Annotated in this window: 106 protein-coding genes; 48 read left to right on the forward strand and 58 right to left on the reverse strand. The window is 69.0% G+C overall.

Annotated elements, in window-relative coordinates; genetic code table 11:
• Positions 1–199: 199 nt before the first annotated feature.
• From ACYVKR_RS04315 to ACYVKR_RS04400, 18 genes are all read right to left on the reverse strand, one after another.
• Positions 200–967: a class II glutamine amidotransferase gene (locus ACYVKR_RS04315; RefSeq protein WP_460479572.1), complete on the reverse strand. Its 768-nt coding sequence runs from the start codon at positions 965–967 to the stop codon at positions 200–202.
• Between the two features lie 53 nt (positions 968–1,020).
• Positions 1,021–2,502, reverse strand: coding sequence for an MFS transporter (locus tag ACYVKR_RS04320; protein ID WP_460479573.1), 1,482 nt, complete (start codon positions 2,500–2,502; stop codon positions 1,021–1,023).
• A gap of 154 nt (positions 2,503–2,656) precedes the next feature.
• Positions 2,657–2,887, reverse strand: coding sequence for a cysteine-rich CWC family protein (locus tag ACYVKR_RS04325; protein ID WP_460479574.1), 231 nt, complete (start codon positions 2,885–2,887; stop codon positions 2,657–2,659).
• Positions 2,884–3,819, reverse strand: a complete 936-nt coding sequence (locus ACYVKR_RS04330; RefSeq protein WP_460479575.1) for a DHH family phosphoesterase — start codon at positions 3,817–3,819, stop codon at positions 2,884–2,886. Before ACYVKR_RS04330 ends, ACYVKR_RS04325 begins: the two co-directional genes overlap by 4 nt.
• Positions 3,820–3,886: 67 nt before the next feature.
• Positions 3,887–5,338, reverse strand: a complete 1,452-nt coding sequence (locus tag ACYVKR_RS04335; RefSeq protein WP_460479576.1) for an aldehyde dehydrogenase family protein — start codon at positions 5,336–5,338, stop codon at positions 3,887–3,889.
• A 22-nt stretch (positions 5,339–5,360) separates the two neighbouring features.
• A complete protein-coding gene (locus tag ACYVKR_RS04340; protein WP_460479577.1) occupies positions 5,361–6,359 on the reverse strand; it encodes a TRAP transporter substrate-binding protein in 999 nt (332 codons plus the stop codon).
• A gap of 11 nt (positions 6,360–6,370) precedes the next feature.
• Complete coding sequence (locus ACYVKR_RS04345) at positions 6,371–7,339, reverse strand: amidohydrolase family protein (protein ID WP_460479578.1); 969 nt, start codon at positions 7,337–7,339, stop codon at positions 6,371–6,373.
• Entirely contained in the window at positions 7,336–8,238 is a 903-nt protein-coding gene (locus ACYVKR_RS04350) for an amidohydrolase family protein (protein WP_460479579.1), read from the reverse strand. The genes ACYVKR_RS04345 and ACYVKR_RS04350 overlap by 4 nt, the downstream gene beginning before the upstream one ends.
• A 6-nt stretch (positions 8,239–8,244) precedes the next feature.
• Positions 8,245–9,231, reverse strand: a complete 987-nt coding sequence (locus tag ACYVKR_RS04355) for a TRAP transporter substrate-binding protein (protein ID WP_460479580.1) — start codon at positions 9,229–9,231, stop codon at positions 8,245–8,247.
• An 86-nt stretch (positions 9,232–9,317) separates the two neighbouring features.
• Positions 9,318–10,265, reverse strand: coding sequence for a YncE family protein (locus ACYVKR_RS04360; RefSeq protein WP_460479581.1), 948 nt, complete (start codon positions 10,263–10,265; stop codon positions 9,318–9,320).
• Between the two features lie 9 nt (positions 10,266–10,274).
• Positions 10,275–11,555 (reverse strand): transporter permease, encoded by a 1,281-nt coding sequence (locus ACYVKR_RS04365; RefSeq protein WP_460479582.1) that lies wholly within the window; start codon positions 11,553–11,555, stop codon positions 10,275–10,277.
• Between the two features lie 13 nt (positions 11,556–11,568).
• Positions 11,569–12,081, reverse strand: a complete 513-nt coding sequence (locus tag ACYVKR_RS04370) for a TRAP transporter small permease (RefSeq protein WP_460479583.1) — start codon at positions 12,079–12,081, stop codon at positions 11,569–11,571.
• 11 nt (positions 12,082–12,092) lie between these two features.
• Complete coding sequence (locus ACYVKR_RS04375; protein ID WP_460479584.1) at positions 12,093–13,076, reverse strand: TRAP transporter substrate-binding protein; 984 nt, start codon at positions 13,074–13,076, stop codon at positions 12,093–12,095.
• A 128-nt stretch (positions 13,077–13,204) separates the two neighbouring features.
• On the reverse strand, positions 13,205–14,134 hold the full coding sequence (locus ACYVKR_RS04380) for a dihydrodipicolinate synthase family protein (RefSeq protein WP_460479585.1): 930 nt from the start codon (positions 14,132–14,134) through the stop codon (positions 13,205–13,207).
• Between the two features lie 11 nt (positions 14,135–14,145).
• Positions 14,146–15,318, reverse strand: a complete 1,173-nt coding sequence (locus ACYVKR_RS04385) for an L-rhamnonate dehydratase (RefSeq protein WP_460479586.1) — start codon at positions 15,316–15,318, stop codon at positions 14,146–14,148.
• 35 nt (positions 15,319–15,353) lie between these two features.
• Positions 15,354–16,355: a TRAP transporter substrate-binding protein gene (locus ACYVKR_RS04390; protein WP_460479587.1), complete on the reverse strand. Its 1,002-nt coding sequence runs from the start codon at positions 16,353–16,355 to the stop codon at positions 15,354–15,356.
• A gap of 21 nt (positions 16,356–16,376) precedes the next feature.
• Positions 16,377–17,411 (reverse strand): 4-hydroxythreonine-4-phosphate dehydrogenase PdxA, encoded by a 1,035-nt coding sequence (locus tag ACYVKR_RS04395; protein WP_460479588.1) that lies wholly within the window; start codon positions 17,409–17,411, stop codon positions 16,377–16,379.
• 3 nt (positions 17,412–17,414) lie between these two features.
• On the reverse strand, positions 17,415–18,386 hold the full coding sequence (locus ACYVKR_RS04400; protein ID WP_460479589.1) for a Bug family tripartite tricarboxylate transporter substrate binding protein: 972 nt from the start codon (positions 18,384–18,386) through the stop codon (positions 17,415–17,417).
• Positions 18,387–18,500: 114 nt separating this feature from the next.
• On the opposite strand from ACYVKR_RS04400, the gene ACYVKR_RS04405 reads away from it, so the two are divergent.
• Complete coding sequence (locus ACYVKR_RS04405; protein ID WP_460479590.1) at positions 18,501–19,445, forward strand: LysR family transcriptional regulator; 945 nt, start codon at positions 18,501–18,503, stop codon at positions 19,443–19,445.
• On the opposite strand, the gene ACYVKR_RS04410 is transcribed toward ACYVKR_RS04405, so the two are convergent.
• From ACYVKR_RS04410 to ACYVKR_RS04445, 8 genes are all read right to left on the reverse strand, one after another.
• The gene (locus ACYVKR_RS04410) at positions 19,442–20,395 is read right to left on the reverse strand and encodes a DMT family transporter (protein ID WP_460479591.1); all 954 of its coding nucleotides are present in this window, start codon (positions 20,393–20,395) and stop codon (positions 19,442–19,444) included. The two genes, ACYVKR_RS04405 and ACYVKR_RS04410, sit on opposite strands and share 4 nt — an antisense overlap.
• A complete protein-coding gene (locus tag ACYVKR_RS04415; RefSeq protein ID WP_460479592.1) occupies positions 20,392–21,828 on the reverse strand; it encodes an aldehyde dehydrogenase family protein in 1,437 nt (478 codons plus the stop codon). The genes ACYVKR_RS04410 and ACYVKR_RS04415 overlap by 4 nt, the downstream gene beginning before the upstream one ends.
• A 67-nt stretch (positions 21,829–21,895) precedes the next feature.
• Positions 21,896–23,233, reverse strand: a complete 1,338-nt coding sequence (locus tag ACYVKR_RS04420; protein ID WP_460479593.1) for a glucarate dehydratase family protein — start codon at positions 23,231–23,233, stop codon at positions 21,896–21,898.
• 37 nt (positions 23,234–23,270) lie between these two features.
• Positions 23,271–24,251, reverse strand: a complete 981-nt coding sequence (locus tag ACYVKR_RS04425; RefSeq protein ID WP_460479594.1) for a 2-hydroxyacid dehydrogenase — start codon at positions 24,249–24,251, stop codon at positions 23,271–23,273.
• A 28-nt stretch (positions 24,252–24,279) separates the two neighbouring features.
• Positions 24,280–25,242, reverse strand: coding sequence for a Bug family tripartite tricarboxylate transporter substrate binding protein (locus tag ACYVKR_RS04430; RefSeq protein WP_460479595.1), 963 nt, complete (start codon positions 25,240–25,242; stop codon positions 24,280–24,282).
• Between the two features lie 115 nt (positions 25,243–25,357).
• Positions 25,358–26,266 carry a 5-dehydro-4-deoxyglucarate dehydratase gene (kdgD, locus tag ACYVKR_RS04435; protein ID WP_460480066.1) on the reverse strand — a complete coding sequence of 303 codons (909 nt, stop codon included), beginning with the start codon at positions 26,264–26,266 and terminating at the stop codon, positions 25,358–25,360.
• Between the two features lie 63 nt (positions 26,267–26,329).
• A complete protein-coding gene (locus tag ACYVKR_RS04440; protein ID WP_460479596.1) occupies positions 26,330–27,334 on the reverse strand; it encodes a Bug family tripartite tricarboxylate transporter substrate binding protein in 1,005 nt (334 codons plus the stop codon).
• A gap of 162 nt (positions 27,335–27,496) precedes the next feature.
• On the reverse strand, positions 27,497–28,300 hold the full coding sequence (locus ACYVKR_RS04445) for a FadR/GntR family transcriptional regulator (RefSeq protein ID WP_460479597.1): 804 nt from the start codon (positions 28,298–28,300) through the stop codon (positions 27,497–27,499).
• 37 nt (positions 28,301–28,337) lie between these two features.
• On the opposite strand from ACYVKR_RS04445, the gene ACYVKR_RS04450 reads away from it, so the two are divergent.
• The 10 genes from ACYVKR_RS04450 to ACYVKR_RS04495 all read left to right on the forward strand — a co-directional run bounded on the left by ACYVKR_RS04450 (position 28,338) and on the right by ACYVKR_RS04495 (position 38,677).
• On the forward strand, positions 28,338–29,153 hold the full coding sequence (locus tag ACYVKR_RS04450) for an NAD-dependent epimerase/dehydratase family protein (protein WP_460479598.1): 816 nt from the start codon (positions 28,338–28,340) through the stop codon (positions 29,151–29,153).
• Positions 29,153–30,052 carry an SMP-30/gluconolactonase/LRE family protein gene (locus ACYVKR_RS04455; protein WP_460479599.1) on the forward strand — a complete coding sequence of 300 codons (900 nt, stop codon included), beginning with the start codon at positions 29,153–29,155 and terminating at the stop codon, positions 30,050–30,052. The genes ACYVKR_RS04450 and ACYVKR_RS04455 overlap by 1 nt, the downstream gene beginning before the upstream one ends.
• Before the next feature lie 43 nt (positions 30,053–30,095).
• Complete coding sequence (locus ACYVKR_RS04460) at positions 30,096–31,064, forward strand: TRAP transporter substrate-binding protein (RefSeq protein ID WP_460479600.1); 969 nt, start codon at positions 30,096–30,098, stop codon at positions 31,062–31,064.
• A gap of 60 nt (positions 31,065–31,124) precedes the next feature.
• Positions 31,125–31,613, forward strand: a complete 489-nt coding sequence (locus ACYVKR_RS04465; RefSeq protein WP_460479601.1) for a TRAP transporter small permease — start codon at positions 31,125–31,127, stop codon at positions 31,611–31,613.
• 3 nt (positions 31,614–31,616) lie between these two features.
• Complete coding sequence (locus ACYVKR_RS04470) at positions 31,617–32,912, forward strand: TRAP transporter large permease (protein WP_460479602.1); 1,296 nt, start codon at positions 31,617–31,619, stop codon at positions 32,910–32,912.
• 23 nt (positions 32,913–32,935) lie between these two features.
• Positions 32,936–34,231: a glucarate dehydratase family protein gene (locus ACYVKR_RS04475; RefSeq protein WP_460479603.1), complete on the forward strand. Its 1,296-nt coding sequence runs from the start codon at positions 32,936–32,938 to the stop codon at positions 34,229–34,231.
• 37 nt (positions 34,232–34,268) lie between these two features.
• Complete coding sequence (locus ACYVKR_RS04480; RefSeq protein ID WP_460479604.1) at positions 34,269–35,258, forward strand: Bug family tripartite tricarboxylate transporter substrate binding protein; 990 nt, start codon at positions 34,269–34,271, stop codon at positions 35,256–35,258.
• Positions 35,259–35,284: 26 nt separating this feature from the next.
• The gene (gene garD / locus ACYVKR_RS04485) at positions 35,285–36,850 is read left to right on the forward strand and encodes a galactarate dehydratase (RefSeq protein ID WP_460479605.1); all 1,566 of its coding nucleotides are present in this window, start codon (positions 35,285–35,287) and stop codon (positions 36,848–36,850) included.
• 113 nt (positions 36,851–36,963) lie between these two features.
• Positions 36,964–37,764, forward strand: coding sequence for an HpcH/HpaI aldolase family protein (locus tag ACYVKR_RS04490; protein WP_460479606.1), 801 nt, complete (start codon positions 36,964–36,966; stop codon positions 37,762–37,764).
• A gap of 25 nt (positions 37,765–37,789) precedes the next feature.
• Positions 37,790–38,677, forward strand: a complete 888-nt coding sequence (locus ACYVKR_RS04495) for an HIBADH family dehydrogenase (RefSeq protein ID WP_460479607.1) — start codon at positions 37,790–37,792, stop codon at positions 38,675–38,677.
• 2 nt (positions 38,678–38,679) lie between these two features.
• On the opposite strand, the gene ACYVKR_RS04500 is transcribed toward ACYVKR_RS04495, so the two are convergent.
• From ACYVKR_RS04500 to ACYVKR_RS04520, 5 genes are all read right to left on the reverse strand, one after another.
• Positions 38,680–39,708, reverse strand: a complete 1,029-nt coding sequence (locus tag ACYVKR_RS04500) for an acyl-CoA dehydrogenase family protein (RefSeq protein WP_460479608.1) — start codon at positions 39,706–39,708, stop codon at positions 38,680–38,682.
• A gap of 4 nt (positions 39,709–39,712) precedes the next feature.
• Positions 39,713–40,912 (reverse strand): acyl-CoA dehydrogenase family protein, encoded by a 1,200-nt coding sequence (locus tag ACYVKR_RS04505; protein ID WP_460479609.1) that lies wholly within the window; start codon positions 40,910–40,912, stop codon positions 39,713–39,715.
• A 127-nt stretch (positions 40,913–41,039) separates the two neighbouring features.
• On the reverse strand, positions 41,040–42,005 hold the full coding sequence (locus ACYVKR_RS04510; protein ID WP_460479610.1) for a tripartite tricarboxylate transporter substrate binding protein: 966 nt from the start codon (positions 42,003–42,005) through the stop codon (positions 41,040–41,042).
• 32 nt (positions 42,006–42,037) lie between these two features.
• Positions 42,038–44,152: an acetate--CoA ligase family protein gene (locus tag ACYVKR_RS04515; protein ID WP_460479611.1), complete on the reverse strand. Its 2,115-nt coding sequence runs from the start codon at positions 44,150–44,152 to the stop codon at positions 42,038–42,040.
• A 3-nt stretch (positions 44,153–44,155) separates the two neighbouring features.
• Positions 44,156–44,956 (reverse strand): Clp protease/crotonase-like domain-containing protein, encoded by an 801-nt coding sequence (locus tag ACYVKR_RS04520; protein ID WP_460479612.1) that lies wholly within the window; start codon positions 44,954–44,956, stop codon positions 44,156–44,158.
• Between the two features lie 93 nt (positions 44,957–45,049).
• On the opposite strand from ACYVKR_RS04520, the gene ACYVKR_RS04525 reads away from it, so the two are divergent.
• Positions 45,050–45,826 (forward strand): IclR family transcriptional regulator, encoded by a 777-nt coding sequence (locus ACYVKR_RS04525; protein ID WP_460479613.1) that lies wholly within the window; start codon positions 45,050–45,052, stop codon positions 45,824–45,826.
• 8 nt (positions 45,827–45,834) lie between these two features.
• On the opposite strand, the gene ACYVKR_RS04530 is transcribed toward ACYVKR_RS04525, so the two are convergent.
• From ACYVKR_RS04530 to ACYVKR_RS04545, 4 genes are read right to left on the reverse strand one after another with little or no spacing between them, the layout of a single operon-like run.
• A complete protein-coding gene (locus ACYVKR_RS04530; protein ID WP_460479614.1) occupies positions 45,835–46,656 on the reverse strand; it encodes a ChaN family lipoprotein in 822 nt (273 codons plus the stop codon).
• Positions 46,657–46,700: 44 nt separating this feature from the next.
• Complete coding sequence (locus ACYVKR_RS04535) at positions 46,701–47,678, reverse strand: Bug family tripartite tricarboxylate transporter substrate binding protein (protein ID WP_460479615.1); 978 nt, start codon at positions 47,676–47,678, stop codon at positions 46,701–46,703.
• 35 nt (positions 47,679–47,713) lie between these two features.
• Positions 47,714–48,076 carry an AtuA-related protein gene (locus tag ACYVKR_RS04540; RefSeq protein WP_460479616.1) on the reverse strand — a complete coding sequence of 121 codons (363 nt, stop codon included), beginning with the start codon at positions 48,074–48,076 and terminating at the stop codon, positions 47,714–47,716.
• Positions 48,069–49,436: an acyclic terpene utilization AtuA family protein gene (locus ACYVKR_RS04545; RefSeq protein WP_460479617.1), complete on the reverse strand. Its 1,368-nt coding sequence runs from the start codon at positions 49,434–49,436 to the stop codon at positions 48,069–48,071. Before ACYVKR_RS04545 ends, ACYVKR_RS04540 begins: the two co-directional genes overlap by 8 nt.
• 83 nt (positions 49,437–49,519) lie before the next feature.
• Between ACYVKR_RS04545 and ACYVKR_RS04550 the strand changes: the two genes are divergently transcribed.
• From ACYVKR_RS04550 to ACYVKR_RS04565, 4 genes are all read left to right on the forward strand, one after another.
• The gene (locus ACYVKR_RS04550) at positions 49,520–50,401 is read left to right on the forward strand and encodes a LysR family transcriptional regulator (protein WP_460480067.1); all 882 of its coding nucleotides are present in this window, start codon (positions 49,520–49,522) and stop codon (positions 50,399–50,401) included.
• Between the two features lie 73 nt (positions 50,402–50,474).
• Positions 50,475–52,607, forward strand: a complete 2,133-nt coding sequence (locus ACYVKR_RS04555) for a TonB-dependent siderophore receptor (protein WP_460479618.1) — start codon at positions 50,475–50,477, stop codon at positions 52,605–52,607.
• Positions 52,608–52,635: 28 nt separating this feature from the next.
• Positions 52,636–53,796 (forward strand): PepSY-associated TM helix domain-containing protein, encoded by a 1,161-nt coding sequence (locus ACYVKR_RS04560; protein WP_460480068.1) that lies wholly within the window; start codon positions 52,636–52,638, stop codon positions 53,794–53,796.
• Entirely contained in the window at positions 53,793–53,978 is a 186-nt protein-coding gene (locus tag ACYVKR_RS04565) for a hypothetical protein (protein WP_460479619.1), read from the forward strand. Before ACYVKR_RS04560 ends, ACYVKR_RS04565 begins: the two co-directional genes overlap by 4 nt.
• Before the next feature lie 3 nt (positions 53,979–53,981).
• Here ACYVKR_RS04565 and ACYVKR_RS04570 read toward each other — a convergent pair whose 3' ends face one another.
• A complete protein-coding gene (locus ACYVKR_RS04570; RefSeq protein ID WP_460479620.1) occupies positions 53,982–54,221 on the reverse strand; it encodes a hypothetical protein in 240 nt (79 codons plus the stop codon).
• Between the two features lie 186 nt (positions 54,222–54,407).
• Here ACYVKR_RS04570 and ACYVKR_RS04575 point away from each other — a divergent pair, with 186 nt between their 5' ends.
• Positions 54,408–55,121 (forward strand): hypothetical protein, encoded by a 714-nt coding sequence (locus ACYVKR_RS04575; protein WP_460479621.1) that lies wholly within the window; start codon positions 54,408–54,410, stop codon positions 55,119–55,121.
• Here the strand turns inward: ACYVKR_RS04575 and ACYVKR_RS04580 are convergent.
• Positions 55,067–55,828 (reverse strand): alpha/beta fold hydrolase, encoded by a 762-nt coding sequence (locus ACYVKR_RS04580; RefSeq protein WP_460479622.1) that lies wholly within the window; start codon positions 55,826–55,828, stop codon positions 55,067–55,069. The two genes, ACYVKR_RS04575 and ACYVKR_RS04580, sit on opposite strands and share 55 nt — an antisense overlap.
• Before the next feature lie 126 nt (positions 55,829–55,954).
• Between ACYVKR_RS04580 and arfB the strand changes: the two genes are divergently transcribed.
• A complete protein-coding gene (gene arfB, locus ACYVKR_RS04585; RefSeq protein ID WP_460479623.1) occupies positions 55,955–56,374 on the forward strand; it encodes an aminoacyl-tRNA hydrolase in 420 nt (139 codons plus the stop codon).
• Positions 56,375–56,625: 251 nt separating this feature from the next.
• Here arfB and ACYVKR_RS04590 read toward each other — a convergent pair whose 3' ends face one another.
• The 6 genes from ACYVKR_RS04590 to ACYVKR_RS04615 all read right to left on the reverse strand — a co-directional run bounded on the left by ACYVKR_RS04590 (position 56,626) and on the right by ACYVKR_RS04615 (position 62,179).
• Entirely contained in the window at positions 56,626–57,306 is a 681-nt protein-coding gene (locus tag ACYVKR_RS04590) for a DUF799 domain-containing protein (protein WP_460479624.1), read from the reverse strand.
• Positions 57,296–57,667, reverse strand: a complete 372-nt coding sequence (locus ACYVKR_RS04595; RefSeq protein WP_460479625.1) for a DUF4810 domain-containing protein — start codon at positions 57,665–57,667, stop codon at positions 57,296–57,298. The genes ACYVKR_RS04590 and ACYVKR_RS04595 overlap by 11 nt, the downstream gene beginning before the upstream one ends.
• Positions 57,668–57,672: 5 nt before the next feature.
• Positions 57,673–58,365 carry a CsgG/HfaB family protein gene (locus tag ACYVKR_RS04600; RefSeq protein ID WP_460479626.1) on the reverse strand — a complete coding sequence of 231 codons (693 nt, stop codon included), beginning with the start codon at positions 58,363–58,365 and terminating at the stop codon, positions 57,673–57,675.
• 233 nt (positions 58,366–58,598) lie between these two features.
• A complete protein-coding gene (locus tag ACYVKR_RS04605; RefSeq protein ID WP_460479627.1) occupies positions 58,599–60,803 on the reverse strand; it encodes a malate synthase G in 2,205 nt (734 codons plus the stop codon).
• A gap of 229 nt (positions 60,804–61,032) precedes the next feature.
• On the reverse strand, positions 61,033–61,776 hold the full coding sequence (locus tag ACYVKR_RS04610) for a DUF4253 domain-containing protein (protein ID WP_460479628.1): 744 nt from the start codon (positions 61,774–61,776) through the stop codon (positions 61,033–61,035).
• A gap of 109 nt (positions 61,777–61,885) precedes the next feature.
• Complete coding sequence (locus tag ACYVKR_RS04615; RefSeq protein ID WP_460479629.1) at positions 61,886–62,179, reverse strand: acylphosphatase; 294 nt, start codon at positions 62,177–62,179, stop codon at positions 61,886–61,888.
• Positions 62,180–62,217: 38 nt separating this feature from the next.
• Here ACYVKR_RS04615 and ACYVKR_RS04620 point away from each other — a divergent pair, with 38 nt between their 5' ends.
• The 10 genes from ACYVKR_RS04620 to ACYVKR_RS04665 all read left to right on the forward strand — a co-directional run bounded on the left by ACYVKR_RS04620 (position 62,218) and on the right by ACYVKR_RS04665 (position 71,847).
• The gene (locus ACYVKR_RS04620; RefSeq protein ID WP_460479630.1) at positions 62,218–62,466 is read left to right on the forward strand and encodes an ATP-binding protein; all 249 of its coding nucleotides are present in this window, start codon (positions 62,218–62,220) and stop codon (positions 62,464–62,466) included.
• A gap of 38 nt (positions 62,467–62,504) precedes the next feature.
• A complete protein-coding gene (locus ACYVKR_RS04625) occupies positions 62,505–63,437 on the forward strand; it encodes a LysR family transcriptional regulator (RefSeq protein ID WP_460479631.1) in 933 nt (310 codons plus the stop codon).
• Positions 63,434–63,880: a DUF2214 family protein gene (locus tag ACYVKR_RS04630; protein ID WP_460479632.1), complete on the forward strand. Its 447-nt coding sequence runs from the start codon at positions 63,434–63,436 to the stop codon at positions 63,878–63,880. Before ACYVKR_RS04625 ends, ACYVKR_RS04630 begins: the two co-directional genes overlap by 4 nt.
• Before the next feature lie 142 nt (positions 63,881–64,022).
• Complete coding sequence (gene argS / locus ACYVKR_RS04635) at positions 64,023–65,732, forward strand: arginine--tRNA ligase (RefSeq protein WP_460479633.1); 1,710 nt, start codon at positions 64,023–64,025, stop codon at positions 65,730–65,732.
• Positions 65,733–65,756: 24 nt separating this feature from the next.
• Entirely contained in the window at positions 65,757–66,476 is a 720-nt protein-coding gene (locus tag ACYVKR_RS04640) for an SPOR domain-containing protein (protein WP_460479634.1), read from the forward strand.
• A 57-nt stretch (positions 66,477–66,533) separates the two neighbouring features.
• The gene (locus ACYVKR_RS04645) at positions 66,534–67,178 is read left to right on the forward strand and encodes a thiol:disulfide interchange protein DsbA/DsbL (RefSeq protein WP_460479635.1); all 645 of its coding nucleotides are present in this window, start codon (positions 66,534–66,536) and stop codon (positions 67,176–67,178) included.
• A gap of 121 nt (positions 67,179–67,299) precedes the next feature.
• A complete protein-coding gene (gene lptA / locus ACYVKR_RS04650; protein WP_460479636.1) occupies positions 67,300–67,968 on the forward strand; it encodes an LptA/OstA family protein in 669 nt (222 codons plus the stop codon).
• Between the two features lie 23 nt (positions 67,969–67,991).
• The gene (gene lptB / locus ACYVKR_RS04655) at positions 67,992–68,765 is read left to right on the forward strand and encodes an LPS export ABC transporter ATP-binding protein (RefSeq protein WP_460480069.1); all 774 of its coding nucleotides are present in this window, start codon (positions 67,992–67,994) and stop codon (positions 68,763–68,765) included.
• 28 nt (positions 68,766–68,793) lie between these two features.
• Positions 68,794–70,329 carry an RNA polymerase factor sigma-54 gene (locus tag ACYVKR_RS04660; protein WP_460480070.1) on the forward strand — a complete coding sequence of 512 codons (1,536 nt, stop codon included), beginning with the start codon at positions 68,794–68,796 and terminating at the stop codon, positions 70,327–70,329.
• Between the two features lie 132 nt (positions 70,330–70,461).
• Positions 70,462–71,847, forward strand: a complete 1,386-nt coding sequence (locus ACYVKR_RS04665; protein WP_460479637.1) for a DUF1329 domain-containing protein — start codon at positions 70,462–70,464, stop codon at positions 71,845–71,847.
• A gap of 10 nt (positions 71,848–71,857) precedes the next feature.
• On the opposite strand, the gene ACYVKR_RS04670 is transcribed toward ACYVKR_RS04665, so the two are convergent.
• On the reverse strand, positions 71,858–72,757 hold the full coding sequence (locus tag ACYVKR_RS04670) for a LysR family transcriptional regulator (protein ID WP_460479638.1): 900 nt from the start codon (positions 72,755–72,757) through the stop codon (positions 71,858–71,860).
• 135 nt (positions 72,758–72,892) lie between these two features.
• Here ACYVKR_RS04670 and ACYVKR_RS04675 point away from each other — a divergent pair, with 135 nt between their 5' ends.
• From ACYVKR_RS04675 to ACYVKR_RS04685, 3 genes are read left to right on the forward strand one after another with little or no spacing between them, the layout of a single operon-like run.
• On the forward strand, positions 72,893–73,870 hold the full coding sequence (locus ACYVKR_RS04675) for a tripartite tricarboxylate transporter substrate binding protein (protein WP_460479639.1): 978 nt from the start codon (positions 72,893–72,895) through the stop codon (positions 73,868–73,870).
• Positions 73,867–74,664 carry a class II aldolase/adducin head domain-containing protein gene (locus ACYVKR_RS04680; RefSeq protein ID WP_460479640.1) on the forward strand — a complete coding sequence of 266 codons (798 nt, stop codon included), beginning with the start codon at positions 73,867–73,869 and terminating at the stop codon, positions 74,662–74,664. Before ACYVKR_RS04675 ends, ACYVKR_RS04680 begins: the two co-directional genes overlap by 4 nt.
• Before the next feature lie 20 nt (positions 74,665–74,684).
• Positions 74,685–75,731: a Fe(II)-2OG oxygenase family protein gene (locus ACYVKR_RS04685; RefSeq protein WP_460479641.1), complete on the forward strand. Its 1,047-nt coding sequence runs from the start codon at positions 74,685–74,687 to the stop codon at positions 75,729–75,731.
• A 7-nt stretch (positions 75,732–75,738) separates the two neighbouring features.
• On the opposite strand, the gene ACYVKR_RS04690 is transcribed toward ACYVKR_RS04685, so the two are convergent.
• The 3 genes from ACYVKR_RS04690 to ACYVKR_RS04700 form a co-directional block, all read right to left on the reverse strand.
• Entirely contained in the window at positions 75,739–76,650 is a 912-nt protein-coding gene (locus tag ACYVKR_RS04690; RefSeq protein ID WP_460479642.1) for an aspartyl/asparaginyl beta-hydroxylase domain-containing protein, read from the reverse strand.
• A gap of 85 nt (positions 76,651–76,735) precedes the next feature.
• Complete coding sequence (locus tag ACYVKR_RS04695; RefSeq protein WP_460479643.1) at positions 76,736–77,968, reverse strand: DUF711 family protein; 1,233 nt, start codon at positions 77,966–77,968, stop codon at positions 76,736–76,738.
• Between the two features lie 75 nt (positions 77,969–78,043).
• Entirely contained in the window at positions 78,044–78,799 is a 756-nt protein-coding gene (locus tag ACYVKR_RS04700) for a hypothetical protein (RefSeq protein ID WP_460479644.1), read from the reverse strand.
• A 451-nt stretch (positions 78,800–79,250) separates the two neighbouring features.
• On the opposite strand from ACYVKR_RS04700, the gene ACYVKR_RS04705 reads away from it, so the two are divergent.
• Genes ACYVKR_RS04705 through ACYVKR_RS04735 form a run of 7 tightly spaced genes read left to right on the forward strand, consistent with a single transcriptional unit; the run spans position 79,251 to position 88,446 of the window.
• Positions 79,251–81,473, forward strand: a complete 2,223-nt coding sequence (locus tag ACYVKR_RS04705) for a TonB-dependent siderophore receptor (protein WP_460479645.1) — start codon at positions 79,251–79,253, stop codon at positions 81,471–81,473.
• 4 nt (positions 81,474–81,477) lie between these two features.
• Positions 81,478–81,765, forward strand: a complete 288-nt coding sequence (locus ACYVKR_RS04710; RefSeq protein WP_460479646.1) for a hypothetical protein — start codon at positions 81,478–81,480, stop codon at positions 81,763–81,765.
• A 3-nt stretch (positions 81,766–81,768) separates the two neighbouring features.
• Complete coding sequence (locus ACYVKR_RS04715; protein ID WP_460479647.1) at positions 81,769–83,457, forward strand: PepSY-associated TM helix domain-containing protein; 1,689 nt, start codon at positions 81,769–81,771, stop codon at positions 83,455–83,457.
• Positions 83,454–83,804, forward strand: coding sequence for a DUF3325 domain-containing protein (locus ACYVKR_RS04720; RefSeq protein WP_460479648.1), 351 nt, complete (start codon positions 83,454–83,456; stop codon positions 83,802–83,804). Before ACYVKR_RS04715 ends, ACYVKR_RS04720 begins: the two co-directional genes overlap by 4 nt.
• A gap of 57 nt (positions 83,805–83,861) precedes the next feature.
• Complete coding sequence (locus tag ACYVKR_RS04725) at positions 83,862–85,034, forward strand: efflux RND transporter periplasmic adaptor subunit (RefSeq protein WP_460480071.1); 1,173 nt, start codon at positions 83,862–83,864, stop codon at positions 85,032–85,034.
• The gene (locus ACYVKR_RS04730) at positions 85,031–86,986 is read left to right on the forward strand and encodes an ABC transporter permease (protein WP_460479649.1); all 1,956 of its coding nucleotides are present in this window, start codon (positions 85,031–85,033) and stop codon (positions 86,984–86,986) included. Before ACYVKR_RS04725 ends, ACYVKR_RS04730 begins: the two co-directional genes overlap by 4 nt.
• Before the next feature lie 8 nt (positions 86,987–86,994).
• Entirely contained in the window at positions 86,995–88,446 is a 1,452-nt protein-coding gene (locus ACYVKR_RS04735; protein ID WP_460479650.1) for an outer membrane factor lipoprotein domain-containing protein, read from the forward strand.
• On the opposite strand, the gene ACYVKR_RS04740 is transcribed toward ACYVKR_RS04735, so the two are convergent.
• A complete protein-coding gene (locus tag ACYVKR_RS04740; RefSeq protein ID WP_460479651.1) occupies positions 88,374–88,712 on the reverse strand; it encodes a tRNA-binding protein in 339 nt (112 codons plus the stop codon). The two genes, ACYVKR_RS04735 and ACYVKR_RS04740, sit on opposite strands and share 73 nt — an antisense overlap.
• Before the next feature lie 52 nt (positions 88,713–88,764).
• Entirely contained in the window at positions 88,765–89,187 is a 423-nt protein-coding gene (locus ACYVKR_RS04745) for a DMT family transporter (protein ID WP_460480072.1), read from the reverse strand.
• A gap of 93 nt (positions 89,188–89,280) precedes the next feature.
• Between ACYVKR_RS04745 and ACYVKR_RS04750 the strand changes: the two genes are divergently transcribed.
• The 4 genes from ACYVKR_RS04750 to ACYVKR_RS04765 all read left to right on the forward strand — a co-directional run bounded on the left by ACYVKR_RS04750 (position 89,281) and on the right by ACYVKR_RS04765 (position 92,180).
• Positions 89,281–90,567, forward strand: a complete 1,287-nt coding sequence (locus tag ACYVKR_RS04750) for a THUMP domain-containing class I SAM-dependent RNA methyltransferase (protein WP_460479652.1) — start codon at positions 89,281–89,283, stop codon at positions 90,565–90,567.
• The gene (locus ACYVKR_RS04755) at positions 90,564–91,046 is read left to right on the forward strand and encodes a PIN domain-containing protein (protein WP_460479653.1); all 483 of its coding nucleotides are present in this window, start codon (positions 90,564–90,566) and stop codon (positions 91,044–91,046) included. Before ACYVKR_RS04750 ends, ACYVKR_RS04755 begins: the two co-directional genes overlap by 4 nt.
• A 170-nt stretch (positions 91,047–91,216) precedes the next feature.
• Positions 91,217–91,537 (forward strand): DMT family transporter, encoded by a 321-nt coding sequence (locus ACYVKR_RS04760; protein ID WP_460479654.1) that lies wholly within the window; start codon positions 91,217–91,219, stop codon positions 91,535–91,537.
• Positions 91,538–91,550: 13 nt separating this feature from the next.
• Positions 91,551–92,180, forward strand: a complete 630-nt coding sequence (locus ACYVKR_RS04765) for a LysE family translocator (protein ID WP_460479655.1) — start codon at positions 91,551–91,553, stop codon at positions 92,178–92,180.
• A gap of 4 nt (positions 92,181–92,184) precedes the next feature.
• Here the strand turns inward: ACYVKR_RS04765 and ACYVKR_RS04770 are convergent, their stop codons facing one another.
• Positions 92,185–93,123, reverse strand: coding sequence for an Lcl C-terminal domain-containing protein (locus ACYVKR_RS04770; RefSeq protein ID WP_460479656.1), 939 nt, complete (start codon positions 93,121–93,123; stop codon positions 92,185–92,187).
• 97 nt (positions 93,124–93,220) lie between these two features.
• The gene (locus ACYVKR_RS04775; RefSeq protein ID WP_460479657.1) at positions 93,221–95,002 is read right to left on the reverse strand and encodes a choice-of-anchor Q domain-containing protein; all 1,782 of its coding nucleotides are present in this window, start codon (positions 95,000–95,002) and stop codon (positions 93,221–93,223) included.
• A gap of 195 nt (positions 95,003–95,197) precedes the next feature.
• Here ACYVKR_RS04775 and ACYVKR_RS04780 point away from each other — a divergent pair, with 195 nt between their 5' ends.
• From ACYVKR_RS04780 to ACYVKR_RS04800, 5 genes are all read left to right on the forward strand, one after another.
• The gene (locus ACYVKR_RS04780) at positions 95,198–95,899 is read left to right on the forward strand and encodes a response regulator transcription factor (RefSeq protein WP_460479658.1); all 702 of its coding nucleotides are present in this window, start codon (positions 95,198–95,200) and stop codon (positions 95,897–95,899) included.
• 4 nt (positions 95,900–95,903) lie between these two features.
• Positions 95,904–97,889 (forward strand): sensor histidine kinase, encoded by a 1,986-nt coding sequence (locus ACYVKR_RS04785; RefSeq protein ID WP_460479659.1) that lies wholly within the window; start codon positions 95,904–95,906, stop codon positions 97,887–97,889.
• Positions 97,890–98,007: 118 nt separating this feature from the next.
• A complete protein-coding gene (locus ACYVKR_RS04790) occupies positions 98,008–98,790 on the forward strand; it encodes an IclR family transcriptional regulator (protein ID WP_460479660.1) in 783 nt (260 codons plus the stop codon).
• Between the two features lie 30 nt (positions 98,791–98,820).
• Positions 98,821–99,924 (forward strand): CaiB/BaiF CoA transferase family protein, encoded by a 1,104-nt coding sequence (locus ACYVKR_RS04795; protein WP_460479661.1) that lies wholly within the window; start codon positions 98,821–98,823, stop codon positions 99,922–99,924.
• A 118-nt stretch (positions 99,925–100,042) separates the two neighbouring features.
• Positions 100,043–100,366 carry a hypothetical protein gene (locus ACYVKR_RS04800; RefSeq protein ID WP_460479662.1) on the forward strand — a complete coding sequence of 108 codons (324 nt, stop codon included), beginning with the start codon at positions 100,043–100,045 and terminating at the stop codon, positions 100,364–100,366.
• A gap of 118 nt (positions 100,367–100,484) precedes the next feature.
• On the opposite strand, the gene ACYVKR_RS04805 is transcribed toward ACYVKR_RS04800, so the two are convergent.
• The 7 genes from ACYVKR_RS04805 to ACYVKR_RS04835 all read right to left on the reverse strand — a co-directional run bounded on the left by ACYVKR_RS04805 (position 100,485) and on the right by ACYVKR_RS04835 (position 107,836).
• Positions 100,485–101,282: an enoyl-CoA hydratase/isomerase family protein gene (locus ACYVKR_RS04805; protein ID WP_460479663.1), complete on the reverse strand. Its 798-nt coding sequence runs from the start codon at positions 101,280–101,282 to the stop codon at positions 100,485–100,487.
• Positions 101,279–102,082, reverse strand: a complete 804-nt coding sequence (locus tag ACYVKR_RS04810) for an SDR family oxidoreductase (RefSeq protein WP_460479664.1) — start codon at positions 102,080–102,082, stop codon at positions 101,279–101,281. The genes ACYVKR_RS04805 and ACYVKR_RS04810 overlap by 4 nt, the downstream gene beginning before the upstream one ends.
• Positions 102,083–102,115: 33 nt before the next feature.
• Positions 102,116–103,780 carry a long-chain-fatty-acid--CoA ligase gene (locus ACYVKR_RS04815; RefSeq protein WP_460479665.1) on the reverse strand — a complete coding sequence of 555 codons (1,665 nt, stop codon included), beginning with the start codon at positions 103,778–103,780 and terminating at the stop codon, positions 102,116–102,118.
• 4 nt (positions 103,781–103,784) lie between these two features.
• On the reverse strand, positions 103,785–104,723 hold the full coding sequence (locus ACYVKR_RS04820) for a Bug family tripartite tricarboxylate transporter substrate binding protein (RefSeq protein WP_460480073.1): 939 nt from the start codon (positions 104,721–104,723) through the stop codon (positions 103,785–103,787).
• A gap of 160 nt (positions 104,724–104,883) precedes the next feature.
• Positions 104,884–105,648: a crotonase/enoyl-CoA hydratase family protein gene (locus tag ACYVKR_RS04825; RefSeq protein WP_460479666.1), complete on the reverse strand. Its 765-nt coding sequence runs from the start codon at positions 105,646–105,648 to the stop codon at positions 104,884–104,886.
• Positions 105,649–105,793: 145 nt separating this feature from the next.
• Complete coding sequence (locus ACYVKR_RS04830; protein ID WP_460479667.1) at positions 105,794–106,573, reverse strand: Rossmann-fold NAD(P)-binding domain-containing protein; 780 nt, start codon at positions 106,571–106,573, stop codon at positions 105,794–105,796.
• Between the two features lie 81 nt (positions 106,574–106,654).
• Positions 106,655–107,836, reverse strand: a complete 1,182-nt coding sequence (locus ACYVKR_RS04835; RefSeq protein WP_460479668.1) for a thiolase family protein — start codon at positions 107,834–107,836, stop codon at positions 106,655–106,657.
• Positions 107,837–108,014: 178 nt separating this feature from the next.
• On the opposite strand from ACYVKR_RS04835, the gene ACYVKR_RS04840 reads away from it, so the two are divergent.
• On the forward strand, positions 108,015–109,568 hold the full coding sequence (locus tag ACYVKR_RS04840) for an AMP-binding protein (RefSeq protein WP_460479669.1): 1,554 nt from the start codon (positions 108,015–108,017) through the stop codon (positions 109,566–109,568).
• Positions 109,569–110,215: the final 647 nt, after the last annotated feature.

Here is a 110,215-nt window from a genome sequence, read left to right on the forward strand (position 1 = left end):
AGTGCGGATTCCCGTGTGAAAGTAGGTCATCGTCAGGCTCTTATCCTGCAACACCCCCCGTGCCCAAAAGGCCGGGGGGTTTTGTGTTTTTGTGGCTCGGAAAACGCCCACATACTCATCAGCAACTCAAAGAAAAAGGCCACTTGAAGTCAAGCGGCCTTGGCTATTTGAGTCAGCTCCCAACTTGGGCGTTTCGTTCTCAGATATGCAGGCGTATACCGTCCTGGAAGACCATCAGCTCCCCCGACTGGAACGAGGTCCATTGCTCATTGCGGGTCAATGGCGTGGTCACGATCACCGCGACGCGGTCCGACGGCGAGGTCTCTTGTGCAAAATCGACGCTGAGGTCTTCATCGCACAAATGGGCCTGCGCAAAGGGATAGGCTCGCTCCACGTAGCACAGGTGGGTGGTGGCATGCGCCCATAGCGCATCCCCGTTGGAGAGCAGGAAGTTGAAAGTGCCATGCGGGCTGATGCGGCGCGCCAGGTCGCGCAAGGTGTGGGTCAGCTCCTGCACGCTGGGGGTGCTGGCATGGGATTTCCACAGCTCCTGCATGATCCAGCAGAAGACATGCTCGCTGTCGGTGTTGCCAATGGGGCGGAAATGGGCGTGCAGCGGCGGGCGGAAATCCTTGAGGTCGCCGTTGTGGGCAAAGACCCAGTTGCGTCCCCACAGTTCACGCACGAAGGGGTGGCAGTTCTGCAGCAGCACCTCGCCTTGCGTGGCCTTGCGGATGTGGGCGATGACGTTGCGGCTTTTGATGGGGTAGCTGCGCACCATCTCTGCCACCGGCGACTGCATGGCGGGGCGGTGGTCCACCAGATGGCGCAGGCCGCCTTCCTCGAAGAAGGCGATGCCCCAGCCGTCGCTGTGGTGGTCGGTATTGCCTGCGCGCTGGGCAAAACCGGTGAAGCTGAAGGTGATATCCGTGGGGGTATTGCAATTCATACCCAGCAATTGGCACATGGCAAATCTTTCAAGGGCGCGCGCCGATCGCGCTGCAAGATACCGGCATTGTGTCACGCGCTAGGCATTGGACGGCTGGGGTTGCGGACAGTGCGCAGCTGCCACGCCGCTATCGCCGCCAGCGCGCAGACGGCGGTCAGAATCCAGAAGGTATCGCGAAAGCCCGCCAGGCGCTCCACGGTGGTGATGCCGGGCACCGGCGAGAGTTCGGCGTAGTAGCCGATGCGCCACTCCAGCACGATGCCGCACAGGCTGACGCCGGCGGCGCCGCCCAGCATGCGCACGAAGCTGAAGGTGCTGGAGCCCTGCGAGATCAGGCTTTTTTCCAGCGGGCGCATGCTGCCCAGCGTGAGTGAAGGCAACACAAAGCCCAGGCCGATGCGCCCCACGATGGTCAGCCCCACCAGCAGCCACAGCGACGACGAGGGCTGCAGCACCCCGATCCATACGAAGGATGCGGCCAGCAGGGCCAGGCCCCAGATCACCAGCCAGTGGGTGGGCAGGCGGTCGGCGAGGCGGCCGGCAATGGCGATGGCGCCGCCCAGGATGAGGCCAGACGGTAGCAGCGCCGTGCCCACCACGGAGGGTGAGTACGACAGGCCCAGCTGCATCATCACGGGCAGCAGGTAGGTGGAGCCGAACAGCGCGACGCCGTAGATGAAGGCGACGATGCAGCCCATGGCGAAAGGCCGGCACTGGAAGAGGCGCAGGTCCATCAATGGCCTGGTGCCGCGGTTGAGCAACCGCCGCTCCCAGGCCACGAAGGCGGGCAGGCAGCCCAGGGCCACACACAAGAGCACCAGCCCCTCATAAATGGAGGCATTGCCCAGCGCCACCAGGCCGTTCAGCAGGCAGACGGTGCCAACCGTGGCGATGGCCAGGCCGACCCCGTCCAGCGACTGGCCGTTGCGGTCGGCCTGCGCGCCGCCGGGCGCGGTGACGGGCACGTAGCGGAAGGCCAGCCAGATCGAGGCGATGCACAGCGGCACGACCATGAAGAACACCGAGCGCCAGCCGAACCAGTCGATCAGCAGCCCGCCCACGCTGGGGCCGATGGCCGGCGCGAGCACGATGCCCAGGCCGAAGATGCCGTTGGCGCGCCCCTGCTCGTGCGGCTCGAAGGCATGCAGGATGATGATGGCGGGGATGGGCTGGATCACGCCGGCCGCGAGGCCCTCGGCCACCCGGGCCAGCAGCACCAGGTTGTAGTCGCCGGCAAAGCCTCCGCCGATGCCGCCCACCATCAGCAGGACGACCGCGCCCAGATAGGTGTTGCGGTAGCCGTAGCGCGACAGCAGCCACGGCGTGGTGAGCATGGCAACGGTGGTGGCGATCATGAACGCCGAGGTAACCCACTGCGCGCGCGACTGCCCGAGGTTGAAGTGGTGGCTCATCTCGGGGATGGCCACGTTGAAGATGGTGGACGAGATGATGGCGGCCATCATGCCCACCATCGAGGTCAGCAGCAGCAGCCAGCGAAAGCGCTCGCCGTGGCGGTCACGCAAATCCTGCACGGTGAGATGGCGAATCGGCATAGGTATTCAGTGCATGGGAGCAGGCCCGGGCTGCAGGCGGCCTGTGCAGCGTTCGATTGTGCCTGCACTGGGGAGGGCGCAAGACCGGTGGTTTCGCCAGGGTGACTGGCCAGGCGCTAGCGCGTTGGATTGTTTGCTATTAAAAATATAGCTATTAGCGCTTGTTGGATAAGGCTTTGAGGCTGTTTTCGTGCAAATAGCGCTGCGCGCAGGCCGTGCAGATGCATTGCTGCCCCCGTTGCTCCGGCGCGATGGCGGCCAGCGCCTCGGGCGGGATGGTGGCCGCCATGCACCAGCATTGCTCGGGCGGCAGGCCCTGCGCCATCGCGCACTGGTTGTCGCCGCCGCAGAGCGGGCACAGCGACGCGATGGCGGGCGTGGTCATGCTGCGGGAGCCGGTTCGGTGCTGGCGGTCAGCGAGCCGGACAGCAGCTCCGGCAGGCGCGCGATGCCCATGCGGAAGCCGCAGGCCTGCGCGTGGCCGCCGCCGCCCATGCTTTCGGCCAGCGGGATGCAGTTGAACTCCGAGCGCGACCGCAGGCCGACCTTCACGCCCTGTTCGCTGGCCGACCACATCAGCGCGAATGTGCCGCTCTGGCGCGACAGGATGTCGCCCACCTGGCTGTGGAACATGCCGGGGGCGTTCACCATCAGGCCGGCGATGCCGTTGAAGACCACGGGCGAGGCGCCTTCGGCGATATCGGCGCAGAGCTTCTGGTACTTCTCGTCCATGGCGCCGCCGCGCGCGGTGAACTGCTGGAGTTGCTGCTCGGAGAAGGCCGCGATCTCGGCCCAGCGCTCGAAGCTGCGCGGCTCCATGTCCAGCGCCGCCAGGAAGGCTGCGCTCTCGGGGTACTGCCAGCGCCAGATGTCGCGGTCCTCGATGTGCAGGATCAGCGCCGGAATGGCCTGCTCGGGGTGGAAGAACTCCCAGGCCAGGCGGGCGCCGGACTTGTTCATGTCGAAATGCACCACGCCGCAGTGGCAGCGGTAGCCGGTCAGCTTCTCGGCCGCGCTCTTGTGGTGGTCCAGCAGCACCAGCTTGGCGCTGGCGGCTTCGATGGCCGCGAGGATCTCGGGGCCGAACGCGAAATCGAGGATATAGATGGCGCGGCCTGCCAGGTCGGGCAGGTCGGCGATGGTCTGCACATCGCCGTGGTCCAGGCCGCGGTACTCGGCCTTGTCGCCAAAGAACAGCCACGCGGCCAGCGCGGCGCCATAGCCGTCGGGGCAGCGGCGGCCGTGGTAGAGGATCAGGGGGCGCGGGTCCTGCAGGTCGGCAGCCACCGGCAGGCGGAGATCGGGCAATAGCTTCATGCCCGCCATTGTCGTGCAGTGGCGATACCCGATGCCGCCGGGCGGCCAGCGCCGCCCATGCCAACGCTCAAGCCAGCGTATAGGCCGTCTTCACCGTGGTGTAGAACTCCTGCGCATAGCGGCCCTGTTCGCGCGGGCCGTAGCTGCTGCCCTTGCGCCCGCCGAAAGGCACGTGGTAATCCACGCCGGCGGTGGGCAGGTTCACCATCACCATGCCGGCCTGGCTGTGGCGCTTGAAGTGGGTGGCGTACTTGAGGCTGGTGGTGGCGATGCCGGCGGACAGGCCGAACTCGGTGTCGTTGGCGACGTGCAGGGCCTCCTCGTAGTCCTTGACGCGGATCACGCTGGCCACGGGGCCGAAGATCTCTTCGCGGTTGATGCGCATCGTGGGCGTGGTGTCGGCAAACAGCGCCGGCGCCATGAAGAAGCCCTCGTGGCCGCTGCCCGTATGGCAGGCCACCCGCGCGCCGCCGGTCAGCAGTCGGCCGCCCTCGGATTGGCCGATCTCGACATAGGACAAGTCCTGCTCCAGCTGGGCCTGGCTCACCACCGGCCCCATGTCCGTGCCCGTGGCCAATGCCGCCCCCACCTTGATGGCCTCGACGCGGGCCCTCAGTGCCTCGACAAAGGCCGGATAGATCCTGTCGGTGACGATGATCCGGCTCGATGCCGTGCAGCGCTGGCCCGTGGAGTAGAAGCAGCTTTGCGCCGACAGCTCCACCGCCTGCGGCAGATCGGCGTCGTCCAGCACCACCTGCGGGTTCTTGCCGCCCATCTCCAGCTGCACCTTTTTGCCGCTTTTGACGCAGGCCTCGGCAATGCCGTGGCCCACGCCCACCGAGCCGGTGAAGCTGATGGCCACTACGTCAGGGTGATTGACCAGGGCCTCGCCGATCACGCGGCCGCGGCCCATCACCAGGTTGAACACCCCGGCCGGGATGCCGCTGCGGTGGATGATCTCGGCCAGCGCCCAGGCGCAGCCCGGCACCAGGTCGGCGGGCTTCAGGACCACGCAGTTGCCGAAGGCCAGCGCCGGCGCGACTTTCCAGGCGGGGATGGCAATGGGGAAATTCCACGGCGTGATCAGGCCCACCACGCCAATCGGTTCGCGCGTGATCTCCACGGCTATGCCGGGGCGCACCGAGGGAATGCTTTCGCCAGACAGGCGCAGGCATTCGCCGGCAAAGAACTTGAAGATCTGGCCGGCGCGCGCGACTTCGCCAATCGCTTCCGCGCGCACCTTGCCTTCCTCGCGCGCCAGCAGCTCGCCGAGTTCCTCCTTGCGGGCCAGGATCTCGCTGCCGATCCGGTCGAGCGCATCGCTGCGCGCCTGGATGCCCGAGGTGCTCCAGGCCGGAAAGGCGGCGGTGGCCGCTGCTACGGCGGCCTCCACGTCGGAGGCATCGCCCTGGGCGTATTCGCCGACCACATCGGCGAGGTTGCTGGGGTTGAGGTTGGGGGCGTAGCTCTTGCCGGCCGTCCACTGGCCGTTGATGAGGTTGTCGTGCTTGGATGTCATGGCGGTGCGGTGCAGGGTTGAATCAGGGTTTGCGGGCCTGGTCGATAGCGGTGAAGAACTCGCGGGCGGTCTCCTCGCCGGCGCCCGCGGTGTACTTGGTGATGACGGGCTGGAGCTTGTCGCGCATGCGCGAGCGCTCCTGCGGCGAGACGTCGTTGATCTGCATGCCCAGCTGGGTCAGTTCCTTGCGCAGCCTGGCATTGAGTTCGCGGCTGGTTTGGCGCTCGTAAGCCGTGGCTTCGAGCGCGGCGTCCTGCACGGCCTTCTGGTCGCTGGCCGAGAGCTTGTCCCAGAATTTCTTCGACACGATCAGCGCCAGCGCATCGTAGGCATGGCCGGTGGTCGAGAGGTATTTCTGCACGTCGTAGAACTTCTGCGCGTGGACCACGGTGTAGGGGTTCTCCTGGGCATCGACGGCGCGCGACTCCAGCGCCGTGAACAGCTCGGTCACCGACATGGGCACGGCATTGGCGCCCAGGCCGCCGAACATGTCGATGTAGAGGTTGTTCTGCATGGTGCGGATCTTCAGGCCCGCGATGTCCTCGGCATGCACGATGGGGCGCTTGCTGTTGGTCACATTGCGAAAGCCGTTCTCCCAGAAGGCCAGGCCCACCAGGCCGCGCTCGGGCAGCCGGGCCAGCAGCTTCTTGCCGAAGGGGCCGTCGAGCACGGCATCGGCCTCTTTCTCGTTGGCGAACGAGAACGGCAGGCCGATCACGCCGAACTCCTTGACCAGTCCCGCCAGCGTGGCGGTGGACGGCGCGGTGAACTCCTGCGTGCCGCCCTGCAGCGCGGCCTGCATCTGCAGGTCGCTGCCGAGCTGGCCCGCGGAATACACCGCCACCTTGATGCGCCCCGCGGTCTTGGTGCCCACCAGCTCGGCGAACTTGCGCGCGCCCAGGGTCTGCGGATGGCTGTCGGGCAGGCTGGTGCCGAAGCGGGCCTTGATCTCCTGGGCGCCGGCCAGCGCGCTCGCGGCCAGGGTGGCGGCCAGCAAGGCCAGTTTCCATGTCTTTTTCATCGGTGTCTCCTTCATTGCAAGTGGTACAGAGCGGTGGCGTTGTCGCAGAACAAGGCCAGGCGCTGAGGCGCGGGCAGGTCGGCAGTGATCTGCTTGAAGCCCGCGAAGATGTCACCCAGGCTGGCCACCAGCGCATCGACCGGGTGGTTGCTGGCGAATAGGCAGCGCTGCCAGCCGAAGATGCGGATCGCGTCATTCACGATCGGCGACTGCAGAGCGGGCGTCCAGCGCTGGCCCGCCACGCCCAGGCCCGAGATCTTGAGGAACACGTTGGACTCATGCGCCAGCACTTGCAGCGCGGCGCGCCAGGCGGCCAGCGAGGCGTCGTCCCGTTCGCTGGGCAGGCCGGTGTGGTTGACGACGATGGTGGTGTGCGGAAAGTCCCGTGCCAGCTCGGCGGCCTCGCCGAAATGCCACCAGGGCGCCTGCAGCTCGAACATCAGCCCGGCCGATTCCAGCCGCGCATAGCCGCCGCGCCAGCGCGGGCAGCGCATCGAGCCGGGCTCCGCATAGCCGGCATGGTGCTCGGCGCGCGGCAGGCTGCGCGGCTTGTGGCGCACGCTGCGCACCAGCGGCAGCCGGGCATAGGCGGCCAGCTGCTCGTCCCACACGTCGCGGTCCAGCCAGGCCTGCGCGGCCAACGCATGGGGCTTGCCGGTTTTCGCGGCCAGCTCCTGCACCCAGCGTGCCTCGCCGGTGGGGTCGCGCGGGTCCCATTCGCCCTCCATCAGCACGTGGCGCAGCACGCGGTGCGGTCCCTGGTTTCTGGCGTAGTCCTCGGGCAGGAAGTTGCGGCAGATGGCGCTGTAGTCGCCGTAGCGGAAGGGGATCAGCGGCCGCTGCCGCAGCCAGGGGTGCGGGTTGCGCTCCACGTCCCAGAAATGGTGGTGCGCATCGACGATGGGCAGCAGGCGATCGTCCTGCGTGGCCAGGAATTCCTCGCGGGCCGTCCGCAGGTCAGGCTGCAGGTCGTTCTTCATGGCGTGATGCGGTAAAAGCGCAGCGCGTTGCCGCCCATCACGGCGCGCTGCTGCTCGGGCGGCAGGTGGGCCAGCATGCGCAGCATCGCGGCCACCAGCTCGCGGTAGCCGATGCGCAGCCCGGCCACGGGGAAGTTGCTGGCGAACATGCAGCGCTGCCAGCCGAAGATGGCCAGGGTCTCGCGCACGATGGCGGCGTTGTCGGCTTCGTTCCAGGGCTGGCCGCGCAGGCCGAACTCGGACAGCTTGACGTGCACATTGGGCTCGCGCGCCAGCCGCTCCATGCCTGCACGCCAGTGCTGCAGGCCTTCGGGGCTGCGATCCCAGGCGAAGCCGTGGTGGTTCAGCACGATGGCCAGCTGCGGGAACATCGCGGCCACTTCGGCGGCCTCGGCCAGGTGCCAGCTGGGCACGCGCAGGTCCCAGCTCAGGCCCAGCCCGGGCAGCAGGGCCAGGCCGCGCAGCCAGCGCTCGTCCTGCATGGTGCCGGGCTGGCCCTGCACGGACTGGCCCGGCGCCGCCGCGGTGACGGGCTTGCTGCGGATGCCGCGCACCAGCGGGTGGCGCAGGTGCTCGCGCAGGCGTTCCTCAGTTTCGGGGCGATCCAGCCAAGCGTGGGCCACTATGGCGTTGGGAAAGCCGTGCTGCGCGTGCTGTTCGTGCAGCCAGGCGGTCTCGGCCACCTGCTCGCCGCGGTCGCGTTCGGCCTCGACGTGCACGGTGGCGATGACGTTGCAGCCTTCGCTGGCTGCCCGGTAGTGCGCGGGCAGGAAATCCTGGCACAGCGCGCGGTAGTCGCCCAGGAAGAACCGGTCCGCGTCGTACTCGTCCTGCAGCCAGGGGTAGCGGCCCTGGGCGAAGCTCCACAGGTGGTGGTGGGCGTCAACGATGGGCAACATGGCGCTTTACTTTGCCTGCTGGATGGCATCGACCAGCTGCATGCCGTACTTCTCGGCGAACTGCTGCTTGATCGGCTCGGCCACCAGCTTGCGGAAAGGCTCGGCGTTGATGTTCTCTTCGACCTGCATGCCCTGCGCGCGCAGGAAGGCGATGTCGCTGGCCTCGCTCTTCTTGATCAGCTCGCGCTGGTAGGTGCCCGCGGCCAGCGCGGCATCGACCAGGGCCTTCTGCTGCTCGGGCTTGAGGCCGTCGAACTTCTTCTTGTTCATCACCACCGGCATGGCGGTGTAGGCATGGCGCGTGAGCGACATGTACTTCTGCACCTCGTACAGCTTGTTGTTGCGCACGATGTTGACCGGGTTCTCCTGGCCGTCCACGGCCTTGTTCTCCAGCGCGGTGAACACCTCGGCCAGCGGCATCGGCGTGGGCGTGGCACCCAGGATCTGGAAGGCCTTGATGTGGGCCGGGTTGGGCGTGGTGCGGATCTTCAGGCCCTTGACGTCGTCGGGCGTGCGCACGGCGCGGCGCGAGTTGGTCAGGCTGCGAAAGCCCACCTCCCAGTACGCCAGGCCCTTCATGCCATGGCCTTCCAGCTCGTCGAGCAGGCCGCGGCCGATGGCGCCGTCGAGCACCTTGTAGGCATGCTCGGTGCTGTCGAACATGTAGGGCAGGTCCAGCACGTTCATGCGGCCGACCATGCCGGTGTAGTAGGGCGTGCCCGAGGTCGCCAGGTCGATGGTGCCACCGCGCACGCCGGCGATGACGGTGTTGTCGTTGCCCAGGGTGCTCGAGCCGTAGACCTGCACCTCGACCGCGCCGTTGGTGCGGGCCTTGACCTGCTTGGCGAACTCCAGCGCCGCGAGGTGCTGGGTCTCGCTCTCGGCGCCGGAATGCGCCATGCGCAGCTTCACGGTTTGCGCCAGCGCGGGCTGGGCGAGCAGCAGGGCGGCGGCTGCAGCGGCCAGGGTCTGGAGGAATTTTTGTCTTTTCATCGCCGGGCCGCCCCAAGATGAAAAGCGGCCCCCCTGGGGGGCAGCGGCTACATGCAGTGAGCAAGCGTGGGGGCTATTTTTCATTTTCAGTCTCCTTGAATCCACAGATAGGACGAATCGGGCTCGCGCAGCGTGGCGATCTCCTGCTCGAAGGCGAAGCTGTCGAGGTTCAGGCGGCGCACCTTCTCGTCCTGGAACGAGATGTAGGCGGCGCGCTGCGCGGGGTGGAAGGACAGCGCCAGCGGATTGGCCGGCAGCTCCACGCAGCGCTGCTCCACCAGGTCCAGGCCGAAGATGGACAGGCTCTGCTCGCCCGAGTTGGTGGTGAGCAGGCGGTCCTGCCCGTCCGCGCCCCGGTAGCGGTACACGCGGTTGGGATCGCGCCGCGTCTTGCCCGAGGCCACCACGGCCATGCGTGCCGTGTCGATGGCCACCAGGGTGTCGTCGCCGCGGTTGGCTACATAGAGCAGCGATTCGTCGGCCGACAGCACATTGCCCTCGGGCACCGGGCCGGGCACGACGGCCATGGGCGCGAAGGTCGGGTCGTTGGGCTTGATCTTGGTGACGGTGTTGGACAGCAGGTTCAGCGCATAGGCCGTCTCGGCGTCGCGCGTCAGCGCGAACAGGTGCGTCTTGTAGCCGCCCGAGGGCACGGCCAGGTCGGGCACCTGGCGGGCCAGCGGGTCGGAAAAGCGCAGCAGCGCGTTGTGGCCCTCCGACATCGCGAACAAGCGCCCCCGGCCATCCACCGCCAGGCCGTGCGGGCGATAGAAGGGCCACATATCGAGCGTCTTGACGTGCTCGCGGCGCTGCAGGTCGATCACGAACACCGAGTGCCCGCCCGGGTCGCCGAGGTGGCTGGCGGTCTCGATGCCGTAGTGGCCCACGTAGGCGAGCTGGCGCACCGGATCGACCACGAACTCGTGCGGGAAGTTGGGCACCACGATGTGCTTGTCGGCGCGGCCGCTGGCCGCGTCGTAGAAGCTGAAGGTATGGGCGCATTTCTGCACCAGGAGCAGGGTTTCACGAGACATGGGAATCCTTCAACGGAACCAGCTTGCGGGCACCGTAATGAGCTGCGGGAACAGCACGAACAGGAACATCAGGATGGTCTGCGCCAGCAGGAAGGGCCACACGCCCTTGATCACGTCGTCCAGCTTGGTCTTGGCCACGCCGGCCACCACGTTCAGCACCGTGCCCACGGGCGGGGTCAGCAGGCCGATGGCGTTGTTCATGATGAACATCACGCCGAAGTAGTACGGGTCGATGCCGGCCTGCTTGACCACGGGCATCAGGATGGGCGTGAGGATCAGCACCGTGGGCATCAGGTCGAGCGCGGTGCCCACCACGATCACCAGCAGCATGATCACGAACATCAACAGGATCTTGTTGCCCATGAAGGGCTCGAGCAGCGCCGTGGTCTGCGCCGGGATGTCGGCGATGGTGATGAGCCAGGCCGACACCAGGGCCGCGGCGACGAGGAACATCACCGTGCTCGAGGTCTTGGCCGCCACCAGCATGAGGCGCGGGATCGCGGGCAGCTTCAGTTCGCGGTACACGAACAGGCCCACGACCAGCGCATAGACCACGGCCACCACCGCGGCCTCGGTCGGCGTGAACACGCCGAACTTCATGCCGCCGATGATGACGCCCGGCAGCACCAGCGCCCAGACGCCGTCGACGAGCGCGCGGCCGAACACGCGGGCATCGAACTTGCGCCCGGCCGTGATGTTCGTCTCCTTCTTCGCGCACAGCCACCAGGTGATGGCCAGCGTCACCGCCATCATGATGCCGGGGAAGATGCCGGTCATGAACAGCTTGGTGATGGACAGCTGCGATGCGACGCCGAACACCACGATGGGGATCGACGGCGGCACCACGGGCGCGATGATGCCGCCCGAGGCGATCAGGCCCGCGGCGCGCGGCACGTTGTAGCCCGAGTTGCGCATCATCGGGATCAGGAGCGCCGCCACCGCCGCCGTATCGGCCACGGCGGAGCCGGAGATGCTGGCCACGATCAGGCAGGCCAGGATGGCCACGTAGCCCAGGCCGCCGCGCACATGGCCCACCAGGGCCTCGGCCACGGTGACGATGCGCCGCGACAGGCCGCCGGCGTTCATCAGCTCGCCCGCGAGCATGAAGAAGGGCACGGCCATCAGCGGGTAGTTGTTCACGCCCTCGAGCAGGTTCTGCGCGAGGATCTGGGTGTCGAAGGTGCCCAGCTGGATCATCAGCGCCACGCCGCAGGCCAGCAGCGAGAACGCGATCGGAACGCCCAGCGCCATGGCGCCGAGCAGTGCGATGAGGAAGACGGCAATGGTCATGGTGCGGTCCTCCTCACTCGCCGGCGCTCACGCTCTGGGGCACCAGCTCGTCGGCCGGCATGCGGCCAGTGACCTGGCGCCACAGCGAATGCAGCAGCATCAGGGCCATGCCCACGCTGCAGATGAGCAGGCTCAGGAACACGATGCCCAGCGGCACGCCGGTGACGGGGGCGGCGTTGTCCATGCCGATCACCACCTGCTCCCAGGTGCCGTGCGCCAGCAGCACGCAGCACACCAGCGTGATGGAGTCGGCCAGGAAGCGGCAGATGCGCTGGCCGGTCTCGCCCAGGCGGTCGATGAGGCTGGACATGCCCAGGTGGGCGTTGTCCTTCATCACCACCAGCGCGCCGATCAGCGTGAGCCACATGAAGATGAAGCGCGAGACCTCCTCTGAGAACACGATGCCGGAGTTGAAGAAATAGCGCAGCACCACGTTGCCGAACACCAGCGTCACCATGACGGCGAGCATGACGATCAGCAGGTATTCAGCGGCCTTGGTGGCCAGTTTGGCGAACAGTTGGGGCATGGCGGGTCTCCTTACTTGATCGCGTCCACGGCGTTCAGCAGCTCGGGGCCGTTCTTGGCCACGAAGGACTGGCGCAGCGGCTCGCCGACGATGGCGCGGAAGGGCGCGGGGTCGAAGCTCTCGACCACGGTCATGCCGTGCTTGCGCAGGTCGGCGATGATGCCGGCCTCGTTCTTCTGGTTGGTCTGTCGCTGGAACAGCTTGGCGTCCTGCGCCGCCGACAGCAGGGCCTGCTGCTGCGCGGGCTTGAGGCCGTCGAACTTCTTCTTGTTCATCACCACCGGCATGGCGGTGAAGGCGTGGCGGCTCAGGGTCAGGTGCTTCTGCACCTCGTAGAACTTGGCCGCGTAGGTGATGTCCACCGGGTGCTCCTGCGCGTCGACCGCGCCCGACTCCAGCGCCTGGTACAGCTCGCCCAGCGGCATGGGGATGGGGTTGGAGCCCAGCAGCTTCCAGGCCTGGATGTGCGTGGGGTTGGGCGTGGTGCGGATCTTCAGGCCCTTCACGTCGGCCGGTTTGCTGACCGCGCGGTTCTTGGTGGTGATGGAGCGGAAACCCACCTCCCAGAACGCGAGCTGCTGCAGGTTGTGCGGCTCCAGCTCCTTGGCCAGGCGCTGGCCCACGTCACCGTCCACCGTGGCGTAGGCGTGGGCCGGGTCGCGGAACAGGAAGGGGATGTCGAGCACGTCGAGTTTGGACGACAGGCCCGAGAAGTTGCCGCTGCCGGCCATCATGATGTCGATGGTGCCGCCGCGCACCGCGCCGAGCACGGTGGAGTCGTTGCCGAGCTGGCTGCCGGGGTAGACCGCCACCTCCAGCGTGCCCTGGCTGCGCTCCTTCACCAGCCGGGCGAACTCCAGCGCGGCCAGGTGCTGCGATGCGGTCTCGGGTCCGGCGTGGGCAAAGCGGAGCTTGGCGGCGGGCTGGGCCTGCGCGCCGGCGGCGCACAGCGCCAGCGCCGACAGCGCCAGCCGGATGAATGCTTGGCGTTTCATGTTGTCTCCTGGTTATGTTTTTGCTATTGATAAAGGAGCTGCTAGCGCTTTTGCTTGTTTGGTTTCAATGAGAAAACCATTGGTAAATGGCTTCCATCGAGCGCAAGCAGCTCACTTTTTTGAACTTCTCAGCGGCCCCAGCGCAGCACCAGCGGATCGAGCCGGCGGGCGATGTCGAGCAGCTGGCGGCGCACCTCGGGGTGCATGGGCGGCCAGGGCGCGCGCGGCGCGTCGCAGGCGATCACGCCGCCTTCCTTCATCAGCGCCTTGGCGGCGAGGAAGCCGGCCTGGCGGTTCTCGTGGTTGATCAGCGGCAGCCAGCGCTGGTACTCGGCGAAGGCCTTGTCATGGTCGCCCGCGCGGTGCGCCTCGATGATGGGGCGGATGCCATCGGCAAAGCCGCCGCCGGTCATGGCGCCGGTCGCGCCGGCCTCCAGGTCGGCCAGCAGCGTGATGGCTTCCTCGCCGTCCCACGGGCCTTCGATGGCCTCGCCGCCCAGCGCGATCAGCTCGCGCAGCTTGTTCGCCGCGCCGGCGGTTTCCATCTTGAAGTAGCTGACCTGCTCGATCTCCTTCGCCATCCTGGCGAGGAAAGGCATGGACAGCGGCGTGCCGGCCGCCGGCGCATCCTGGATCATGATGGGGATGGCTATCGCGTCGGACACGCCCTGGTAGAACGACTGGATGGCCGCCTCGCCGAAGCGGAAGGTGGCGCCGTGGTAGGGCGGCATCACCATCACCATGGCCGCGCCCATGTCTTGCGCGCGGCGGCTGCGCTCGGCGCAGATGCGGGTGCTGGTGTGCGTGGTGGTCACGATCACCGGCACGCGGCCGGCCACGTGCTCCAGCGCGGTGCGCGTGAGCGTCTCGCGCTCTTCGTCCGAGACCAGGAATTGCTCGGAGAAGTTGGCCAGGATGCACAGGCCGTCGACGCCCGAGTCGATCATGAAATCGAGGCAGCGCTTCTGGCTGGCCAGGTCCAGCGTGCCGTCCTCGTGGAAGGTGGTGGGCACGACCGGGAAGATGCCGCGGTAGCGTGGGTTGGAAAGTCCGGGCATGGCGCGGCTCCTTACTCGGTGATCTGGAACTGGTCGAGGAACTCGGTCTTGAGCGTCAGGCCCAGACCGGGGGTGTTGTCGTCGAGCTGCAGGAAGCCGTTCTCGGCCACCGGCTCGCCGTCGAAGATGTAATAGAACAGCTCGTTGCCCACCTCGACGTCGAACATCGGGAAGTACTCGCTCATCGGCGAGGCCATGGAGCTCATGGTCAGGTGGTAGTTGTGCATCTGGCCGGCGTGCGGCACCACGGGCACGCTGTAGCTCTCGCACAGCGCGTTGATCTTGTGCGCCGCGGTGATGCCGCCGACGCGGTTGGTGTCGTACTGCACCACGCTGACGGCCTTGCGCTCGAGCAGTTGCTTGAAGCCGTAGAGTGAAAACTCGTGCTCGCCGCCCGAGATCGGGATGCTGGTGAGCTGGTTCAGCTCGGCATAGCCGTCGATGTCGTCGGCGATCACCGGCTCCTCGACCCAGCGCGGCTGGAACTTCTCCAGCTTGGGCAGCATGCGCTTGGCGTACTCCAGGTTCCAGCCCATGTAGCACTCGAGCATCAGGTCGTTGTCGTAGCCGATCACCTCGCGCAGCGCCTCGACGGCCTTGAGGTTCTCCTTCACGCCCTGCGTGCCGTGCGCCGGGCCGTAGCCAAAGCGCGACTTGAACATGGTGAAGCCCTGGTCGAGGAATTTCTGCGCCTCGTCCTGCATCTCCTGGATGTCGGTGCGGTAGAGCTTGCTGTAGTAGCAGGGGATCTTTTCCTTGGTGCGGCCGCCCAGCAGCTTGAACACCGGCTTGTTCACGCTCTTGCCCAGGATGTCCCAGATCGCCAGGTCCACCGCCGAGATGGCGGCCATGGTCACGCCCTTGCGGCCCCAGGCATGGGTGCTGCGGTACATGCGCTGCCACAGGTATTCGTAGTCCCACGGGTCCTGGCCGATGACCAGCGGCGCCAGGTACTCGTCGATGATGGCCTTGGCGATCTTGGGCGCCAGCGCCACGTTGCCCAGGCCGACGATGCCGTCGTCGGTCTCGATCTCGACCACGGTCCACGAATGGAAGCGGAAGGTGCTCATGGTCTCGGTCTTCGAGTAGACGAGGTCCATGGCGTTGGAGCAGAAATTGCCCTGGGGCGGAACGGTCTTGCCCTTCCATTCAAAGACGCGGGCGCGGACGGACTTGATCTTCATGGTGCGGTCTCCTGGGTGATCGGAAAGAGGGGGATTTACTTGGCGGCGCGGCTGCGGGCCAGCTGCTGCTGGGCCTGGGCCACGAGTTCGGGGCCGATCTCGGCGGTGTAGCGTTCGGTGACGGGCTTGAGGCGCTCGCGCATCTTCTGCACCTCGGCGGGCGCGAGCGGCGTGACGGTCATGCCTTCCTTCTTCAGCTTGTCGGTCAGCTCGGCCGTCATGCGGCGGCTGAGCTGGCGCTGCCAGTCGCGCGCCTCGGTGCAGCTGGTGCGCAGCGCCTCGCGCTCGGGCGCGGCGAGCTTGTCCCAGGTGCTCTTGGCCAGCAGCACCACATAGGGCGCATAGGCGTGGTTGGTGAGCGTGACGTATTTCTGGACTTCGTAGAACTTGTTCGAATGGATGATGGCGATCGGGTTTTCCTCGGCGTCGATCGCGCGGCTTTCCATGGCGGTGTACAGCTCGGTGAACGGCATGGGGATCGCGTTGGCGCCCAGGGTCTTGAACGCGTCGATGTAGACCGGGTTCTGCATCACGCGCAGCTTCAGGCCCGACAGGCCGGCCATGTCCTTGACCTCGTGCCGGCTGTTGGTCACCTGGCGGAAGCCGTTCTCCCAGTAGCACAGGCCGACCATGTTCTTGGGCTGGGCCATGTCGAGCAGCTTCTGGCCCACCGGGCCGTCGAGCAGGGCGTCCGCTTCCTTTTCGTTCTGCAGCAGAAAGGGCAGGTCGAACAGCAGGTACTCCTTGATCATCGTGGCCACCGGCGCGGTGGAGGTGATGACCAGGTCCTGCACGCCGCCGCGCACGGCGGCGATCATCTGCGCCTCGGAGCCGAGCTGCGTGGCGGCGTAGACCTTCATCGAGAGCTTGCCGCCGGATTGCTTCTCGAGGATCTTGGCGAACTGGACCGCGCCCTGGCCCAGCGGGTGCTCCTCGGCGATGCCGTGGCCCAGGCGCAGCGCCTTGGTCTGCGCCAGTGCGCCGGTGGCCAGGCATGCGGTGGCCACCGCCGCCGCGATCTTGCGGGCGATTTTCATGGGGTTGTCTCCGGGTTGGTTTTAGGTGGCGGCGCGATGGGCCGTGCCCATGCGGCAGGCGATCAGGAAGGCCTGCCAGGTGGCTTCGACATTGGCCTTGCCCTGGCCGGCGATGTCGTAGGCCGTGCCGTGGGCCGGCGTGGTGATCGGCACCGGCAGGCCGCCCTGCACGGTCACGCCGCGCGAGAAGCCCAGCAGCTTGATCGCGATCTGGCCCTGGTCGTGGTACATGGTCACGATGGCCTGGTACTCGCCGGCCTGGGCCTTCAGAAAGATGGTGTCGGCCGGGAACGGGCCATGGAAGGGATCGGGCGTGGGCCACTGGCGCGCGCGCAGGGCCTGCACGGCGGGCTCGATGGTGTCGATCTCCTCGCGGCCGCAGGTGCCGCCGTCGCCGTTGTGCGGGTTGAAGCCGGCGATGGCCACCTTGGGCTCCGCGATGCCGTTGGCCAGCAGCGAGCGGTAGATCAGCTCGGCCGCCTGCGCGATGCGCTCCTGGCTCAGGTAGCTGGCCACGTCCTTCAGCGGCACGTGCGACGAGATGCGCGAGGTCCACAGGTTGCCCAGCGTGTTGAACTCGCAGAAATAGCCGGTCACGCCCAGGTACTCGGCAAAGTGGTGCAGCTCGTCCTCGTGGCGCAGGCCGCCGAGCTTCATGGCCTGCTTGTTCAGCGGCGCGAAGCAGATGGCGTCGATGTCGCCGGCCAGGGCCGCGTCCATGCACTGGTCCAGCACCTGCAGCACCGAGCGGCCGCCGGCCGCCTGGGCCTGGCTGCGCGTCACCGATTCGGGCGCCACCGTGTCCACGGCCAGGAAGGCGGGGCGCTCGCTGCCGGTATGGCCGCGCACGGCGGCCAGGCTGGCGATGGCATCGGTCTCGACCTGTACACCAGCGATGCGCTGGCCCTCTTGCCACAGCCAGGGGTCGCCCACCAGCACGATGTTGGCCTGCTGCGTGGCCTCGGGCTTGGCCAGCAGGCGCGCGATGAGTTCGGCGCCGATGCCGGCGGGGTCGCCCAGGGTCAGGGCCACGACGGGTTTTGCGGATGCGGACATGGCTCAGTCGATCTTGATCTGGTTCTTGCGGATGATGTCGCCGTAGCGCTGGTACTCGGCGTTGTGGAAGGCGATGAAGTCGGCCTGGCTCATGGGCGTCAGCTCGGCGCCCACGGCCTCCAGGCGGGTCTTGGTCTCGGGCATGGCGATGACCTTGTTGACCTCGTCGTGCACCTTCTGCTGAACGGCCTTCGGCGTGGCGGCCGGCATGTAGACGCCGTACCAGGCGCTGACCTGCACCGCCGGCAGGCCGGACTCGGCCATGGTCGGCACCTGTGGCAGCTGGGCGTTGCGCTGCGCCGAGGTCACGGCCAGCGGGCGCAGCTTGCCGCTCTTGATCTGGCCGATCACCGACGGCATGGTGTCGAAGCTCATCTGAACCTGGCCGCCCACCAGGTCGATCAGCGCGGGCGCGCTGCCCTTGTAGGGCACGTGGGTGATGTCCACGCCCGCGGCGTCCTTGAAGATCTCGGCCGCGATGTGCTGCGTGCTGCCGGCGCCGCTGCTGGCGTAGTTGATCTTGCCCGGCTCCTTCTTGGCCAGCGCCACCAGCTCGGGCACGGTCCTGGCCGCCAGGCCGTTGCTCACCACCAGCACGTTCGGCACGGCGCCGACGAAGGCCACCGGCACCAGGTCCTTGTTGCTGTCGTAGCCGAGCTTGAGCAGGTGCGGTGCGATGGCATGGGCGGTGACCACGCCCATCACCATGGTATGGCCGTCGGTGGACTTGGCGGTGGCGTCGGCCGCCAGCGTGTTCGAGACGCCGGGGCGGTTCTCCACCACGATGGCCTGCTTGAGCAGCGGGCCCAGCCGGTCGGCCACGGCGCGGGCCATGGCATCGGTGCCGCCGCCGGGGGCCGAGCCCACCAGCAGGCGCACCGGCTTGCCGGGCCAGTCGCCGCCGCCCTGCGCCAGCGCGCCCCAGGGCAGCAGCGCCGCCAGCACGGCGGCCGCGGACATTGCGCGTCGTTTCATTGCCTGTCTCCTTTGTCTTGTGGTTCGTTGTGATGGTAGGCAGGGCATTGCTTGCCGTAAACTGAAAGATATTGATGGATTGATAACTCCAGGTAATCAACTTTCGGGGGCGCCATGGGATCGATAGACCGCCAGGACAGCACGCCGCAGCTGCTCAACCGGCTGCGCATGCGCCAGATCGCGCTGATGCTGGCCATCCACGAGCAGCGCACGCTGCGCGGCGCGGCGGCGCAGCTGGGCATGTCGCAGCCCGCGGCCACCAAGATGCTGCACGAGCTGGAGGGCGCGCTGGGCCTGCGCCTGTTCGAGCGCGTGGGGCGCGGACTGCAGCTCAACGGCGCCGGCGAGCGCGTGCTGGACTACTGCCAGAGCCTGCGCGGCAGCATGGAGGCACTGAACCGCGAACTGGTCGAGCTGCGCCAGGGCAGTGCCGGGCGGCTCGCGGTGGGCAGCATCATGGCGGCGTCGCCGGGGCGGTTGACGAATGCGCTGCTGGGCATCAAGCGCCAGAGCCCGCTGCTGTCCATCGAGGTGGCGGTGGACACCAGCGATCGCCTGCTGGCGCAGCTGCGCGAGGGCGTGCTCGAGGTGGTGGTGGGCCGCATGGCCGACGCGCATGGCGAGGACTACCGCTTTCGTGCCATCGACGACGAGGAACTGGTCGTCGTTGCCGGCCTGGCGCACCCGCTGGCGCGCAAGCGCACGGTCACGCTCGAGGCCCTGCTGGCCCATGCCTGGGTGCTGCAGCCGGCGGGCAGCCCCATGCGCGCGCTGATCGACCAGGAGTTCCGCGACCGGGGCCTGTCGCTGCCGCGTGGGCTGATCGAGACCGGCTCCATCCTGACCAGCATCAACCTGGTGCGCAGCTCGCAGATGGTGGCGGTGATCCCCGCGGCGGTGGCGCGCAGCCATGCCGAGCACGGCATGCTGCGGCTGCTGCCGTTCCGCTTCCAGCGCCGGCTCGAGGCCTACGGCAGCATCGTGCGCCGCAACCACGCGCTGAGCCTGCCGGCGCAGCAGTTCCTGGCGCTGCTGCACGAGGACGCCGCAGCCGCCTAGCGCCGCGCGCGCTCCACCGTCACCAGCCAGATGCCGCCGCAGACCAGGGCCAGCGCGGCCGCATAGTGCCAGGCCCACAGGTGCTCGCCGAGAAAGACCGCCGACAGCACCGAGCCGAACACCGGCACGGTGAAGTTGTAGATCGCCACCTGGCTCACGCGGTTGTGCCTGAGCAGCAGGCTCCACAGCGTGAAGGCCGCCGACGACAGCAGGGCCAGGTACAGCAGGAGCAGCAGCGCCGGCGCGCCGGGCGCCTGCAGCGTGCCGCCGCCGGCCCAGCCCAGCGCCAGCAGGAACAGGCCGCCCAGGGCCAGCTGCCAGCCGGTCATCACCATGGCGTCGATGCGCTGCGACAACTGCTTGCCGTAGATGCTGGCGGCGGCCAGGATCAGCGCGGCCAGCACCACGGCGCCTTCGCCGCGCCAGGCAAAGCCGCCGTCGATGCCGGCGCCGCCGCCCAGCGTCACCGCCACCACGCCGGCGAAGCCGATCGCGCAGCCCAGCAGCTTGCGCAGGCTGAGCCGGTCGTCGGCATGGAGCCAGTGCGCGATGAGCACGCTGAAGAAGGTGGCCGTGGCGTTCATGATCGAACCCTTGACGCCCGTGGTGTAGGCCAGGCCCAGGTAGAAGAACACGTACTGCAGCGTGGTCTGCGCCAGGCCCAGCGCCGCCAGGCGCAGCGGCTGCCGGCGCAGGCCGGCGCGCACGGGCTTGCCCATGGCGGCGGCGGCCAGCAGCACCAGCACGCCGGCCAGCGCAAAGCGCCAGCCGGCGAACAGCAGCTTGCCGGCCAGGTCTTCGCGCACGATGCCGAACAGCTCGTAGCCGCCCTTGATCGCCGGGTAGGAGCTGCCCCAGAGCAGGCAGCACAGCAGCGCCACAGCCGCCACGGCCGGCGGCCGGCTCCAGCCCGAAGGGGTGACGGCGGTGGTGGCAGCCGTCGCGCTCATGCCAGCGTGTAGGCGGTCTTGACGGTGGTGAAGAACTCCTGCGCGTAGCGGCCCTGCTCGCGCGGGCCGTAGCTGCTGCCCTTGCGCCCGCCGAAGGGCACGTGGTAGTCGACGCCGGCGGTGGGCAGGTTCACCATCACCATGCCGGCCTGGCTGTGGCGCTTGAAGTGCGTGGCGTATTTCAGGCTGGTGGTGGCGATGCCGGCGGACAGGCCGAACTCGGTGTCGTTGGCGACGTGCAGGGCTTCGTCGTAGTCCTTGACGCGGATCACGCTGGCCACGGGGCCGAAGACTTCCTCGCGGTTGATGCGCATGGTGCTGGCGCTGTCGCTGAACAGCGCGGGGGCCAGGTAGTAGCCGTCCGTGCCCCGTTGCAGCCGCTCGCCGCCCACGGCCAGCGTGGCGCCTTCGCGCTGGCCGATGGCGATGTACTCCAGGTCCTGGTCCAGCTGGCCCTGGCTGGAGACCGGGCCGATGTCCGTGCCCTGGGCCAGCGCGTCGCCGACCTGGATCCTGGCCATGCGGGCCTGCATGGCCTCGATGAACTTGGGGTAGATGCCGTCGGTGACGATCAGCCGGCTCGACGCCGTGCAGCGCTGGCCGGTGGAGTAGAACGCGCTCTGCACGCTCAGCTCGACGGCCTGGTCGAGCTGGGCATCGTCCAGCACCACCTGCGGGTTCTTGCCGCCCATCTCCAGCTGCACCTTCTTGCCGCTCCGGGCGCATTCCAGCGCGATGCTGCGGCCCACGCCCACCGAGCCGGTGAAGCTGATGGCATGGATGCCGGCATGGCCGACCAGCGCATTGCCGATCACGCTGCCGCGGCCCATGACCAGATTGAACACACCGGCTGGAATGCCCGAGCGGCTGATGATCTCGGCCAGCGCCCAGGCGCAGCCCGGCACCAGGTCGGCGGGCTTCAGGACCACGCAGTTGCCGAAGGCCAGCGCCGGCGCGATCTTCCAGGCGGGGATGGCGATGGGAAAGTTCCACGGCGTGATGAGGCCCACCACGCCCACGGGCTCGCGCGTGATCTCGACCCCGATGCCCGGGCGCACCGAAGGCAGCACCTCGCCCGACAGGCGCAGGCATTCGCCGGCAAAGAACTTGAAGATCTGGCCGGCGCGCGCGGCCTCGCCGATGCCTTCGGCCCGGGTCTTGCCTTCCTCGCGGGCCAGCAGCGTGCCCAGCTCTTCCTTGCGCGCGAGGATCTCGTTGCCGATCTTGTCGAGCGCGTCGCTGCGCGCCTGCACCGAGCCCGTGGCCCAGGCTGGGAAGGCGGCGGTGGCGGCTGCCACGGCGGCCTCCACGTCGGCGGCATCGCCTTGGGCGTACTCGCCGATGGTGTCGGACAGGTCGCTGGGATTGGTGTTGGGCGCGTAGGCGGCGGCGGGTGTCCACTGGCCGTTGATGAGGTGGTGGTGCTGGGTCATTTTTAATGTATTTTTGGCATTCAGCGCCCATGGATAAAGCGCTGATGGCTATTGAAATAGGAGTAAATCAGCGCAGCATGCAGGGCCGCTTGGGGTCGAATTTCCAGCCGGGGATCAGGTACTGCATGGCGATGGCATCGTCGCGCGCGCCCAGGCCGTGCTCCAGGTACAGCGCGTTGGCGCGCTGCAGCGCCGCGCGGTCCACGGTCACGCCCAGGCCCGGGGTCTGCGGCACGTCGACGAAGCCGTCCCGGATCTGGAACGGATTGCTCGTCAGGTACTGGCCGTCCTGCCAGATCCAGTGCGTGTCTATGGCCGTGACCTTGCCGGGCACGGCGGCGGCCACGTGGGTGAACATGGCCAGCGAGATGTCGAAGTGGTTGTTGGAGTGCGAGCCCCAGGTCAGGTCCCAGTCGCGGCAGGTCTGGCCCACGCGCACCGAGCCGGCCATGGTCCAGAAGTGCGGGTCGGCCAGCGGAATGTCCACCGACTGCAGCGACAGCGCATGCACCATCTGGCGCCAGTCGGTGGCGATCATGTTGGTGGCCGTGGGCAGGCCGGTGGCGCGGCGGAACTCGGCCATCACCTCGCGGCCCGAGAAGCCGCCTTCGGCGCCGCAGGGGTCCTCGGCATAGGCGAGTACGCCGCGCATGTCGCGCATCAGGCGGATCGCGTCCTGCAGCAGCCAGCCGCCGTTCGGGTCCAGCGTGACGCGGGCCTCGGGGAAGCGCTTGGCCAGCGCGGTCACGGCCTCGACCTCCTGCTCGCCGGCCAGCACGCCGCCCTTGAGCTTGAAGTCGTTGAAGCCGTAGCGCGCATGCGCGGCCTCGGCCTGGCGCACGATGGACTCGGGCGTCATGGCCTCCATGTGGCGCACCTGGGTCCAGGCGTCGCTGCCGAGCGGGTCCTCGCCGGGCTTCACGTAGGGCAGGTCGGTGCGATGCGATGGGCCGACGAAGAACAGGTAGCCCAGCATCTCCACGCGGTCGCGCTGCTGGCCTTCGCCCAGCAGGGCCGCGACCGGCACGCCCAGGTGCTGGCCCAGCAGGTCGAGCAGCGCGGATTCGACGGCCGTGACCGCATGCACGGCGATGCGCAGGTCGAAGGTCTGCAGGCCGCGCCCGCCGGTGTCGCGGCCTTCCAGGGCTTTCTGCACGCGCTGCAGCAGCTGCAGGTGCTGGCCGATGGACTGGCCGAGCAGCACGCGCTTGCTGTCCTCCAGCGCCTGGCGGATGCCTTCGCCGCCGGGCACCTCGCCCACGCCGGTGTGGCCGCTGCTGTCGTGGATGAGCACGATGTTGCGCGTGAAGAAGGGCGCGTGCGCGCCGCTGAGGTTCATCAGCATGCCGTCGCGGCCCGCGACGGGGATGACTTCGATCTCGGTGATGGTCGGTGTGGTGGACATGGGAGGCTCGTTCAACAGGTTCGGGGGAGGAGGGCGGTCATTGCGCGGCGGACCAGGGCACCTCGGCCGCGGGGCGGCCGGTGGCGATGAACTGCCGCAGGTTGTGCAGTACCAGGTCGGCCATGGCGCGGCGGGTTTCGTGCGTGCCGCTGGCGATGTGGGGCGCGAGCACCACGTTGTCCAGCGCCAGCAAGGCGGGCAGCGGGCGGGGTTCGTCCTCGAACACATCGAGCCCGGCGCCGGCGATGCGGCCGGCCTGCAGTGCATCGGCTAGCGCGGCCTCGTCGACCACGCTGCCGCGGGCCACGTTGACCAGAAAGCCCTGCGGGCCCAGCGCGGCCAGCACCTCGGCGTTGACGAGGTGGCGCGTGCCCTCGCCGCCGGCGGCGGTGATGACCAGGAAGTCGCACCAGCGCGCCAGCTCCAGCAGCGAGGGCAGGTAGCGGTGCGGCGAGCCCTCGGCCGGGCGGCGGTTGTGGTAGGCCACCTCCATGTCGAAGCCGGCGGCGCGGCGCGCCACGGTGCTGCCGATGCGGCCCATGCCGAAGATGCCCAGGCGCTTGCCGCTGGCGCGCGTGCGCACGCCGAAGCGCGCCCGGGTCCAGTCGCCGCGGCGCACGAAGCGGTCGGATTCGCTGAGGCCGCGGGCCGCGTCGAGCAGCAGCGCAAAGGCCATGTCGGCCACGCAGTCGTCGAGCACGCCGGGCGTGTAGCCCACGCGCGCGCCGCGGCGCAGCAGCGCGTCCTGGTCGAGCGCATCGAAGCCCACGCCGAAGCTGCTGACGAATTTCAGCCGGGGCAGCGCATCGACCACGCGCGCCGGCAGGCCCATGGCGGCCGAGGTGACCACGTACTCGAACTGCGCGCCGTGCTCGGCGAGAAAGCGTTCGGGCTCGGGCTGCGCCGAGAGCAGGCTCACCTCGTAGGCCTGGGCCAGCTCGGCGTCGAGCTGGGGCAGCGGCATCTTGCCGTACTGCAGAACGCGGGGGCGGAGAGCGAGAGGGCTGGAGGGGGCCATGCCGGGGTCCTTGGTTGGGATCGTCGAATCAGTCGATGCTGATCTTGCGGGCCTGGATCAGCGCCTTCCAGCGGGCATTCTCGCGAGCCTGAAAGGCGCTGAACTCGGCCGGCGTGCTGCCGACGATCTCCAGCCCCTGGTCGGTGAAGCGCTGGGCCACGGCCGGGTCGCGGATGGCCTCGATAGCGGCCTGGCCCAGCTTCGCCTTCACGTCGGCCGGCAGGCCCTTGGGCGCGGCCAGGCCCTGCCACGAGTAGACCTCGGCGCCCTGGATGCCGGACTCGGCCAGCGTGGGCACATCGGGCAGCACCGGCGAGCGCTTGTCGCCGGTGACGGCGATGGCATGCAGCTTGCCGGCGCGGATGTGCTGCAGCACGGCGTTGACGTTCTGGAACGAGAAGTCCACCTGGCCGCCCAGCAGGTCGTTGATGGCCGGCGCGCCGCCCTTGTAGGGGACGTGCGTGCCCGAGGTGCCGGTCTGCTGCCAGAACAGCTCGGCCGAGAGGTGGTCGGACGAGCCGTTGCCCGAGCTGGCGAAGCTGACTTTGCCCGGCTGGGCCTTGAGCGCGGCGACCACGTCGGCCACGGTGCGGGCCTTCTGCGCGACGGGCGAGGACGAGGCGACGAGCACGTTCGGCGCCTGCACCGGCACCGAGAGGTAGTCGAAGTCCTTGACTGAGTCGTAGGGCGCGGTCTTCATCAGGTGCGGCGTGATGACGTAGGGGCCGAGCGAGGCCACCAGCAGCGTGTAGCCATCGGGCGCGGCGCGCTTGACGGCCGTGGCGCCGATGGTGCCGGTGGCGCCCGGGCGGTTGTCCACCAGGAAGGGCTGGCCCAGCTTCTCGCCCATCTTCTGTGCCAGCGCGCGGGCGATGGTGTCGGTGGAGCCGCCGGCCGGGAAGGGCACGACGATGGTCACGCTGCGCTCGGGCCAGGCCGCGGCGGCCGACAGCGAGACAGCGGCCGCCAGCGCGGCGAGGATCTTCTTCATGGGATGTCTCCTGGTATGTATTTCATAGCGTCTGGCGCTTGCTACAAGCCATTTATTAAATGAAATGGCATGGAATTGCTCATTCAGCAAGCGCCAGCAGCTATCGAAAAGGGAGTCACTCGTCCAGCTCGGCGATGAGCCGCGCCAGCGCCTCGACCTCGGCCGGCTTCAGGTCGGACAGCGGCGCGCGCACCGGGCCCGCGTCGTGGCCGACGATCTTGGCGCCGGCCTTGACGATGCTGACCGCGTAGCCCTGGCCCTGGTTGCGGAGCTTCAGGTAGGGCATGAAGAAGCGCTTGAGCAGGTCGTGCTGCGTGGCCATGTCGTCGTTTTTTACCGCCTCGTAAAAGCGCATCGCGGTCTTGGGGATGAAGTTGAACACCGCCGACGAGTACACCGGCGTGCCCATGGCCTTGTAGGCCGCGGCATAGACCTCGGCCGTGGGCAGGCCGCCCAGGTAGGCCAGGCGGTCGCCCAGCTCCAGGTACATGGCGTTCATGGCCTCGATGTCTCCCACGCCGTCCTTGTAGCCGATCAGGTTGGGGTTGCGCTCGGCCAGGCGCGCCACGGTCTCGGGCGCGAAGCGGCTGATGCCGCGGTTGTAGATGATGACGCCGAAATCCACGCTGCGGCACACGGCCTCGACGTGCGCGGCCAGGCCTTCCTGGCTGGCCTCGGTCAGGTAGTGCGGCAGCAGCAGGATGCCGTGGGCGCCGGCCTGCTCGGCAGCCTGCGCGCACTCGATGGCGAAGCGCGTGGGGCCGCCCGCGCCGGCGATGATCGGCACCTTGCCGCGGCAGGTGTCCACCGCGGTCTGGATGATGCCCGGGTACTCGCTGCCGCTGAGCGAGAAGAACTCGCCCGTGCCGCCGGCGGCGAACAGCGCGCTGGCGCCATACGGGGCCAGCCATTCGAGGCGGGCGGCGTAGCCCTTGGCGTTGAAGTTGCCCTCGGCGTCGAAATCGGTCAGCGGAAACGACAGCAGGCCGGAGCTCATCACGTCCTTGAGGTGCTGGGGAGACATGGTCATGGGGTGTTCCTGGAACAGGTTGGGGAAGCGGGGAAAAAGGAGGGAATGGGGCGGGGATCAATCGAGCCGGATCTGCGCGGCCTGCACCACCTGGTGCCAGCGCGCGCGCTCGGCGGCGAAGAACTGGTTGGTCTCGGCGGGCGTCATCGTCACCACCTCGGCGCCCTGGCCGCTCAGGCGCGAGCGCACGTCGGGCGAGCGGATGGCCTCGGTCAGCGCCTGGTTCACGCGCTGCACGATGGCGTCGGGCGTCTTGGCGGGCAGCACCACGCCCTGCCAGGTGCCGGACGCGAAGCCCTTCGCGCCCTGCTCGGCCAGCGTGGGCACGTCGGCGATCAGCGGCATGCGCGTGGCCTTGGAGATGCCCAGCAGCTTGAGCTTGCCGGCCTGCACCTGCGGGTAGGTGGCGAGCATGCCGTTCATCAGCACCTGGGTCTGGCCGGCCACGGTGTCCTGCACCGACTGCACGCCGCCCTTGTAGGGCACGTAGACCCACTTGGCGCCGGTGAGCCGCGCCAGCTCCACGCCCGCCAGGTGCGGCGCGCTGCCGGTGGCGGTGACGGCGAAGTTCAGGTCGCTGGTCTGGGACAGGGCCACCAGCTCCTGCAGGTTGCTGGCCTTCACGGACGGATGCACCACCAGCATGTGCGGCGAATACGCCAGCATGGTCGCGCCGCGCAGGTCCTTGGACGGATCGAAGCTGAGCTTGGTGTAGACCGACGGCGAGATCGCCAGCGCGCCCAGGTCGCACAGCAGCCAGGTGTAGCCGTCGGGCTGGGCGCGGGCGACCAGCTCGGCGCCCAGGTTGCCGTTGGCGCCGGGCTTGTTGTCCACGATCACCGGCTGCTTCAGCGCCTGCGAGATCTGCTGGCTGATGGAGCGGGCGATGATGTCCGAGCTGCCGCCCGGCGGGTAGGGCACGACGAGGCGGATGGGCTTGGCGGGCCAGGCATCGGCGGCCCGGGCGGCGGGGGCGAATGCCGTGGCGCTTAAGCCAGTCAGGCCGGCGAGGGCGGCCAGCGCCAGGGCGGCGGTGCGGCGGGTGGGGGAAGCTGAGGGCATGCAGGTCTCCAGGCTTAAGTTATACGTCATCATACAACTGGTTTGGCAAGGCGGGCAAGCCAAAGAAGTCAGACAACACTCAGGGAAAACGCCGAGGGAATATCAAAAAAGAGAGCTGCTGGCGCTTGCTATGCAAGCGCTAGAGTGCAAAAAAACCCAAAATTACGAGTGCTGCGTGCTGTGCTTCTGCGCCAGGCGCAGGCGCTCGCGCGAGTTGGTCAGGTGGATGCGCATGGCCGCGCGGGCCGAGTCGGCATCCTGGCGCTCGATGGCGTTGTAGATCTCCTCGTGCTCGCGGTTCACGCGGCGCAGGTAGTCGGGGTCGCGCCCCGGCGCCTGGATCGAGGTGATGCGCGTGCGCGGGATCAGCATGGCGCCGAAGTGCGCCAGGATGTCGCGGAAATACGGGTTGCCCGTGGCCTGCGCGATGCCCAGGTGGAAGGCCAGGTCGTGGGTGATGGTGTCGCCGCCGGCCGCCGCGTTGTGCTCGAAGGCGTGCAGCGCCTGGCGCATGGCCTGCAGGTGCTCGGGGCTGCGCCGCTGCGCGGCCAGGCCCGCGGCCTCGGTCTCGAGGCTGATGCGCAGCTCCAGCACGGCCAGCACGTCCACCGATTCGCTCAGCTCGCGGGCATTGAGCGTGAGGCCCACGCCCTCGCGCGCCGGCAGCACGAAGGTGCCTATGCCGTGGCGCGTCTCCACCAGGCCCGCGGCCTGCAGCTTGGAGATCGCCTCGCGCACCACGGTGCGGCTCACGTCGTAGCTGCGCACCAGCTCCGACTCGGTGGGCAGCTTGTCGCCCTCGTGCAGCAGACCCTGGCGGATCTTGTTCTCGAACTCCTCGGACAGCAGGTTCGCCAGGCTGCGGCCATTGCGGCCGGCCTTGCCGCGCAGCTGGACCTCCGCCGCAACGGGCAGGGACCGCAGTTCGGGTAATTCCGGGGATGAAGGGTGCATGGTCGTCATCATAATCCGTCTTCAGTTATCAGACAACGTATCACAAACCATGACTTCCACCCCCAAAGTGCACCGGCTCCTGCTGACCGGCGCGGCCGGCGGCCTGGGCCAGGTGCTGCGCGAGCAGCTGCGGCCGTATGCCGACATCCTGCGCATCTCGGATATCGCGGCGCTGGCGCCGGCGCCCGGCGCGCCCGAGGAGTCCGTGCCCTGCGACCTGGCCGACAAGCGGGCGGTGGATGCGCTGGTCGCGGGCTGCGACGCCATCGTGCACCTGGGCGGGGTCTCGGTGGAGCGCCCGTTCGAGGAGGTGCTCGAGGCCAATATCAAGGGCGTGTTCCACCTCTACGAGGGCGCGCGCCGCCATGGCGTCCAGCGCGTGGTGTTTGCCAGCTCCAACCACGTGATCGGCTTCTACCGGCAGGACGAACGCATCGACGCCAACGCCCGCCGCCGCCCCGACGGCTACTACGGCCTGTCCAAGTCCTTCGGCGAAGACCTGGCCAGCTTCTACTTCGACCGCTACGGCATCGAGACGGTGAGCATCCGCATCGGCTCGTCCTTCCCCGCGCCGCGCGACCGCCGCATGATGAGCACCTGGCTCAGCTACGACGACCTGACGCGGCTGATCGAGCAATCGCTGTTCACCCCGAACGTGGGCCACACCGTGGTCTACGGCGCCTCGGCCAACCGCGACGGCTGGTGGGACAACCACGCCGCCGCCCACCTGGGCTTCGTGCCGCAGGACAGCTCCGAGCCCTTCCGCGCCCAGGTCGAGGCCCAGCCCGCCCCCGCCGCCAATGACCCGGTGGCCGTCTACCAGGGCGGGGCGTTCACCGCCCAGGGCCCGTTCGAGGACCAATGATGCAGGCCGCCGCCGAACTGGTCTGCGACGCGCGCTGCGCCACCGGCGAAAGCCCGGTCTGGGTGGCCGCCGAGCAATCGCTGTACTGGGCCGACATCCCGCGCGGCGTGCTGCACCGCTGGCGCGCGGCCGATGGCGCGCGCACGCAATGGCAGCTGCCGCAGATGCTGGCCTGCATGGCGCCCTGGGCCGGCGAGCCGCGGCAGTGGATCGCCGGGCTGGAGGACGGCCTGTACCGCATCACGCTGCCGGAAGGCGGCGGCGATGCCCAGGCGAAACCGCTGGCGCTGGCGCCGCATGCGCGGCCCGGCATGCGCTTCAACGACGGCCGCTGCGACCGCCAGGGCCGTTTCCTGGCCGGCACCATGCTGCTCGACATGGCGGCGGCGCAGAGCGTGGGTCAGGTCTACCGCTGGAACGGCGCCGGCCTGGCCGACCTGGACCTGGGCCCGCTGATCGTGCCCAACGGCATGGCCTTCAGCCCCGACGGCCGCACCATGTATCTGTCCGATTCGCACCCGCAGGTGCAGGCCGTGTGGGCCTTCGACTACGACACCGACAGCGGCACGCCCCATAACCGCCGTTTGTTCGTGGACATGCGGCCGCTGCCCGGCCGGCCCGACGGCGCGGCCGTCGATGCCGACGGCTGCTACTGGATCTGCGGCAACGACGCCGGCCTGGTGCACCGCTTCACGCCCGACGGCCGGCTCGACCGCTCGCTGGCCGTGCCCGTCAAGAAGCCCGCAATGTGCGCCTTTGGCGGCGCCGGGCTCGATACCTTGTTCGTCACCTCGATCCGCCCCGAAGGCGACCTCGCCGACCAGCCGCTGGCCGGCGGCGTGTTCGCGCTGCGCCCCGGCGTGCAGGGGCTGGCCGAGCCGCCGTTCCTCGGTTCCTAGTACACGTTTCTCGCCAACCACCGACAACACAGGAGACAAGTCCATGAAGCTCATCCCAACCCTGCTGGCAGGCGTGGCCGCCAGCCTGATCGGAGCTGGCGCCCAGGCGGCGGAGTTCCGCTCGTCCGACATCCACCCCGACGACTACCCCACCGTGCTGGCCGTCAAGTTCATGGGCGAGAAGCTCAAGCAGCTGTCGGGCGGCAAGGACACGATCAAGGTCTTCCCCAGCGGCGCGCTGGGCGGCGAGAAGGAGACCATCGAGCAGGCCAAGATCGGCGCGCTGCAGATGGTGCGCGTCAACGTGGGCGCGATGAACAACGTCTGCCCCGAGACCATCGTGCCCACCATGCCCTTTTTGTTCCGCTCGGTGGAGCACATGCACAAGGTGCTCGACGGCCCGGTGGGCGAGGAGATCCTGAAGAGCTGCGAGAAGCAGGGCTTCATCGGCCTGGCCTTCTACGACAGCGGCGCGCGTTCCATGTTCACCGCCAAGAAGCCGGTCAACAGCCTGGCCGACATGAAGGGACTGAAGGTGCGCGTGCAGCAGTCCGACCTGTGGGTGGCCATGCTCGAGGCCATGGGCGCCAACGCCACGCCCATGCCCATGGGCGAGGTCTACACGGGCCTGAAGACCGGCCTGATCGACGCCGCCGAGAACAACTACCCCACCTACGAAAGCGCGCGCGCCTTCGAGGTCGCCAAGTACTTCACCCGCACCGAGCACTCGATGGCGCCCGAGATCCTGCTGTTCTCCAAGCGCAGCTGGGAGCGCCTGTCGCCGCAGCAGCAGGGCTGGGTGCGCCAGGCCGCGAAGGAGTCGGTGCCCTTCATGCGCGCCAAGTGGGTCGAGCGCGAGCAGCGGGCGCTGGCTACGGCCAAGGCCGGCGGCGCGCAGTTCATCGACATCGACAAGAAGCCCTTCCAGGACGCGATGAAGCCGGTGTACGACAAGTTCATCACCGACGCGGCCCTCAAGAGCCTGATCCAGCGCACGCAGGACACGAACTAGCATTTTGATAGCTGCTGGCGCTTGTTGGACAGGCACTGGCGGCCAATTTGATTCAAAACCATGTACACCAAACTCTGCAAGACGCTGGCGCGCGCCTGCATGTGGCTGGGCATCGCCGGGCTGGTGCTGGTGATCGCCGCGGTCAGCTGGCAGGTCTTCGGCCGCTATGTGCTGAACAACACGCCCACCTGGGCCGAGAGCCTGGCGCTGCTGCTGGTGCTCTACATCACCATGCTCGGCGTGAGCGTGGGCGTGCGCGACTCGGGCCACATCGGGCTGGAGTCGCTGCTGGTGCTCGCGCCCGACGGGCTGCGGCTGAAGATCGAGTTCCTGATCCACGCGCTGGTGGTGCTGTTCGGCGTGGCCATGGCCTGGAGCTGCGCCTCGCTGGCCGAATCGGTCTGGAGCTACCGCCTGCCCACGCTGGGCATCTCGGAGGGCTGGCGCTACGTGCCCGCATCCATCGCCGGCGTACTCATCGTGCTGTTCTCGATCGAACACATCATCGCGCTCGCGCGCGGACAAGAAGTCGAACCCGCCTGGGGATAAGTGATGACCGTTGCATTGACCATTCTTTGCGTCTCGTTCGCCGTGCTGCTGCTGCTCGGCGTGCCCGTGGCGTTCTCCATCGGCCTGTCGTCGCTGGCCACGCTGCTGTACGAGGGCCTGCCGCTGGAGGTGGGCTTCCAGCAGATGACCTCGGGCATGGGCGTGTTCTCGTTCCTGGCGATCCCGTTCTTCATCTTCGCCGGCGAGCTGATGCTCTACGGCGGCATCGCCGACCGCATCGTGGACTTCGCGCGTTCGCTGGTCGGCCATGTGCGCGGCGGCCTGGGCATGTCCAACGTCGTGGCCTGCACGCTGTTCGGCGGCGTCTCGGGCTCGCCGGTGGCCGATGTCTCGGCCATGGGCGCGGTGATGATCCCGATGATGAAGAAGGAGGGCTACCACGCCGACTACGCCGTCAACGTGACCACGCATGCGGCCCTGGTCGGCGCGCTGATGCCCACCAGCCACAACATCATCATCTACGCGCTGGCCGCGGGCGGCAAGGTGTCGATCGCCGCGCTGATCCTGGCCGCGCTGATGCCGGCGCTGGTGCTCACGGTGTCCAACCTGCTCGCGGCCTACTGGGTCGCGGTGCGGCGCGGCTACCCGGCCGGCACCTTCCCGGGCTGGCACATCGTGGGCCGCTCGTTCGCCGCGGCGCTGCCGGGGCTGTTCGTGGTGGTGCTGATCCTGGGCGGCATCCTGTCGGGCGTGTTCACCGCCACCGAGTCGGCCGCCGTGGCCGTGCTCTACGCGCTGGCGCTGACCATCTTCCTGTACCGCACGCTGACCCGCGAGAACTTCATCAAGGCGGCGTCGAAGGCGGTGAAGACCACCGGCGTGATCCTGCTGCTGATCGGCATCTCCAGCACCTTCGGCTACCTCATCAGCCTGTACGGCGTGGCCGAGCTGACGGGCCAGATGCTCAGCCAGATCACCAGCACGCCGTGGGTGATCTTCCTGCTCATCAACATCATCCTGTTCGTGCTGGGCACCTTCCTCGACATGGCGGCCACCATCCTGCTGTGCACGCCGATCTTTTTGCCGATCGCCCAGCACTACGGCATGAGTTCGGTGCAGTTCGGCATCGTGATGCTGATCAACTGCGCGCTGGGCCTGAACACCCCGCCCGTGGGCACGACGCAGTTTGTCGGCTGCGCCATCGGCGGCGTCTCGGTGGGCACGGTGATGCGCACCATCTGGCCGTTCTACGGCGCGCTGATCTTCGCGCTGGCCGTGGTCACCTTCGTGCCGGCGTTCTCGACCTGGCTGCCCGGCCTGTTCATGAAGGTCAGCTGACCTTCTACCTCTACCCGTTCCCCATGACTACCTCGCACGCCATCCGCCATATCCGCGTCACGCCCATTGCCTTCCGCGATCCGCCGCTGCTGAACGCCGCCGGCATCCACGAGCCCTGGGCGCTGCGCTCCATCATCGAGATCGAGACCGCCTCGGGCCTGGTCGGCATCAACGAGAGCTACGGCGACCAGCCCATGCTCGATGCGCTGGCCAAGGCCGCGCCGGCCCTGGTCGGCCTGTCGCCCTGGGCGCTCAACGAGATGGAAAGCCGCGTTGCGGCCCTGGTGGCGCCGCCCACCATGACGGCCTCGGAGTTCCTCGGCCAGCAGGTGTCGCTGGCGCCGGGCACCCATGTGTCCAAGACCGTGGCCAAGGTGGTCAGCGCCTTCGAGGTCGCCATGCTCGACCTGCAGGGGCAGCTCGCGCAGGCGCCCGTGGTCGACCTGCTCGGCGGCGCGGCGCGCGACAGCGTGCCGTTCTCGGCCTATTTGTTCTACAAGTACGCCGAGCACATCGACAAGCCTTATGCAGCCGACGCCTGGGGCGAGGCACTGGCGCCGCAGCAGCTGGTGGCGCAGGCGCGGCGCATGATCGATGAATACGGCTTTCGCAGCATCAAGCTCAAGGCCGGCACGCTGCCGCCCGAGCAGGAGGCCGCGGGCATCCTGGCGCTGGCCGAGGCCTTCCCCGGCACGCCGCTGCGCATCGACCCCAACGGCAACTGGACGGTGGCGACCAGCCTGAAGATCGTGCAGCAGCTGCGCGGCGTACTCGAATACTACGAAGACCCGGCCCCGGGCCTGGACGGCATGGCCGCCGTGGCGCGCGAGTGCGAGGTGCCGCTGGCCACCAACATGGTGGTCACCGACTTCGCCGAGTTCCGCCGCAATGCCGACATGGGCTGCCCGGTGAAGCTCGTGCTGAGCGACCACCACTACTGGGGCGGGCTGCGCGCCACGCAGCGTTTGTCCACGCTGTGCCGCACCTTCGACCTGGGCCTGTCCATGCACAGCAACTCGCACCTGGGCATCAGCCTGGTGGCCATGACCCACCTGTGCGCCAGCGTGCCGCTGCTCACCTACGCCTGCGACACCCACTACCCGTGGCAGGACGAGGAGGTGATCGAGGGCGGGCGCCTGCGCTTCGAGCAGGGCAGCCTGCGCGTGCCCACCGCGCCGGGCCTGGGCGTGGCGCTGGACCGCGAGGCGCTGGCGCGCCTGCATGACAACTACCTGCACTGCGGCATCCGCAACCGCGACGACCTGGGGCAGATGCGCAAGTACGACCCATCTTTCACCGGCCAGCAGCCCCGCTTTTGAACTTTCCCTATCCAGACACCGACAGGAGACAACCCCCATGCAACGCCGCACACTGATCCACCACGCCATTGCCGCCAGCGCCCTGCTGCTGGCCGCCGCGCCCGTCCTGGCGCAGGGCAACTGGCCCACGGGCAAGCCCATCACCTACGTGGTGCCGTTCCCGCCCGGCGGCAACACCGACACGCTGGCGCGCGTGATCGCCCAGCCGCTGGGCAAGGCGCTGGGCACGCCGGTGGTCATCGACAACAAGGGCGGCGCCGGCGGCAGCGTGGGTTCGGCCATCGCCGCGCGCGCGCCGGCCGACGGCTACACCATCCTCGGCGGCACCATCAGCTCGCACGCCATCAACGTGAGCCTGTACTCCAAGCTTGACTACGACCCGGTCAAGTCCTTCACGCCGGTGGCCATGCTGGGCTCGGGCCCGCTGGTGCTGGTGGTGCCCGCATCCAGCCCCTACAAGACGCTGGCCGACGTGCTGGCCGCCAGCAAGGCCAAGGCAGCGGCGGGTGGTCTGTCGTCGGCCTCACCGGGCAGCGGCACCTCGAACCACATGGCGCTGGAGCTGCTGGCCTACCAGACCGGCGTGAAGTTCACCCACGTGCCCTACAAGGGCAGCGGCCCGGCCGTGCAGGACGTAATCGGCGGCCAGGTGGACATGATGTTCGACACCGCGCTGGTCGTGGGCCCACACATCCAGTCCGGCAAGCTGCGCCCCATCGCGGTGACCAGCTCCAAGCGCCTGGAATCGCTGCCCGAGGTGCCCACCATCGCCGAGGCCGGCGAGAAGGGCTTCGACATGGGCTCGTGGCAGGCCGTGTTCGCGCCCGCAGGCACGCCGCCGGCGGTCGTCGAGCGCCTGCATGCCGAGATCATGAAGATCGTCGCCACGCCCGAGGTCCAGTCCCGTCTCAAGGCCTTCGGCATGCTGCCGTCCACGATGACGCCGGCCGAGCTGGGCGAGTACCAGAAGGCCGAGGTGGCCAAGTGGGCCAAGGTCATCAAGGCCGCTGGCATCAAGGCGGATTGAGGCCACCCCGAAGAGACGAGATCGCCATGAGTACCCGAACCCCGCTCTCCATCGCCATGCACCCGGCGGACAACGTGGCCATCATCGCCAACGACGGCGGCCTGCCGGCAGGCACCGTGCTGCCTTCGGGCCTGGTCCTGGTGGACCAGGTGCCGCAGGCGCACAAGGTGGCGCTGGCGGACATTCCCGAAGGCGGCGCGGTGCGTCGCTACAACGTGGTCATCGGCTACGCGCTCAAGCCCATTGCGGCCGGCAGCTGGGTGCACGAGCGGCTGTTGCGGATGCCCGAGGCGCGCTCGCTGCAGGGCCTGCCCATCGCCACTGTGAAGCCGCCGGCGCTGGAGCCGCTCGAAGGCCATACCTTCGAGGGCTACCGCAATGCCGACGGCAGCGTGGGCACGCGCAATATCCTGGCCATCACCACCACAGTGCAGTGCGTGGCCGGCGTGCTCGACTTCGCGGTGCACCGCATCAAGGCCGAGCTGCTGCCCCGGTATCCGAATGTGGACGACGTGGTCGGGCTGGAACACAGCTACGGCTGCGGCGTGGCCATCGACGCCGTGGGCGCCGAGATACCGCAGCGCACGCTGCGCAACATCAGCCGCAATCCGAACTTCGGCGGCGAGGTCATGGTGGTCAGCCTGGGCTGCGAGAAGCTGCAGCCCGAGCGCCTGCTGCCGCCGGGTTCGTTCCCCATCGTCGACGAGCGCGAGCCGGAGCTGGACGTGGTCTGCCTGCAGGACGAGTCCCATGTGGGCTTTATGTCCATGATCGACTCCATCATGGACAGCGCACGCGCGCATCTTGAGCGGCTGAACCGGCGCCGGCGCGAGACCGTGCCCGCCAGCGCCCTGGTGGTGGGCGTGCAGTGCGGCGGCAGCGACGCCTTCAGCGGCGTCACCGCCAACCCGGCTGTGGGCTTTTGCACCGACCTGCTGGTGCGCGCGGGCGCCACCGTGATGTTCAGCGAAGTGACCGAGGTGCGCGACGGCATTGACCAGCTCACCTCGCGCGCGTCCAGCCCCGAGGTGGCCCAGGCCATGATCGACGAGATGGCCTGGTACGACGCCTATCTTGACCAGGGCCGCGTGGACCGCAGCGCCAACACCACGCCCGGCAACAAGAAGGGCGGCCTGTCCAACATCGTCGAGAAGGCCATGGGCTCGATCATCAAGAGCGGCACCGCACCCATCACCGGCGTGCTGTCGCCGGGCCAGCGCCTGGCGGACCGCGGCATAGAGCGCGGCCTGGTCTACGCCGCCACGCCGGCCAGCGACTTCATCTGCGGCACGCTGCAGCTGGCCGCCGGCATGAACCTGCACGTGTTCACCACCGGGCGCGGCACGCCCTACGGGCTGGCGCAGGTGCCGGTCATCAAGGTGGCCACGCGCAGCGACCTGGCGCGGCGCTGGCACGACCTGATGGACGTGAACGCCGGCCGCATCGCCGACGGCGAGGCCACGATCGAGGAGCTGGGCTGGGAGATGTTCCGGCTCATGCTCGACGTGGCCAGCGGCCGCAAGCAGACCTGGGCCGAGCAGTGGCGGCTGCACAACGCCCTGGTGCTGTTCAACCCGGCACCCGTCACCTGACGGCATGACGCCCTCTCCCTCTGGGAGAGGGCGGGGTGAGGGCAGCGATGCCACACCCTCACCCCAACCCTCTCCCGCCAGCGGGAGAGGGAGCAATTCACAAGGAGCAAACCATGCGACCCAACCGACTCCGCGAGATCTGGGCTTCCGGCGGCGCCGCCGTCAACGGCTGGCTCGCCATACCGAACGGCTTTTCCGCCGAGACCATGGCCCACCAGGGCTGGGACACGCTGACCATCGACATGCAGCACGGCGTGGTCGACTACCAGGCCATGGTGGGCATGCTGCAGGCGATCTCGACCACGCCGACCGTGCCGCTGGTGCGCGTGCCGTGGCTGGAGCCGGGCATCCTGATGAAGACGCTGGATGCCGGCGCCTACGGCGTGATCTGCCCCATGGTCAACACCCGCGAGGACGCGCAGAAGCTCGTGGCCTACACCCACTATGCGCCGCGCGGCACGCGCAGCTTCGGGCCGGTGCGCGCGCTGCTGTATGGCGGCGCCGACTACCCCGCGCATGCCAACGACACCATCGTGACCTTCGCGATGATCGAGACCGCGCAGGCGCTGGACAACCTCGACGCCATCATGAGCGTGGAAGGGCTGGACGCGGTCTACATCGGGCCCAGCGATTTGTCGCTGTCGCTGGGCTGCCGGCCGGTGTTCGACGGGCTGGACCCGAAGGCGCAGCAGGCCGTGGACCACATCCTGGAGCGCGCCAAGGCGCATGGCATCATGGCCGGCATCCACAACGGCGCGCCCGAAAGCGCGCTGGCGCGGATCGCCGATGGCTTCCAGTTCGTCACCGTCAGCTCCGACGCGCGGCTGATGGCCGCCGGCGCGCAGCAGCTGCTGCAGGCCATGCGTGCCGGCGCGCCTGCATCCGGGCCCGCACCGGCCTCGGACTCGTATTGAATTTTCCATTCGCAAGGACAAAGACATGAAGCTTGGATTTATCGGCCTCGGCATCATGGGCGCGCCGATGGCGCTGCACCTGGTCAACGCCGGCCACACGGTCTACGTGAGTGCGGCACGCCGCGTGCCGGATGCCATCAAGGCCTCGGCCGCCATCCCCTGCGCCACGGTGCAGGAGGTGGCGAGCCACGCCGACGTGGTCTTCCTGATGGTGCCCGACACGCCGGACGTGGAAGCGGTGCTGTTCGGCGACAACGGCGTGGCGGCTGCTCTGGGCCAGGGTGGCGAGCGCAAGGTGATCGTCGACATGAGCTCGATCTCGCCGATGGCCACCAAGGACTTCGCGCAGAGGATCAATGCGCTGGGCGCGGACTACATCGACGCGCCGGTATCGGGCGGCGAGGTGGGCGCCAAGGCGGCCTCGCTGACCATCATGTGCGGCGGCGAGCCGGCGGTGTTCGACAAGGTGCGGCCGCTGCTCGAGAAGATGGGCAAGAACATCACCCTGGTGGGTGGCAACGGCGACGGCCAGACCACCAAGGTGGCGAACCAGATCATCGTCGCGCTGAACATCGCGGCCGTGGGCGAGGCCCTGCTGTTCGCCAGCAAGGCCGGTGCCGATCCGGCCAAGGTGCGCGAGGCGCTGATGGGCGGCTTCGCGGCCAGCCGCATCCTCGAGGTGCACGGCGAGCGCATGATCAAGCGCACTTTCGCGCCGGGCTTCCGCATCCAGCTGCACCAGAAGGACCTGGGCCTGGCGCTGCAGGGCGCGCGCGAGCTGGGGCTGGCGCTGCCGCAGACCGCCGGGGCCGCGCAGCTGATGCAGGTCTGCGCCGCCAATGGCGATGACCAGCTGGACCACTCCGCGCTGGTGAAGGCGCTGGAGCTGATGGCCGCGCACGACGTGGCCTGAGTTCAGGCCAGCACCAGCTCCTCCACCTGCGTCAGCGCCCGCGAGGCGCCGCCCAGCCGCGCGGCCAGGTGCTGGGCGCGCTTGAGGTACAGGTGGGCGTCGTGCTCCCAGGTGAAGCCCATGCCGCCGCAGACCTGGATGGCGCTGCGCGTGGCCTGCAGCGCGCCCTCGATGGCGGTGAATTCGGCCGCCGCGCAGGCAAAGCGCGCATCGGGCAGATGGCCGTCCAGCGCCGCGCCGGCGTAGAGCGCGGCCAGGCGCGCGTTGTCCACGGCCATCCAGGCGTTGGCGAGCTGGTGCTTGATGGCCTGGTAGCTGCCTATGGGCTTGCCGAACTGCACGCGCTCGATGGCGTGGTTGCTGCCCAGGGCGAGCGCGGCCTGGGCCAGGCCTATGAGTTCGGCACACCGCATCAACCGCGAGGCGGCGCGCGCATGGGCGCGGGCCTTGGCGGGCACGGCCAGCGTCTGCCAGTGGAGGGATGAAGGTACAGCGGCGGCGGCCTGCATGAGCGTCGGGTCCAGCCCGGCCTGGGCATCCGCCGCTGAGGCGGGCAGCACGGCCAGCTCCAGCGACTGGCTCTCGTCATCCAGCCCGCGCACCACCACGAGGTCGGTGCACTGGCTGGCATGGTCCCAGACCCGGTCGCGCGCCGACACGCAATGCACGGCGCGCTCGCCGGCCGCGACGGACCGGGCCAGTTCGCGCAGCGCCGGCGCGTCATCCGGCGCGGCCCGCAGCCACAGCGGCAGCAGCACGGCGCTGGCGGCCCAGGGCAGGTTCAGCAGCCGGGCGCCGGCGGCTTCGGCGATCAGGTGGGCCTCGGTCAGGCCCAGTCCCAGGCCGCCTTGTTCCTCAGGGCCCAGCAGGCTCATCCAACCCATCTCGGCCATATCGCGCCACAGCTGCCGCTGGGCCGGATCGCTCCAGGGCAGGGCTTGGCGGGCGCGGGCCAGCGGGTGGCGGTCGGCAAAAAAGCGCGTGGCCGATTCGTGCAGCATCTGCTGCTCGGCGTTGAGTGCGAAGTCCATGGATTCAGCCCTTCGGTAGTTTCAACATCTGCTCGGCCAAGATGTTGCGCTGCACCTCGGAGGTGCCGGCGAGAATGGTTTCGGCGCGCGTCCACAGCGCATCGCGCACCCAGGCGGCCGCGGCCTTGTCGGCGCCCTGGGGCGATGGCCCGGCCAGCGCGCGCTCGCCCAGCAGCTCGGTGGCCAGCGTGAGCAGCTTCTGGTGCGATTCGCTCCAGTGCAGCTTGGTGGCCGAGCCCTCGGGCCCGGGCGGGCCGCCGCGCAGCGCGTGGGTCAGCGCGCGCCAGGACTTGAGCTGGAGCACATGGCTGTCCACGGCCAGGCGCGCGATGTCGCGGCGCAGGTGCGGGCAGTCGAGCCGGCTGCCACCGCTGTCGTCCTGCGTTATTGCAGCCAGTTGCTTGAGCGCCTCGACCTCCTGCGCAAAGCGCACCTGGCGCGGGATGAAGTAGGTGCCGCGCTCGAAGCTGGCCGCCGCCATGGCCAGGCGCCAGCCGCCGTTTTCCTCGCCGACCAGGGCATCGAGCGGCACCTTCACGTCCTCGAAGAAGACTTCGTTGAAGTCGGCCTCGCTGGTGATCTGGCGGATGGGCGCCACGCGCACGCCGGGCAGCTTCATGTCCACCAGCAAGAAGCTGATGCCCTTGTGGCGCTGGGCCGTGGCGTCGGTGCGCGCCAGCACGAAGCAGTAGTCGGCGATGTGCGCGAACGAGGTCCAGATCTTGTGGCCGTTGAGCACATAGTGGTCGCTTTTGCGCTCGGCGCGCGTGGCCAGTGCCGCCAGGTCCGAGCCCGCGCCGGGCTCGGAATAGCCCTGGCACCAGATGTCGCGGTTGGCCAGGATGCCGGGCAGAAAGCGCTGCTTTTGCGCCTCGCTGGCAAAGTGGATCAGCGTGGGGCCGAGGATGCCGTGGCCGATGATGTTCACGCCCAGCGGCGCGCCGATGCGGGCCTGCTCCTCGTGGAAGATGGCCTGGCGCGTGAGCGGCAGGTTCCTGCCGCCGTACTGCTCGGGCCAGCCCAGGCCGGCCCAGCCGGCGCGGCTGACATGGTCTTCCCAGGCGCGGCGCCAGGCGAGGTCGTTGGGATCGGGCTCGCCGGATTGCTCCGTCCACGCGCTCTTGAAGCGCGGGTACTCGGTTTCGAACCAGTCGCGAACGCCCAGGCGGAAGGCTTCGTCTTCCGCCGAATAGCCCACTTGCATGAGGCTTTCCTTGTATAGCTATTACAAAAAAGAGAGCTACTGGCGCTTGGTTTGCAAGCCATTCAAATGGTTTTATATTTGAATATGGCTTATGACAAGCGCTGGCAGCTATCAAAATGAAGTGGCATCAATCCACCGTGGCGCCGGATTCCTTGACCACCTTGGCCCACTTGGCGATGTCCTTCCTGAGGAAGGCCGCGAACTCCTCGGGCGTGTTGGCTATGATCTCCAGCCCCAGCGAGGCGAACTTCTCCTGGATGGCCGGTTCCTTGAGCACGTCCTGCACCACCGTGTGCAGCTTGGCCACGGCCGGCGCGGGCGTGCCCGTGGGCGCGACCAGGCCCAGCCAGGGCATGGCCTCGTAGCCGGGCAGGCCGGACTCGGCCACCGTTGGGGTGTCGGGCAGCAGCTTGGAGCGCTTGGCCGTGGTCACCGCCAGCAGGCGCACCTTCCTGTCGTTGATGAAGGGCTTGGACGAGGCGTAGGCGTCGAACATCACATTGATGTTGCCGCCCACCAGGTCCATCAGCGCCGGGGCGCTGCCCTTGTAGGGCACGTGCTCCATGGGCGCGCCGGCCATGGTCTTGAACAGCTCGGACTCCAGGTGCGTCGAGGTACCCGCACCCACCGAGCCGTAGCTGCCCTTGGCCGGATTGGCCTTGAGCCAGGCGACCAGCTCGGCCACGTTATTGGCCGGCACGCTGGGGTGCACCTCCAGCACGTGCACCACCGAGGCGACCTGCGTCACCGGCGTGAAGTCCTTGACCGGGTCGTAGTTGACCTTCTTGTACAGCGCCGGCGCAATGCCCAGCGACGAGGCCGCCAGCAGCAGCGTGTGGCCGTCGGGCGTGGCGCGCGCCACGTAGTCGGACGCGATCACCGTGCCCGCGCCGGGCTTGTTCTCGACGATCACTGGCTGGCCCAGCTTGGCGGCCATGCGCTCGGCCAGCGAGCGCGCCATGATGTCGGCGGCCCCGCCGGGCGAGAACGGCACGACGACGGTGACGGGCTTGCTGGGGTAGGTCTGCGCCTGCGCCATGCCGCAGGCGGCGAGGGCGGCCACGGCAACGGCCGCGATCATTTTCTTGAACATGGTTGGTCTCCTTCTCTGAAAAATCGGATGCGTCAGGCTTGGGCCGGCGCCGGAATCACCAGCGCATCGAGCGCGCACACGCCTTCGCCCACGGGCTTGACGAGCAGCGGGTTGACCTCGATCTCGCCGGCCTGCTCCTGCAGCGACAGCACCGCGCGCGAAAAGCCCGCGATGGCGCGGCAGGCCGCATCCACGTCGCCCTTGGGCCGGCCGCGAAAGCCGTCGAGCAGCGCAAAGGCTTTCAACTCGCCCAGCATCTCGCGCGCCATGGATTCATCCACCGGCAGCACGCGGTGGCTCACGTCCTGGTAGATCTCGGTGAGCACGCCGCCCAGGCCCACGGTCAGCGTCATGCCGAAGACCGGGTCGCGCGTGGCGCCCAGGATCAGTTCCGCAATGCCGGTTTCCATCTTCTGCACCAGCACGCCTTCGATGTGCGCGTGGGGCGCGTAGCGGCGGCACGAAGCCATGACCTCCTCGAAGGCCGCGCCCACCTCGGCCGCTGAGCCCAGGCGCAGCTTCACGCCGCCGGCCTCGGTCTTGTGCGTGATGTCGGCGGACAGCACTTTCAGCACCACGGGGTAGCCCAGCGCCTCGGCGGCCTGCACGGCCTGGTCGGCCGTCGTGGCCACGCGCTCGGCCACGCTGGTCACGCCGAACGGCGTCAGCCATTGCTTGCAGCGATGCTCATCCAGCACCGCGGGCAGCGCGCCGCGCGTTGGTGGCGCCTCGCGGCGCACCTCCGGCCAGCGGTTGTGCTTGCGGCGCTCCTGCCACAGCAGAAAGGGCGACAGCGCCGAGACCGCGACGCCGATGTCCTCGAACACCGGCACGCCGCCGCTGCGCAGCTGATCGCGCTTGTGCGCGGCGCCGGTGTCGATGGCGACGAACAGGCGCGGGTACTGCTGCGCCACGGCGCACAGGTCGTCGGCCATGCGGTCCAGCAGGTAGCCCGGTGCATAGACCACGACGGCGTCGATCGCATCGCTTTGCGCCAGCGCCTCCATCGCGGTGCGCACGAAGCCCGGGTCGTTGACCACGTTGCCGGTCACGTCCACCGGGTTGCTGACCATGCCGTAGTCGGGGATGCCGGTGCGCAGCAGGTCCTGCAGCGGCTGCGGCAGCGTGGGCACGTCCAGGCCCTGCAGCAAAAACTTGTCTGCCAGGATGGCGCCCAGCGCGCCCGAGATGGTGATGATGGCCACGCGCCTGCCCGCGCTGCGCTGGCGGTACTGCGCGAGGTTGGCGAGCTGCGCCATCTGCACGAAGTCGCGGCTCTGGATGATGTTGAGCTGGCGGAAGGCCGCGCTGTAGATCTGCTGGTCGCCGGCCAGCGCCGAGGTGTGCGAGCGCACGGCTTCCGAGCCCTTGTCGGTCTCGCCGGCCTTGTAGAGGATGAGCAGCTTGTCCTGCTCGGCAAAGGCCTCGGCCGCGGCGATGAAGCGCGGGCCGTCGCGCAGCTCCTCAATGTAGCCCATGCAGACCTCGGTGCCCGCGTCCTGCGCCAGGTATTCGAGGTACTGCGCGAAGTCCACGCAGGCTTCGTTGCCGGTGTTGATGAAGTGGCTGAACTCCACGCCCAGGCGGCGCGCGATCGCATACACGGCGGCGCAGACATTGCCGCTTTGCGTGAGCAGGCTCACCGCGCCGCTGCCGCCCTGCATGGGCGCGGTGTTGAACACCGACGCGAAACTGGTGTGCACCTGGCGGTTGAGGTTGGCAAAGCCCATGAGGTTGGGCCCGGCCACCACCATGTTGGTGGTCGCCACATAGGCTTCGAGCTCGTCCTGCAGGGCCTGGCCCCTGGCGCCTTCCTCGGCAAAGCCGGCCGCATAGACGATGACGGCGCGCACGCCCCTGGCGTGGCAGCGCTTGAGCATGGGCGTGACGTCGGCGGCGGCAATCGCCAGCACCACCAGGTCGGGCGCCTCGGGCAGCGATTCGAGGTCGGCGTAGCAGCGCTGGCCGAAGACTTCCTCGTACTTGGGGTTGATCGGGTAGATCCTGCCCTGGTAGCCAAACTTGGTGAGGTGGGCGATCGGCATGCCGCCGATGCGCGCTGCGTTGTTGCTGGCGCCGACGATGGCGATGGACGCGGGGTTGAGCAGGGGCTCGAGGCGGTGGGTGGATTGCACGGGGGCGAGCATGGGTCAGGCGTTCTTTTCGGGGTTCTTCTGGATCGCGTTGGCCAGGCCGCGGTCGCGCGCGGTGAGAAAGCCTTCGGACAGGTGGGAGAGCTGGTGCGTGTCGAAGTGCGCCGCCAGCGCGGTGCGCAGGCCCTGCGCGTCCAGCGAGCGGTTGATGGAGCGCTTGATGAGCTTGAGGCCGAAGGGCGGCGCCTTGGCGATCTGCTGGGCCAGGGCCAGCGTGGCGTCGGCGAGGTCGGCATCGGCCACCACGCGGTTGACCATGCCGATCTCCCTGGCCTCCTGGGCGCTCAGCTTCGCGCCGGTGAACAGCAGCTCCTTGGCCTTGCGCGCGCCCATCACCCAGGGGTGGATCAGCACCTCGGTGGCGGCCGCGCCCAGTGTGTGGCCCACCGGGTCGGAGAAGTAGGCCGACTCGCTGGCCACCACCAGGTCGCACATGTTGGCGATCATGAAGCCGCCGGCCACGCAGGCGCCCTGTACCTGGGCGATGGTGGGCTTGGGAAAGTCCCAGATCTTCAGCGAATAGTCGAAGTAGCGCAGCTCCTCGTAGGCCCAGCGCTCTTCCACCGTGAAGTTGGCGCGCTCGGCCTGGGCCTGCTTGAGGTCGTGGCCGGCCGAGAAGTGCTCGCCCTGGCCGCCGATCACCACCACGTTCACACTGGTGTCGCGCTGGGCCTCTTCCAGGGCGGCGGCCAGTTCGTCCAGCATCTGCTGGCTCTGGGCGTTGCGCTGCGCGGGGCGCGCCAGCAGGATGCGGCGCACCGCGCCGTGGTTGTCTATGGCAAGGGTGTCGTAGGCCATGGGTTGTCTCCGGTAGTCCATTTGCGGGTTGTGATTCAGTCTAGACTTGTGGTTTCCTGTATCGCAAAATAATCCTTGGATTTTTCCCACAATATGGACAAACCATCCGGTACCGCCGGCGCGCAAAGCTTGCGCCGCTCGCTGGGCCTGCTGCGGCTGCTGGCCGAGCACCACGAGGCCGGCATCACGCTGACCGAGGTCATGCAGGCCTCGGGGCTGGAGCGCTCCACCGCGCACCGGCTGCTGTCCTGCCTGGCCGAGGAGCAGTTCGCCGAGCGCGACCCCGAGACCAAGTCCTACCGGCTGGGCATAGACGCCATGCAGCTGGGCTTTGCGTCCATGCGGCGCGTGCCGCTGGTGGATTCGTGCCGCCCGCTGATGCAGAAGCTCGCGCGCATGTCGGGCGATACGGTGTTCCTGGTGATACGCCAGGGCGACTACTGCCTGTGCCTGCACCGCGAGGAAGGGCACTTTCCGGTCAAGGTGTTCACCATCGAGATCGGCGGGCGCCGCCTGCTGGGCGTGGGCGCGGGCGGGCTGGCGCTGATGGCGACGCTGGGCGACGAGGAGATCGACCGCATCCATGAGCGCCACGCGGCCGACTACGCGCAGGCCGGCTTCACGCGCGCGCAGCTGCGCCGCGCCGTGCAGCACACGCGCACGGTGGGGCATGCGGACACGGAGGACACCATCACGGTGGGCGTCTCTGGCGTTGGCCAGACCTTTGCGGCCTCGGCCACCACGCTGGCGGCCATCAGCTTCGGCGCCATCACGCCGCGCCTGCCGGCCAAGCGCAAGCGCGAGCTGGCCGCGCTGCTGCAGGCCGAGCTGGCGGCCCTGCAGGGCGGGGGCGGCGCGAAGCGCCGCTGATCAGGGGATCAGGACTTCCAGCGGCCCTGCAGCGCGGCGCAATGGTCCTTGGGCGGGAGCGCAGGCGTCTGCACCACCCAGTCGCGGTCGGCGGCTTCGGCCTGGGCTTCGGGGCCGGCTTGGCCCAGCGCCACGGTGGAACGCAGCGCCGGCGGCAGCCAAGTGGGAATGCCGATGCTGCGCAGCACATGGCCGCGCCCGGCGATCACCAGCACGGTGCGCCCAGGCTGGGCCAGGCCGGCGGCGGTGCGGGCCATGCTTGCGTCCTTGGCGAGCTGGATGCGCGCCATGGGCACCAGCTGGCTTTCCGGCAGCTGGCCGCAGTGGCCGGTGCGGATGGCGTCGATCTGGCGCTGCCAGCCGGCGGCGGGCAGGTGCTGGTCCCAGCTGGTCTGCTGCATGGTCTCGCGCATCTGCGCGCGCGGCAGGTTGCCGCCATGCACCGGCACGCCGGCGCGCACGGCAGCCATCACCACCGGGCCGTAGTGCTGCCAGGGCCAGCCCTGGTCGTTCCACGCCAGGGCGGCCTGCACCGCGGATTCCGGCGCATCGGCTGGCAGGCTTTGCGTGCTGCGGCCGGCATCGGCCATCTCCATCACCACCGCGGCGAGCCGGCCGCTGCCGGCCCATTGCGCGACGGTCGCGCGCTGCCACTGCTGGTGTTCGGCGGCGTCGTGCTGCTCGCCGAGCAGCAGCACGTCGGGCTGCGGGCGCAGCAGCTGCGGCTGCCAATCCTTGGGCGCGATGGTCGAGGCGGGCGGGGTGCTGGCGCAGCCGGCCAGCATGAGTGTGGCGAGGGCCAGGGCGGTGAGGAGTGAGGGTTTCCGCATGCGCGCATCCTAGTGGTGCGCGCATGCACTTTCGGTGCGTCGGCTTATTCGGGATCGATGCCTGCGGCCTTGATGACCTGGCCCCACTTCTTCGTCTCAGAAGCCTGGAACTTGGCCAGCTCCTGCGGCGTGCTGGTCCAGGCTTCGGAGCCCGACATCTCGAAGAAGGACTGGGCGGCGGGGCTCTTGACCGCGGTGTTCAGCAGCTGGTTGAGCCTGGCGACCACGGCGTCGGGCGTCTTGGCCGGCGCGTAGGCGGCGAACCAGTAGCCCATGTCGTAACCCTTGACGCCGGCCTCGTTCAGCGTGGGCACGTCGGGCAGCTGCGGGCTGCGCTTCTGCGTGGAGTAGCCCAGCGCGCGCAGCTTGCCGGCCTTGATCTGCGGCACGCCGGTGGACACGTCGGTGATCATCAGGTTGATCGTGCCGCCGAGCAGGTCGGTGATGGCCAGCGGGTTGCTCTTGTAGGGCACGTGCAGGATGTCCACATGCGCGAGCTGCTTGAGCATCTCGCCGGCCACGCGGCTCGACGAGCTGCCGCTGCCGAAGCTGAGCTTGCCCGGGTTGGCCTTGGCATAGGCCAGCAGCTCGCCCACGTTCTGGTAAGGCGAGCCGGCCGGCACCACCAGCACCTGGCCGCCCTTGCCCAGGCCGCCGATGGGCGCAAAGCTCTTCACCGGGTCGTAGGGCAGCTTCTTGTACAGGTGCTCGTTGGCCGCATGCGTGGTGTTGGTGGTGATGAGCACGGTGTAGCCATCGGCCGCGGCCTTGGCGACCTGCTGGGCCGCGATCATGCCGCTGGCGCCGGCCTTGTTGTCCACCACCACGGCCTGCTTGGTCTGTTCGGTCACCGACAGGGCCAGCGCGCGTGCCAGCTGGTCGGTGGCGCTGCCGGCGGCAAAGGGCACGACGAAGGTGATGGTCTTGGCCGGGTAGGGCGCCTGCGCCCAGGCGGCGGGCGCGAGGGCCAGCGCGGCCGAGAGGGCGAGCAGATGGCGGCGGGTGGTCGGGGAAAGGTGCATGGTTTGTCTCCTGGGGATTGGTTGGAATGGAGGGTTCAGGCCTCGCCGGCCAGATGGGGGGCGAGCGCCTGCGGGAGCGTGATGGGCATCTCCAGCACGCGGAAGCACAGGGTCTTGCCGTGGCTGTCGAGGTTCAGCGCGCCGTTCACGCCGCCGTCGAGCACCTCGTCGATGACCAGGTTCATGGCCTGCAGCCTGGGTAACAGATGGCGCGTGACCCGCGCGGGCCGGCGGTCGGCAAAGCGTTGCAGCACGGCGGCCTCGGTGACCTGTGCGCAGATGGTTTCCCACAGCGCTGGATGCCAGGCGATGACGCTGATGTTGGAGCGGTTGCCCTTGTCGCCGGTGCGGCCGTGGGCCAGGCGGTACAGCGGGACGGTGATGGTTCCGTTATCCATGGTCTTGTTCCTTTGCCCAGGCGAAGCCCGTGGCGATCTGCGATTGCGCGACGCTGCAGGACACCATGCCCAGCCGCTGGCGCATCGCGGTGCGCACGCCGCCGCCGCCCGCGGGGCCGCAGCAATACAGCGCATTGATCTCGCGCGGCAGGCGCTCGGCGGTGGCGCGGTCGGCATGCTGCCAGGCCATGCGCAGGCGCACGTCGTGCGGGGCCTGCGCCAGGTCGGCACCCGCGAGCCACCGGCTCGCGTCGTCGCCCCAGACGCTGGTGACGCCGATCAGGTCGCTGCGCAGCGCGGCGATGCCGTGCAGCCGCGCGGCGATGGTCTGCGCCGCCAGGCGGGCGCGCTCGGCAGCGCGCGGGCCGGCGTACGAGATCTCGCCCTCGGCGAACCAGCCCGTGGCGTGGCAGACGTTGACTTTCAGCGTCTCGGGCCGCGCATGGCCGCGCACGCCCGTCAGCCGCACGCGGTCCGGCGCCAGCTGCGCCACGTCGGCCTCGGTGATGTCGGCCACCACGTCGGGCGTGAGGTAGCAGGCCGGATCGTGGATTTCGTAAAGCAGCTGCTCCTTCACCGTCTGCGGCGTGACGCAACCACCCGTGCCCTGGGGCTTGAAGATGGTGCAGTCGCCATCGGCATCGATCTCGGCGATGGGGTAGCCCAGGCGGTCCAGGCCGGGCACGTCCTTGTAGCCGGGATCGGCGAAGTAGCCGCCCGTCACCTGGGTGCCGCATTCGAGCAGGTGGCCGGCCATGGTGGCGCGGGCGATGCGGTCCCAGTCGTCCCAGGCCCAGCCATAGTGGGCCATGGCCGGGCCCACGACCAGCGAGGGGTCGGCCACGCGGCCGCAGACCACGATGTCGGCGCCGGCGGCCAGTGCCTCGGCGATGGGGCGTGCGCCGATGTAGGCATTGGCGCTGACGATGCTGGCCGGCAACTGCTCGCCCAGTGCCTGCTCCAGCAGCCCGCGCTGCGCCGGGCCGCTCAGGTCGTCGCCATGCACCACGGCGATCTTGGGGGGGCGCGTGCCCAGTTCCCTGGCCAGCCGGGCGATCGCCCGTGCCGCGCTCTGCGGGTTGGCTGCGCCGAAGTTGCTGACGATGCGGATGCCATGCGCCAGGCAGTCGGCGAGCACCGGTGTCAGAAAGTCCAATAGCAGCGGCTCGAAACCGGCCTCGGGGTTCTGGCGCCGCGCCAGCTGGGCCAGCGCCAGCGTGCGTTCGGCCAGGGTCTCGAAGATCAGCACCGCGGGCTGGCCCCGGCGGACCAGCTCCTGCACCACCGGGCCGGCGGCATCCACGCGGTCGCCGGAAAAGCCGGCGGCGCAACCAATGAGTAGGGGCTTGTGTGTCGTCACCTTGGTATCTCCTGAGCCGCACTATAGGCAGCCGGCGCTATGCTGTGAAATCGATAATTGAGATCGATTGATTTGCAATGCGAATGAATTTGTCGTCGCGCGACATCGCCGCCTTCCTGGCGCTGGCGCAGCACCAGCATTTCACGCGCGCCGCCGCGCAGTGCCATTTGTCGCAGCCGGCGTTCAGCGCGCTGATCCGCGCGCTGGAAGAGTCCGTCGGCCTGCGCCTGTTCGACCGCAGCACGCGCCATGTGCTGCTCACGCCCGAGGGCGAGCGCTTTTTGCAGTCGGCGCTGCGCATCCAGGCCGAGATCGAGGCCTGCCGCCAGGCCATGTTGGACACGGCCCAGCTCAAGCGCGGGCGCGTGGCGATCGCGCTGCTGCCGTCGCTGGCGGCGGGCTGGCTGCCGGGCGTGCTGCAGGTGTTCCTGGAGCGCCACCCGGGCGTGGAGGTGGAGATTGCCGATGTGCTGTCCGAGCCCTGCATCGCGCGCGTGGCCAGCGGCGAGGCCGACTTCGCGCTGGCCGCGATCCGCGCCGACACGCCCGAGCTGCAGGCCGAGCCCTTCTGCAGCGACGGCTTCCACCTGGTCTGCCGCGCCGATCACCCGCTGGCCGCGCGGCGCCGGCTGCAGCTGGCCGACCTGCGGCGCTGGCCCTTCGTGCACCTGGCGCGGCACAGCAGCGTGCGCCAGTACCTGGACGCGGCCTTCTTCCCCGACACCATGCAGACCCTGGTCGAGGTGGAGCAGCTCGCCACGGTGATGGGCTTGGTCGCGGCCGGGCTGGGCATCAGCGTGGTGCCGGCGCTGTCGCTGTTCCACTTCGACAAGCCGGGCCTGGTCACGCGGCCGCTGCCCCTGCCGGACATGGACCGGCAGATCTACCTGGTGCGCCGGCGCGGCGCCAGCCTGTCGGTGGCGGCGCAGGCGCTGTACGCGCTGGTGCGCGAAATGCGGCCTTAAGCGGCCCTGCGCGGGACAGCGGCCATTCTTAAAATCTGATTAAAATGCAACTCATTCTCATTGAGATTTGCATATGAATCCCCATCTCCCGACCCCGTGCCTGCGGCTTTCCGTGCTGTCTGCCGCCGTGGGCGCGCTGGCGCTGTCCGCCGGCACGGCTGCGCTGGCGCAAGCCCCTGCGGACAACACTCTGCCCACGGTGGAGGTCAATGCGGCCGCCGCGCCCGAGACCGCGACCTCGCCGGTGATCGGCTACCGCGCGCGCCGTGCCGCCACGGCCACCAAGACCGACACGCCGCTGGCCGAGACGCCGCAGTCCGTCACCGTGGTCACGCGCGACCAGATGCTGGACCAGGGCGCGGCCAACCTGCAGGATGCGCTCAACTACGCGGCTGGCGTGCGCTCCGACGCCTACGGCATCGATTCGCGCGCCGACAGTTTCCTGGTCCGCGGCAGCGAGCCGTCGATCTACCTCGACGGGCTGCAGATGTATTCGGCCGGCTGGTACACGGCCACGGCGCGGCCCGATCCGTACACGCTCGAGCGCCTGGAGGTGCTGCGCGGGCCGGCGGGCATGCTGTTCGGCGCCGGCACCGCGGCGGGCGTGGTCAACATGGTGAGCAAGCGCCCGCAGGCCGAGGCGGCGCGCGAGGTGGGCGTGCAGTTCGGCTCGTTCGGCCGCAAGCAGATCCAGGCCGACCTGACCGGGCCGCTCACGGCCGACGGCGCATGGTCGTACCGCCTGGTGGCGCTGCAGCGCCGAGCCGACACGCAGGTGGACTACGTGCCGGACGACCGCTCGCTGCTGATGCCCTCGCTCACCTGGCGGCCCAGCGCCGCCACCTCGCTCACGCTGCAGGGCCTGTGGCAGAAGGACAAGACGGGCAGCACCTCGCAGTTCTTCCCGTGGCAGGGCACCATCCTGCCGAACGTGAACGGCCCGTTGCCTGCCAGCCGCTTCATCGGCGAGCCGGGCGATGGCTACGACACCACGCGCAAGAGCTTCGGCTGGCAGTTCGAGCACCGCTTCAACGACCAGTGGAGCTACCGCCAGAACGCCCGCACGGCACGCACCTTCAACGATTCGCACTACCACTGGGCCGACTTCTTCACGCAGCCCGGCGGCTGGGGCGAAGACCCGGCGGGCCAGCGCCTGCTCGGCCGCTACAACGACAAGTCGCTGACCTGGACCCGCATGAACGCCATCGACAACCATGTCGAGGGCCACTTCGGTACCGGCGCGCTGCAGCACACGCTGCTCGTGGGGGCCGAGTACTCGCACCAGCGCCAGGACAAGCGCGAAGGCTCGGCCTTCAGCGTCATCGATGCCTACAACCCGGTCTACGGCGCCGGCTACGTGCCGGTGACCGAGCTGAGCGACCAGCCGCGCACCACGCAGCGCAACGCCGGCATCTACCTGCAGGACCAGATGAAGTGGGACCGCTGGATCTTCGTGGCCGGCCTGCGCCACGACCGCAGCACTGGCGGCGTGGCGGGCAGCGCCTCCGAGACCACGACGGCCAACAGCCACCGCCTGGGCGTGATGTACACGCTGCCCTCGGGCTGGTCGCCGTACCTGAGCTACACCGAATCGTTCACGCCGCAGGCGGGCACGGACGCGGCCGGCAGCCTGTTCAAGCCGCTGCGCGGCGAGCAGGTCGAGGCCGGCGTCAAGTACCAGCCCGAGGGCTCGGTCACCAGCTTCACCGCGTCGCTCTACTCGCTCAAGGAAAAGAACCGCATCGTCTCCGACTCCACCAACCCCAACTACGGGCGCCAGGTCGACGCGACCAAGAACAAGGGCCTGGAGCTGGAGCTGAAGACCACGCTGGCCAAGGCCGTGGACCTGATTGCCAACTACAACCACACCAAGGTGGACGCCAAGCTCACCGACATGCCGCGCAACCAGGCGTCGGTATGGGGCAAGTACCGCTTCGCCATCGCCGGCGTGCCGGGCTTCTCGGCCGGCGCGGGCCTGCGCTACCTGAGCGGCTTCCAGGACATCGAAGGTGCCGACCGCGGCCCGCGCGTGCCCTCGGTGGCGCTGCTGGACCTGATGGTCGCCTACGAATCCGAGCAGTGGCGCTACGCGCTCAACATCAACAACGCGACCGACAAGGTGTACTTCAGCACCTGCCTGGCCCGCGGCGATTGCTGGTGGGGTGCGCGGCGCAGCGTGGTGGCCAGCGCCACCTACAAGTTCTGATGCCGGCGCAGGAAAGCCAACCATGTCGATGAACAACCGAACCATCAAGGCCTGGGCATGGGTCCACAAGTGGAGCAGCCTGGTCTGCACCGTCTTCATGCTGCTGCTGTGCCTGACCGGCCTGCCGCTGATCTTCCACCACGAGATCGGCCACCTGCTGGGCACTGAGGTGGAGACGCCGAAGATGGCCCCCGGCACGCCGCACGCCAGCCTGGACAAGGTGCTCGAGGTGGCGCGTGCCCAGCACCCCGACCGCGTGGTGCAGTTCGCCTCCAAGGACGCGGACGACGACAACCTCTGGTTCGTCACCATGACGCCCACGCCGGCGCCCACGGACGACTTCCGCTCCGTGGCCATCGATGCGCGCACGGCCGAGGTGCTGGCGCAGCCGCGCTTCGACGAAGGCTTCATGTACGTGATGTTCAAGCTGCACGTCGACCTGTTCGCGGGCCTGCCGGGCAAGCTGTTCCTCGGCTTCATGGGCCTGCTGCTGCTGGTGGCCATCGTCAGCGGCGTGGTGCTGTACGCGCCCTTCATGCGCAAGCTGGATTTCGGCACCGTGCGCCGCGACAAGCGCACGCGCCTGAAGTGGCTCGACCTGCACAACCTGCTCGGCGTCGTCACGCTGGTGTGGCTCTTCGTGGTGGGCGCCACCGGCATGATCAACACCTGGGCCGACCTGGTCATCAAGTACTGGCAGTACGACCAGCTCAGCGCGCTGATGGTGCCCTACCAGGGCCAGCCCACGGTGCCGGTGGCCGAGCGCGGCTCGGTGCAGCGCTCGATGGAAGTCGCCCAGGCGCAGGCGCCGCACACCAAGCTGTCCTTCGTCGCCTTCCCCGGCACGGCCTTCTCCAGCCCGCACCACACGACCTTCTTCCTCAAGGGCAACGAGCCTTTCACCTCCAAGCTGCTGCAGCCGGTGCTGGTCGATGCCAAGACCACCGAGGTCACGGCGGCACCCAGGCTGCCCTGGTACCTGACGGCGCTGCTGGTGTCGCAGCCGCTGCACTTCGGCGACTACGGCGGGCGGGCCATGCAGATCATCTGGGCGCTGCTCGACATCGCCACCATCATCGTGCTGGGCAGCGGCCTGTACCTGTGGCTCAGGAAGGGGCGGGCCGCCCCCGAGCGCAGGCCCGAAGCCGGGGACGCGCCGGCGCTGGCGCCGCTGGAGGGCACGCCATGAAGCCGCGCCATCCCTTCTGGGCCCTGTGGGGCTGGCCCCTGGCGATGGGCGTGTTGACAGGCATCGGCCTGGTCTCGGCGCTGTTCAGCGACGGCGGCTTCGGCGACATGCTGGCCGGCGTGGCACTGGGCATTCCCACAGCCGCGTGCATCTGGTTCGGCTGGCTGCGGCGCGCGCGCTGAGCTTCAGCGCCGCAACCAGCCTGCGGCCACGATCACCACGGCGGCCAGCACCATGCCCAGCCCGAAGCCTATGACCAGGCCTGCAGCGCCAAGCGCCAGCCAGTAACCCCAGTCTATGCCCAGCTCCGCGCAGTGGATCTCGCACTGTGCGTTGGTCTGCCAGGCGATCCACATCAGGGCCGCGCCCAGCACAAGCCCCTGGGCAAGGCTGAACAGCACGGCAATCACCCAGGGCTTTTTCATGCCACGCTCACCGCTGCGTAGAACAGCACCTTGGCTGGGCGTCGCGCATGCAGGCAGGCATGTCTCAAAATAGATGGCGCCACACTGAATCCCTCCGTTGTCAGCGTTTGTTTTTCCATGATTCCCGCACCCTTATTTTCCTGGCTTCAGCTGGCCCTGGTTTTTCTTGTACCCCTGGTCGGTGGGGTGTTGACACTGTGGCTGCTGGGGCGGGCGCTGTATTTATGGCGGGCCCGCAAGGGCGGCGTGGCGGACTTCTTCACCTGGCCCACGGTGGCGCTCGCCGTGCTGGCCCTGGCCTGCGATGTGTGGACGGGTTATCTGCTCCACATGAACGCGGCGATCGAGCGCGAGATGGCACTCAAGGCTCACTACAGGGAAAGCCGCCGCCACTTCGTGCTGCCCCAGGATTTCCAGTATGGCGAGCTGCGGATTCCCAAGGGCAGCCTGATCGACCGCTACGATCCCTACGACAATGGCACGCCAGAGCCCCTGGGTCTGCGCGGCCTGCGTACCGTGCGCTTTCCCCACCCTGTGCAGGTAGCCGGCGTCTGGGCCGTGGCCATGCAAGCCCACCCCGGTCGCCTGGAACTGGCGCACGATCAGAACATCGGCCCGGTGGTGCACCACGGCGGGGGGCGCCTTGATAGCTGGGTGGTGGACACCAGCCGTCCTACGCTGGACTGCCGCAAAGGCGAGGTGGCCTTGTTTCATGTGCCTTTGATTGACTACGACATCCAGACCGAATTCGGCAAGCCCGGGCCCGACGGCCCGGCTGCGCGCTTCAAGCCCAGCCAGTGGCGTGTGACGGGCTGCTCTCAGGGGCCGATCGAGGTCGCGCCGGCCTACACCGGCCCGGCGCCCGAGTCGGCCCAGGCCCCGGTCTGGACGGTGCCTTGAGCGGACCCTAGAAACCGCTCGAGCACGCGGGCTGCGCCGTGCGGATTCGCCTGCAGCAGAAAGTGCGGCCCCTCCAGGCGTGCCACCGCCATGCCCGGCTGGTGCGCGAGCAGCCATTCGGCCGCCTTGGGGGGAACCACTCGGTCGCTGGCGGCCTGCAGGTACAGCGTGGGAATGCCCAGGCGCGGCAGGCAGGTCGAGGCATCGACCTCCAGCACCGCGCGCAGCCGCGCCCGCAGCGTCCGTGCGGACACCTGGCGCATGGCCTCGGAGAGCATGGAATGCAGTTGCGCGTCGAAATGCTTGCCCATCAGCAGGCGGCCCAGAACCTGCAGGGACGGGGGCCGCAGCAGGGCCGACAGCGGCAGCGCCGGCAGCACCGCCGCTAGCGGCGCCAGCGCGGGCTGCGGATTGCGGGCGAAGGTGCAGCACAGGACGAGCTGCTGCAGATGGGGCGGAGCCTGGGCCGCGATCTCCAGCCCCAGCGGCCCGGAGAACGACTCCGCCAGCAGGCAGTAGGGCCTGTCCGCCGGCAAGGCGCGCCGGACCACGTCGAGCAGCTCCGGGTAGCCCAGGGGCCGGTCCGGGTAGCGCAGCACGCGCGTCTGCAGCCCCGGCGCAAGCGCCTGGAGCAGCGGCGCGAAAAGCTCCCCCGTGCCATCCATTCCGGGCAGCAGGACGAGGGTCGGGGCGTCATGGGCTGGCATGCCGCCATTGTGCTGGCTGCCGCAGCAGCCCCAGGCGCTTGCGGCCAGGTATGGTGAAATACCCTTTTCGCTGCCGGCCCCGGGGTTGGCATGTCCTTTTGGTCTTTTCCTTTATGGAGCTAATCGATGGTGGTCGCTGCGGCAGTGCCGGTGGACGAGGCCGAGGTGGAGTTCTCGGCCATCCGCGCGCAGGGGACGGGCGGGCAGAACGTCAACAAGGTCTCCAGCGCGGTGCACCTGCGCTACGACATCGTCGCCTCCAGCCTGCCGGAGGGCGTGAAGGAGAGGCTGCGGGCGCTGCGCGACAGCCGCATCACCGCCGACGGTGTGCTCATCATCAAGGCCCAGAGCTACCGCACCCAGGAGCTCAATCGCGCCGATGCGCTGGCACGGCTGCAGGCACTGGTGGACAGCGTGGCCCAGCCCCCGCGCATCCGCCGCGCCACCAAGCCTACCCGCGGCTCGCAGCGGCGCCGGCTGGAAGGCAAGAGCCAACGCAGCGAGGTCAAGCGGCTGCGGGGTAGCCACGGGCTGCGGGACGACTGATCCGATCATTGAATCCATGAAAAAAGCAGCTTGATAGCTGCTTTTTTTAATAGCTGCTTGCGCTTGCTATACAACGATTTCAAATGAAAATATATCTGAAATCGTTGTCTTTAAAGCGCTGGAAGCTATGATTTTCACCCGCCTGGCAGCATGAGCCGGCAAATTCCCCGGGTGCACCGGGGCGGCGCCCGCTGTCAGAGCAGGCATGCACGCGCTGGTGCGGGAGCTGCGACCCGGCGAAGAAGCGCGGGTCAATCCTTGCCGTACAGCGGCGAACGCGGGCCGTACAGTACGCCGTTGGGGTGACCGGCCGCCAGCAATCGGGAAGTCGCGATGCCGGCCACACCATGCGAGGCGTCGGATGCGCTATTGATCACCTGCTTGATCAGCGCGGTGATCAGCATGCCAGCCAGGCCGCCACCGCTATTTCCGCCTTCGTCATTGGAAGCGCTGGCACGGCCCGTCCAAAGTTCCTGGCCGTTCTTGAGGTCGACCAGCTTGGCTTGTACCTCCACCACCGCAGCGCTGCTGATGACCATATAGGTGGCGCCGTAGCGGGTCACCGTGATGTAGAGCGCGGCGTCTGCGCCGAATACCTCTCGCAGCTTGGTATACGGCACGTCATGGATGTCGCTGGGAACCGTCATGCCGTTGTGGCGGAAGGTTTCGGCCGCTAGGGTCACTGGCATCACATAGTAGCCCGCCTCGGCCAGAGGGTAGGTGGCGTGCGACAGCACGCTGGCCGATGCGTTGACGTCCGGCGCATCGTTGACCGGAGGAAGCACGAGGATGGAGGCCGGTTTTGCCGCTTGAAAGGCCGATCGGTCGATCTTGGGAGCTGCAACACACCCGGCCAGCAGCGCCAATGCGGCAGATGCCGCCGACCATGCGGCGATGCGAGCGATATATCTCCGCATGGTGTCAGCTTCCATTTTTCTTCATGTTATTCATGAGGTAGTCGATGTACTGCCCCGACTCGGGGAACAGGTCTTTTTCCCGGTTCCAGGCGGCAACGGCTTGATCGCCATGTCCGGTGTTGAGATACAGCAGGCCCAGGTGCGCGTAATAGCCTGGCGGCAGTTGCGCGTTTTGCGCCGCGGCTAGTTCGATGCCCTTTTCCAGCGCAAGGATCTGCCCATCCGCCGATTCGCCGCCTTCCTTGAGGTACTGGTAGACCTGGGGCTGGTAGCCGTTCCAGGCGTACAGCGATTTCTGTGTTGCGCATCCTGCCAGGCCGCACAGGGCCAGGAGCAGGGCCCAACGGCCACAACGGGCGAAGACCATGGAGTGCATGCGGCTTACCTCGCAGGGGTGGCGGCAGCAGGCTTGAGCAGGCCGGCGTCGATGGCTTCGCCCAGGCGATCCACCGCTTCCCGAATGGCGAGGTCCAGCACCTTTCCGTTCAAGGTCGAGTCATAGCTCGCGGTACCGCCGAATCCGATGATTTCCCGGTTGGATAGTTGGTACTCCCCGGCGCCCTGGACGGAGTGCACCACTTCCGAGGTCCGGATGCTGACCACATTCAGCGTGACCTTGGTATAGGCCACCTGTGTTTTGCCGCGCCCCAGGATTCCAAAGAGCTGCTTGTCTCCCACTTCCTTGCGGCCGAACTCCGTCACGTCCCCAGTGACCACGTAGTCGGCCCCTTTGAGCTGCTGCGTGGCACCCTGGATACCTGCCTCCTGCTTGATTTCGGCCATGTTGTCGCGATCCAGCACATTGAAGCGGTTGCTTTGCTGCAAATGGCTGATCAGCACCGTCTTGGCCTGCCCGCCAAGGCGGTCTACGCCATCGGAAAAGACGCCGCGCAGGTAGTTGGAGCGATTGTTGAACTTGCCCACGGCAATAGGGCTGCGTTGTCCTTGGTATGCGCGTGCCGCAGCCTGCGTCTTCGGAACCTCAACCGCCTGGTGGGATTCGGTGGCACAGCCGGTCAGCAGCAAAGTGCCGCCGACCAGTGTGAATGCAGCAGCGAAGAATGGAAGTTTCATATAGTGTTATTTGTATACAAAAATACAAATAGATTGAATGTAATTATCAGATATTACCATCTACTTACATCGTGGTGAGGGATGCTCCCTGGCATGGCCCTGTGGAGCCTGGGCCTGCCTGGCGCAGCAGCGCAGGGCGCGGCGAGTCTTTGTGGATGGCCGGCTTGGGGATGAAAAAACGGCGCCTTCTGGCGCCGTTGTCGACTGCAAGCCGCTCGAGTGAGCGGCCCCGATCAATGGGTGCCGGCCTTGACCTTCAGGCGCCAGGCGTGCAGCAGCGGCTCGGTGTAGCCCGAAGGCTGTTCCTTGCCCTTGAACACCAGGTCCAGCGCGGCCTGGAAGGCGGCGCCTTGCGGGTTGGCCGCCAGGCTCTTGTAGGCGGCGTCGCCGGCGTTCTGCTCGTCCACCACCTTGGCCATGCGTGCGAAGCTGTCGCGCACCATGGCTTCGGTCACGATGCCGTGCTGCAGCCAGTTGGCGATGTGCTGGCTGGAGATGCGCAGCGTGGCGCGGTCTTCCATCAGGCCCACGTTGTGGATGTCGGGCACCTTGGAGCAGCCCACGCCCTGGTCGATCCAGCGCACCACGTAGCCCAGGATGCCCTGGACGTTGTTGTCCACTTCCTGCTGCTTCTCGGCGTCGCTCCAGCTCGGGTTGGCGCTCACCGGCACCTGCAGGATGGCGTTGATCAGGTTGTCGCGCTCACCGTCGGCGTCGGTCTTTTCCAGTTCCTGCTGCACTTCGGCCACGTTGACCTGGTGGTAGTGCAGCGCGTGCAGCGTGGCGCCGGTGGGCGAGGGCACCCAGGCGGTGTTGGCGCCGGCCTTGGGCTGGGCGATCTTCTGCTCCAGCATGGCCTTCATCAGGTCGGGCATGGCCCACATGCCCTTGCCGATCTGGGCGCGGCCGCGCAGGCCCAGGCCCAGGCCGACCAGCACGTTGTTGCGCTCGTAGGCCGGCAGCCAGGCGCTGCCCTTCATGTCGGCCTTGCGCACCATCGGGCCGGCGTACATGGCGGTGTGCATCTCGTCGCCGGTGCGGTCCAGGAAGCCGGTGTTGATGAAGGCCACGCGGGCGGGCGCGGCGGCGATCGCGGCCTTCAGGTTCACCGTGGTGCGGCGCTCCTCGTCCATGATGCCCAGCTTGACGGTGTACTCGGGCAGGCCCAGCAACTGCTCGACGCGGCCGAACAGCTCGTTGGCAAAGCCGGCTTCGGCCGGGCCGTGCATCTTGGGCTTGACGATGTAGACGCTGCCCTTGCGGCTGTTCTTGAGGCCGTTGGCGCCGTTGCCCTTCAGGTCGTGGATGGCGATGGCGGTGGTCACCACGGCGTCCATGATGCCTTCGGGGATCTCGCGCTGGGCGCCCTGGGCATCGGTGTACAGGATGGCCGGGTTGGTCATCAGGTGGCCCACGTTGCGCACGAACATCAGCGAGCGGCCGTGCAGCTTGAGCGGCTGGCCGTTGGCGCCGGTGTAGGCGCGGTCGGCGTTCAGGCCGCGGGTCACGGTCTTGCCGCCCTTGTCGAAGGACTCGGTCAGCGTGCCCTTGAGGATGCCCAGCCAGTTGCGGTAGCCCACGACCTTGTCCTCGGCGTCCACGGCGGCCACGGAGTCTTCCAGGTCCAGGATGGTGGACAGCGCGGCTTCCACCACCACGTCAGACACGCCGGCGGCGTCGGAGCTGCCGATGGGCGTGGACTTGTTGATGATGATGTCGATGTGGATGCCGTTGTTCTTCAGCAGCACGGACTTGGGTGCGGCGGCGTCGCCCTGGTAGCCGACGAACTTGGCCTCGTCCTTCAGGCCGGTCTTGCTGCCGTCCTTGAGCGTCACCACCAGCTTGCCGCCTTCGACGGCGTAGCCTGCGGAATCCTTGTGCGAACCGGCCGCCAGCGGCACGGACTGGTCGAGGAAGTTGCGGGCGAACTCGATCACCTTGGCGCCGCGCACGGGGTTGTAGCCCTTGCCCTTCTCGGCGCCGCCTTCTTCACCGATCACGTCGGTGCCGTACAGCGCGTCATACAGCGAACCCCAGCGGGCGTTGGCGGCGTTCAGCGCATAGCGGGCGTTCAGGATCGGCACCACCAGCTGCGGGCCGGCCTGCACGGCCAGCTCGTCGTCCACGTTGGCGGTGGTGGCCTTGGCGCCCTGGGGCGGCTCGACCAGGTAGCCGATCTGCGTCAGGAACTTGCGGTAGGCCGCCATGTCGGTGATGGGGCCGGGGTTGGCCTGGTGCCAGGTGTCCAGCTCGGCCTGCAGGCGGTCGCGTTCGGCCAGCAGCGCGATGTTGCGCGGGGCCAGGTCGGCCACGATGGCGTCGAAGCCGCTCCAGAAGGTCTTGCCGTCCACGCCGGTGCCGGGCAGCACTTCGTTCTCGACGAAGTCGTACAGCGATTGGGCAACCTGCAGGCGGTGAAGGGTGATGCGATCGGTCATGGCGTCTACCTTTGCTAGGGAGTTGGGGAGTGCCATCGCCAATGGGGGCTTCTATATGGAAGCTCGTATAAGGCCCATCGATGGCAGCGTGTTGTCCAACTGTATTCGATACTTGAGCGGCATTCAATTGCCAAAAAGGCGTTTTATAAATGACTTATTTGAATGTAATTGAGGCTGCAACGGCGTGAAAAACGGGCCCGGGGGCCCGCTGGGCGGGTCCGGTGGGCCCTCAGTCCCACCAGAAGTACCAGACCTTGGCGTTCAGCAGGGTCTCGGCCAGTGCGTGGAGGGTCTCGGTGCCCTGGTCCACGATGTCGTTGCAGTACAGGTACTGCTGCTGGGCCAGTTCCAGCGCCTCGGCGATGGTGGCGGGCGGGCGCGCCACGGTCATCTCGATCACGTCGTGCGTCATGCAGGCGACCTGAGCGCCGTAGCGCTCGCCCCAGTAGCGCATGAAGGCGGCGTGCACGTGGGCGGGCGGGCAGGTGTTCCAGCCGCCGAACTTGAGGTAGCAGGGCGCCTGCCAGCTGTGCTCGGTGGGCAGGATGGCGAGGAACACCTCGGGATACGGCTTGCCCTCGGCATCGCTGTAGGCATTGAAGCTCGGCAGCTCGCCATCGGGCTGGGCCTCGGCCTCCTCGTTGCCGGGGGCGGGGGCGTCGTCGGTGTCGACCAGCATCAGGTCGTCGAGCGAGACGCCGGCCGCCGTGGCTTCGCGAGGATCCGCCTCGTCGTCGGCCTCCTGCTCGAGCTGGGCCTGGGCCAGCCAGGCCTCCGGGTCCACCGCGTGCGCCTGGCTCACCAGGGCCTGCGGCGAGACCTGGGCCTGCTCGGCCATCAGGTCTTCGAGCTGCTGCAGCGCCTGCTCGTTGCCCAGGATGACGACCGTTCCCTGCTCCTGCTGCCTGAGCTGTTCATAGGTATCCAGCACCTGGGTGCCGGCCACGTCGACCAATTGGTAGGGAAAAGCCATGACCGCTCCTTTTCCTCGACTGCCCGAGGGGCTCGGGCCCGTTGCTCCGCATTGCTCCTGTCTGGCAGTGTAGTCCCAGCGGCGGCGGATGGCTATGCGCCAATCGGTATCAGATCGTCTCGCGCTGGGCGAAGCCCTGCACGGCCTCGGGCGGGGCCTCGCTGACCTCGACGCTGTCCACGCGCGCGGCGGGCGGCCCGGCGTGGGCCCAGTCGATCAGCGCCTGCACGGCCTCGGCGGGGCCGGTGGCCAGGGCCTCGACGCTGCCGTCGCTGCGGTTGCGCACCCAGCCGCTGAGGCCCAGGCGCTCGGCGGCCTGGACCATGGACTGGCGGTAGTACACCCGCTGCACCAGGCCGCGGATGCGCAGCCGGCGGGTGATGGGGGAGGGCATTTCGGACATGGGCGCTACTGTAGCGCCTGGTATGGCATGCTGCGGGCATGAACGCCCCACGGAAGGCCCTGCCCGTGATCGACCCCGGCCGCTGCACCGGCTGCGGCTGGTGCGTGGGCGTGTGCCCGCCGCACGTGCTGTCGCTGCAGGTGGCGGATGGCGGGCGCTGGGGGCCCAAGCGCTCGGTGCTGCACGACGAGCCGGGCTGCACCGGCTGCGCGCTGTGCGCGGTGCGCTGCCCCTTCGATGCCATCCGCATGGTGAAGATCAAGGCGGTGCCCGAGGCCGGCCGTTGATAATAGGAGCTTAAACCTCAGCACCCACGCCACGCCCCATGGACCGGCTCAAACAACTCGAATCTTTTGTTGCGATCGCCACGCGCGGCAGCCTGACGGCCGCGGCGAAGGCGGAGGGCGTGGCGCCCGCCATCATGGGCCGACGCCTGGATGCGCTGGAGGAGCGCCTGGGCGTCAAGCTACTGGTGCGCACCACGCGCAAGCTGACGCTCACGCACGAGGGCAGCGCCTTTCTGGAGGACTGCCAGCGCCTGCTGGTGGACCTGGCGAACGTTGAGGCCAGTGTCAGCGCCGGCGGCGTCAAGGCCACCGGGCACCTGCGCATCACCGCGCCGGCGGGGTTCGGGCGCCGCCACGTGGCGCCGCTGGTGCCGCTGTACTGGGAGCGCCACCCCGACGTGACGGTGTCGCTGAACCTGTCCGACCGCGTGGTCGACTTGGCCGGCGAGGGCTTCGACTGCGGCGTGCGCGTGGGCGACTTTCCCGATTCCTCGCTGGTCAGCGTGCGCGTGGGCGACAACCGGCGCCTGTGCGTGGCCACGCCCGAGTACCTGCGCCGCCACGGCACGCCCCAGCACCCGTCCGAGCTGGCGCAGCACCGCTGCCTCACGCTGTCGAGCGACGCCTCGCAGACCCGGGGCTGGGCCTTCCGCATTCCGGGCGAGGACGGCTCGGCCGAGGTGGTGCACTTTCGCCCCGGCGGGCCCATGGACTGCTCGGACGGCCAGGTGCTGCACGACTGGTGCCTGGGCGGCTGGGGCATCGCCTGGCGCAGCACATGGGAGGTCGAGGCCGAGGTCGCCGCGGGGCAGCTGGCCGTGGTGCTGGAGGATTTCGCCGCGGCGCCGAACGGCATCCACGTGGTGTTTCCGCAGCGTAAGCACCTGCCGCTGCGCGTGCGGCTGTGGATCGACTTTCTGCGCCACTACTATGAACAGCCCGAATTTTGGAAACAGGGAGTGAAACTATGACTTTGGAAGCCGTACTGGCCGCCGTCCACCTGGTGGCCATCCTGACGATGGTCGTGTTCCTCGCCAGCGAGGCGGCGCTGTGCCGCAACGAATGGATGAACGCCGCCGTGGTGCAGCGGCTGGCCCGGCTGGACATGATCTTCGGCATCGCCGCCATGGCCGTGCTGGCCACCGGCCTCGCGCGGGTGATGCTGGGCGCCAAGGGCGCGGGCTGGTATGTGTCGCAGCCGCTGTTCCACCTGAAGATCACGCTCTTTGTGGTGGGCGGCCTGCTGTCCATCAAGCCCACGCTGGTCTTTCGCCGCTGGCAGCGCCAGCTGCAGGCCGGCCAGGCGCTGCCCGGTGCGCAGGAAGTGCTGGCCACCCGCCGCTGGATCATGTGGCAGGCCCACCTGATTCCGGTGATCGCGGTGATCGCCGTGTTCTTTGCGCGCGGCTGGTAAGCCGCGGAACGCTCCTGTAAAAGGAGCTGTTGGCGCATATCAATAGCCAATTTCAGGTATGAATCTATTTGAAATCAAGAAATGGCAAGCGCTGGCAGCTCTCTTTTTTGAATTATTGCCCACCCCGTAAAATTCGCTCCCTATGCTATTAGTGAAACAAGAACTGCTCGCGGCCCTGTCTGCCGAGCTGGACAAGCTGCAGCCCGGCGCCGGTGCGCGCGCCGCGTTCGAATCGCCCAAGGTGGCGGCCCATGGCGACTTCGCCTGCACCGCAGCCATGCAACTGGCCAAGCCGCTGAAGGCCAACCCCCGCGCGCTGGGCGAGCAGCTCAAGGCCGCGCTCGAGGCCACGCCCGCCTTCCAGCAGTGGGTGGAGGGCATCGAGATCGCCGGCCCCGGCTTCCTGAACATCCGCCTCAAGCCCGCCGCCAAGCAGCAGGTGGTGCGCGAGGTACTGTCGCAGGGCGAGCGCTTCGGCTTCCAGCCCTCGCGCGGCGAGAAGATCCTGGTCGAGTTCGTCTCGGCCAACCCCACCGGCCCGCTGCACGTGGGCCACGGCCGCCAGGCCGCGCTGGGCGACGCCATCTGCCACCTGTACGCCACGCAGGGCTGGAACGTGCACCGCGAGTTCTACTACAACGACGCCGGCGTGCAGATCGACACGCTGACCAAGAGCACGCAGTTGCGCGCCCAAGGGTTCAAGCCCGGTGACGAGTGCTGGCCCACCGACCCGGAGAACCCGGCGAGCAAGGCCTTCTACAACGGCGACTACATCCAGGACATCGCCAACGACTTCCTGGCCAGGCAGACCGTCAAGGCCGACGACCGCGAGTTCACCGCCAACGGCGACGTGGCCGACTATGACAACGTGCGCCAGTTCGCCGTGGCCTACCTGCGCAACGAGCAGGACAAGGACCTGCAGGCCTTCAACCTGCGCTTCGACGAGTACTACCTCGAATCCAGCCTCTACACCTCGGGCCGGGTCGAGAAGACCGTGCAGCGCCTGATCGACAACGGCCATACCTACGAGCAGGACGGCGCGCTGTGGCTCAAGTCCACCGACTACGGTGACGACAAGGACCGCGTGATGCGCAAGCAGGATGGCACTTTCACCTACTTCGTGCCCGACGTGGCCTACCACATCGCCAAGTGGGAGCGGGGCTTTCACAAGGTCGTCAACATCCAGGGCACCGACCACCACGGCACCATCGCGCGCGTGCGCGCCGGCCTGCAGGCGGCTGGCGTCGGCATCCCCCAGGGCTACCCCGACTACGTGCTGCACACCATGGTGCGCGTCGTCAAGGGTGGCGAAGAGGTCAAGATCAGCAAGCGCGCCGGCAGCTACGTCACGCTGCGCGACCTGATCGAGTGGACCAGCAAGGACGCGGTGCGCTTCTTCCTGCTCAGCCGCAAGCCCGACACCGAGTACACCTTCGACGTCGACCTGGCCGTGGCCCAGAACAACGACAACCCCGTGTACTACGTGCAGTACGCCCATGCGCGCATCTGCTCGGTGCTGCGCGGCTGGCAGGAGCAGGGCGGCGCCGGCGTACCCGCGCTGCAGGGCGTGGACCTGTCGGCGCTGCAGGGCCCGCAGGCCCAGGCGCTGATGCTGCAACTGGCCAAGTACCCCGAGATGCTCACGGCCGCCGCCGACGGCAACGCCCCGCACGATGTAACTTTTTATTTGCGCGACTTGGCGGCCTGCTATCACAGTTACTATGACGCCGAGCGCATCCTGGTCGACGACGAACCCGTCAAGCTGGCGCGTCTGGCCTTGGTGGCCGCTACCGCGCAGGTGCTGCGCAACGGCCTCGCCACGCTGGGCGTCAGTGCGCCGGAGCGCATGTAATTGCAGAGAGAAGCGAGACCGTTCATGCGACAACATCAACGCGGGGGCACCATCCTGGGGCTGATCCTGGGCCTGCTCGTGGGCCTGGGCGCGGCGCTGGCCGTGGCCATCTACGTCACCAACGTGCCGGTGCCCTTCGTCAACAAGGCTGGCGTGCGCGGCGACGCCAAGGACAAGGAAGAGCAGCAGCGCAACCAGAACTGGGACCCGAACTCGCCGCTGTATGGCAAGAACCCCGCGCGCAGCTCCACGCCTGCGGTGCAGGGCGTGGTCGTGCCCGAGCCGCCCAAGCCCGGCGCCGATACCGCGCCGCCGCCCACGCCGCCCGTGGCCAACAAGCCCGAGGTGGTGCTGCCCGACAGCAAGACGGCTGCCGGCGACAAGCCCGCGACGGACAAGCCCGGCGACAAGACCACCACCGCCAAGACCGACCCCAAGGCCGGCCCCTCGGCCGATCCGCTGGGCGACCTGGCCAAGGCGCGCAGCGCCGCCGCCGGCGGTGCCGATCCGTTCCAGTACTTCGTGCAGGCCGGTGCCTTCCGCACCCAGGGCGACGGCGAGGCGCAGCGCGCCAAGCTGGCCATGATGGGCTGGGAGGCCCGCGTGACCGAGCGCGAGGTCAACGGCCGCGTGGTCTACCGCGTGCGGGTGGGCCCCTTCGCCAAGCGCGACGACGCCGACGGCCTCAAGGGCAAGCTCGACGGCGCCGGCATCGACGCGCAGATCGTGCGCGTGCAGCGTTGAACTTTTTTCCGGCCCGGCCACTCCTACACCGACCATTGCATCAGGAGCATCCTTTTTATGAAACGCCGTGACTTCTCGTTGACCGCCGCTTCGGTGGCTGCCGCATCCCTGGCCCTGCCCACGCAGGGTGCCCTGGCCCAGGCCAAGTTCCAGGAAGGCAAGGACTATGTCAAGCTGCGCACGCCGGTCACCCCGGAAGCGCCGGCCGGCAAGGTCGACGTGATTGAGTTCTTCTGGTACAGCTGCCCGCACTGCAATGCCTTCGAGCCCCAGTTCGAAGCCTGGGTCAAGGGCGCGCCCAAGCACATTCAGGTGCGCCGCGTGCCCATCGCCTTCAACAACACCTTCATCCCGCAGCAGAAGATCTACTTCGCGCTGGAAGCCATGGGCAAGATCCCCGAGGTGCATGAGAAGGTGTTCCGCGCCATCCACGTGGAGCGCCAGCGCCTGAACAAGGACGACGAGATCTTCGCCTTCATGGAAAAGCAGGGCGTGGACGGCGCCAAGTTCAAGGAGGTCTACAACTCCTTCTCGGTGGCCAGCCAGGTGCGCAAGGCCACCCAACTGCAGGAGGCCTACGGCGTCGAGGGCGTGCCCGCGATGGGCGTGGCCGGCAAGTACTACACCGATGGCACGCGCGCCGGCTCGATGGCCAATGTGCTGAAGGTGGTCGAGTACCTGGCGGCCCAGTCCAAGGCATAAACCATCCGCCCGTGGGGGCATCGCCCCACCCGCGCAAAGCCCGCATCCGCGGGCTTTGTACTTTTTCGGCGAGGCGGCGGGCAGGCTGGCTACAATCGTTGGAGCAAAAAACATGCCGCTTATGAAGATTCGCTTAATTTCACGGGTTCTTGCCCTGGCCGTACTGGCCTGGGCCGCGGGCGCGCATGCGGAGAAAGCCGACCGCATGAAGCCCATGAACATCGAGGCCGACTCCGGCCAGCACGACGAGCTCAAGCAGACCAGCGTGTTCACCGGCAACGTGGTGGTGACCAAGGGCACCATCGTGATCCGTGGCGAGAAGCTCGAGGTCAGCCAGGACCGCGACGGCTACCAGCGCGGCGTGGTGACGGCCGGCGCTGGCAAGCTGGCGTTCTTCCGCCAGAAGCGCGACACCCTGCCGGGCGCGCCCGCCGAGTACATCGAGGGCGAAGGCGACGTCATCACCTACGACGGCCGCGACGACACCGTGCACCTGAACCGCCGTGCCGAGCTGCGGCGCTACCGCGAAACCGCGCTGACCGACCAGGTCAGCGGCTCGGTCATCGTCTACAACAACCTGAGCGACACCTTCACCGTCAACGGCCAGAAGACCGCGCAGGCCAGCGACACCAAGCCGGGCGCCGCCAAGGGCGGCCGGGTGCGCGTGATGCTGTCGCCCAAGGACCCGCAGGGCGGCAGCGGCAACGGAGCCAAGCCCGCCACGCCGCCCGCTTCCGGGGCCGGCACCGAGCTGCGGCCCAGCCAACAGCTGAACGAAGGAAGCAAGTGACCGCGGCCGAGCCTGTCAGCACCATCGCGGTGCGCGAATTGGCCACGGGCAGCGACCAGAGCTGCCTCGAAGTGCGCCACCTGCAGAAGTCCTACGGCAGCCGCAAGGTGGTCAAGGACGTGTCGCTGTCCGTGCGCAAGGGCGAGGTCGTCGGCCTGCTGGGCCCCAACGGCGCGGGCAAGACCACGTCGTTCTACATGATCGTCGGCCTGGTGCGCAGCGACGCGGGCGATATCCTGATCGACGGCCACTCGGTGGCCAACATGCCCATCCACCAGCGCTCGCAGCTCGGCCTGTCGTACCTGCCGCAGGAAGCCTCGATCTTCCGCAAGCTCAGCGTCGAGGACAACGTGCGCGGCGTGCTCGAGCTGCAGCGCGACGAGGCGGGCCGCCCGCTGGCGCGCAGCGAGATCGAGCGCCGCCTGACCTCGCTGCTGCAGGAGCTGCGCGTGGAGCACCTGCGCGAATCGCCGGCCCTGGCGCTGTCCGGCGGCGAGCGCCGGCGCGTGGAAATCGCCCGGGCGCTGGCCACGCAGCCGCGCTTCATCCTGCTGGACGAGCCCTTCGCCGGCATCGACCCGATCGCGGTGATCGAGATCCAGCGCATCGTCGGCTTCCTGAAGGACCGCGGCATCGGCGTGCTCATCACCGACCACAACGTGCGCGAGACCCTGGGCATCTGCGACCACGCCTGCATCATCAGCGACGGCCGGGTGCTGGCGCAGGGCACGCCGCAGGAGATCGTCGAGAACGCCGACGTGCGCCGGGTGTACCTGGGCGAACACTTCCGCATGTGACTCCCGAACAGGTCTTCGAGTCGTGTCCATGATGCCCGGCCTGTCGCTCAAGGTTTCGCAGAGCCTGACGCTGACCCCCCAATTGCAGCAATCCATTCGGCTGCTGCAGCTGTCCACCCAGGAGCTGCAGCAGGAAGTGGAGCAGATGCTCGACGAAAACCCGTTCCTGGAGCGGGCCGAAGACGAGGCCGATGCACCCGCCGAGCGCGAGCCGGCAGCGAACGAGGCTGCTTCTGATTTTGTAGCTGATGGCGCTTATGAATCAAGCGCCACAGCCGAATTTGATACAGAACCCGTGGCCGAGGTCAGCGCCGAGGCCCTGCCCTGGGAAGGCGACGACGGCCGCGATACCGCCGCCGAGGACTGGGGCGGCGACATGCCGGCGCGCGGCGCCGGCACCGACGACGAGGACTATTCGGCCCTCGACCACACCCACGCCCACGAGTCGCTGCAGGACGTGCTGCACCGCCAGGCGCTGGCGCTGCGGCTGTCGGCCGAGGATCGGGCGGCGCTGTACTTTTTGATCGAATCGCTCACCGACGATGGCTACCTCGAGGAGTCGCTTGCCGAGCTGGCCGAAGGCCTGGTCGACGCCAGCGATGCCGAGGCGCTGGACGAGGCGCTGCACCACCTGACGGTGGCGCTGCGCCTGCTGCAGAGCCTGGACCCGGTGGGCGTGGGCGCGCGCAACCTGCAGGAATGCCTGGTGCTGCAGCTCAAGGCGCTGCAGCGCGCGCAGGCCGGGCCCGCCGAGGCGCTGGAGACGGCCCTGCTGGTCTGCCACGAATCGCTCGACCTGCTGGCGCGCCGCGACGTGCGCAAGCTGGTGCAGCTCACCGGCTGCAAGGAGGCCGCGGTGCGCGAGGCCATGGCGCTGATCGCCGGGCTGGAGCCGCGCCCGGGCCGCCCCTATGCCAACGTGGAGCGCAACGTGATCGTGCCCGACGTGATCGTGCGCCCGGCCGCGGCCACGCGCGCCGGCCAGCCGCAGTGGCGGGTGCAGCTCAACCCCGAGGTGATGCCCAAGCTGCGCGTGCACGACGTCTACGCCAGCGCGCTGCGCGGCCACAAGGGCGGCCATGCCGGCATGCAGCAGCGCTTGCAGGAGGCGCGCTGGTTCATCAAGAACATCCAGCAGCGCTTCGACACCATCCTGCGCGTGTCGCAGGCCATCGTCGAGCGGCAGAAGAACTTCTTCGTGCACGGCGAGCTGGCCATGCGGCCCATGGTGCTGCGCGAGATCGCCGACGAGCTGGGCCTGCACGAATCGACCATCAGCCGCGTGACCACCGCCAAGTACATGGCCACGCCGCAGGGCACCTTCGAGCTGAAATACTTCTTCGGCTCGGGCCTGGGCACCGAGACCGGCGGCAGCGCGTCGAGCACGGCGGTCAAGGCGCTGATCAAGCAGCTGCTCGACGCCGAGAGCCCGGCCAAGCCGCTGTCGGACAGCAAGATCGCCGAGCTGCTGCAGCAGCAGGGCATCGAATGCGCCCGCCGCACCGTGGCCAAGTACCGCGAGGCGCTGCGGATTCCGCCCGCCAACCTGCGCAAGGCGCTGTAGCGCGCATCCGCGACAGCTCCGCGTTTACCCTAGTCCCATCGGACGATTCCCGGCTCTCCACCCGCTTCGAGAATGGGTTTCACTCGCCGCACCGTGTGCGGCTTCTCGACATTGGAAGAGGGATCCGAAGGAATGCAAGCAAGAAACAAGGGAACAGCGGCTGCGCTGTGCATGGGCCTGCTGGCGGCAGGCGCCGCGATGGCCAAGGTGCCGGCCGCCGAGGCGGATCGCCTGGGCAAGGACCTGACCTGCACCGGCGCGACCAAGGCCGGCAATGCCGACGGCAGCATCCCTGCCTTCACCGGCAAGATCCTGGGCGTGCCGCCCGGCGTGCAGTTCACCAAGTCGGTCGGCCAGTTCCAGCCCGACATCTATGCCGGCGAAAAGCCGCTGTTCGAGATCACGGCCGCCAACATGGCCCAGTACGCGGACAAGCTCAGCGAAGGCCAGAAGGCGCTGCTCGCCAAGTTCCCGGCCAGCATGCGCCTGCCGGTCTATCCCGGCCACCGCGATTTCCGCTACGACGATGCCGTCTGCGCCGTCGCCAAGCGCAATGCCACCGAGGCCGAGGTGGTCAGCGATGGCTACGGGGTCAAGGGCTTCATGGGCGCGCTGCCCTTTCCCTTCCCCAAGACCGGGGCTGAACTGCTCTGGAACACCATGATGCCCAGCCGCGCGTATACCGAGGAGGTGCTGCGCGATCTGGCCATCGTCAGCCCCAACGGCAGCACCGCCTGGGGACGCACCAACTACGTGCAGCTGAGCAACTACGACAGCCCCGCCAACCTGGGCAAGCCCGGCACCGCCACCGGCGACTACTACGCCTGGGTGACGAACTACACGCAGCTGCCCGAGCGCGAGAAAGGCAGCGTGGTGCTGTCCATCGAGCCCATGAATTTCGGCTCCCACAAGCGCCTGGCCTGGAACTACGATTCCGGCACCCGCCGCGTGCGCCAGCTGCCCGAGTTCGGCTTCGACCAGCCGTTGCCAGGCTCCAGCGGCAAGGTGCCGATCGACGCCGAGCGCCTGTTCAATGGCTCGCCCGAGCGCTACGAATGGAGCCTGCAGGGCAAGCGCGAGATGTTCATCCCCGCGAACACCTTCCGCCTGCACCAGCCGATCAAGTACGCCGACCTGCTCAAGACCGGCCACCTGAACCCCGACTACCGCCGCTACGAGCTGCGCCGCGTCTGGGTGCTGGAAGGCAAGCTCAAGTCCGGCTACCGCCACGTGTACTCCAAGCGCATGCTCTACATCGACGAGGACACCGGCCACGCCGTCTCCAGCGACTTCTACGATGCCCGCGGCCAGCTGTGGCAGTACGGCGAGATCAACTACTACTACGCCTTCGACACCAAGAAGTGGCACTCGGGCACCGGGGTCTATCACGACCTGAGCAATGGCTCGTACGTGGCGATGAACCTGTTCCAGGAACGCGGCAAGGCCCCGATCCTGGACAAGGGCGACCTCAAGCCCAGCCAGTTCACGCCCGAGGCCATCCGCAACCTGGGCAACTGACGGAGTCAGGTCACAGCGCCATCTGCTGCCCGGCCTGCAGCATGGCGTCGCGGAACTCCTGCGTCAGCGCCGACAGGTAGCCCTGCTCGCGCCACAGCAGCGCGAGGTCGTGCTGCCAGCGCATGCCTTCTCCGGGCAGGCCCACCAGCCCGGCGCCCTCGGGCTGGGCCAGCGTGTGCAGCGGCAGCATGCCGATCAGGTCGCTGTGGCGCATCAGTTCGGTGAAGGCCAGTTGCGAGCCATTGCTCTCGACCGCGATGCGTGGCGGCGGCAGGCCCAGGTGTACGAAGCGCTGGTTCAGCCACTGGCGCAGGTAGATGGAGCTGGCCGGCATGATCCAGCGCTCGCGCGCCAGGTCGGCAAAGCCGCGCAGCCCGTCCAGGCGCGGGTGGCTGGCGCTGACCACGATCTGCACCTGCAGCGCGCCGATGGGCGCGACCGCGATGCCGGTGGGAATCTCGTCCGGGATCGACGCGCACACCAGGTCGACCTCGCCGGTCTGCAGCTGGGCCAGCAGGTGCGGGCTCAGGCTGGTGGAGATCGAGAAGGTGGCCAGCGGGCGTGACGCCAGAAAGCGGCGCATCACCGGCGACACCAGGCTGGGCAGCAGGTGTGGCAGCGTGGCCAGCCGCACCTTGCCGGCGCGCGCGGCGTGCATGTCGCCCATCTCGGCGTGCATGGCGTCCAGCGTGATCGAGATGTTCTGCGCATACCGGGCAAAGGTCTGGCCCAGCTCGGTCAGCCTCACGCCCTGACGCGAGCGGTCGAACAGCTTGAGCCCGGTCTCGGCCTCAAGCCGGGCCAGGGTCTTGGTCAGGGTCGACTGCGACACGCCCAGCTCGGCGGCCGCCTGGTTCAGGCTGGGAAAGCGGGTGACCGCCTGGAAGGTCTGCAGGTCTTCAATGCGCATGGTGGTAGCCCGGATATTCTCACAAGGCATTGCTGTGTCCACTTGTGGGAATTACCAAGGCGGGATGTCTTTCCTACACTGAAAAAAGCCCCAACAGCCGCGAACCAGCGGCAAGGCCATTCTTCAGGAGACACCATGCAACCACAGGGATTCAGCAGCCGGCGCGACTGGCTCAAGCTCGCGGCCGGCTGCGGCGCGGCGCTGTGCGCACCGCTGGGCCGGGCGGCCCCGGCCTGGCCCGCCAGGCCGGTGAGCCTCATCGTGCCCTTTCCGGCCGGCGGGCCCATCGATGCGCAGATGCGGGCGCTGGCCCATGCGCTGTCGGCCCAGGGGCCGTCGGTCGTGGTGCTGAACCAGCCCGGTGCCACTGGCACGCTCGGCCCCACGACGATGGCCCGGGCCGCACCCGATGGCGCGACGCTAGCGGTGATCACCACCGCGGTCTTCCGCCTGCCGCACCTGCAGAAGGTGAGCTACGACCCGCTCAAGGACTTCAGCTACATCGCCGGGCTGACCAGCTACACCTATGCGGTGTCGGTGCCGGTGGGCTTGCGCTGGAAGAGCCTGGCCGAGGTGATCGCCTACGCCAAGGAGAACCCCGGCAAGCTCAACGTGGCGGCCGTGGGCACTGGCTCGCTGGGCCAGATCGCCACCAACCAGTGGCAGAAGCAGGCCGGCATCGCGGTGAACTACGTGCCGTTCAAGGGCGGCGCCGATGCCATGACCGCGCTGCTCGGCGGCCATGTGGACGTGATGTTCGAGGCCGGTTGGGGCGCGATGGCGCAGGCCGGCAAGGTGCGCCTGCTGGCGGTGGCCGAGCCCAGGCGGCTGCCGGGCTGGCCCGATGTGCCCACGCTGGCCGAGCTGGGCTGCGACATCACGGTGCAGTCGGTCATCGGCATCGCCGGCCCGCGCAGCATGGACGCCGCGCTGGTCGCCAGCATCCAGGAGGCCATCCAGCGCGCCACCGGCGACGGCAACTACCAGCGCGCGCTGGCCATCGAGTCCATGCCCAACCGCTTCCTGGGCGCGCGCGACTACACCGACTACGCGGCACGCCAGTTCGCGGCCGACCGCGAGAACATCCGCGCGCTGGGCCTGGCCATCCAATGACGGCGCACACGCAAGCGGCGGCGCTGGCCGCCGAGTATGACGCGGGTGTCTGGAGCGCGCGGGGCGTGGGCGAGGCCGAATGGCGGCTGCGCCAGGACCTGGCGGCGCTGTACCGCGCGGTGCACCGCTATGGCATGAGCGACCTGATCTACAACCACATCACGGCCCGCGTGCCCGGCGAGGACGACGCGATCCTGCTCAACCCCTACGGGCTGCTGTACACCGAGGTCAGCGCATCGAACCTGTTCAAGATCCGCCTGAACGGCGACATCCTGTACGAGCCCGACATCGGCCTGGGCCTGAACCCGGCGGCCTATGTGATCCACACCGCCGTGCACGCGGCGCGCCACGATCTGCAATGCGTGCTGCACGTGCACACGCGGGCCAGCACGGCGGTGTCGGCCATGGAGTGCGGGCTGCTGCCGCTGTCGCAGCAGGCCTGCCTGTTCCACGGTCGCATCGCCTACCACGACTTCAGCGGCCCCGAGGTACTGCTGTCGCAGCAGCAGCGGCTGGTGCAGGACCTGGGCGACCGCCACGTCGCCATCCTGCGCAACCACGGCCTGCTGGTGGGCGGGCGCACCATCGCCGAGGCCTTCTTCCACCTGTACTGGCTGGAGTCGGCCTGCCGCATCCAGGTCGATGCGATGGCCGCCGGCCAGCTGCGGCAGGCCGACGCTGCCGCCGTGCAATCCACGCGCGAGGCCTTCGCCCGCGTGCCCATCCGCGGTGACCGCGAATGGGCGGCCATCCGCCGCGAGATGGACCGGCTGGACCCCAGCTACCGCGATTGAAACTTTCGAGAGGAACTCCCATGCCAAGCACTTTTGCCGAAGCTTCGGCCGGCTTTGCCGTGCCCGCATCCGTCCACCAACTGGGCGACGCCGTGGATTGCCACGAGCGCGCGCCGGGCCAGGCGCCGCTGTTCATCTGCTGCCGCGAAGGCGGGCCGCTGGCCGAGCGCCAGGCCTTCCTGGACTGGGTGCGCGCCTCGCGCCCGGCGCTGGACCGGCTGATCGTCGCGCACGGCGGCATCGTGCTGCGCGGCTTTCCGCTGGCGGAGACCGAGGACTTCGGCGCGCTGACCGCGCTGTTCCCGCAGTTCTCGGGCAGCTACGAGGGCGGCCGCGCGCCGCGCAAGGCCATCCAGGGCCAGGTGATGGAATCGACGCGCCTGGCCAGCTCGGTGCGGCTGGCCATCCATTCCGAGATGGCCTACATGCGCGACTACCCGCGGCGCATCGCCTTCTTCTCGCGGCAGACGGCGACCGAGGGCGGCGAGACCATCATCGGCGACATGCGCGGCTTCGTCGCCGCCATGCCGGCGGCCATCCGCGGCAAGCTGGAGCAGCTGGGTACGCGCATGACGCGCAATTTCGGCCCGCCCAGCCAAGCGCTGGACGACAGCTATGCCGACATGGACCAGCGCGGCTGGAACCAGGCCTTCTTCACCGAGGAGCGCGCCGAGGTCGAGCGCATCTGCGCCGCCAAGGACCTGCAGCCGCTGTGGCACGACGACGGCAGCCTCACGGTCTTCAATGACCTGGAGCCCTTCGTCACGCACCCGGTGACCGGCCAGACGCTGTACCGCTCGGTCATCCACATGCGGCCGCAGGTCGAGGATGCGGCGCGCAGCCAGGCCTACCGCCAGCACCAGAAGTACCAGACCGGCGCGTCGCTCGGCAATGGCGAACGGCTGAACGCAGAGGAGGTGGCACAGATGGAAGCGCTGTGCGACCGCTTCACCCACCAGTGGCCCTGGCAGGACGGCGACGTGATGGTGCTCGACAACCTGCAGGTCTGGCACGGCCGCAACCCGTACCGCGGCCCGCGCGAGGTGCAGGTGGCGTTGCTCGACTAGAGCCTGATTACCACCAGATGAAGGCCGCGACCGCGCCGATCATCAGCCCGAACTTGGTGAGCTTGTAGGCCGTCGGGCTCCAGGCCTTGTAGCGGCGGCGGTACTGGCCCATGTAGAACGAGATCTTGAACAGCTTGCTGATCAGGCCGCGCGGGTCGCCCTCGTTGTTGGGCGAGCTGGCGGCCGACACCACGTTCTTGCCCAGCCAGTGGTTGAGCCACTGCGCGAAGCGGTTGGTCATGGGCCGTTCCACGTCGCAGAACAGCACGATGCGGTTGCCTTCGCTGCGGTTCTCGGCCCAGTGCATGTAGGTCTCGTCGAAGACCACGCCTTCACCCTCGCGCCAGCTGTAGGGCTGGCCGTCGACCTCGATCATGCAGCGGTCGTCGTTGGGCGCCAGCACCGCGAGGTGGTAGCGCAGCGAGCCGGCATACGGGTCGCGGTGCAGGTTGAGCTTGGCGCCTGGCGGCAGCTCGGCGAACATGGCCGCCTTCACGTTCGGGATGGACTTGACCAGGGCCGTGGTCTTGGGGCACAGCTCCATGGCCGACGGGTGCGCATCGCCGTACCACTTGAGGTAGAAGCGCTTCCAGCCGGTCTTGAAGAAGGAGTTGAAGCCCGCGTCGTCGTTGTTGGCCGCGGCCTTGATCTGCATGTTCCTCTGCAGGTTGACGGCTTCCTCGCGGATCTCGCGCCAGTTCGCCTGCAGCGGCGCCAGCTCGGGGAAGGTGCTGGTGGGCAGGTAGGGCGTGCGCGGCACCTTCGAGAAGGCCAGCATGAAGACGTTGAACGGCGCCGTGAACGTCGAGTGGTCGAACAGCTGGCGCAGCACCTTGTGCCGCACCTTACCGCGCAGGTGCATGTATAGCCCGCAGCCGAAAAAGAGCAGCACCAGTGCCAGGACGATGATTTTTGCCATAACCGCCGATTTTACCGGGGCACCCCGCCCGGCGGCCAGGGGCGGGATCAAGCGCGCTGGCGGTGGGGAATTAGCGGGGCAGTCCTCAGGGCAGGGCCAGCACGGCGCAGTTGCACAGGTCCGCGCTCTCGAAGGCCGTGCGGTCGCCGGCCGCGAGCCCCGGCACGGGGAACAGCCGCACGGTCAGCGGCTTGTTCAGACGGAAGGCCATGGTGCCGGTGTCGCGCATGACGGCGGCGATCTGCCCGGCGCTGCTGTCGCCGGGGATGGGCACGGTATCGAGGCCGATGCCGCAGACGCTGCTGTAGGTCAGCAGCGCGCGGATGTCGAACTCGCCGTCGAGGCTGGCCTGGGCCAGGCCTGCGTCCTCGGTGACGGCCAGCATCAGGCCGCTGAAGCCGATCTGCGTGACGCCGGCCACCGACTTGAACACCCGCGTCAGCAGCGCCGAGGCTTCCACCGTGCCGCTGGCGCCAAAGTGGGGCACGCCCAGCAGCCGGTAGACATCGACCATGGAGGCGCAGGACTTGGACGGCGCGGCCGAGGTGTCCATGCCCGCGATATGCCAGCCGGCAGCCAGGGCAACGCCGTCGGCGCAGCGCTGGATGGCCGTGGCGTGCTGCGTGAGCGACTGGCTCAGGCGGTCAAAGGCCAACTGCATCCAGGCGGCATGGTCCAGCTGCTCGCGCCGGGCCTGCAGTTCGCCGAGTTCGGCCACCAGCAGGTCCGGCGTCTCCAGGCCCAGCACCAGGGCGCCGTGGTGCTGGCCGCGGTGGTAGCTGGCCGGAAAGTACGGAATGCCGGGCGCGCAGTTGAAGTTGACCGTGAAGTTGAAATTGCCTTCGCCGCGCGGCGTGGTGCGCGCGATCTGCTGGATAGCCTGCACGCTGGCGTGCAGCAGCTCGCCCTGCAGGAAGCCATTGCCGTCCAGGTCGATGTTGACGCAGGCATTGCACAGGTCGCCGTAGGAAGCAATGAGCCGGGGCAGCAGCGCGATCTCCTGCGCGCTGCGTGCTTCGCCGATGGCAAAGCGGATGCGGCGCTTGCCGGTGTTGATGGCGTTCAGCGTCTGGGTGATGCGCTGCAGGCCGGCCAGGGCGGTGTCCGCGCCCGAGACATCGAGGAACTCGCCGAACGGGTTGCTCACGATGCGGATGGACTGCACCTGGTAGCCACTGGCCTCGATGGCGTCGGCCACGGCGTCGCACTGCTGCTTGGCCTGTGCCAGGCAGGCCTGCCATTGCTGCGCGTCGGGCGGCAGGTTGATGAAGGCAGTGACGGTGCGCACGCGGACCAGGGGATGGAAGGCGGGGTTCATGGGGTGGACGGCTGTTTGCTCATTTATAGATAGCTGCTCGCGCTTTATGGATAAGCGCTGGAGGTCAATTTGGCTTCAAGCCTTGGGCTGCTGCGCAAACGCCGCGCTCAGGCGCTTGAGCATGTCGCGGTTCAGCTCGCGCTGCTGGCGCGTCCAGGGCGTCATGGCCTTCTGCAGTTCGGCCTGCAGCCGGTTGGCCGCGGCCCAGTCGCCGCGGTCGGCGGCCCAGATGGCGTATTCGGCGGTCACGTCGAAGCTGCCCGATTGCGCGCGCACGAAGTCGAAGGACTTGCGCGCCATCTCGTCGTCGCCCTGCGCCGCATAGGCCTTGGCCACCAGCAGGCCCACGGCCTCGGCGCGGTAGTGCACATCGGTCTGCGCGATGGTCTGCAGGTGGCGCAGCGCATCCACCGGCTGGCCGGCGTCGTAGGCGGCCTGGGCTGCGCCCCAGCGGATGTCCAGGTCGTTGGCGAACGGGCCCTTCATGCTGGCCTCGAAGTGCTGCAGGGCCTGCGCGGCCTGGCCGGTGGCGAGCAGGGCCTGGGCCAGGCGCACCTCGTTCTGCGCGGTGGGGCTGTAGTCGAACGCGGCCTGGGCCTCGCGCACCTCGCGCGTGGGGTCCAGCGCCTTCACCGCCGTGCTGGCCAGCCGCGTGGCCTGGCGCTGCAGCCGCGAGCTGGGCAGGTAGATGGCCAGGAAATAGATCAGGCTGCCCAGCAGCGGGAACGCCAGCAGGACGAACAGCCAGTACATCTGCTGTCCGGTGCGCACCGCGTGCACGGCAAAGAAGATGGCGACGATCAGGTGCAGGCCGATTCCGGCAAATGGCATGGTGCTGGTCCTTGGGAAATCTCGATGGCCGGAGTTTAGTACCCCTCGGCGCCTGCCGCCGGGGAGACAGCCATGGGCCGCTGCCAGCGGCGAAACCTGGTGTGGAAATGCGTATTCCACTCCTGAAAGTGGAGCGGGGATTTCAGCATTGGCAAGGTATTCATGGATTTGGTGCCGCAGCATGTACTTGGTGCTCATCGAAATAAGCGTTGACATAGTTGAAGCGACTTATATTTCTGTAAAATAATATTTGAGAATAATTCTCAATAACGTTTGCTGCCAGCCACCACGGAACCCCGGTTCCAGCCACAGCACTGAGCCGCCCGCCACTGTCGTCGATGCAGGGTTATGGGCCGTGGCTCCCACTGGCTGCTGGTGCGCAGGCGGGGCTGCGTCCATGCCGCAAGACGTTCCGGTCGGGCTTTCCCCTGGTTGCTTCCAGCACATTGCCATGCCCTACCGCTGCTCCCGCGCCCTGTTCCGTGCCACGTCCGCCGATTGGCGCCCCATTGCCCTTGCCGCCGCCGTGGCTGCCGCCTGGCCGCTCGCCGGCGTGGCGCAGGAGGCGCCCGCCGTGTCGCTGGAAGAAGTGCGGGTGACCGAGAAGGCGATCCCCCAGGTGTACAGCGAGGACAGCGACGCCTATGTCTCCAAGGGCGTGGAAGTGGGCAAGTCGGCGCAGACGCTGCGCGAGATCCCGCAGTCGGTCACGGTGGTGACGCGCCAGCGCATGGATGACCAGGCGCTGCGCACGCTGGACGATGTGATGGCCCAGACCACCGGCGTGACGCGCGAGGAGAACTGGCTCGACACCACCTACCTGGTGCGCGGCCTGCAGATCACCAACTTCCGCTACGACGGCAGCGCCGCCAACTCGGTGCGCGCGGGCAGCCGCAGCCAGGACATGGCTCAGTTCGACAGCGTGGCCCTGCTGCGCGGCGCCGACGGCCTGTTTGGCGCGGGCGAGGCGGGCGGCGTGCTCAACTTCACCTACAAACGCCCGCTGGCCAAGCGCCAGACGCAGGTGCTGCTGTCGGGCGGCACGCTCGGCAACTACCGGGCCGAGCTGGACACCACGGGCGCGCTCAATGCCGACGGCAGCGTGCGCGGCCGGCTGGTGGCGGTGAACCACGACCGCCGCGAGATGGCCGAGCCGTCGAAGCTCAAGCGCCAGATGCTGTACGGCACGGTGGCGATGGACCTGGCGCCCGAGACGGTGCTGACGCTGGGCGCAAGCTACCAGAACGACCGCAACACCGGCTTCAACGCCAGCCTGCCGCGCTATGCCGACGGCAGCGACATCGGCCTGCCGCGCAATGCCAACATGGGTGCGCCGTGGAACTGGATCGAGCGCGAGAACACCACGCTGTTCGCCAAGCTCGAGCACCAGCTGGCCTCGGACTGGACGCTCAAGGCCAACCTGCGCCACACGCGCTTCAACGAGGGTGTCAATGGCGCCGAGATCGAGAACGCGCCCGATCCGCGAACGCTGGTCGGGGCGGACTGGTGGATCAACCAGAGCGTGGGCAAGGCGCGCGAGACCAGCCTGGACCTGAACGCGCAGGGCGGCTTCGATGCCTTCGGCCTGCGCCACGACGTGATCGTCGGCATGGATCTGCAGCGCTCGCGCGAGGTCAGCCGCAGCCTGTGGCCGCGTGTCGGGCCGGCCGACATCTTCAACCGCACACCGCCGGCCGACCCGGGCTTTCCGCTCGGCCCCTGGACCAGCGGCTCGCAGACCGAGACGCAGAAATCGGGCCTCTACGGCTCGGTGCGCCTGCGCCCGGCCGAGCACTGGGCCGTCATCCTGGGCGGCCGCTACACGCTGCAGGACCGCAGCACCCAGCACGGCATGGACGGCGAGCTGAACTCCCGCAGCCGCGAGGGCCATGTTTTCGTACCCTATGCCGGCATGGTCTACGACCTGTCGAAGACCCTCAGCATCTACGCGAGCACCGCCGAGATCTACCAGTCGCAGGCCGGCAAGTTCTCCGCGCCGCTGCCGGGCACGCCGCTGGACCCGGTGCGCGGGCGCACCTACGAGCTGGGCGTGAAGAGCGAGTGGAGCCGCGACCTCATCGCCAGCGCGGCGCTGTTCCGCACCGAGAAGAAGGGCCAGGCGCTGGTCGATCCGGCCTATCCGCAGACCGACTGGCGCGGCGGCTGCTGCTACTTCCGCGACGGCGACCTGCGCAGCCAGGGCATCGACCTGGAGCTGACCGGCCGCGTCACGCCCAACCTGCAGCTGGCCGTGGGCTACACCTTCAACAACAACGAGGACAAGCGTGCGGACGATGCCAGCTTCAGCACCGTCACGCCGCGCCACCTGTTCAAGGCCTGGGGCGACTACCGCATGAGCGGCGCGCTGCGCGGCTGGAGCCTGGGCGCCGGCGTCGTGGCCCAGAGCTCGAACTTCCGCGCCTCGGGCATCAATGCCTACAACCCGGCAACCGGCCGCTACGACGGCGCCTGGACGGCCTACCGCTTCAGCTCGCCGGGCTACGCCGTCTGGTCGGCGCGCCTGGGCTATGCGATCGACAAGGACTGGAGCGTGGCGATGAACGTGGGCAACCTGTTCGACAAGACCTACTACAGCACCGTGGGCTACGCCGGCTACGGCAACTTCTACGGCGAAAAGCGCACGGTGACGGTGTCGCTGCAGGGCCGGTTCTGATCCGATGGCGCAGCGTTTCGTGGATAGACCCGGCGTGCACATCGCCTCGCGCGTGCTGGCCGCCGTGCTGGGCGGCTATGGGCTGGCCAGCGCCTGGGCCGTGCTGTGCGGCGCGGCGCCGTTCGCCCGGCTAGAGGCCGTGCTGGCGGGCATGCAGACCAGCTTCGTGGTCCATGTGGCGGCCGTGGTCTGGGCTTTCTCACCGGTATCGCTGCGGCGGGCGTGGGGCGGGCTGCTGCTGGCCACGGCGGCCATGCTGGCGGCGGCCTGGCTGCTGCACGGGAGGGCATGAGGCATGGCGCGGAACAACAACACCACCGGCGCCGGGCAGGGCGGTTTCCGCCAGGCGCAGGCCTGGCTGCACACCTGGTGCGGGCTGTGGTTCTCGTGGCTGCTGTTCGCCGTGTTCCTGACCGGAACGCTGGCGGTCTTCGAGGAGCCGATCACCCATTGGATGACGCCCGAGCACCACGCCGAGGAAGAGGCGGCCGCCCGCGCCGCCCAGGCCGGGCCGGCGGCGCCTTCCGCCTCGCTGGCGCAGCGGCTGGCCTGGGGCGCGGCCTACATGGAAAAGCACCACCCCGGCGCCGGCATGTGGGAGCTGTGGCCGGCCGATGCCCAGGGCCGGGGCGATCTCAAGGTGTACTGGTTCGACCGCCAGCAGCAATACGCTTCGGCCGAGCTTGATCCGGCCACGGGCGAGCCGCTGCCCGCGGGCGCCCATGGCGCGGCGCGCCAGACCCAGGGCGGCCACCATTTCGTGACCTTCCACTACGAACTGCACGCGGGGCAGGCGGGCCTGTGGATCGTGGGCATCGCCGCCCTGGCCATGCTGGTGGCCCTGGTCAGCGGCGTCATCACGCACCGCCGCATCTTCAAGGACTTCTTCACCTTCCGCGCGCGCAAGGGGCAGCGCAGCTGGCTCGACGCCCACAACGCCGTGGCCGTGCTGACGCTGCCCTTCCAGTTCATGATCGCCTATACCGGTCTCGCCATCTCGGGCCTGACCTTCATGCCCGCCGGCGTTGCCACCTACTTCGGCGCGGACGGCGAGGGTGCGCGCAGCTTTGTCGCCGCGCTGAACGAGCCCGGCAAGCCCGCCGCCACGGGCCGCGCCATGGCGGTGCCCGACCTGGAGGCCTTCGCGCTGCGCGGCCAGCAACTGATGGGGCAGCCGGTGCGGGCAGTGGTGATCGACCACCCCGGCGATGCGGCGGCGCGCATCGGCGTGTACGGCTGGAACGATGGCGAGGACGCGAGCCGCCGCCTGAGCCCGACCACCGGCATGGCCATGTTCTCCGCCGCCACCGGCGAGCTGCTGCAGCTGCGCCAGCCCGGCAGGGTGGATGGGGGAACGGCGTCGCTGGCCCAGTCGGTGCTCGGCGGGCTGCACATGGCGGTCTTCGGCGGCTGGGCGCTCAAATGGCTGTATTTCGCCTGCGGGCTGGCCGGCAGCGCCATGATGGCCACCGGCGCCATCCTGTTCATCGTCAAGCGCCGCGCCAGGCACCTGGGCGAGTTTGGCGGCGCCACCGCGCGGGTGTACCGCCTGGTCGAAGGGCTCAACGTGGCGGCCATCGCGGGCCTGGCCATCGCCTGCGTCGGCTTCCTGTGGGCCAACCGCCTCGTGCCGCTGGGCCTGGCGCACCGCGGCGACTGGGAGCTGGGTGGGTTCTTTGCGCTGTGGATATTGGCGCTGGCGCATGCGCTGGCGCGCCCGCCGGCCTCGGCCTGGCGCGAGCAATTGGGCGCGCTGGCGGCGCTGTGCTTGCTGCTGCCGCTGCTGAACCTGCTCACCACCGGTGCCTTCCTGCCGCTGCACCTGCTGCAGGGCGACTGGGAAAGCGCGGGGGTGGAGCTGTTTGCCCTGGCCATCGGCGTGGCCGCGGCGGCGACCGCGCGCTGGTTGCGCCGGCGCGGGCCGGCGGTGCGGCGCCAGGGCCGGCCGGGGGCACCCGCTGCCGACCGGGGGAGCGTGGCATGAGCGCGCTGCACGCATCGCTGGCCGCCTGGGCCCTGTCCTTCGGCGGCATGGCCGCGCTGGCCTTCGCCATGGACCGCCACTACGAGCAGCTGACCGGCCGGCACGAGGTGCCGGCGGCGCGGCGGCTGGGGCTGCGCGGCGCCGGGGCGCTGCTGCTGGCGGCGGCCTTCGCGCCCTGCGTGCTCGGCTGGGGCGGCTCGGTCGGCACGGTGCTGGGGCTGGGCTTCTGGTCTTTGGGCGCGCTGTCCGCGGCGGGGCTGATCGCACTGCGGCCGCGCCTGGCGGCGGGCCTGGCCGTGGCGGCCGCTGCGCTGGCGGCCGTCGTGGCAGCGGCGCAGCTGCTGTGAGGCCTGCGGGTATTTGTCGGACGTTCTGGGTGCTTTCCAATGCAATTTCTGTTCTCGATGTCCCTGCGCGCCGGCCTGGTGGCAGCCCTGGTCGGCGCCGGCGCGGTGGGTACCGCCTTGTGGGCGAAGAGCCGTCCTTCCACCGTGTATGACAGCCTGGCCGTGGCGCGCGGCGAGGTCGAGGCCACGGTCACGGCCATCGGCACGCTGCAGCCCCGGCGCTATGTGGACGTGGGCGCGCAGGTGTCGGGCCAGGTCACGCGGCTGTTGGTGGCGCCGGGCGCCGTGGTGGCCAAGGGGGCGTTGCTGGTGGAGATCGACCCCAGCGTGCAGCGCGCCGCGGTGGATGCCGGCCGGGCCTCGCTGGCGGGGCTGCGCGCCCAGCTGGCCGAGCAGCAGGCGCAGCACCGGCTTGCCGGCCAGCAGTGGTCGCGGCAGCAGCAGCTGAACCGCGACGGCGCCACGCGCGAGGAAGACCTGCAGGCCGCCGAGGCCCAACTGGCCGTCGCCGTGGCCCGGATGGCGTCGCTCAAGGCACAGATCGACCAGACCCAGGCCACGCTCAAGGCCGACGAGGCCCGCCTGGGCTATACGCGCATCTACGCGCCGATGGCGGGCACGGTGGTGTCGGTCGACGCGCGCGAGGGGCAGACGCTGAACGCCACCTACCAGACACCCAACATCCTGCGCATCGCCGACCTGGGTGCGATGACGGTGTGGACCGAGGTTTCCGAGGCCGATGTGCGCCGCGTCAAGCCGGGCATGCCGGTGTACTTCACCACGCTCGGCCATGCCGGGCAGGGCCAGCCGCGGCGCTGGAACGGCGAGGTGCGCCAGGTGCTGCCCGCGCCGCCGCCCAGCCCGGCACCGGCGGGCGGCAGCGGCGGCACGCCTGCGCCGGTGGCCAAGGCCGTGGCCTATACCGTGCTGTTCGACGTGGACAACCCGGACGGCGAACTCATGCCGCAGATGACGGCCCAGGCCGTGTTCGTGACCGCCCGCGCCGAGCAGGCCCTGCTCGTCCCGCTGGCGGCGCTGCAGTCCGGCGCGGCGGACGGCGGGTTCGCCGTGCGGGTGCTCGATGCCGAGGGCCGGCCCGAGGCCCGGCTGGTGCGCACCGGCGTGCGCAGCCGCCACCAGGCCGAGATCCTGCATGGCCTGCAGGAGGGCGAGCGGGTGGTGACCGGCGAAACCCAGCGCGAGGCCGGCCTGCGGTGGCTGCAGTGGTGACCCAGGTCCCGCTGATCGCGCTGCGCGGCATCCGCAAGCACTATGGCGGCGGCGACACCGGGCAGCAGGCGGCCACGGTGCTGCACGGCATCGACCTCGACATCCATGCCGGCGAATTCGTGGCCGTGGTCGGCAGCTCGGGCTCGGGCAAGTCCACGCTGATGCACATCCTGGGCTGCCTGGACCGGCCCAGCGGCGGCAGCTACCGCTTCCAGGGGCAGGACGTGGCGCAGCTCGATGCCGACGCGCTGGCCCTGCTGCGGCGCCAGGCGTTCGGCTTCGTGTTCCAGGGCTACCACCTGATCGCCAGCGAGACCGCCAGCGAGAACGTGCAGATGCCGGCCATCTACGCGGGCGCCTCGCACGAGGCGCGCGCCCGGCGCGTGCAGGAACTGCTGGGGCGGCTTGGCCTGGCGGAGCGCCTGCACCACCGGCCGCACCAGCTCTCGGGCGGGCAGCAGCAGCGCGTGTCGATCGCGCGGGCGCTGATGAACGGCGGCCACATCATCCTGGCCGACGAGCCCACCGGCGCGCTCGACTCGCGCAGCGGCGCCGAGGTCATGGAGCTGCTGCGCGAGCTGGCCCGCGCCGGGCACACCATCATCCTGGTCACCCATGACCGGGCCGTGGCCGCGCAGGCGCAGCGGGTGATCGAGATCCACGACGGCCGCATCGTGAGCGACAGCGCCGCTGCCGCCGACCCGGCTGCGGATCGCGGGCGCCTGGCGCCGCCGGCGGCGCAGGGCGCGGCGGCGCTGTGGCTGGCCGAGCTGCTGGACGCGGCCCGCAGCGCCTGGCGCGGCATGTGCGTCAACCGGGCGCGCACCTGCCTGACGCTGCTGGGCATCGTCATCGGCGTGGCCTCGGTGGTCGTGATGCTGGCCATCGGCGAGGGCGCGCGCCGCAAGGTCGTGGAGCAGATGGGCACCATGGGCACGGCCATCCTCTATCTGGGCAGCCAGCCGCCGGCCACGGGCGGGCTCGCGGGCCAGATCACCGAAGAGGACCTGGCGGCCCTGCGCGAGCTGCCCGAGATCCGCCGCGTGATGCCGGTGATCGGCGACCCCATCACCGTGCGCTACGGCAGCGCGGACAAGCAGGTCTACGTCTTCGCCGCCAGCGAGGAGATGCCGCGCGTACACCAGTGGAAGCCCGCGCAGGGCCGCTACTACAACGCCGCCGAAGACCTCGGCCTGGCGCCGCTGGCGGTGGTGGGCCACAAGGCGAGCCGGCATTTCTTTCCCGACGATCCGCGCCCGCTGGGGCGCCAGCTCATCATCGGCAACTCCTCGTTCGAGGTGATCGGCGTGATGAGCGAGCGCGGCGCCGACTCGGGCGCGCAGAACTACGACGACATGGTGTTCATCCCCTACCAGTCGGGGCGCGCCCGGGTCTACCAGACCCAGACCCAGCCGGACTACATCGTGATCGAGGCCATGTCGTCCGAGCAGGTGCACGCGGCCGAGGCTGCGATCCGCCGGCTGCTCACGGCCCGCCACGGCGGGCGCGAGGACTTCGGCATCGGCAACGCCGCCGCGCGCATCCAGGCCGAGGCCGCCACGCGCGAGAGCATGGCCATGATGCTGGGCCTGATCGCCGCCGTGTCGCTGGTGGTGGGCGGCATCGGCGTGATGAACGTGATGCTGATGACCGTGCGCGAGCGCACCCGCGAGATCGGCATCCGCATGGCCGTCGGCGCGCGCCAGCGCGACATCCTGCGCCAGTTCCTCACCGAGGCCAGCCTGGTGACGCTGGCCGGCGGCATGGCGGGGCTGCTGGCCGCGCTGGCGGTCGGCGCGGCGCTGCTGCTGGCCGGCGTGCCGCTGGTGTTCTCGGTGCGCGCCATGGCGGCGGCCTTCGGCTGCGCGGTCGTCACCGGCCTGGTGTTCGGCTACGCGCCGGCCCGCACGGCCGCGCGGCTGGACCCGGTGCGGGCCCTGGCCGGCGAATAGGGGATCGAATGAAAAGCAATGCCGCATCCACCCTGGTGCTGGCCGGCGCGCTGGCGCTGGCCGGCTGCACGGCCCTGCCCGAAGCCGGGCGCAAACCCGAGGCGGCCTTGCCGGCGCAGTGGGAACAGCCCGCCGCGGGCGCCGCCGACCCGGTGACGCAGGACTGGTGGCGCAGCTTCGGCAGCGCCGAGCTGGACGGCCTGGTGGCACAGGCCCGCAGGCAGAGCCTGGACCTCGCCGCCGCCGTCGCCCGCGTGCAACAGGCGGCCGCCCAGGCGCGCCAGGCCGGCGCGGCGCTGTGGCCCGAGCTGCGCGGCCAGGCCGATGCCAGCCGGCAGGGGCGGCTCGGTGGCCAGGCCGACGTGGCGGGCACCCAGGCCGGCCTGGGCCTGAGCGCGAGCTACCTGGTGGACCTGTGGGGCGGCAACCAGGCCTTGCAGCAGGGGGCCGAGGCCGGCCTGCGCGCTAGCCTGTTCGACCAGGACACCGTGCGGCTCGCGGTGACGGCCGGCGTGGCCGGCGGCTGGCTGCAGGCCGTGGCGCTGCGTGAGCGCCTGGCGATTGCCGACCTGCAATTGCACAGCGCCGGGCGCCTGCTGGCCCTGGTGGAGTCGCGCCACCGCGCGGGCGCCGCCTCGGCGCTGGAGCTGGCCCAGCAGCGCGGGCTGGTGGCCAGCCAGCGCCGCAGCCGTGCCCTGCTGGCGCAGCAGGCCGGCAGCGCCGAGACCGCCGTGGCCCTGCTGCTGGGGCAGGCCGGCGGGCTGGCGATTGGCACCGTTGATCTGCAGGCGCTGCGGGCGCCGGCCGTCGATGCGGGCGTGCCCGCCGCGCTGCTGGCGCGCCGGCCCGACATCGCCCGCGCCGAGGCGCGGCTCGCTGCCGCCGATGCCGACGTGGCGGCGGCGCGCGCCGCCATGCTGCCCAGCCTGACGCTGGGCGGTAGCCTCAGCGCCGGCGGCGGCCGGCTGCAGCGCGTGCTCGACAACCCCTGGTATGCGCTGACGGCCGGGCTCACCGCGCCGCTCTTCGATGCCGGCCGCCTGGCGGCGGGCCGAGACGCCGCCGCCGCGCGCCGCGAGGAGCTGCTGGCCGCCTACCAGCGCACGGTGCTGCAGGCCTTTGCCGAAGCGCAGACCGCGCTGCAGGCCGTGGACGGCGCCGAGGCCCAGGCCCGGGCGCAGGCCGAGGTGCTGGCGCAGGCGGAAAGCGCGCTGGCCTGGTCCGAGTCGCGCTACCGCGCCGGCGCCGAAACGCTGCTCACGCTCATCGACGCGCAGCGCACGCTCTACGCGGCGCAGGACGATGCCGCGCAGCTGCGGCTGGCGCGCCTGCAGGCGCGCGTGGGGCTGTACCAGGCGCTGGGCGGCGGCTGGTGCAGCCCGCAGGCTCAGAGCAGCTTGGTGCCCAGCGGCACGTCGCGGTCGGGCACGCACAGCGCCACCTGCCCATCGGCGTCGTGAAAGCCGGTGATGAGGCATTCCGACATCAGCGGGCCGATCTGCTTGAGCGGGAAGTTGACCACGCCCACCACCAGCCGGCCCACCAGCTCCTCGGGCCGGTAGTGGCCGGTGATCTGCGCGCTGGACTTGCGCAGGCCCAGCTCGGGGCCGAAGTCCACCTGCAGCTTGTAGGCGGGCTTGCGCGCCTCGGCAAAGACCTCGGCCTGCACGATGCGGCCCACGCGCAGCTCGACTCGGGTGAATTCGTTCCAGGTGATTTCTTGCATGGCCGCATCATGCCGGTGGTCCGGCGCGGCGATTGTCGAAAGACGCTCGTCCTCAGTGCCCCACGGTCTTGGAGAACAGGTTCATCACCAGCACGCCGGCCACGATCAGGCCCATGCCCAGCAGCGCGGGCAGGTCGAGCTTCTGGCCGAACAGCACCCACGACACGGCGGTGATCAGCACCACGCCCAGGCCCGACCACACCGCATAGGCCACGCCCACCGGCATGTGGCGCAGCGTGAGCGACAGGCAGTAGAAGGCCACGCCGTAGCCCAGCACCGTCAGCACCGACGGGCCCAGCCGCGTGAAGCCGTTGCTGGCCTTGAGCGACGAGGTGGCGATCACCTCGGCCGTGATGGCGGTCAGCAGGTAGATCCAGGTGAGCGTGGTGGTCGAGAGGGAGCTGGGCATGGCTCGATTGTAGAAATAAGAGCCAAATTGCCATCTGGCGCTTATGGGTATTGCGCGAGCAGCTATGAAGTTTGATAGTCAATGCACGGCCGCCGCGCTGTGCCATCGCGCGCGGCCGCTGCCGGTTCGCGCGCCAGCGCGTATGCTTGCGGCCATCCTATGAATCCACTGCAACTGTTCCTGCCCTGCGCCGCCGGCGTCGAGGGCTTTCTGGCCGACGAAGTCCATGCCATCACCGGCTATACCGGCCACGACCTGATGGTGGGCCGCGGCGGCGTGATGGTGCGCGGCACCTGGCGCGACGCCATGCTGCTCAACCTGCACAGCCGCCTGGCCCAGCGCGTGCTGGTGCAGCTGTCGCAGACGCTGTACCGCAGCGAGAACGACCTGTACCGCGCCGCCGGCGACGTGGCCTGGGAGATCTGGTTCTCCACGCGCGAGACCTTCAAGATCGAGGTCACCGCCCAGCATAGCCCGCTGCAGAGCCTGAACTTCGCCGCGTTGCGGGTCAAGGACGCCATCGCCGACCGCTTCCGCGCCAGGCGCGGCGACCAGCGCCCCAGCGTCGAGACGCGCAGCCCCGACGTGCGCGTGCACCTGCACCTGACCACCGACCAGGCCACGATCTACATCGACACCTCGGGCGAGGCGCTGTTCAAGCGCGGCTGGCGCGAGGACAAGGGCGACGCCCCGCTGAAAGAGACGCTGGCCGCCGCGATGATCGCCGCCTCTGGCTGGGACCCGCACGGCCCCAGCCCGCAGCCGTTGTACGACCCCTGCTGCGGCAGCGGCACCGTGGTGATCGAGGCCGCGCAGATTGCGCGCCGCATCCCGGCCGGCATCCTGCGCCGCTTCGCGTTCGAGAAGCTGGTGCCGTTCCAGCGCCATGTGTGGGAAGCCATGCTCGACGAGGCCGAGGCCACCATCCTGCCCGAGAGCCCGGTGGGCATCTACGGCTCGGACATCGCCTTCCGCATGGTCGACTTCGCGCAGCGCAATGCCGAGCGCGCCGGCGTGGGCAGCACCGTGCAGCTGCGCGGCGGCGATGCGCTGCAGCGCATGCCGCCCAGCGAGCAGCCCGGCATGATGCTGCTGAACCCGCCCTACGGCGAGCGCATCGCCGCCGCCGGCAGCGCCGGGCGCAGCGCCGCCGAGCGCATGGGCGTGGTCGAACGCGCCGGCCGCGAGACCGCGCAGACCGAGGACGGCGTCGAGTTCTTCAGCCAGCTCGCCGCGCACTGGAAGAAGCACTACAGCGGCTGGAGCGCCTGGATGCTCACGCCCGACCTGAAGCTGCCCGGCAAGATGCGCCTGAAGGAATCGCGCCGCACGCCGATGTGGAACGGCCCCATCGAGTGCCGGCTGTTCCGCTTCGACATGGTGCAGGGCGCGGTCAAGCCGCGCAAACCCGCCGAGGGCGCGGCGCCGGCCGGCAGCGGCGCATGAAGATCGTGCTGAAGTGGCCGTCGTGCAACGACGGCTATGCAGGGCCGTTGCCGCGCCCCATGGTGCTCGACACCAACGTCGTGCTCGACATGCTGATCTTCGACGACCCGCACGTGCCGCCGATCCGCGAGCTGGTGGCCCGCGGCGAGCTGCGCTGGATCGCCAACCGCACCCAGCGCATCGAGCTGGAGCGCGTGCTGCACTACAGCCAGATCGCGCCGCGCGTGGCCTTCTACGGCAAGACGGCCGAAGGCGTGCTCGCGGCCTTCGACGCCGCGGTGGAGTATGTGGCCGAGGCGCCCAAGATCCGATTCACCTGCACCGACCCGGACGACCAGCACTTCCTCGACCTGGCCAGCGCGCACGGCGCGCTGCTGGTCAGCAAGGACAAGGCCGTGCTCAAGCAGCGCAAGCGCGTGGCGACGCACTACGGCGCGACGGTGGGCAACCTGCTGCTGCTGGACGCGGCCCAGGCCTAGGCTGGGACCGCCCGGCTGTGGCGTGCCAACCACCCATGGCTTGAGGGTTTGGCGCCCGCCGCTCTACCATGGGTGCTCTTTCGTGCGCAGGGACGGCCCTGCCCCGGCATCGCCGATGCCGCACGCATCCGCCGGGACGGCCTGGCCTTCAATCTCACAGGAGTTTTGTCATGGCATGGGTTTATCTGCTGGTTGCCGGTGTGCTGGAAGTGGTCTGGGCCTTCACGATGAAGCAGTCCGAAGGCTTCACCAACCTCAAGTACAGCGCCATCACCCTGGTGGCGATGACCGCCAGCTTCGGCCTGCTCGCGGTCGCCATGCGCACGCTGCCGCTGGGAACGGCCTACACTATCTGGACCGGCATCGGCGCGGTGGGCGCCTTCCTCGTGGGCATCACCGTGCTGGGCGAGCAGGTCACGCCCATGCGCATCGCCGCCGCCGTGCTCATCGTCACCGGCCTGGTGCTGATGAAGCTCTCGTCCTCTTCCTGATTCCCGTTCTGCCATGTTCGATCTCGCCACCCTCGGCACCTTTGTCGCCGTCGTCCTCGGTCTCTTCCTCATCCCCGGCCCCGCGGTGCTGCTGGTGCTCAGCCGCACGGTGCAGGGCGGGCGCGAGGTGGGCGTGATGACCGGGCTGGGCGTCGCGGTCGGCGATTTCCTGCACACCGTCTTCGCGGCGGTGGGGCTGTCGGCGCTGCTGATGACCTCGGCGCTGGCCTTCAACCTGGTGAAGTACCTGGGCGCGGCCTACCTGATCTACCTGGGCGTGCGCGCCATCCTGGCGAAGCCGGCCGGTGCGGCCGCCGGCGAGGCGGCGCTGCCCGTCTCGCCCGCCAAGGCCTTCTGGCAGGCCATTCCCACCGAGCTGCTCAACCCCAAGACCGCGCTGTTCTTCCTGGCCTTCATGCCGCAGTTCGTGCACCCGGAGCAGGGCTCGGCCTTCGTGCAGTTCATGGCGCTGGGGCTGATCTTCGTGGTGCTCAGCGCCCTCTACACCACGGCGCTGGCCTGCTCGGTGCGCCTGCTCGGCCGCTGCGTGCGGCGCCTGTCGTGGCTGGCGCGCTGGCAGGGCAAGATCGTGGGCAGCATTTTCATCACGCTGGGGCTGAAGGTGGCGGCGCAAAGCCGCTGAGGCCTTAGCTACCGGCTGCCGCCGCACTCACGCTGAAGATGGCGGTGCTCTCCTGCACCGTGGTGGATTCGCCGCCGGCATTGGCCGCGTTCGCAGCCGTGCCGGTGGTCTGGCCGCTGCGCAGCGTGAGCGTGGCGCTCTGCGCCTCGCCCACGGCCGCTGGCGCGGTCAGGCGCACGCGGATGATGTCGCCGCTGGCGACGATGGCTTCGCGGGTCCAGGGCCCGTCATTCACCTGGAAGGCCGGGTCGCCTGCGCCGGCGATGCGCATGCCGCCCCAGGCCAGGGTGCCGGCTGCCGCCTCCAGCACGATGGGGCCGGATTGCACTTCCTGTCCTGCAGTTGCAGCCAGCGGCCCGGACGGCTGCAGCGGCGCAAAGGGCTGCCCGCCCCGCACCAGCAGCACCGGCAAGGGGATGGGCTTGTAGGCGATGTCCGTATAGCCCCCGTGCAGGTTCGCGGCCCAGGCCAGCTCCGGAAATTCCGGGTGGGGCGAGGCGGTCCAGACCCAGGCGGAGGTGGCGGGAAACACCGCCTGGTTGATGCGGGGGCCGCTGCTGCAGCCCGCGCCTATGCCGGCCAGTTCGCTGCGGTAGGGCAGGCGCCAGCCGCCGCGGGCCAGCGGGTTCTGGTCGGGGCCGGTGGCGATGTCCAGGCGCTCCTGGCCGGCAAAGCTCTGCGGCAGCAGCGCGCTGTTCTCGGTCCAGTGGTACCAGTAGGCTTCGGCGGCTGCGCCGGTGCAGCTGGCGCCATCCCAGGCCTGGCCGGCGGCGCAGCGCGCCCAGACGAGCCCGCTGTCCCAGTGCATGGCGCTGGGCATGCCCTGCGCCTCGCCCAGGATGTAGTCGGCGCTCGCAGAAGGAGGGCAATCCTGCGCGGCGGTCCACAGCGGCAGCACGCACAAGGCGGCGGCGCTGGCTTTGAGAAGGGGGAAGGCTTTCATGAGATAGCTCCTTGCGCAGGTGAGGATGAGGGCGGGTGCGGCCTGGTCTGGGGCATGGTTCTTATCGGGACGAGGTGCTGGAAATCGGCGCCAGCGATCAACGCGGTCGCGCGCGGCGCCGGCCCCGGCCGCTGTGCATGCCCAGACCGCCCAGGCCCAGGCCAAGCAGCGCCAGCGCCGCGGCCGAGAGCGCAGGCACGGGTTTGGCGCCTGCCCCTGCGACCGGGCCGGGGTTGGCCTGGCAGGCCACTTGCACATCGCCCACGTCGGCCGTGGTGGTGCCGCTGCCGTTGGCCACGGTGCAGGTCTGGCCCGTGGGCTGGATATGGATGGTGACGGTGTATCCACTGCCATCGGCCACAGGCGTGGGGAAGGTGAAAGGCCCGTCGGCGCCCACCGGCAGATCGTCGCCGCCATTGTTGCGCAGCACCAGGCCGCCGCCCTTGAGGCCGCTGATAGCGCCGCCCACGCGGTAGCTCGGGGGCGGCAGGGCCTCCACCGCGCCCATATCGCAGGGGGTGGCGGCGGGCGTCGTGCTGCTGGTTTGCGGGCGTGCCACGCCGCGCTGATCGGTGCCTGCCGGGTTCTGGCAGGCCACCGCGTCAATGGCCGGGCTGCCGGTGGCAGGCAGCATGGTCTGCGTAAAGCCGCCCTGGTCCTGCAGCGGGCCCAGCAGCGGGTCGGCGACGATGATGTCTGCCTGGCCGCCCCAGCCGCCCTGCACGATGCTGTGGCTGATGGTGGTGCCGCCGCCGCCGCCGCCAAGGTCGATGATAGGCTCTGGCCCGGCGCCGGCGGTATTGCCCCAGAAGATGCTGGCGCTGATCACCGGGCTGGCATTGCCCGCGTTGAGGATGGCCCCGCCACCCAGGTACGCCGTATTGCCGTGGAAGGTGACCTGGGTCAGCACCGGGCGGCTGGTGCCCGTGGGGGCGTGGTTGACCATGGCGCCGCCATTGTCCGCGGTGCTCTGGTTGCCGCTGAAGGTCACGTTGGTGAGCACCGGGCTGCTGGTACCTGCCTCGCCATCGTTGTACATGGCGCCGCCGCTGGCGGCGGCCCAGTTGTCGCTGAAGGTGACATTGGTGAGCCTGGGGCTGCAGGTGCCGCCGTAGCCGTTGTTGAACATCGCTCCGCCGCTGCCGTGCGGGGCGGAGTTGCCGCTGAAGCGCACATCGGTGAGCACGGGGCTGCTGTTGCCGCCGCCGCCGCCTTCGTTGGCCATGGCGCCACCGTGGCCGCTGGTGTCGGTGGCGTTGCCCGTAAAGCTGACGCGGGTGAGCACGGGGCTGCTGGTGCCGCCGTAGCCGTTGTTGTACAGCGCGGCACCGAAGCCGTCGGTGCTCCGGTTGTCGCTGAAGGTGACATCCACCAGCACCGGGCTGCTGACACCGGAATCCGCGCCATCGTTGTACATGGCCCCGCCGTCAAACTCGGCCGAGTTGCCGCTGAAGATGACGTTGATGAGCCGGGGGCTGCAGCCGTGGCCCGCGCCCTTGCCGTTGCAGAGCAAGCCTCCGCCCCAGGCGCTGGTGGCATGGCCGTTGACGATGCGCAGGTTTTGCAGCACGGTGTCGTTGGTGATGGGGCCGTTGGGCGTGGTGCCGTCCACCATCAGCACTTGCACGCTGTTCTGTCCATCGAGCGTAGCGTTGTTGCCGTTCAGGGTAATGTTCTGGCTGATGGTGAGGGGGCTGAACAAAGTGACGCTGGTATAGGCCTGGCTGAAGGTGATGGTGTCACCCGCCGCGGCACTGGCCAGCGCGGCGCGCAAACTGCCTGGGCCGCTGTCGGTACTGTTGGTCACCAGGATGGTGGCTGCCTGGGTGCTGGCGGCGGCCAGCAGCACGGCGGCGCTCAGAAGGTGGGGTTTGAACATGGCGGGCCCTGGATGATTGCTTCTGATTCGATAGCTGCTTGCGCTTGTATATCAAGCACTGGAGGCAGATTTTTTCTTTTATTTGTCGTCCGTATAGCAATAGAGGCCAGCATAGGGAAGATGTAAGCTGCTGTATGTCCCCCCAAAGGGCGACATGACGCCGCCCGCCGTTTGCGGGCAAGATGCTGTCCGACCATGCCCGAAGCCACCGACACCGCCAGCCCACCGCCCGCCATCCGCCTGGCCATGGTCGAGGACGACGCCGCCTGCCGCCTGGCCGTGGTGCGCGCCGTGGCGGCGGCCGAGGGGCTGGCCATGGTCTGGGCCGCGGCCAGCCGCGCCGAGGCGCTGGCGCAGCTGCGCTCGCAATCGCCCGGGGCGGTGCTGGACGTGCTGCTGGTGGACCTGGGCCTGCCCGACGGCTCGGGGCTGGACGTGATCGCCGCGGCCCGCGCGGCGCAGCCGGCGTGCGCGGTGATGGTGAGCACCATCTTCGGCGACGAGGAGAACGTGCTGCGCTCCATCGAGGCCGGGGCCATGGGCTACCTGCTCAAGGACCTGAGCGCGCAGGCGCTGGTGGACGAGATCCGCAGCCTGCACGCGGGCGGCAGCCCGATCAATCCCATGGTGGCGCGCAAGCTGCTGCTGCGCGGCGCGGTGGGAGCCGCCCCGCCGCCGGCGCCGGCGGCCGACGGCCCGCTGCTGTCGGCGCGCGAGGCCGAGGTGCTGCGCCTGGTGGCGCGCGGCTACACGGTGGACGAGGTGGCCGGCGCGCTGGGCGTGTCGCGCCACACGGTGCGCACCTTCGTGCGCCGCATCTACGCCAAGCTGCAGGTGGGCAACCGCGCCGAGGCCGTGCGCGAGGGCGCACGCCAGGGGTGGCTGCATGAGGGCTGATGGTTTGAAGCGAAATCGGCCTCTATCGCTCATCCAGCAAGCGCTGGTAGCTATTGTTTTTATATTCTTCGCCGGCCTGCTGCCGGCGGCTGCGCAGACCCATGTGACCGCCGCCCAGGCCTGGCCCTCGCCCAGCACCGCCTGGATGCCGCCGCAGGCGCTGGATGCCGAGGCGCTGGACGCGGCCGACCGCGCGGTGCTCGATGCCGCCACGCCGTGGCAGCCGGTGGCGCTGCCCCATGCCCGCCCGCGCGCGCCCTGGGGCGGCCTGGGCCAGCCGCTGCGCGTGGATGTGCCCGAGGTGCTGTGGTACCGCATGGAGCTGCCCGCCGAGGCGCTGGAGACCATGGCCGAGGGCGTGCGCCTGTACCTCCCGCGCTGGCATACCGTGGGCACGCTGGCGGTGTACGTGGGTGGGCGGCTGGCCTGGCAGTCCGGCGGCGGGGACGGCGACCGGCTGTGGAACGGCTTCAACCACCCGGTGTGGATCGACCTGGGCGGCCTGGCCCGGGCGGGCGCGCCGGCGCAGGTGCATGTGCGCATGGCCAGCCTGCCGGGCGTGGGCGGCATGCTGTCGTCGCTGTGGGCCGGGCCGGCGCAGGAACTGCTGCCGTCGCTGCGCTGGCGCACCTTCTGGCAGACCAGCCTGGTGTCGTACTGGCGGGCGGGTTTCCTGATGCTCAGCCTGTTCGCGCTGGCGCTGTGGTTCAAGTACCGGCGCAGCCGGCGCGATGAGGTGCGGCTGTTCCTGCTGTTCTTCGTGATGTCGGCCTGCCAGTCGGTGGGGGCGCTGCTGTTCCTGGTGGACGACGAGGGCCTGGACGTGGACTTCGCCTGGTTCTCGTGGCTTACGCTGGTGGCGTTGCTGGCGGCGCTGGTGTGCATGTTCCACTTCCTGTGCCGGGTGCAGGGCCAGCGCTGGCCGCGCCTGGGCCGGGCGCTGCCGCTGTACCTGGTCGTGGTCGCGCTGGTCACGCTGCCGCCGTGGTGGACGGCCTACATGGCGGTGCTGCCGCTCTTGCGCCTGCTGCTGGCGCCGGCGGTGCTGGCGCTGCTGGTCGCCGTGGCCGTGGGCGCGTGGCGGCTGCGCAGCCCGAGCAGCCTGATGCTGGCCGTGTGGGCGGCGATGGTGCCGCCCATCGGCCTGCACGACATGGCGATGCAGAGCTACCGCTTCGATGTGGAGGGCGTCTTCCTCTCGCCCTACGTGAGCGTGGGCCTGTTCATGCTGTTCCTGGTCATCGTCTTCACGCGCTACAGCCGCGCGCAGGACCTGGCCGCGCGCGCCCATGCCACGCTGGCCGAGCGCCTGGCCGCGCAGGAGCGCGAGCTGCTGCAGGCCCACGAGCGGCTGCGCCTGGCCGAGCGCGAGCAGACGCTGCTGCACGAGCGCCAGCGCCTGATGCGCGAGATGCACGACGGCGTGGGCTCGTCGCTGATCAGCGCGCTGCGCCTGGTGGAGGAGGCTCCCGCCGAGACGGTGGACGTGGCGCAGATGCTGCGCGAGTGCATCGACGACCTCAAGCTCTCCATCGATTCGCTCGAACCGGTGCATGCCGACCTGCTGGCGCTGCTGGCGGCGCTGCGCTTTCGGCTGGCGCCGCGGCTCGAAGGCGCGGGGCTGGCGCTGCGCTGGCAGGTGAGCGACCTGCCGCCGCTGCCCTGGCTGGATGCGCAGAGCGCGCTGCACGTGCTGCGCATCCTGCAGGAGGTGCTGACCAATATCGTCAAGCACAGCGGAGCCGATGAAATCGCGGTGGCGACCGGCGAGGCGCCGCGCGGCGGCGTGCCTGGCGTGCAGGTCTGGGTGCGCGACAACGGCCGCCCATTCGCGCCGCCCACGCCCGACGCGCTGACGCCCGGCCGCCGCGGCCTGGGCAATGTGCGCAGCCGTGCGCAGGCGCTGGGCGCGCACTGCGGCTGGCGGCCGGCGCCGGGCTGGGGCACGGAGTTCACGCTGTGGCTGCCGCTGCGCAAGCCACCGCCCTAGCCAGGTGCGCATTGGGGTTTGCCGCAGGCATGGAGGCCGCGTGATCGGCGAAATCCTTGGTTAAACTAATGAAAATCGAGACCATTGTCTCGACATCATTTGATAACCAGAGGGATTCATGAACCCGGAAGCCGATGGAAAACTGGTCAGCGCCCTGGTGCGCGGCGTGTCCATTCTTCGCTGCTTTTCCAACAAATGCCAGGAGCTGAGCGGCAAGGAACTGATGGAGATGACCGGGCTGCCCAAGCCCACGCTGTTCCGGCTGACCGAGACGCTGTGCGAGCTGGGCCTGCTGCGCTATTCGGAGCGGCTGTCCAAGTACGTGCCCGGCGTGGCCCTGCTCAACCTCTCGTCGCCGGTGCTGGCGCGCATGGCGCTGCGCCAGTTCGCGCGGCCGCAGATGCAGGCGCTGGCGGACTTCACCGAGGGGCAGGTGCAGCTGGCGGTGGGTTTTCGGCGCGAGCTGTGCCTGGTCGAGCAGGCCAACAGCCTGGGCAACCCGATCTTCCGCCCCGAGGTGGGCGTGCGCTCCTCGCTGTCGCGCACGGCCTCGGGCCGGGCCTACCTGCTGGCGCTGCCGAAGGAGGAGCGCGAGGCCTACCTGCAGGACCTGCGCCTGGCCGACCCGCAGCGCGCCGACCTGCTGGAGCAGCGCCTGCAGGATGCGCGCCGCGACCTGGCCGACCATGGCTTTTGCCGTAGCCACGGCGACCTGCACCGCGAGCTGCAGTCCATCGCCGTGCCCATGTCGCAGCCGCTCGACGGCGAGCTATGGGTGTTCGCGCTCACGCTGCCTATCTACAGCCCGCTGTGCAGCAGGCTCGAAACCGAGGTCGGCCCGCGCCTGCTGACGCTAGTGCGCGCCGCCGAGAGCGTGCTGGGCTCGTCGGGCCTGGCATGAACCCGTTCTGAAACCATTCAAGGAGCAAGCATGAAAGTTCTGGACAGCGTCCGGGTGTTGGAGATTGGCGGCCTGGGCCCTGGCCCGTTCTGCGCCATGCACCTGGCCGACCTGGGCGCCGACGTGATCTCGGTGGTGCGCGAGGCGCCCGAGCAGGCGCCCACCGGCAGCATCCTCAACCGCGGCAAGCGCTCGGTGTTCGCCGACCTCAAGACCGAGGAGGGCCGGCAGCTCGTGCTGTCGCTGGTGGCCGATGCCGACGCGCTGATCGAGGGCATGCGCCCCGGCGTGATGGAGCGCCTGGGCCTGGGCCCCGAGGAGTGCCAGCGCATCAACCCGCGCCTGGTCTACGGCCGCATGACTGGCTGGGGCCAGACCGGCCCGCTGGCGCCGCGCGCCGGCCACGACACCAACTACGCCGCGCTGTCGGGCGCGCTGTGGGGCAGCAGCCCGGCCGGCGCGCGGCCGGTGTCGCCCTTCGCCGTGCTGGGCGACATCGCCGGCGGCGCCATGTATTTGATGACCGGCCTGCTGTCGGGCATCGTGCAGGCGCGGGCCACTGGCAAGGGCACGGTGGTGGATGCGGCCATCGTCGACGGCGCGGCCCACATGCTGAACCTGATGCTCAGCGCGCGCCAGCGCGGCATCGTCGCCGACGAGCGCGGCCAGAGCATCCACGACAGCTCGCCGTTCTACGACACCTATGTCTGCGCCGACGGCCACCACATCACCATCGGCGCGATCGAGCCGCAGTTCTACGCGCTGCTGCTGGCCACGCTGGGTCTGCAGGCCGATGCCGACTTCGCCGGCCCGCAGTGGGACCGGGCCGCGTGGCCCGTGCGCCGCGCGCGCCTGGCCGCCGTGTTCCTGGCGCAGCCGCGCGCGCACTGGCAGGCGCTGCTGGAGCCCACCGATGTGTGCTTCGGCGCGGTGCTCAGCCCGCTCGAAGCCTCGCAGCACCCGCACATGCAAGCGCGCGGCGTCTACACCGAGCACCAGGGCGCGCTGCAGGCCGTGCCCGCGCCGCGCTTCGACGGCGCGGCCTATGCGCCCGGCGAGCTGTGCGCCTCGGGCGCGCACACCGAGCAGGTGTTCGACGGGCTGGGCGAGGGCGGCGTGTGGCGGCGGCGCTGATGTCTGCTATGGATAGGTGAGCTGCTGGCGCTCAATCATCAAGGGTTTTCAATGCTTTTGTATTTGAAATGCTTCAATAGCAAGCGCCAGAAGCTCTTTTTTATATAGCATTCCAGCCATGAGCATCGTCGTCTACTACCTGCACAACCCCGGCGCCGAAGGCGAGCCGCCGCACTGGCAGCCGCAGTGCATTCCCTACACCGACCAGCAGATGGGCGAGGCGCTGGCGCAGTGCCAGCGGCTGCGCGGCGATCCGCGCAACATGCACGTGGTCATCTCGTCCGAGCTGCGCGACATGGTCGGCCCGGTGGGCGTGGCCGCCGTCGAGGACGGCCAGACGCCCGACGGCCAGGCCTACGACTGGAGCAAGGCCGGCCGCGCCGGCGCCAGCCGCCGCAACGCGCAGGAGCCGCCGAAGACCCGCAAAGACATGGACCGCTGATTCCATTCCTCCATCCATCGATTACTTTGTCGGCTTCGCTTGCCGTACGGTTTGTACTGTCTGCGCTTCGCCTTCGCGTACTCGATGGATGGAGAAATGGAATGGACTTGCAGGCGCGTTAGTCGGCTTGCGGCCACTGGAACGGCGCGGGCTGCTTGTCCAGAAAGCACTGCACCGCGTGGCGGTGCTCGGCCGTGCCCATGGCCAGCGCCTGGGCGTTGGCCTCCTGCTCCAGCAGCGAGGGCAGGTCGTTCGCGGCCAGCGCGAGCGAGCGCTTGATCAGGCTCAGCGCCACCGGCGAGGCGCCGACAAAGCTGCGCGCAATCGCCTGCGCACGGGCCTGCAGCGCCTCGGGCTCGACCAGCTCGGTGGCGATGCCCAGCCGCAGCGCTTCTTCGGCCGACACCTCGCGGCCCGACAGCATCAGCTCGCGCGCCCGCTGCACGCCGACCACGCGCGGCAGCGTGTAGAAGGCCGCGCAGTCGGGCACCACGCCGACGCGGATGAAGGACATGGCAAAGCGCGCTCGCGTGCTGGCAACGATGAAGTCCGCCGCCAGCGCCAGGCTGAAGCCGGCGCCGTAGGCCGCGCCATCGACGGCGGCGACCACCGGCTTGTCCAGCAGCATCAGATCCTTGAGCCAGTGGTGCAGGCTGGACAGGCGCTGGCGCCAGCCCGCGTTGTCCAGGCCCGAGGCGGCGATGTTGCCCAGGTCGCCGCCCGAGCAGAAATGCGGGCCCGAGCCGGTCAGCACCAGCGAGCGGATGGCGGCGTCGGTGGCCACGCGCTCCACCACCTCGGCCATCTCGACGCGCATCGCCGGGTCGAAGGCGTTGCGCTTGGCGGGGTTGTTGAAGGTCAGCGTGGCGACGCCGTCCTGCACCTCGAAGGCGATGCGTTCGTAGGTTTTGCTCATGCGGCGTCCCTGGGCACGTAGGACGAGCGCATGTCGCGGCCGCCGCGCAGGGCCGCGCCGCCGTCCACCGGCAGCACCGCGCCGGTGATGTAGGCGGCCTGCGGCGACGACAGGAACAGCGCCGCGTTCGCCACGTCGTCCAGCGTGCCCATGCGCTGCAGCGGCACGGTCTCGGTGGCGCGGCGCAGCGCCTCGGGCGAGGGCGCGAGGCGGCGCATGCCCTCGGTGTCGGCGATCGGGCCGGGCGAAATCGCGTTCACGCGCACGCCGACCTCGCCCCATTCCATGGCCATCACGCGCGTCATCATCTCGATGCCGGCCTTGGCGGCGCAGGCATGGACCTGGTACATGGTGGGGTTGACGCCCTGCGGCGCCGTGATGCTGATGATGCTGGCGCCGGGCTTCTTCAGCATCGGGTAGGCCAGGCGCAGCACGTGGAAGGTGCCGTTCAGGTCGATGTCGACCACGGTCTTGAAGCCGTTGGGCGACAGCTCGGCCGCAGGCGCGATGAAGTTGCCCGCCGCGCCCGAGATCAGCACGTCGATGTCGCCGAAGCGCTCGTGTGCCTGGCGCAGCGCGGCCTCCACGGCGGCCGGGTCGCGCACGTCGGCGCTGATGCCCAAAGCCTGGGCGCCCAGCGCCTGCAGGCCTTCGGCCGCCTGCTGCACCTTCTCGGGCGAGCGGCTCAGCACCACCACGTTGGCGCCGGCGCGCGCGAAGGCCTGGGCGATGCCCAGGTTGATGCCGCTGCTGCCGCCGGCCACGAAGACATGGCGGCCGGCAAAGGTGGGGTCGGACATGGTGTGTTTCTCTCTGCTGGTTGGAATGGGGGATCAGGGCCGGCTCTGGGCGGCTTCCTGCAGCGCGCGCCACTGGATCTTGCCGGTGGCCGACTTGGGCAGCTGCGCGGTGAACTCCACCTCGCGCGGCACCTTGTAGGCCGCCATCTGCTCGCGGCTCCAGGCGATGATGTCCTCGGCCGAGGCCTGGGCGCCGGGCTTGAGCACCACGACGGCCTTGACGGTCTCGCCGCGCCGGGCATCGGGCACGCCGATCACGCAGGCCTCGAGCACGGCGGGGTGGGCGTAGAGCAGGTTCTCGACCTCGGCCGGCCAGACCTTGTAGCCCGAGGCGTTGATCATGCGTTTCAGGCGGTCGCGCATGAAGTAGTAGCCGTCCTCGTCCACCGAGGCCAGGTCGCCGGTGCGAAAGTAGCGCCGGCCGTGGCGCTCGAAGAAGGCCTGGCGGTTGGCCTCGTCGTTGCGCCAGTAGCCCAGCATCACCTGCGGGCCGCTGGTCGCCAGCTCGCCGACCTGGCCCTGCGGCAGCTCCTGCAGGGTCTCGGGGTCGACGATCATCGAGTGCACGCCCTGCGTGGGCAGGCCCAGGCACTGGCGCTTGCCGTGCTGCAAGGGGTTGGCGTGCAGGAAGGCGGCGGTCTCGGACAGGCCGTAGGCCTCGTTGTAGGCCAGGCCGAAGCGCTCGGCCAGCATGGCCGACACGGCCTCGGGCATGGCCGCGCCGCCGCCCGAGAGCACGGCCAGGCTGGACAGGTCAAGCCGGTGCTGTTCGGCCTGGGCGAACAAATCGATCACCATGCTGGGCGGCGCGGACCAGACGCTGACGCGGTGGCGCTCGATCAGCCGCGCGGCCTGCAGTGCGTCCCAGCGCGGCATCATCACCACGGTGGCGCCGGTGACCATGGGCGAGTTCATGCCGGCCTGCATGCCCAGCATGTGGAACATGGGTGCCACGGCCAGGCACACGGCGTCGGACTGCGTGCCGCGCCAGATCTGCCCGGCCACCACCGGCGCCTGCAGCGTGCTGTGCGTGTGCATGCAGCCCTTGGGGTGGCCGGTGGTGCCCGAGGTGTAGGGGATGACGGCGAGGTCGTCCGGGCCGATGCTGCGCTCGCCGGGCGCGAGGCCCTGCGCGATGGCGTCGGCAAAGCCGTGGTAGTTGCCCGCGGGCAAGGCCGCGCGCGGCGCGGTCACCGCGTCGGGCAGCGCATCCGGCGGAGAGGCAGCCAGCAGGTCGCTGTAGGCGTGGACCAGCACGGCGTCGAGCAGGCCCTCGGCCACGGCGGGCTGCACCGAGGCCAGCAGCTCCTGCGCCGTGATGGCCACGCGCGCGCCGCTGTCGCCGGCGTAGTAGCGCAGCTCGTGGGCCGTGGTCATGGCGCTGACCGGCACCACCACGGCGCCAATGCGGAACAGCGCATAGCTGGCGATCACGAACTGCGGGCAGTTCTGGCTCTGCAGCAGCACGCGGTCGCCGGGCGCGATGCCCAGGCGCTGCTGGCAGTAGCCGGCCAGCGCCTCGACCTGGGCCAGCAGCTGCGCATAGCTGATGCCGGCGCCGCCGAAGATGATGGCCGGCTTGTCGGGAAAGCGGCGGGCGGCGACGTAGAGGTAGTCGTCCAGCGTGACGCGGGGCACGCGCAGCTCGCGCGCCACGCCCTTGGGCCAGAACGGGGAGGGCAGAGCGGAGTCGGCCATGGCGTCAGTCGAGCTGGAGTTTCTGGCTGCGGATCAGCTCGCCCCAGTCCTTGCGGTCGCGCTCCACCATCTGCGTGAACTGCTCGGCGGGCATGCCGCCGGGGCGCCCGCCCAGCTCGCGGTAGCGCTGGGCGACGGCCGGCTCGCGCAGCACGGCGATGAGGTTGTCGGTGAGCTTCTTGACGATCTCGGGCGGGGTCTTGGCGGGCACGAAGAAGCCCATCCAGCCCACCTTGTCGAAGTCCTTCATGCCCAGCTCGGTCATCGTGGGCACGTCGGGCAGCTCGGGCTCGCGCGTGGCGCCGGTCACGGCCAGTGGGCGCAGCTTGCCGTCCTTGATGTGGGCCAGCGACGCGGTGAGGTTGTCGAACATGAACTGGGTCTCGCCGCTGACGATGGCCATGGTGGCGGGCGCCGAGCCCTTGTAGGGCACGTGGACCACGTCGGTGCCGGTGCGCTCGCGGAACAGCTCGCCCATCAGGTGCGTGGTCTGGCCCACGCCGGCCGACGAGAACGAGAGCTTGCCGGGCTGCTGGCGCGCGGTGGCGATCAGCTCGTTCAGGCTCTTGATCGGCGACCTGGCCGGCACCACCAGCACGTTGGCGAACGAGATCATGTCGGTCAGCGCGATGAAGTCGCTGCTCTTGTAGCTGAGCTTCTGGTAGGCGGTGTAGTTGATGGCGTTGGAGCCGGTGTTGCCCACCAGTACGGTGTAGCCGTCGGGCTGGGCGCGCGCGACCAGGCCGGTGCCCAGCGAGCCGCCCGCGCCGGGCTTGTTGTCCACGACGATGGGCTGGCCCAGGCGCTCGCCCAGCCGCTGCGCCATGAAGCGCGCCGGCGTGTCGGTCGAGCCGCCGGCCGCGCCGGGGATGACGAAGGTGATGGGGCGCGTGGGCCAGGCGCCGTCGGCGAAGGCGGGCAAGGCTACGGGAAGGGCGGCCATGCCCAGCAGGGCGGCGCCCGCGAACTGGAGGGCGCGGCGGCGGTTGCGGATCTGCATCTCGGTCTCCTGGAGCGGGGCGGCTCTGCGGCCGCTTGCTTTGTTTGCTATTGAAAAAGTAGCTGTTTGCGCTTGATGGACGGGCGCTGGAGCCCGGTTTGGCTTAAATACCCTTCCACACCGGCTTGCGCTTCTCGGCAAAGGCGGCCGCGCCTTCGCGCGCATCCTGCGAGGTGAACACCGGCGTGGTGATGGCGGCCTGGCGCTCGAACATCTCGGCCTGCGGCCAGTCGGCCGACTCCTGCGCCACGCGCTTGCTGGCGATCAGCGCCAGCGGCCCGTTGGCGGCCACGGCCTGGGCCAGCTGCAGCGCCGCGTCCAGCGCCTGGCCGGGTTCGGTCAGGCGGTTGACCAGGCCGTGCGCGTGGGCGCGCTCGGCGCCGAGCATGTCGCCCGTGAGGATGCATTCCATGGCGATGTGGTACGGCAGGCGCTTGGGCAGGCGCAGCAGGCCGCCGGCCGCGGCAGCCAGGCCGCGCTTGACCTCGGGCAGGCCGAACTTGGCGGTGTTGGCGGCCACGATCAGGTCGCAGGCCAGCACCAGCTCGCAGCCGCCGGCCAGCGCGTAGCCTTCGACGGCGGCGATCAGCGGCTTTTGCGGGGGCTTTTGCGTGAGGCCGCAGAAGCCCCGGCCGGGGATGCTGGGGCGCTTGCCCTGCAGGAAGCCCTTGAGGTCCATGCCGGCGCAGAAGGTGCCGCCCGCGCCGGTGATGATGCCCACCTGCAGTGCGGGGTTGCGGTCCAGCTCGTCCAGCGCGGCCACCATGGCCTCGGCCATCTCCAGCGTCGCGGCGTTGCGCGCCTCGGGGTTGCTGAGCGTCATGATCTGCACGTTGTCGCGGACTTCGACCAGTACGGTGGATGCCATGGAATGCCTTTCGGGGAATGGATGAGTTGGGCCCTCTCCCGCGGGCGGGAGAGGGTGGGGTGAGGGGGCTGTTTGGAGAGCCGTGTCTGCACAGGCGCCGCTGGCCCTCACCCCGGCCCTCTCCCAGAGGGAGAGGGAGGGAGCGTCAGCGAGGCTGCATGCGGATCGCGCCGTCGAGGCGGATGGTTTCGCCGTTCAGCATCGGGTTCTCAAGGATGTGCAGCGCCGTCATCGCATACTCCGACGGGCGGCCCAGGCGCGAGGGGTTGGGCACCGAGGCGCCCAGCGACTGGCGCACGTTCTCGGGCAGGCGCATCAAGAGCGGCGTCTCGAACAGGCCGGGGGCGATGGTGCAGACGCGGATCATCTTCGTGGCCAGGTCGCGCGCGGCGACGATGGTCATGCCGATCACGCCGGCCTTGGACGAGGCGTAGGGGATCTGGCCGATCTGGCCCTCGTAGCCCGCGACCGAGGCGGTGAGCACGCAGGCGCCGCGCTCGCCGTCGATGGGCTCATTCTTGGCCATGGCCACGGCCGACAGGCGCAGCACGTTGAAGCTGCCGATCAGGTTGACGCGGATGATGTTGGTGTACTTCTCGAGCGAGCCGGCGCTGCCGTCCTTCTCGATCAGGCGCAGCGGGCCGCCGATGCCGGCGCAGTGCACCAGCGCGCGGAAGTTGCCGAAGGCCTCGGCCGCCTCGATGGCCTTCGCCACCTGGGCTTCGTCGGACACGTCGGCCTTCACGTAGCGCAACCGGCCCTGGTTTCCGCCCTGGTATCGCTGCTCCATCGCCGTGCCGCGCTCGTCGTTCAGGTCGATGGCGACCACGTTCAGGCCGCGCTCCAGCAGCGAGATGGCCGTGGCTTCGCCCAGGCCCGATACGCCGCCGGTCACGATGGCGGTCATTCCTTTTTGCAGTTGCATGATTTCTCCTGTTTTTGGGCTCTGGCGCTTGTCTGTCAAGCGCCAGCAGCTATGGTTTTTGAATGGTGTGGCAGGCCGCGCTCAGCGCAGCACTTCGATGATGGTGGCATTGGCCATGCCGCCGGCCTCGCACATCGACTGCAGGCCGTAGCGCTCGCCGCTGTCTTCCAGCGCGTGCAGCATGGTGGTCATCAGGCGGATGCCCGAGGCGCCCAGCGGGTGACCCAGCGCAATCGCGCCGCCGCGCGGGTTCAGGCGCTCGCCGTCGGCGCCCAGCTCCTTCTGCCAGGCCATGGGCACCGAGGCAAAGGCCTCGTTGATCTCGTAGTGGGCGATGTCGTCGAGCTTCATGCCGGCCTTGGCCAGCGCGCGCTGCGATGCGGGGATGGGCGCGGTCAGCATGTACAGCGGGTCGTCGCCGCAGACGTCGAAGGCCACGAAGCGGGCGCGCGGGCGCAGGCCCAGTTGCTGGGCGCGCTGCTCGCTCATGATGAGCATGGCGCTGGCGCCGTCGGTCATCTGCGAGGCGTTGCCGGCCGTGGTGCTCCAGCCGATCTGCGGGAAGCGCGCCGACAGCTCGTCGTTCTGGAACACGGCCTTGAGGCCGGCGAGCTTCTCGACCGTGGTGCTGGCGCGGATGGTTTCGTCGGCGGTGACGCGGCCGTTCGGCGTATCGATGCCGACGATCTCGCGCTCGAAGCGGCCGGCCGACTGCGCGGCATGGGCGCGCTGGTGCGAGCGGGCGGCGTAGGTGTCGAGTTCGGTGCGCGACAGGCCCCACTTGGCGGCCACCAGGTCGGCCGAGACGCCCTGGCCGACCAGGCCGGGCGCGTAGCGCGCATCGAAGCGCGCGCCGGTGGTGTTGTGGCCCATGCGCGAGGTGCCCATGGGCACGCGGCTCATCGACTCGACGCCGCAGGCGATCACGATGTCCTGCGTGCCCGCCATGATGGCCTGGGCCGCGAAGTGCACGGCCTGCTGGCTGGAGCCGCACTTGCGGTCGATGGTGGTGGAGGGCACGTGCGTGGGCAGGCCGGCGGCCAGCCAGGCCAGGCGGCCGGGCGTGCCCGACTGCTCGCTCACCTGGCTGACGCAGCCGCAGATCACGTCGTCCACGGTGCCGGGGTCAAGCTTGTTGCGGGCGATCAGCTGCTCTAGCACCTGCGAGAGCAGATCCACCGGATGGACCTGGGCGAGGGCGCCGTCGGATTTGGCCCTGGCCATGGGGCTGCGGATGGCGTCGACGATCACGGGATGGTTCATGAGGTTGCTCCATGTGTTTTATGAGACGGATGATCCATTAAATTTGAGTTTCCTCTGTTCGTATGTGTTTAACACCGTGTTTGCCCGCTGATTTTTGCCCGATATGTCTGAAAAAATCCAGTCGTGAAAATTTATTTTGAGACATTGATCTCGTAATTTTGAAACGCCAGGAGTGACGGTGACGGGTACGCAAGATTTTTTCGGCCGCGCGGCAGCGGCTCCCGAACGCGTGGTGCTGACCATGGCCGACAGCGGCCGGCAGTACACGGCCGGCGAGGTGGCCGGCCGTGCCGGGCAGGCGGCGCAGTGGCTGGCGGCCCAGGGCCTGCAGAGCGGCGACACCTTTGCGGTGCTGCTGGAGAACCGCATCGAGATCCTGGAGATCGTGTTCGCCGCCAAGCTGGCCGGGGTGTACGCGGCGGTGCTCAGCACCCACCTGACGCCGGCCGAGGTGGCCTACATCGTGCAGGACAGCGGCGCGCGCCTGGTGGTGGCTTCGGCCAAGACGCTGGCGCAGCTCGACGGGCTGCCGGGCCTGCCGCGCTTCACGGTGGACGAGGCCGCGCCCGGCGCGCCGTCCTTCCACGCCGCGGTGCAGGCGCAGGCCGGCGCGGCGGTCGACTTCGGCGGCCGGCCCGTGGGGCGCGACCTGCTGTATTCGTCGGGCACCACCGGGCGGCCCAAGGGCGTGCGCAAGCCCATGTGGCCGAGCGACTACCGCAACAGGCTCGACCCCGAGGTGCTGGTCACGGCGCACCACATGCACATGGACGAGCGCACCGTCTACCTGTCGCCCGCGCCGCTGTACCACGCGGCGCCGCTGCGCTACACGCTGCGCGCGCTCGACCTGGGCGGGCAGGCCGTCATCATGGGCCGCTTCGACGCCGAGCAGGCGCTGGCGCTGATCGAGCGCTACCGCGTGACGCACACCCAGTGGGTGCCGACCATGCTCAGCCGCCTGCTGCAGCTGCCGCCCGAAGTGAAGCAGCGCCACGACCTGTCCAGCCACCGCGTCGCCATCCATGCGGCAGCGCCATGCCCGGTGCCGCTCAAGCAGGCCATGCTCGACTGGTGGGGCGACATCCTGCTGGAGTACTACGCCGGCTCGGAAGGCTGCGGCACGACGATGATCACCTCGCCGGAGTGGCGCGAGCGCCCCGGCTCGGTGGGCCGCGCGATCTCGGGCCAGATCCGCATCATGGGCGACGACGGCCAGGAGCTGGCGCCCGGCGAGATCGGCCAGGTGTATTTCTCGGGCGGCGGCCAGTTCAGCTACCTGAACGACGAGGCCAAGACGCGCCAGGCCATCAACGACCAGGGCTGGGCCACCTATGGCGACATCGGCCATGTGGACGCAGACGGCTACCTCTTCCTGAGCGACCGCCGCGCGGACCTGATCCTGTCGGGCGGCGTGAACCTCTACCCGCAGGAGATCGAGAACGCGCTGTCGCGCCACCCTGCCGTGTACGACGTGGCGGTGGTCGGCGTGCCGCATGCCGATTTCGGCGAGCAGCCGATCGCGGCGGTGGTGCTGCAGCGAGGCACGCCCGCCACGCCGGAGACGGCGCAGGCCATCGCGGCCACGGCCGCCGAGGTGCTGGGCAAGATCAAGCGCCCGCAGCGCATGGTCTTCGTCGACAGCCTGCCCAAGCTCGAAACGGGCAAGCTGCTGCGGCGGGTGCTCAAGGAGCGTTATCGGGCGGAGCCGGAGGCTGGGTTTGCGTTGCGGTAGGCGAACAAGTTTTATGAGCTTGCTCCCAGTGTTTAAGGGCGGAGGCCGGGATGTCGTCCCGGCAGCCGACCTACTTTCTTTTGCTTCACCAAAAGAAAGTAGGCAAAGAAAAGGTGACCCTGCTGTCCGTGACCCCAGCGCCGCAGGCGCTGGGGCAACCTGTGATGCTCGGGCACGGGGCCTGCTGCGGAACTCGACTCCGCGCCCAAGGGCGCTCCGCTCAAACAACCGCAGCAAGTCAGTTCACGAAGCATGCGCGCTCCGACGCGCATGCGGCCCCGCGCCCTGTGCTTCTCGGCACGGACAGAAGGGAACCCAAACCGCCACGCGGGCCGTCGCGTTGCTCGGCCTTTTATGGGAGCCGAGCGCAGCGACGGCCCGAATGGTTTACCCACCCCTTCTGCCTGCGCCTGTGGCGTGGCGTTTGCGGGGTGGGCATGCGCGTCGGAGCGCGCATGCTTCGTGGTCTGACTCGCCGGGGATGTTCGAACGGAGCGCCTTGGCGCGCAGTGAGTTCCACGGCGCACCCCGCAAACGTCACGCCGCAGGTTGCCCCGCTGCTGAGCAGCGGGGTCGCAGACAGTCGGGGCGCTTTCTTTGCCTACTTTCTTGTGCGAACAAGAAAGTAGGTCGCCCGCCGGGGCGAA

Source organism: Comamonas humi, from assembly GCF_054782535.1.

Excerpts from the sequence above, each read along its gene's own strand:
- ACYVKR_RS04315 (WP_460479572.1), bottom strand. The coding sequence starts at position 967 with ATGTGCCAATTGCTGGGTATGAATTGCAATACCCCCACGGATATCACC.
- ACYVKR_RS04320 (WP_460479573.1), bottom strand. The coding sequence starts at position 2,502 with ATGCCGATTCGCCATCTCACCGTGCAGGATTTGCGTGACCGCCACGGC.
- ACYVKR_RS04325 (WP_460479574.1), bottom strand. The coding sequence starts at position 2,887 with ATGACCACGCCCGCCATCGCGTCGCTGTGCCCGCTCTGCGGCGGCGAC.
- ACYVKR_RS04330 (WP_460479575.1), bottom strand. The coding sequence starts at position 3,819 with ATGAAGCTATTGCCCGATCTCCGCCTGCCGGTGGCTGCCGACCTGCAG.
- ACYVKR_RS04335 (WP_460479576.1), bottom strand. The coding sequence starts at position 5,338 with ATGACATCCAAGCACGACAACCTCATCAACGGCCAGTGGACGGCCGGC.
- ACYVKR_RS04340 (WP_460479577.1), bottom strand. The coding sequence starts at position 6,359 with ATGAAAAAGACATGGAAACTGGCCTTGCTGGCCGCCACCCTGGCCGCG.
- ACYVKR_RS04345 (WP_460479578.1), bottom strand. The coding sequence starts at position 7,339 with ATGAAGAACGACCTGCAGCCTGACCTGCGGACGGCCCGCGAGGAATTC.
- ACYVKR_RS04350 (WP_460479579.1), bottom strand. The coding sequence starts at position 8,238 with ATGTTGCCCATCGTTGACGCCCACCACCACCTGTGGAGCTTCGCCCAG.
- ACYVKR_RS04355 (WP_460479580.1), bottom strand. The coding sequence starts at position 9,231 with ATGAAAAGACAAAAATTCCTCCAGACCCTGGCCGCTGCAGCCGCCGCC.
- ACYVKR_RS04360 (WP_460479581.1), bottom strand. The coding sequence starts at position 10,265 with ATGTCTCGTGAAACCCTGCTCCTGGTGCAGAAATGCGCCCATACCTTC.
- ACYVKR_RS04365 (WP_460479582.1), bottom strand. The coding sequence starts at position 11,555 with ATGACCATTGCCGTCTTCCTCATCGCACTGCTCGGCGCCATGGCGCTG.
- ACYVKR_RS04370 (WP_460479583.1), bottom strand. The coding sequence starts at position 12,081 with ATGCCCCAACTGTTCGCCAAACTGGCCACCAAGGCCGCTGAATACCTG.
- ACYVKR_RS04375 (WP_460479584.1), bottom strand. The coding sequence starts at position 13,076 with ATGAAACGCCAAGCATTCATCCGGCTGGCGCTGTCGGCGCTGGCGCTG.
- ACYVKR_RS04380 (WP_460479585.1), bottom strand. The coding sequence starts at position 14,134 with ATGCCCGGACTTTCCAACCCACGCTACCGCGGCATCTTCCCGGTCGTG.
- ACYVKR_RS04385 (WP_460479586.1), bottom strand. The coding sequence starts at position 15,318 with ATGAAGATCAAGTCCGTCCGCGCCCGCGTCTTTGAATGGAAGGGCAAG.
- ACYVKR_RS04390 (WP_460479587.1), bottom strand. The coding sequence starts at position 16,355 with ATGAAAATCGCCCGCAAGATCGCGGCGGCGGTGGCCACCGCATGCCTG.
- ACYVKR_RS04395 (WP_460479588.1), bottom strand. The coding sequence starts at position 17,411 with ATGTCCGCATCCGCAAAACCCGTCGTGGCCCTGACCCTGGGCGACCCC.
- ACYVKR_RS04400 (WP_460479589.1), bottom strand. The coding sequence starts at position 18,386 with ATGAAACGACGCGCAATGTCCGCGGCCGCCGTGCTGGCGGCGCTGCTG.
- ACYVKR_RS04405 (WP_460479590.1), top strand. The coding sequence starts at position 18,501 with ATGGGATCGATAGACCGCCAGGACAGCACGCCGCAGCTGCTCAACCGG.
- ACYVKR_RS04410 (WP_460479591.1), bottom strand. The coding sequence starts at position 20,395 with ATGAGCGCGACGGCTGCCACCACCGCCGTCACCCCTTCGGGCTGGAGC.
- ACYVKR_RS04415 (WP_460479592.1), bottom strand. The coding sequence starts at position 21,828 with ATGACCCAGCACCACCACCTCATCAACGGCCAGTGGACACCCGCCGCC.
- ACYVKR_RS04420 (WP_460479593.1), bottom strand. The coding sequence starts at position 23,233 with ATGTCCACCACACCGACCATCACCGAGATCGAAGTCATCCCCGTCGCG.
- ACYVKR_RS04425 (WP_460479594.1), bottom strand. The coding sequence starts at position 24,251 with ATGGCCCCCTCCAGCCCTCTCGCTCTCCGCCCCCGCGTTCTGCAGTAC.
- ACYVKR_RS04430 (WP_460479595.1), bottom strand. The coding sequence starts at position 25,242 with ATGAAGAAGATCCTCGCCGCGCTGGCGGCCGCTGTCTCGCTGTCGGCC.
- kdgD (WP_460480066.1), bottom strand. The coding sequence starts at position 26,266 with ATGTCTCCCCAGCACCTCAAGGACGTGATGAGCTCCGGCCTGCTGTCG.
- ACYVKR_RS04440 (WP_460479596.1), bottom strand. The coding sequence starts at position 27,334 with ATGCCCTCAGCTTCCCCCACCCGCCGCACCGCCGCCCTGGCGCTGGCC.
- ACYVKR_RS04445 (WP_460479597.1), bottom strand. The coding sequence starts at position 28,300 with ATGATGACGACCATGCACCCTTCATCCCCGGAATTACCCGAACTGCGG.
- ACYVKR_RS04450 (WP_460479598.1), top strand. The coding sequence starts at position 28,338 with ATGACTTCCACCCCCAAAGTGCACCGGCTCCTGCTGACCGGCGCGGCC.
- ACYVKR_RS04455 (WP_460479599.1), top strand. The coding sequence starts at position 29,153 with ATGCAGGCCGCCGCCGAACTGGTCTGCGACGCGCGCTGCGCCACCGGC.
- ACYVKR_RS04460 (WP_460479600.1), top strand. The coding sequence starts at position 30,096 with ATGAAGCTCATCCCAACCCTGCTGGCAGGCGTGGCCGCCAGCCTGATC.
- ACYVKR_RS04465 (WP_460479601.1), top strand. The coding sequence starts at position 31,125 with ATGTACACCAAACTCTGCAAGACGCTGGCGCGCGCCTGCATGTGGCTG.
- ACYVKR_RS04470 (WP_460479602.1), top strand. The coding sequence starts at position 31,617 with ATGACCGTTGCATTGACCATTCTTTGCGTCTCGTTCGCCGTGCTGCTG.
- ACYVKR_RS04475 (WP_460479603.1), top strand. The coding sequence starts at position 32,936 with ATGACTACCTCGCACGCCATCCGCCATATCCGCGTCACGCCCATTGCC.
- ACYVKR_RS04480 (WP_460479604.1), top strand. The coding sequence starts at position 34,269 with ATGCAACGCCGCACACTGATCCACCACGCCATTGCCGCCAGCGCCCTG.
- garD (WP_460479605.1), top strand. The coding sequence starts at position 35,285 with ATGAGTACCCGAACCCCGCTCTCCATCGCCATGCACCCGGCGGACAAC.
- ACYVKR_RS04490 (WP_460479606.1), top strand. The coding sequence starts at position 36,964 with ATGCGACCCAACCGACTCCGCGAGATCTGGGCTTCCGGCGGCGCCGCC.
- ACYVKR_RS04495 (WP_460479607.1), top strand. The coding sequence starts at position 37,790 with ATGAAGCTTGGATTTATCGGCCTCGGCATCATGGGCGCGCCGATGGCG.
- ACYVKR_RS04500 (WP_460479608.1), bottom strand. The coding sequence starts at position 39,708 with ATGGACTTCGCACTCAACGCCGAGCAGCAGATGCTGCACGAATCGGCC.
- ACYVKR_RS04505 (WP_460479609.1), bottom strand. The coding sequence starts at position 40,912 with ATGCAAGTGGGCTATTCGGCGGAAGACGAAGCCTTCCGCCTGGGCGTT.
- ACYVKR_RS04510 (WP_460479610.1), bottom strand. The coding sequence starts at position 42,005 with ATGTTCAAGAAAATGATCGCGGCCGTTGCCGTGGCCGCCCTCGCCGCC.
- ACYVKR_RS04515 (WP_460479611.1), bottom strand. The coding sequence starts at position 44,152 with ATGCTCGCCCCCGTGCAATCCACCCACCGCCTCGAGCCCCTGCTCAAC.
- ACYVKR_RS04520 (WP_460479612.1), bottom strand. The coding sequence starts at position 44,956 with ATGGCCTACGACACCCTTGCCATAGACAACCACGGCGCGGTGCGCCGC.
- ACYVKR_RS04525 (WP_460479613.1), top strand. The coding sequence starts at position 45,050 with ATGGACAAACCATCCGGTACCGCCGGCGCGCAAAGCTTGCGCCGCTCG.
- ACYVKR_RS04530 (WP_460479614.1), bottom strand. The coding sequence starts at position 46,656 with ATGCGGAAACCCTCACTCCTCACCGCCCTGGCCCTCGCCACACTCATG.
- ACYVKR_RS04535 (WP_460479615.1), bottom strand. The coding sequence starts at position 47,678 with ATGCACCTTTCCCCGACCACCCGCCGCCATCTGCTCGCCCTCTCGGCC.
- ACYVKR_RS04540 (WP_460479616.1), bottom strand. The coding sequence starts at position 48,076 with ATGGATAACGGAACCATCACCGTCCCGCTGTACCGCCTGGCCCACGGC.
- ACYVKR_RS04550 (WP_460480067.1), top strand. The coding sequence starts at position 49,520 with ATGAATTTGTCGTCGCGCGACATCGCCGCCTTCCTGGCGCTGGCGCAG.
- ACYVKR_RS04555 (WP_460479618.1), top strand. The coding sequence starts at position 50,475 with ATGAATCCCCATCTCCCGACCCCGTGCCTGCGGCTTTCCGTGCTGTCT.
- ACYVKR_RS04560 (WP_460480068.1), top strand. The coding sequence starts at position 52,636 with ATGAACAACCGAACCATCAAGGCCTGGGCATGGGTCCACAAGTGGAGC.
- ACYVKR_RS04565 (WP_460479619.1), top strand. The coding sequence starts at position 53,793 with ATGAAGCCGCGCCATCCCTTCTGGGCCCTGTGGGGCTGGCCCCTGGCG.
- ACYVKR_RS04570 (WP_460479620.1), bottom strand. The coding sequence starts at position 54,221 with ATGAAAAAGCCCTGGGTGATTGCCGTGCTGTTCAGCCTTGCCCAGGGG.
- ACYVKR_RS04580 (WP_460479622.1), bottom strand. The coding sequence starts at position 55,828 with ATGCCAGCCCATGACGCCCCGACCCTCGTCCTGCTGCCCGGAATGGAT.
- arfB (WP_460479623.1), top strand. The coding sequence starts at position 55,955 with ATGGTGGTCGCTGCGGCAGTGCCGGTGGACGAGGCCGAGGTGGAGTTC.
- ACYVKR_RS04590 (WP_460479624.1), bottom strand. The coding sequence starts at position 57,306 with ATGGAAGCTGACACCATGCGGAGATATATCGCTCGCATCGCCGCATGG.
- ACYVKR_RS04595 (WP_460479625.1), bottom strand. The coding sequence starts at position 57,667 with ATGCACTCCATGGTCTTCGCCCGTTGTGGCCGTTGGGCCCTGCTCCTG.
- ACYVKR_RS04600 (WP_460479626.1), bottom strand. The coding sequence starts at position 58,365 with ATGAAACTTCCATTCTTCGCTGCTGCATTCACACTGGTCGGCGGCACT.
- ACYVKR_RS04605 (WP_460479627.1), bottom strand. The coding sequence starts at position 60,803 with ATGACCGATCGCATCACCCTTCACCGCCTGCAGGTTGCCCAATCGCTG.
- ACYVKR_RS04610 (WP_460479628.1), bottom strand. The coding sequence starts at position 61,776 with ATGGCTTTTCCCTACCAATTGGTCGACGTGGCCGGCACCCAGGTGCTG.
- ACYVKR_RS04615 (WP_460479629.1), bottom strand. The coding sequence starts at position 62,179 with ATGTCCGAAATGCCCTCCCCCATCACCCGCCGGCTGCGCATCCGCGGC.
- ACYVKR_RS04620 (WP_460479630.1), top strand. The coding sequence starts at position 62,218 with ATGAACGCCCCACGGAAGGCCCTGCCCGTGATCGACCCCGGCCGCTGC.
- ACYVKR_RS04625 (WP_460479631.1), top strand. The coding sequence starts at position 62,505 with ATGGACCGGCTCAAACAACTCGAATCTTTTGTTGCGATCGCCACGCGC.
- ACYVKR_RS04630 (WP_460479632.1), top strand. The coding sequence starts at position 63,434 with ATGACTTTGGAAGCCGTACTGGCCGCCGTCCACCTGGTGGCCATCCTG.
- argS (WP_460479633.1), top strand. The coding sequence starts at position 64,023 with ATGCTATTAGTGAAACAAGAACTGCTCGCGGCCCTGTCTGCCGAGCTG.
- ACYVKR_RS04640 (WP_460479634.1), top strand. The coding sequence starts at position 65,757 with ATGCGACAACATCAACGCGGGGGCACCATCCTGGGGCTGATCCTGGGC.
- ACYVKR_RS04645 (WP_460479635.1), top strand. The coding sequence starts at position 66,534 with ATGAAACGCCGTGACTTCTCGTTGACCGCCGCTTCGGTGGCTGCCGCA.
- lptA (WP_460479636.1), top strand. The coding sequence starts at position 67,300 with ATGAAGATTCGCTTAATTTCACGGGTTCTTGCCCTGGCCGTACTGGCC.
- ACYVKR_RS04660 (WP_460480070.1), top strand. The coding sequence starts at position 68,794 with ATGATGCCCGGCCTGTCGCTCAAGGTTTCGCAGAGCCTGACGCTGACC.
- ACYVKR_RS04665 (WP_460479637.1), top strand. The coding sequence starts at position 70,462 with ATGCAAGCAAGAAACAAGGGAACAGCGGCTGCGCTGTGCATGGGCCTG.
- ACYVKR_RS04670 (WP_460479638.1), bottom strand. The coding sequence starts at position 72,757 with ATGCGCATTGAAGACCTGCAGACCTTCCAGGCGGTCACCCGCTTTCCC.
- ACYVKR_RS04675 (WP_460479639.1), top strand. The coding sequence starts at position 72,893 with ATGCAACCACAGGGATTCAGCAGCCGGCGCGACTGGCTCAAGCTCGCG.
- ACYVKR_RS04680 (WP_460479640.1), top strand. The coding sequence starts at position 73,867 with ATGACGGCGCACACGCAAGCGGCGGCGCTGGCCGCCGAGTATGACGCG.
- ACYVKR_RS04685 (WP_460479641.1), top strand. The coding sequence starts at position 74,685 with ATGCCAAGCACTTTTGCCGAAGCTTCGGCCGGCTTTGCCGTGCCCGCA.
- ACYVKR_RS04690 (WP_460479642.1), bottom strand. The coding sequence starts at position 76,650 with ATGGCAAAAATCATCGTCCTGGCACTGGTGCTGCTCTTTTTCGGCTGC.
- ACYVKR_RS04695 (WP_460479643.1), bottom strand. The coding sequence starts at position 77,968 with ATGAACCCCGCCTTCCATCCCCTGGTCCGCGTGCGCACCGTCACTGCC.
- ACYVKR_RS04700 (WP_460479644.1), bottom strand. The coding sequence starts at position 78,799 with ATGCCATTTGCCGGAATCGGCCTGCACCTGATCGTCGCCATCTTCTTT.
- ACYVKR_RS04705 (WP_460479645.1), top strand. The coding sequence starts at position 79,251 with ATGCCCTACCGCTGCTCCCGCGCCCTGTTCCGTGCCACGTCCGCCGAT.
- ACYVKR_RS04710 (WP_460479646.1), top strand. The coding sequence starts at position 81,478 with ATGGCGCAGCGTTTCGTGGATAGACCCGGCGTGCACATCGCCTCGCGC.
- ACYVKR_RS04715 (WP_460479647.1), top strand. The coding sequence starts at position 81,769 with ATGGCGCGGAACAACAACACCACCGGCGCCGGGCAGGGCGGTTTCCGC.
- ACYVKR_RS04720 (WP_460479648.1), top strand. The coding sequence starts at position 83,454 with ATGAGCGCGCTGCACGCATCGCTGGCCGCCTGGGCCCTGTCCTTCGGC.
- ACYVKR_RS04725 (WP_460480071.1), top strand. The coding sequence starts at position 83,862 with ATGTCCCTGCGCGCCGGCCTGGTGGCAGCCCTGGTCGGCGCCGGCGCG.
- ACYVKR_RS04735 (WP_460479650.1), top strand. The coding sequence starts at position 86,995 with ATGAAAAGCAATGCCGCATCCACCCTGGTGCTGGCCGGCGCGCTGGCG.
- ACYVKR_RS04740 (WP_460479651.1), bottom strand. The coding sequence starts at position 88,712 with ATGCAAGAAATCACCTGGAACGAATTCACCCGAGTCGAGCTGCGCGTG.
- ACYVKR_RS04750 (WP_460479652.1), top strand. The coding sequence starts at position 89,281 with ATGAATCCACTGCAACTGTTCCTGCCCTGCGCCGCCGGCGTCGAGGGC.
- ACYVKR_RS04755 (WP_460479653.1), top strand. The coding sequence starts at position 90,564 with ATGAAGATCGTGCTGAAGTGGCCGTCGTGCAACGACGGCTATGCAGGG.
- ACYVKR_RS04760 (WP_460479654.1), top strand. The coding sequence starts at position 91,217 with ATGGCATGGGTTTATCTGCTGGTTGCCGGTGTGCTGGAAGTGGTCTGG.
- ACYVKR_RS04765 (WP_460479655.1), top strand. The coding sequence starts at position 91,551 with ATGTTCGATCTCGCCACCCTCGGCACCTTTGTCGCCGTCGTCCTCGGT.
- ACYVKR_RS04770 (WP_460479656.1), bottom strand. The coding sequence starts at position 93,123 with ATGAAAGCCTTCCCCCTTCTCAAAGCCAGCGCCGCCGCCTTGTGCGTG.
- ACYVKR_RS04775 (WP_460479657.1), bottom strand. The coding sequence starts at position 95,002 with ATGTTCAAACCCCACCTTCTGAGCGCCGCCGTGCTGCTGGCCGCCGCC.
- ACYVKR_RS04780 (WP_460479658.1), top strand. The coding sequence starts at position 95,198 with ATGCCCGAAGCCACCGACACCGCCAGCCCACCGCCCGCCATCCGCCTG.
- ACYVKR_RS04790 (WP_460479660.1), top strand. The coding sequence starts at position 98,008 with ATGAACCCGGAAGCCGATGGAAAACTGGTCAGCGCCCTGGTGCGCGGC.
- ACYVKR_RS04795 (WP_460479661.1), top strand. The coding sequence starts at position 98,821 with ATGAAAGTTCTGGACAGCGTCCGGGTGTTGGAGATTGGCGGCCTGGGC.
- ACYVKR_RS04800 (WP_460479662.1), top strand. The coding sequence starts at position 100,043 with ATGAGCATCGTCGTCTACTACCTGCACAACCCCGGCGCCGAAGGCGAG.
- ACYVKR_RS04805 (WP_460479663.1), bottom strand. The coding sequence starts at position 101,282 with ATGAGCAAAACCTACGAACGCATCGCCTTCGAGGTGCAGGACGGCGTC.
- ACYVKR_RS04810 (WP_460479664.1), bottom strand. The coding sequence starts at position 102,082 with ATGTCCGACCCCACCTTTGCCGGCCGCCATGTCTTCGTGGCCGGCGGC.
- ACYVKR_RS04815 (WP_460479665.1), bottom strand. The coding sequence starts at position 103,780 with ATGGCCGACTCCGCTCTGCCCTCCCCGTTCTGGCCCAAGGGCGTGGCG.
- ACYVKR_RS04820 (WP_460480073.1), bottom strand. The coding sequence starts at position 104,723 with ATGGCCGCCCTTCCCGTAGCCTTGCCCGCCTTCGCCGACGGCGCCTGG.
- ACYVKR_RS04825 (WP_460479666.1), bottom strand. The coding sequence starts at position 105,648 with ATGGCATCCACCGTACTGGTCGAAGTCCGCGACAACGTGCAGATCATG.
- ACYVKR_RS04830 (WP_460479667.1), bottom strand. The coding sequence starts at position 106,573 with ATGCAACTGCAAAAAGGAATGACCGCCATCGTGACCGGCGGCGTATCG.
- ACYVKR_RS04835 (WP_460479668.1), bottom strand. The coding sequence starts at position 107,836 with ATGAACCATCCCGTGATCGTCGACGCCATCCGCAGCCCCATGGCCAGG.